Source organism: Klebsiella sp. A-Nf5, assembly GCF_002810545.1.
Taxonomy (GTDB): Bacteria; Pseudomonadota; Gammaproteobacteria; order Enterobacterales; family Enterobacteriaceae; genus Klebsiella; species Klebsiella variicola.
In genome coordinates, this window is the sequence record NZ_PIOG01000092.1 from 1 (window position 1) to 115,343 (window position 115,343).

The following is a 115,343-nucleotide window of genomic DNA, read 5'->3' on the forward strand; positions in this document are numbered from 1 at the left end:
GCAAAAAAATCGGCGCACGTTCTCAATGCCTCTGCGGAGGCATTTTTTACGCCCGTCTGGCAAAACTGACAAACAAGCTGGCAAAAGCAAACAAACGCCCCGGCGCCGCTGGCTGGTAGCTTAAGGGTGACAAAGCCGACATTCGCAGCGGCAAGAGACAACACAACAATAAGATGAGGTCATCATGGCAAACGGCTTGAAATTTTCTCCTCGTAAAACCGCGCTGGCGCTGGCCGTGGCGGTGGTTTGCGCCTGGCTATCACCGGTCTTCGCCCACGGCAGCGAAGCCCACATGGTACCGCTGGATAAAACACTGCAGGCGTTCGGCGCCGATGTGCAGTGGGATGACTACGCACAAATGTTTACCCTGATAAAAGACGGCGCTTACGTCAAAGTGAAGCCCGGCGCCAAAACGGCGATCGTCAACGGTAAAACCCTTGACCTGCAGGTGCCAGTGGTGATGAAGGAAGGAAAAGCCTGGGTCTCCGATACCTTTATCAACGATGTCTTCCAGTCCGGTCTCGATCAGACCTTCCAGGTGGAAAAGCGCCCGCACCCGTTAAACTCGCTCTCGGCGGCGGAAATCAGTGAAGCGGTGACCCTTGTTAAAGCCGCGCCGGAATTCCAGCCCAATACCCGCTTTACCGAAATTTCCCTGCACGAGCCGGATAAAGCGGCGGTGTGGGCCTTTGCTTTGCAGGGAACGCCCGTTGACGCCCCGCGCACCGCCGATGTGGTGATGCTGGATGGCAAACACGTGATTGAAGCCGTCGTCGATCTGCAAAACAAAAAAATCCTCTCCTGGACGCCAGTTAAAGGCGCCCACGGGATGGTACTGCTCGATGATTTTGTTAGCGTGCAGAACATTATCAATGCCAGCAGCGAATTCGCTGAGGTGCTGAAAAAGCACGGCATTACCGATCCTGGCAAAGTGGTCACCACCCCGCTCACCGTCGGCTATTTTGATGGCAAAGATGGCCTGCAACAGGATGCGCGTCTGTTGAAGGTAGTGAGTTATCTCGATACCGGCGACGGCAACTACTGGGCGCACCCGATTGAAAACCTGGTGGCGGTGGTCGACCTTGAAGCGAAGAAAATCATCAAAATTGAGGAAGGCCCGGTGATCCCGGTGCCGATGGAACCCCGTCCGTATGATGGCCGCGACCGCAACGCCCCGGCGGTGAAACCGCTGGATATTACGGAACCAGAGGGCAAAAACTACACCATTACCGGGGATACCATTCACTGGCAGAACTGGGATTTCCACCTGCGCCTTAACTCGCGCGTCGGGCCAATCCTCTCGACGGTGACCTACAACGATAACGGCAAAAAACGCCAGGTGATGTATGAAGGTTCCCTCGGTGGGATGATCGTTCCCTACGGCGACCCGGACGTCGGCTGGTATTTCAAAGCCTATCTGGACTCCGGCGATTACGGTATGGGCACCCTGACCTCGCCGATTGTCCGCGGCAAGGACGCACCGTCGAATGCGGTGCTGCTGGATGAAACCATCGCCGACTACACCGGCGCGCCGACCACCATCCCGCACGCTGTCGCCCTATTTGAGCGCTACGCCGGGCCGGAATATAAGCACCTGGAGATGGGCAAGCCCAACGTCAGTACCGAGCGCCGGGAGCTGGTGGTGCGCTGGATCAGTACCGTCGGCAACTACGACTATATCTTTGACTGGGTGTTCCACGACAACGGTACCATCGGTATCGACGCCGGCGCCACCGGCATTGAAGCCGTTAAAGGCGTGATGGCGAAGACCATGCATGACCCCAGCGCCAAAGAAGATACCCGCTACGGGACGCTGATCGACCATAATATTGTCGGCACCACCCACCAGCACATCTATAACTTCCGCCTCGACCTCGACGTGGACGGCGAAAACAACACCCTGGTGGCGATGGATCCTGAAGTGAAGCCCAACACCGCCGGTGGCCCGCGCACCAGTACCATGCAGGTGAATCAGTACACCATTGACAGCGAGCAGAAAGCAGCGCAGAAATTCGACCCGGGCACCATTCGCCTGCTGAGCAACACCAGCAAAGAGAACCGCATGGGCAACCCGGTCTCTTATCAGATCATCCCGTATGCCGGCGGTACGCACCCGGCGGCGACCGGCGCGAAGTTCGCCCCGGACGAGTGGATCTACCATCGCCTGAGCTTTATGGATAAACAGCTGTGGGTGACGCGTTACCACCCGACAGAGCGTTATCCGGAAGGGAAATACCCGAACCGTTCCGCCCAGGATACCGGCTTAGGGCAGTACGCAAAGGATGATGAGTCGCTGACTAACCACGACGACGTCGTGTGGATCACCACCGGCACCACTCACGTGGCGCGCGCCGAAGAGTGGCCGATCATGCCGACCGAATGGGCGCACGCCCTGCTGAAGCCGTGGAACTTCTTTGACGAAACCCCAACCCTTGGCGAGAAGAAAAAGTAATCTTAACCGGCGGTGAAATCGAGCAGGATTTTACCGCCTCTTCCCGGCTGGTCGGCGGCGGTAATTGCCTCACGCCAGTCGTTCAACGCTATGCGCTGGGCCGGCGGCTGGGTGGTCGTTGTCAAGCGCAGCCAAATCTCGTCAAACGCCGCCCGCCACGCCGCCACGCTGAGTGTCGGCAACGCCTCCCGCAGATGAAACTTGCGCACCGTCGCGCTACCGCGCGTCTGGGTCAGCGGCCGCCCGGATAACAGCCCATAGGAGATCAGGGTCGACGACGCGGGCAGCACCGACAGCAGCGTATTCGCCAGTTCGCCGCCCACCGCGTCAAACACCAGATCGCTGTGTTGGCTGACCTTCTCCATCAGCGCCCGGTCGGTATCGAGGATCGGATAGATCCCGGCCTGTTCCAGGCGCGCCCGGTGCTGCGGCGAGCGAATAATCCCGCTCACCGAGCGGGCGCCCATCGCCAGCGCCCACTGTCCCAGCATGCTGGCGCAGGAGGACGATGCCGCGGTCAGCACAAGGTGTTTTCCGGCAACCGGCCAGCGCTTGAGCATCAGCATAGCCGTCAGCGGATTGATATACCCGCGGGCGGCCAGCAGATCGTCAACCGCTGGCGGCACCGGCACCAGCCAGGTCTCATCCAGATCGATAAACCGCTGCCAGGTGCCGCCCCCGCGAAGAGGTAGCACCCGCTGTCCCGCGGACAGCCGGCTGCCGTATGGCGCGGCGACCACCTCGCCAAGGCCTTCATAGCCGGCGACGGCCGGCAGTCGGGTGCGGTGGCGATAGGCGCCGGTCACGGGGATCAGATCCGAGGGATTCACCGGGGCATAGCGCATCCTGACCCGCACCCGTCCGCCCGCCAGCGGCGCCAGCGGCAGGCGTTTCAGGGTCAGCACGGCGGCCGGCGGCCCGTAGCGATCATAAACAATGGCGTCGTTGAACATCGACAGGCTCCAGACAGCGAAAGGCGGGATCATAGCAGATCCCGCCGCCAGTGGCTCACGCCCGCGGCCAAACCTGGGGGAACAGCGGGGAATCCAGCGGGTCGCCGTCCCGCAGGGTCAGCTCGGGGAACGGTGGCGACGTCACGCCGCCGCGATCGGCAAACGCGGCGTCATCCCCCACCCAGCGGGCGGAGAAGACCCGTCGCGCCCGCGCGCCGGGGTTGCCGCGGGCGCCATGGACGGTGCGGAAATGGAAGGCCACCGCATCCCCCGGCTCCAGCGCCCAGCTGACGATATCGTATTCGTCCTCATGGGCGTCGATATCCGGCAGGGTGCTGAACCGGGTGTGCTCGTAAAGCTTAGTGCCATTGAAACGGGTAGGACTGAACTCCTCCTCCCAGCGATGCGACCCGCGAATGCAGCGCAGCGAGGTGGCCTCCGCCACCGGGTCCAGCGGGATCCAGAAGCTGACGTTCTGTCTGCCGGAGACGCAATAGTAAGGCTGGTCATGATGCCAGGGAGTCACCGTGCTGCCTCCGGCCGGTTTGACCAGCGTATGTTCATGGAAAAATTTCGCCGTTTGCGACTGCATCAGCGCCGCCGCGATCTCGGCGGCCGCTGACTGAAAGACAAATTCGCTAAACGCCGGGATCCGCGACCAGTTGCAGTAGTCCTGAAAAAAAGGCGGCGAACCATCTTTGGGGATCACCGTGCGCGCATGACCATACTCGCTGGGGCTGGCCATCAGCGCCGTGACCCCTTCGGCGAGGCGCTCGACCCAGGGGGTAAAGACGCCTTTTAATAACACCGCGCCATCCGCCTGCCAGCGGTCGATGGTCGCTTGATCGATGTGGGGAGAGTGTTGATTGTGCATCGCTTGGGTTCCTGTGTTGAGGGATCAGGTGAGCGGTTCCGCCGGTTCGGCACGCATCCACGCGCAAAGCTGTCGCAGCATCGTCATACAGCGCTCGGTCTGCGCGATGCTGATGTACTCATCGGCCTTATGGCCCTGGGCCATGCTGCCCGGTCCGCAGACCAGGGTCGCGACGCCCATCTCATCGAACAGCCCTCCTTCGGTGCCGAACGCCACGGTGGAGAAGCGATCGCTGCCGCACCACTGCGCCAGCCAGCGGGCGAAGTCGGACTGCGGATCGCTGAGCAGCGGCGGATAGTGGCTTAACAGCTGGAACTGGATGTCGCTCCCACTGGCTACCCGGCGCATCTCCGGCAGCAACTGGCGACGGGCGTAGGCCGCCAGCGCCTCGGTGACCGCTTCGGGACGCATCCCCGGCAGGTAGCGGATCTCAAAATCAAAGCGGCAGGACTGCGGAACGATGTTCAGCGCGGCCCCACCCTGAATGGTGCCCACCTGCAGCGTGCTGAAAGGCGGCGAAAAGCGGCTGTCCTGCTGCCGGGCCAGATGCACGCCCAGCCGATCCAGGTGGTTGATCAGTCTGGCCGCGTAGCGGATGGCGTTCACTCCTTGCGGGGCATAGGCCGAATGGCAGGCCTGCCCCTCGATGCAGCAGCGCATGGCCAGTTTGCCTTTATGACCGAACACCGGCTGCATCTCCGTCGGCTCGCCGATGAGGCACAGCGCCGGTTTCTCCGGCGAGGCCTGCAGAAAATCCACCAGGCTGCGCACACCGAGACAGCCGACCTCTTCGTCATAGGAGAAGGCCAGATGCAGTGGCATGCGCAGCGGCGCCGCCAGAAAGTCATCCACTGCCGCCAGCACGCAGGCGAGAAACCCCTTCATATCGGCGCTACCGCGGCCATAGTAGCGGCCATCGCGCTCGGTGAGGCTGAAAGGCGGAACGCTCCACGCCTGGCCGTCCACCGGGACCACGTCGGTATGGCCCGAGAGCATCACTCCGCCGCCGCCGGACGGCCCCAGCCGGGCGTAGAGATTGGCCTTGCCGCCCGACGGGTCATAAAAGCGGCGGGACGCCACGCCGCGGGCAGTGAGAAAATCGGCGATCCAGTCGATCATCGCCAGGTTCGAATGGCGGCTGGTGGTGTCAAAGGCCAGCAGCGCGGCCAGGATCGCCCCCGGCGTGTTATTCATCGCCGGGGACGCCATAGGCGGGCGCATCGCGCGGGTCGAGCGCCCGGGTAATGTAGGCGTCCATTTGCGGCTCCCAGGCCAGCCACAGTTGCTCAAGGGCCGCCAGCGGATCCGTCTCCGCCCAGTCAATACGCAGATCGACCACCGGCCACGGGTAATCGTCCACCACCTTCACCGCCGCCGAGTGGACCGGGCCGGCCTCGCCCCCGGCGGCAATCCCCGCGCGCAGCCCGGCCAGCAGCCGGCTGGCCAGTTCACCGCTCGCCGTCTCGAAGGCGGCCACCATCGCGGCGATCACCTCGTGACTGGCCAGCATGTTGCCCGCCGCCACGCAGTTATCTCCCGCCAGGGTGCCACCGATCCCGAGAGTATGTTCTCCGCTGAACGCCGCCACTTCACCGTTGGCATCAATCGCCGCGACCTGGCGATATTCGCGGAAGCGGTCCTCCGCCAGGGCCAGGTTCAGAGCCTGCTCAACGGAGGCCCCCGCCTCAAGCGCACCAAGAATATGCGGCCCCAGCGACGGTAAGGTTATGTTCTGACTGGCGACCGCGCCGACACCGGGCAATAGCCACGGACAGCGCGATCCCACGGCCATGCTCGACGAACTAATGGCAATGCCCAGCTGACCTGATTCCGGGCAGCGGGCGCTAATAGAGAGAGTCATTCTGCTGCCTCCCCCTGCCAGTCGTCAGGGATCACTGCCGTAACCTCAATCTCCATCAGCCACTGCGGCTGCGCGAGGGCCGACACCACCACCCCGGTGGAGATGGGAAAGACGCCTTTCAACCATTTGCCCACCTCCTGATAGACCGGCTCGCGATAGCGGGGATCGATCAGATAAGTGGTGGTCTTGACGATATGCGTGAGGTCGCTGCCGGCCTCTTTCAGCAACTGCGCGACATTCTTCATCGCCTGCTCCGCCTGCGCCCGCGGGTCGCCGAGGCCAATCAGATTGCCGGCGAAGTCGGTGCCAACCTGGCCGCGAACGTAGACGGTATTGCCGGCCCGCACCGCCTGGCACAGATCGTTGTTCAGCGCCTGGTTCGGGTAGGTCTCTTTGGTGTTAAACATGCGAATACGGGTATGAGTTGGCATCAAAGCACTCCTTAAGGAAAACGGTTAACAGGACGGCTGGTAACGCTGGTACTGGCGCTGAATGGCGATCTGGTCGGCAATATATTTGGCATCGTGCCAGACGCCCCAGATAAAGGTGGACCCGCGCCGCGAGAGCCACGGCAGGCCGAGGAAATAGACGCCCGGCTCCGTCGACACGCCGCGATGATGCTGTGGCCGCTGTGCGTCATCGAAAGCGTTGACCTTCAGCCAGCGATAGTCGGTGGTGTAGCCCGTCGCCCAGATGATGGTGCTGATCCCGGCCTCGGCCAGATTGAGACTGAGCAGCGGGTCGGTAACGCAGGCCGGATCGGGCAGAAATTCACGGGCAGAGGGCTCTTCGGGCAGGTCTATACCGTTGCGGGCCACCCACGCGTCCGCGGCGTCGAGCAGCGCAAGGTAGGAGGCATCGCCGCGGCGGATATTCTCCGCCAGGTCGTGGTGAAACAGTGCTTTGTCACCGTCAAAGCCGCGGGTCTGCCCCACTAACGTGACCCCCTGATGCGCCAGCTGGCGAAAATCGACGGTATGGCCGCCGCGCGCGCCGCTCACCGCGATAGTGACATGCTCTTTACCCGGCGCATTGGCCGCAGCATCCCACATTCCCAGCACCCCGAGCCACCAGCAAAAATCGCGCTGACGATAGCGACGCGGCGGGCGGTCGTGCGCTCCCACCGACAGCCACACCGCGCGTCCGGCCCGCTGCAGCTCATCGGCAATCTGCACGCCGGAGGAGCCTGCGCCAACCACCAGCACACCGCCTTCCGGCAACTGCTGCGGGTTAAAATAGTGGGCGGAGTGGAGCTGCTGAATAGCCTGACTCTGCGGGGCGATGGCCGGGATCACTGGCCGCTGAAACGGCCCGGTGGCCGCCACGATCCGCTGCGCTTCAATCACCCCCTGCGAGGTGTCGACACGAAAGCCCGGCCGTCCGACGAGGCGTTCGGCCCTGAAAACCTCCACCCCGGTATGGATCGGCGCATTGAAGCTGCGGGCATAGGCGGCAAAATAGTCTGCCACCTGCTCTTTGCCGACAAAGCTGTCTGCCGGGCAGTCCGGGAACACCATGCCCGGGAACCGATCGTGCCAGGCCGGGCCGTTGGCGACCAGCGAATCCCAGCGTCCGCTGCGCCAGGCCTGGGCAATACCCTGCTTTTCCAGCACCAGGTGGGGGATATCCAGCCGGGTCAGATGCTCGCTCATGGCGACGCCCGCCTGCCCCGCGCCCACCACCAGGGTATCGATCTCGGTAATCTGTTCAGTCATTTCGCTATCCTTCAAGCACAGTTGCCGACGACGTCGCCGGAATTGACGGCTTTCAGGTTATTTAACTGTGACGAATTGGTAAAATATTATAAAACGATCGACTGAATAGAATTTTACGAGGCTGAGTGACGACAAAAAATAATGCCTGCCGGATCGACAGGCGTTATTTCAGGCGTGAGTTGGGGTTAATTCGATGCTGCGACAATAATCCATAAACAGTTGCGTCGGCCGCGTGGGCTCATTATTCGCGAGATGCGCCATAATTAAGGTTGAGGCGGGCATCTCGTCGGCAATATCCCGCTGCACCACTCTTTCGCCATCGTAGGTCATATCACAGCAGGGCCGGGTGACCAGCACCGAAAAACCCAACCCCTGGCCCACCATACAGCGCACCATTTCAATGGAGGGGGAACTGTAAGCCACTTCCGGGTGATAACCCTTTTCCTTAAAGATGGAGATAAAATAATTTTTACTGGGGACCGCATCGAGGAGGATCATCGGCTCGCGGCTCAGCTCCTGCAGCGTCACCTGCGCCTTCTGCGCCAGCGGATGCGCGGCGGGCAGCAGCGCGTAGGGTTTATGCGGGGCATTGAGCCGCTCTTTATTGATCGAGTGGCCGAGCTCCAGATCGTAAACCAGCGCCAGGTCGAAGCGGCCGCGGTGCAGGCCATGCATCAGCTCATGCTGTTCGCCGTCGTACAGATGCAGGGTGATGTCCGGGTAGCATTTTTTAAACCCGGCCACCAGCTTCGGCATATACAGCGGGGCGACCGATTCAAAGCAACCGATGGAGATCATGCCAGAAACCAGCTCTTTATCCGCTCGCGAATTCTGTTCGAACTCCCAGGACAGGCGCAGCAACTCTTTCGCTTTATCGTAGATCCGCCGGCCGCTGGAGGTGAGCGAAACGCCCTGCGCATGGTGGCGAATAAACAGCTGCTGGTCAAAGGTGCTCTCCAGATTCTTGATGGCAATCGAAATCGACGGCTGCGCAATGTGCAGCTGGCGGGAGGCCTCGGCGATACTCTCCGTCTCCACCACGGTGACGAAATATTTGAGCTGCTTCAGGGTAAATCGGTTCATAGCATCACCATTGATAAAATATGGTCCGGCGCACACGGGGAATAGTTTTCCTCTAAGTCCCAAGCAATCCGCGTGCCACCCGCGGAAAAGAGCGGCGCGTTGCCCGACAAGGGGCGACAATATTTATTATTGCTCTACGCCCGCCTGGTTTATTTCCGCCGTTGCACCATCATGCGCCACGCTGCACGCCAGACAGGCAGCGTCTGCCCCAGTTTCGCGCAAAATAACCTGTCTGCGCAAAATAGCGTTATTGAATTACAGTCATTGTTTTTAAATTGTTTACGCAAAGTATCTTAACAATCACTTTAAATTCCATATCGTTAATATCGCTGTATAGTTTTTTTAAACTTAAAGGCCAAAAATTTACTAATTGCCTCTGAAAGCATCCTGCCAGCATAGTGTATTCGCACGATGAATACCGGTGGCTCCCCATTACGGCACAGCCGAGCCACTTTCATTTTTGATAATTATGACGAGTGAAATAGCCCATGACGTTTAACTGGAACTACATGTTAAGCCTGCTCAGCGATGCCGATTTTTGGTGGGCCACCTGGACCGTCATTAAATTAAGTCTGCTGACCTGGGGCTGCAGTATTGTGCTCGGATTTATTCTGGCGCTGGCCAAACAGTCGCCGCGCGGCTGGTTATCCACCCCAGCCCGGCTGTATATCTGGTTATTTCGCAGTATGCCGCTGCTGGTCCTGCTGATTTTTGTCTACAACATGCCGCAGGCGCTGCCCTCCTTCGCCCCGGTGCTGAACGATCCCTTCTGGGCCGGTCTGCTGGCGATGGTCCTCAGCGAAGCGGCTTATATCGCCGAGATCCACCGCGGCGGGTTGCTCTCCATCCCTCGCGGGCAGAGCGAAGCCGCGCGGGCCCTGGGATTGCGCTACGCCGGGATCCAGTGGCGGGTGATCATCCCCCAGGCGCTGCGCGTCGCCCTGCCGGCGCTGGCCAATGAATATATCGCCATCGTGAAGCTCAGTTCGCTGGTGTCGGTCATCTCACTGACCGAAATATTGATGGTCGGCCAGCAGCTCTACTCGCAGAACTTTCTGGTCATGGAGACCATGACGGCCGTGGCGTTTTATTACATCTTTATCGTCACGGTGTTCGATTTTCTGCTGAAACGGCTGGAGAACTACCTTGACGTGACCCAGCGCAATACCGCTCGTCCGGTAGATGCCGAGATGCAGCGGCTGGCCAGCGCCCGCCGCCCGGCGATGGCGCGCAGCGTCACCCAGAGTCATGAGCCGGCGCTGCAGGCCTCTAAGCTGCATAAGGCCTACAACAACGTCGAAGTGCTGGGGGCGGTGAGCCTGCAGATCCAGCCCGGCGAGGTGGTCTCGGTCATCGGCCCGTCAGGCTCGGGAAAAACCACCCTCATTCGTCTGCTGAACGGTCTTGAGCAGATCGATAACGGCGAAATTCAGATTAACGGTCAACCCTTTATTCACCTCGACCGTCAGGGGCAGCAGAAGCCGCGCTTTATGGAGAATGCCGAACATCGCCTGAACATCGGCATGGTGTTCCAGAGCTTTAACCTGTTCCCGCATCTGACCGTGTTCGGCAATCTGCTGCTGGCCCCGCGCTATCACCATCTGGCGACCGACGCGGAGCTGCGCCAGCACGCCTGCGAACTGCTGCACAAAGTGGGCATGCTGGAGCACGCCTGGAAGTATCCGCACCAGCTCTCCGGCGGACAGCAGCAGCGGGTAGCTATCGCCCGCGCCCTGATGATGCGTCCGCAGATCATGCTGTTCGATGAGCCCACCTCGGCGCTGGATCCGGAAAAAGTGAATGAAGTGCTGCAGGTTATCGAATCCCTGGCCCACGAAGGCATCACCATGGTCATCGTCACCCACGAGATGAACTTCGCCTTCAAAGTGTCCGACCGGATCGTGTTTATGGAGAAAGGCCGGGTGGTGTGCGATGACACGCCGCAGGCGATGCGTAGCGGGCAACACCCGCGGGTCGAGGCCTTTCTGAAAGATGTTTCTCTGGCTTAACTATCGGAACGTGAAGAGGAAAAACTATGATTGCGCAGTGGCAAATTGATCAGTTTCATCAGCAGGGTTTTCTGGTGGTCGAAGAGGTGCTTTCCAGCGCCGACATCGCCGCCCTGCAGAGCGATTTCGACGGCTGGGTCGAGGAGAGCCGCAGTCACGCGACGGTGTGGGGAGAAACCCTCGACGGGCGGCCGCGCTTCGATATCGAGCGCGATCATGCTCCTGACCATCCGTCGCTGCGCCGGGTCGCCTCCCCGACGGAGATCTCCGAGGCCTATCGCCATACTGCGCTGAACTCGCGGATGGCGACCATCGCCGCGCAGCTGATCGGCGGCAGCGGCACCCGCTTTCATCACAGCAAAATTAACTCCAAGCTGCCGCACACCGCCACCGAGGTGAAATGGCATCAGGATTTCCTCTTCACCCCACACAGTAATGACGACATCATCACCGCCCTGCTGATGGTCAGCGAAGTGACGCCAGAGAATGGCCCGCTTAACGTGGTGCCTGGCAGCCATCAGGGGCCGCTGTGGTCCCACTGGCAGGAGGGTCGCTTCACCGGGGCGGTGGATGATGAAGTAGTGGCGACGCACTGCCAGCAGCCGCAGGCCTGTTTTGGCCCGGCGGGCTCAGTCTGCTTTATGCATACCCGCCTGCTACACGCCTCCAGCCCCAACGAGACCGCCCTGCCGCGCACCCTGTTCATCAGCGTCTACGCCGCGGAGGATGCGCTACCCTACGGCGAAAACCCGCTGCCGAGCCACCATGCTGGCCAACTTGTCGCGGGAGAAGAGAGCGGTCTGGTGCGCAGCACCGATAACCAGCTTCGTCTGCCGCAGAAGCCGCGCGGCGCTTCGTTTTTTGTTCAGCAGGCCGGCGCCGATCGCGCCAGCATGTAATTTGCCCACACTCCGGAGGTTTTATGACACGCATTTACGCACCACGCCCGCTGACCCTGCTGCTCTGCGCAGCGGCTGCCCTGACATCCTTTAGCGCACTGGCCTTTCAGCAAAGCGGTAAGATCACCGCCGGTTCTGACATGACCTTTTTTCCTTACGAGTACATGGAAAACAATAAGCCAGCCGGTTTTGATATCGAGCTGCTCGATGGTCTGGCAAAGACTATGGGCCGTGAAGCAGTGAATATCGATACCCGCTTCCCCAACCTGATCCCCGGGCTGCAGGGTGGGCGCTTCGATATCACCAACTCGTCGATGTACATTACTGCCGAACGCCTGAAGGTGATCGATATGGTGCCGTACCTGAAAAGCGGGGAAGCGATCCTCGCCCGCAAAGGCGGCGACTACCAGCCTAAGACTCCGGAAGCGTTCTGCGGCCATAAAATCGGCTCGATGGGCGCCACCTCCTGGCTGGCACAGCTGCAAAAGCTCTCCACCGACTACTGCGTGAAGAAAGGGCTGAAGCCGATTGCGCTGAGCGTCTATACCACCGACCCGCAGACCACCCAGGCGCTGCTGTCGCGCGCCGTCGATGCGCAGATCACCGATGCCGCCGTGGCGCGTGGGGTGGTGGAAAAACTGGGTGACCGGGTGGTGATCTCCTCTGACACGCTGATCTATCCGGTGCTGAACGGCTTTGGCGTCAAAAAGGGCAACACTGAGGTGAAAACCGCCCTCGAAGAGGCGCTGAAAAAATACAGCGCGACGCCGGAATATGCTGCCCTGCTGAAGAAATATCACTTCCAGGCGCCGACGGCGGACGATCTGCAGACCCTGATGCCGAAAGCGGAGTAATGCCCATGCGCGATTCCGATGAAGAGCAGATCCGCATCGACCTGGCGGCCACCTTTCGCATCATTGCCCATCTCGGCATGCATGAGGCGGTGGCCAACCATTTCAGCGCCGCGCTCTCCGCCGACGGGAAAACGTTTTTACTCAACCCGAAGTGGAAACACTTTTCGCGCATCCGCGCCAGCGATCTGCTGGTGCTGAACGCCGATGATGAACGTTGCGCCGCGCGCCCTGACGTCGATGCCACCGCGTGGGCCATTCACGGGCAGATCCATCAGCGGCTCCCTGACGTAAGGGTGGTGCTGCATTTGCACCCGGTGTACACCACCAGCGTCGCCTGTCTGGCGACGCCGCAGATCCTGCCCATCGACCAGAACACGGCCCGCTATTTTAACCGGGTCGCCGTCGATACGCTGTATGGCGGGATGGCGGACACCGCGGCAGAAGGCGCCCGGCTGGCGGGCCTGCTGGCGGACAAACGCCGCCTGCTGATGGGCAATCACGGGGTGCTGGTGACCGCCCCGACCATCGGCGAAGCGTTCGATGATATCTGGACCCTGGAGCGCGCCTGTCAGATCCTGATCACCGCCTGGTCCACCGGCCAGCCGCTGAAGGTACTGTCAGACGCGGTAGCGGAAAAAACGGCCCAGGACTGGGAGAAGATCGCCGATTTCTCGCGTCAGCATTTTGCCGAAATGAAGCAGTTAATGATCGACCTCGATCCCTCCCTGGTGGACTAACCCCGCGCCTGCCCGGGTCAGCCCGGGCCGTCGCTGGCTGCCGCCAGCAGCGGCACGATGATATCGCTGAGCGGTGTCGGAATGCCGTGCTGACGCCCGCGACGCTGCACCACGCCGTTACGAATATCCCACTCCAGCGGTCGGCCATGCAGGCGATCGATCAGAATAGAGGTGCTTAAGTCGGCAGGCGCCCGGTGAAAGCCGGCGATAATCTCCTCCGGCACGCTGTCGCCCAGGGCGGCCCCTTCCGCCCGCGCCACCTGCAGACATTCGCGCAAATAAGCCAGTCCGAGGGCAGTGATGTCCTCCCGGGCAAACATCCCGGCGCGTCGTCCGGTCAGCACCATCAGTCCGGCGACGGCGTTCTGCAACAGTTTACGCCAGGCCACGGTGGTAAAATCCGCCGCCAGGTCCACCGCGCAGCGGGTCCCCGCCAGCGCCTGCTGTACCCGCTCTGCCCCCGGCAGATCCGGGAGGGTCAGGCGCGGCGTGGCGCGCAGCCAGACAGAGGCATCGGCATCGCGCTGCGCCGGAAACCAGACCACCGAGGGCAACACCGTCGCGCCGCCGGTCAGGGGGGCAAACTGCTGGCGCTGCTCAACGCCGTTTTGCAGCACGCACACCACGGTGTCCGCGGAACACAGGGCCGTCAGCCAGGGGGCGATGGCCTCCGTCTGTGTGGTTTTCACCGCGACAAACACCAGGTCGAAGGGGGCGGCTATCGCCGTTGGGTCGGTATGCACCGGGCCGGGCACCACGATCTCGCCCTCGTCAGTGCGCAGCACCAGCGCCGAATGGGCGGTACGGCCGCAGACCACCGGCGCCCTCCCCACCGCAAACAGGGCGGCGGCGATAGTCGTGCCGATGGCGCCGGGACCAATAAGTGCAACCTTAGGAAATGCTGTCATGCCGAAGACCTCCTGATGATTCACCGCCCTGGTTGGGCAAAGATTGCCCTCCACAGTAGCGAGAAAGACCGGAGGTCGGCAAGCGGGACGTCGGGAAAAGCGATGCGCCTTCCCCGACAGAGGCCTAGTAACGCACGCAGACAGATTTGGTTTCGCACCAGCCGTCGAGCCAGTCCGGGCCGAAATCGCGGCCGGTACCGGACTGCTTCATGCCGCCGAAAGGCAGGTTGGCGTCAATCAGGGTATGGCTGTTGACCCAGACCGTTCCCGCCTGCAGACGGTCGGTGTAGTTCAGGGCCTGGGTCAGATCGCGGGTCCAGACGCTGGCGGTCAGGCCAAAATCGCTGTCGTTGGCCAGGCGCAGCGCCTCCTCGCCGTCGGCCACCCGCACCAGGTTCACCACCGGGCCAAATACCTCCTCACGGGTGAGTCGCAGTCCGGCGTCGGGGTTAACCACCAGTGTCGGCGGAATATAGTACCCCCCCGCATCCGGTCCGGCGCTGCCGCTGATAAGCTCTGCCTTCTGCTGGCGAGCCTCTTCGAGGTAGGCCGCCACCTTGTCGCAGTGGGCCCGGGAAACCACCGGGTTGATCTGCGCCGTCTCCTGCATCCCCGGCCCCACCTGCAGCGATTTCACCGCCTGCTCGAAACCGCTGACCAGGGTGTCAAACAGCGGCGCTTCGATGTAGATCCGCGAGCTGGCGGCGCAGACCTGCCCCTGATTGAGGAAGCTACCGGTCATCAGCCCCTCAATAACCCACTGGGGATCGGCATCTTTGAGCACAATCGCCGGGTTCTTACCGCCCAGTTCCAGCGTCACGCGGGTCAGGCGGTCGGCGGCCACGCGGGCAATCTGTTTCCCGGTCGCCGTCGAGCCGGTAAAGCTGACCTTCGCCACCTGCGGATGGGCGGTCAGCGCCGCGCCGCAGCCGGCACCGCTGCCGGTGACCACGTTGAACACCCCGTCAGGAATGCCCGCCTGGGTCGCCAGCTCCGCCACCCGCAGCAGGGTCAGCGGGGTGGTTTCAGAGGGTTTGATGACGATCGAACAGCCCGCCGCCAGCGCCGGCATGACCTTCCACATGCCGATCATCAGCGGGAAATTCCACGGGACGATGCCCGCCACCACCCCGACCGGCTCTTTTTTGGTCCACGCCTGGTAACGCGCCCCTTGCGGGAACGGGATCGACACGTCCAGCGTCCGGCCGCTGATCTTGGTGGTCAGCCCCGCGGTGTAGCGCATCCAGTTCAGGGTGCAGCCGACCTCAAAGGCGCGAGAGATCGCAATGGATTTGCCCTGCTCGAGGGTTTCCAGTTGCGCCAGCTCTTCGCCGTGCTGCTCCACCAGATCGGCAAAACGCAGCAGGATGCGTTCACGGTCGGCCGGGGTGCGCCCGGCCCAGCGGCGATCGACAAAAGCGCGCCAGGCGGACATCACCGCCCGGTCAACATCCGCCGGGCTGGCGTCGGCGGTGGTGGCAATCGCCTGCCCGGTGGCCGGATCCCAGACGGTTAACCGGTTTTCGCTCTGCGCGGCGCAGGGGGCGCCGTCGATATACAGGCCATGCTGACGGTCTAAAAACTGCTGGACGCTGGCAAGCAGCGCTATCTGAGAGGTGGACATACCCTTTCCTTATTCTTCGCGGATAGTGCTTTCAGTCTATGTCCGGTTGGCGGCTGGCGCTTTTTTCTCTGTGACATTCGTTTGCGCCGCTGTGACAGTCGCCGCAAATCCGCGGCTTGCCCTGGCAGAAATGTGCCGCAGGTAATAGTTCTTTCATATACCCGCCATCGCGGCCTTGCCTGAGGCGGCATAAATGCAACAATGCGGAAACATTGTTATTACAGGAGAAGGGCGAATGATGACCACGGCAGAGGGGGGGCTGGCGTACCAGCGCTGGCTGGCGACGATCAATCAGGTCTGCGGCCATTTCGCCGCCCGGCCGCTGGAGGGGCGCTTCCACGGCGAGATTGACGCCCGCTACGCCGGTAACCTCAAGGTCAGCACGGTCACCGCCGCCGGCGTTAATCTCTACCGCACACACAATGAGATAAAACGCGATAACGACGCCTGGTTCTACACCGTATTTCAGCTTGCCGGCGAAGCCATCATCGAACAGGACGATCGCCAGGTGACGCTGGCGGCAGGCGATATCACGTTAATCGACGCCGCCCGCCCCTGCTCGATTGTCTGGCAGCAGACCTCGCGTCAGGCCTCCCTGCTGCTGCCGCGCCAGCGGGTGGCGCCCACAGGCGACATCGCCACCGCCTGCCGGCTGGACAAATCCCTGCCAATGGTGCAGCTCAGCCAGCGACTGTTGCTGGAAAGCATGGGCGGCACGACACTCTCCGTCAGCGAGAGTGAAGCGGCGCTGGAGGCGATCGCCTGCCTGTTACGCCCGGTGCTGCATCAGCGCGAGCCTACCCCTTCCCGGCGGGAAAAGCAGTTTCAGAAGATTATTGCGTTAATCGATGCGTCCATTCAGTCGGAGCATTTGCGCCCGGAGTGGCTGGCCAGCGAGACGGGGATGTCGGTACGCAGCCTGTACCGGCTGTTTGCCGACAAAGGGCTGGTGGTGGCGCAGTATATTAAGAACCGGCGGTTGGACCTGTGTGCCAGGGCGTTACAGAATGTCCATGACGACGAAAAGCTGGCGGGGATCGGCTACCGCTGGGGCTTTAGCGACCACAGCCATTTCTCCACCGCCTTTAAGCAGCGCTTTGGCGTCTCGCCGGGCGAATACCGCAAGCGCTGCCGCTGATCATTTACGCCGCCACTGGCCGTTCAGCCCCTGGACGTACTCCCCGGGCTGAGCGCGGGCCACCAGCTTCTGCCCGGCCATTTTCGCCACTTCATCTACCGGCAGATTGTTGTCATCCGCCAGCTGCTGATAGCTTTCGCTGCGCGCGGCATTGATCTGCTTCACCAGCGCTAAGGTCTCTTTATCCTGGCGCAGCGGCGCCAGATAGCCGTTCAGCGTTTCCCCCACCCGCCCCTGCTGCCGCGCTTCGCTCAGGGTCAACGCCAGCGCGGGCGCGCTGAGTAAGGTCAGCGCCAGCGCTGCGCTTAACAGTCGTTTTCTCATCGTCGCCTCAGAACAAATCACTGCGGGATTTCAGCAGGTTTTCCACATCCTTATCGACCTTGATGTGGATCTCATGCTCAATTTTGACATTCATATTAATAGTGATGGGCTCTTTCGAGGCCGCAATTTCGATACGCGGCGTACAGCCGGCGAGCAGCATCGGCGCCACCATGGCCAGTAGCAACTTATTCATTTAGGTTCCTTACATGTCTTACCGTCCGTACAGTGCCGCACGGGCAGCATGGCATTCTGTTCGAGCCACGCCTGTAAATTGTCGCCGAAGCGTAAACTGCGCCACAGGTCGAAAATATTCTCTTCATGAGCGTAGTTTAAATGCACGGTACTGCTTTTCCCTTCCACCCGGCTGGTGCCGTTGATGGTGGCCTTAAGCGTCAACACGCCCAGATTGTCGAGGTTAATCCGCGTCCACGAGCGGGAGATCTCCATATAGCGCAGCCAGTTAATCGCCGCCCCGGCGGAGACATTGTCCGCCACCAGCGCATCGGCAGTGTCTTTATCCAGCCGCAGGGTCATCGGCCCGTCATTGCGCAGCCAGCCGTCGTGGATGATCCATTGGTTGTTTTCCAGCCACAGCGGCAGCGCGCCGCTCACCGCGCCGGACATGGCGAACTGCTTCACCTTGACGGCGCTGGTGAGTTCGCTGCTGGAGATATGCTGCAGGCGGATCAGCGCCGGATCACGCTGCGGCATGCGCAGCTGCAGCAGCGTCAACTTACCGCCTAACAGATCGACGCTGACGTCGCTGAGCTGCAGCGGATTGGCCTCACTCCACGGCCAGGTGCCCTGCAGGTCCGCCGTCAGATTGCGCGCGGTAACCTGGTTGACGATTTCGCCAATACGCAGGGAGACCGGACGGCGGGTGCCCAGTTGCCATTGGCCATCGCTGAAACGGAATGGCAGCACGAAGTCGACGCCGTTAATCTGGTTATCCGGCATCCAGGCGCTGCCTCCCTTCAGCACGCCGTGGCCGCCCGCCTCAAATCCCTGCCCGGCTGCCGCCGAAAAGGCCACCTGCGCATAGAGACTCCCTTCCCGCAGGTTCATCTTCCAGTCCGGTGGCACCAGCGGCTGGAACACCGTCAGCGACTGTTTTGGCCACCACGCCTGGCCGCGCAGCCGTTCGCCGTCCCAACGCCCGGTCAGCCGCACCGGGCCAATGGTATCGGCGTGCAGGGAGCCGGTGAACTGGAACCACGTCGGATCCCGGCCGTCGAGGGCAAATTTCAGCGTTGACGCCGGGAGATAGCTGCCGCCGGAAAAGGTGGTTTTTGCCGCGTCCAGCGACAGCGCGCCGGTCAGCCGCGGGTGCTGGGCATCACGCAGCCAGCGGATCGGCTGCTCGAGCGTCAGACGCGGCGTACTGACCCGCATCGTGCCGTACTCGAGCTTATCGAAGCCGGTGGAGAGGCTGCTCAGGGTAATGGCATTGTCGCGCCACTCCCCGCTGCCCTTCACATCCCAACGCGCCTGCATCGGGGTGAAGTGTCCCTCACCCCAGTAGCGCCATTGCCAGCGGCCGCTGTCAGGCAGAAAATCGCTCGCCTGACCGTCCAGATGCAGCGTAAAGTCGCCCATCTGCTGCTCATGGGCGCGGAGGATCGCCTGCAGGCGGCCATCGACGCCCTGCTGGGTCACTTTCACCCCAGCCAGCGGCCAGCGAATTTCATCAATATTCAGCGCATCGATCACCCGTCCTCGCGAACGCAGCAGCGCCCCGGGATGAAACGCCAGCTGCGGGCTGACCAACGACCCGCTGAGCTGGGCCGGCAGCGCCGCGTAGAAGATCATCTCACCCAGCTTGGCCTCGCCGGTGAGCCGCAGCGGCATGTCGCTGTTATCCATGCTTAGCTTGCCCGGACCGATATTCAGCACTGCGTTGCCTTTGCCAGCATGCCCCTCGGTGAGGACATTTAAGCGACCGCTGACGGTCATCTGCTCGGTCCCCTGCTGCCAGTTGCCCACCGACAGTGCGACACGCCCGCTGAGCGGATAGTTCTGGTAGCGGGTGCGCCAGCGGCCGTCGCTGATGGTGATCCGCTCCGGAGTGATCTCCCACGGTAAGTCCAGGATCGGTTCTACCTCGCCGCGCGGCGTCACCAGCAGCTGGCCGCGATTGTGCTGCCACTCGAGCTCGGCATCGATCCATTCCGCGGTCTGTGGAAATTCAAAGGTGCCCTGCATCTGGCCGTCGACCGGCAGGCCATCCGGCACCAGCGGCAGATGGAAGGTCCCCACCAGCTTCACCGGCGGCTGATCGTCAGTCAGCCGGGCGCTGAACTGGCTGACGGTGAGGGCCTGGCCGCGCAGGCGCGCCTGCAGACTCAGTTCCTTACCGGCAAAGCCGATGTCCTGCTGCGCTGGCGTCAACGACATCACCAGCCGCCCCTGCCATTTCTCCCACGGCGACAGCCGCAGGTTATCAATCGTTAACCAGCTGTAGGGCAACATCGATTGCCATTCGGCGAGGGTGCGCGGCGATCCCGGCGTGGGCTCGCTGGCCGGCAATTTGCTCAGACAAGCGCTGTTGATGTCCAGCTGGCCAATATGCAGCCGCCAGCGGCTGGGACGCGAGAGGCGGGTATCGGTCACCCGGGCGAGTTCACAGTCACCCACCAGATAGCGCAGGTCGGGGATCAGCAGAGCGGACCGCGTCAGACGCGGGCTCTCCTGCAGCGAGATACGAGTGCCCACGGGCAGCCAAATGCCCGCCAGCGTCGGCACCCAGTGGGTCAGCGTCAACAGCAGCGTTAGCGGCAATAACACCAGCACTAACACCAGCGCGATGGCGGCTTTATATTTACCCTTCATGGGCAGTTAATATCCTGATTCAACATAAGTAAAAGCCGAATGGCGTCTATTGTGACACGTTCGACCAGTGAGTGAAAGTTTGCGGCCTGTTAAAGCATAGTTGCCAGCGGGTATCGCGGCGCGGCGATCGGCCGTCATCATTTAGCTTTTGTTTAAGCAACGCCTGCCACACTCCAGCCAGACAGAATGGCTTGCGGGAGAGACGGTGTCGTTCATTATTTCGCTCATTGAGAGCGCACAGGGCCACTATCCATGGGTGTTGCTGATTGTTTTCCTGCTCACCTTCACTAAATCCTGCGCGCTGGTGTCGCTGGCGATCCCGGGCACCTCCGGTCTGCTGCTGTTGGGGACATTCGCTTCCGCCAGCCTCGGTCATTTCCTGTTAATGTGGTCCAGCGCCAGCCTCGGCGCCATCGGCGGATTCTGGCTCTCGTGGTGGTTAGGCGTTCGCTATCGTCACCGCCTCACACAGTTACGCTGGCTGACCGCCGAGCGGCTGGCCCGCAGCCGACTCTTTTTTCAGCGCCGCGGGCTGTGGGCGGTCTTTTTCAGTCGCTTCCTCTCTCCCCTGCGCGCCACCCTGCCCCTGGTCAGCGGCGCCAGCGGCCTGCCGCTGTGGCCATTTCAGTGGGCTAACGTTACCTCTGGATTACTGTGGCCGCTCCTGCTGCTCTCCCCCGGCGCTTTTAGCCTCAGTTTGTGGTGAAAAAACTTTGTCTTTCAAAGAGATTCCGCAAATCCGCGATATGCTCTAGAATTAGCATAAGCACCTGCTATTTAAACTATTTTTTAATAATTGTACGATTATTTTAAATATGCTACCGTGACGTTATAATCACTGGAGAAAAGTCTTATGAAAATCGCGGTTTACAGTACGAAGCAGTACGATAAAAAGTACCTGCAGCACGTGAATGATACCTACGGCTTTGAACTGGAATTCTTCGACTTCCTGCTGACAGCGAAGACCGCCAAAACCGCCAACGGTTGCGAAGCGGTGTGTATCTTCGTCAATGACGATGGCAGCCGCCCGGTGCTGGAAGAGCTGAAAGCCCACGGCGTGAAGTATATCGCCCTGCGCTGCGCCGGGTTTAACAACGTCGACCTCGAGGCGGCGAAAGAGCTTGGCCTGCGCGTGGTCCGCGTCCCGGCGTACTCTCCGGAAGCCGTCGCTGAGCATGCGATCGGCATGATGATGTCGCTCAACCGCCGCATCCACCGCGCCTACCAGCGTACCCGTGATGCCAACTTCTCTCTCGAAGGCCTCACCGGTTTCACCATGTACGGCAAAACCGCCGGGGTGATCGGCACCGGCAAAATTGGCGTGGCGATGCTGCGGATCCTCAAAGGTTTCGGTATGCGTCTGCTGGCGTTCGACCCGTACCCAAGCGCCGCCGCGCTGGAGCTGGGGGTGGAATATGTCGACCTCGCCACGCTGTACAAGGAATCGGACGTGATCTCCCTGCACTGCCCGCTGACCGACGAAAACTACCACCTGCTCAATCGCGAGGCGTTTAACCAGATGAAGGACGGGGTGATGGTGATTAACACCAGCCGCGGCGCGCTGATCGACTCTCAGGCGGCCATCGACGCCCTGAAGCACCAGAAAATTGGCGCGCTGGGGCTGGACGTTTATGAGAACGAACGCGATCTGTTCTTTGAAGACAAATCCAACGACGTTATCCAGGACGACGTCTTCCGCCGCCTCTCCGCCTGCCACAACGTACTGTTCACCGGCCACCAGGCGTTCCTCACCGCTGAGGCGCTGATCAGCATTTCGGAGACCACTCTGGGCAACCTGCAGCAGGTCGCCAACGGCGAAACCTGCCCGAACGCCATCGTCTGATTCCTTTCCCTTTTGTGCTCCTCTCCCGGGGGGAGCACATTCAGATAATCCCCACAGATCCCCGCTGCGATACCGTTACACTGGCTTTATTTTATTAGTAATGTGAATGTTTCGGAGTACAAATGAACAAATTTGCAGCGCTACTGGCGGCAGGTATGCTGCTGTCCGGCTGTGTCTACAACAGTAAGGTGTCCACCGGCGCGGAACAGCTGCAACATCATCGCTTCGTGCTGACCAGCGTCAACGGCCAGGCGGTCAACGCCGGCGACCGGCCGCTGGAGCTGAGCTTCGGTGAGAAGATGGCTATTACAGGCAAGGTGTATGTAACGGGCAATATGTGCAACGGCTTTAGCGGGGAAGGTAAGGTGTCGGACGGCGCGCTGAAGGTGAAGTCGCTGGCAATGACCCGGATGCTGTGCAACGATGCCCAGCTTAATACCCTTGACGCGACGATCGGCAAGATGCTGCGCGAGGGCGCACAGGTCGATCTGACGGAAAACCAGTTGACGCTGGCGACCGCCGACCAGACGCTGGTCTATAAGCTCGCCGACCTGATGCACTAGCCGGCATTGAGGTGCCGCTGACGCTGCCCCGCGACGGGGCGCCGTTAGTAGCCGCAGCTGCCGCCTGCCAGCGCCTGCTCGCTGCAGCGTTTGCCGTTCGGCAGCGCACACATGCCAATCGCCGAACCATCGAGCTGACGAGCCACCGATAACGAGCCGCCTATCATGGCGCAGTTGGCCTGACCGGCGTCGCTCATCGCCGCCCGCATGCCTGGCGTGACGTGCGCCGCCGTGGCCTGCTGAACGGGTTCACTACTGCACGCCGACAGCAACAGCGCCGCACAACCTACTAACATCGCAGCTCGCATTCTCTCTCCCCTCGGAAACGTCTTAAAAAAGCAAACCCCAGAATAATAGGCAGCGTGGCGGGCGGCGTCGAGAGGGGAAGTACGTATTTATGCGCCTCATTAACATTTTCTAGCAAATTTTCGCCGAAAGCTTGATCTGCTCCGGCCTGGTCGCCGGGCGCGCGTGGTTCCCCCCCTCTGCAGGCAGCCATTTTCTCCGCGAACCATGCAAAATATTGATCTGGTCACGGGTGCCCGGCGCATTGAGGACACAAATGCAAAAATGGCCGCGCCAACGGTTTGCTAAACTACCCCTTATATAATTACAGGGCGCGTCGCGGTTTCACGTGTCCATTCTTTTGCGCAATGTAAGGGTGTCTTCATATGATTACGATTGATGGTAATGGCGCGGTCGCTTCCGTCGCGTTTCGCACCAGTGAAGTTATCGCCATCTACCCGATCACGCCCAGTTCAACGATGGCGGAACAGGCCGACGCCTGGGCCGGCAATGGGCTGAAAAACGTCTGGGGCGATGTACCCCGCGTGGTCGAAATGCAGTCGGAGGCAGGCGCCATTGGCGCCGTACATGGCGCGCTGCAGACCGGCGCCCTCTCCACCTCCTTTACCTCATCGCAGGGCCTGCTGCTGATGATCCCCACGCTGTACAAACTGGCCGGCCAGCTGATGCCGTTTGTGCTGCACGTCGCCGCCCGCACCGTCGCCACCCACGCGCTATCGATCTTCGGCGATCATTCCGACGTCATGGCCGTGCGGCAAACCGGTTGCGCTATGCTGTGCGCCAGCAGCGTCCAGGAGGCGCAGGATTTTGCGCTGATCTCGCATATCGCCACCCTGCAAAGCCGGGTGCCGTTTATTCATTTCTTTGATGGTTTCCGCACCTCGCACGAAATCAACAAAATCGCCCCGCTGGCGGATGACACCATTCGCGCCCTGCTACCGCAGGATAAAATCGCCGAGCATCGCCAGCGCGCGCTCAATCCGGAACACCCGGTGATCCGCGGAACCTCGGCCAACCCCGACACGTACTTCCAGTCCCGGGAGGCCACCAATCCGTGGTACGACGCGGTCTATGACCATGTTGAGACGGCGATGAACGACTTCGCCGCCGCCACCGGCCGTCAGTACAAACCGTTTGAGTTTTACGGCCACCCGCAGGCAGAGCGCGTGATCGTCATTATGGGTTCGGCTATCGGTACTTGCGAAGAGGTGGTTGATGAACTGCTGAGCCGCGGCGAGAAAGTCGGCGTGCTGAAAGTGCGCCTCTATCGCCCGTTCTCCGCCGCCCACCTGCTGGCAGCACTGCCGGAAAGCGCCCGGGCGGTAGCGGTGCTCGATCGCACCAAAGAGCCTGGCGCGCTTGCCGAGCCGCTGTATCTCGATGTGATGACCGCCCTGGCGGAAGCCTTTAACCGCGGCGAGCGCGAGACGCTGCCGCGCACCATCGGCGGCCGCTATGGCCTCTCCTCCAAGGAGTTCGGCCCGGAATGCGTGCTGGCGGTATTTAGTGAACTGCAGTCCGCTCAGCCGAAGCCACGCTTTACCGTCGGTATCTATGATGACGTGACCAATCTGTCGCTGCCGCTGGGAGAAAATACCCTGCCGGCTGAGGCCAAACTCGAGGCCCTGTTCTACGGTCTCGGCAGCGATGGCAGCGTGTCGGCCACCAAAAACAACATCAAAATCATCGGCAACTCGACCCCGTGGTTCTCGCAGGGCTATTTTGTCTATGACTCGAAGAAAGCGGGCGGCCTCACCGTCTCGCATCTGCGCGTCAGCGAAAAACCGATTCGTTCTTCGTATCTGATTTCGCAGGCTGATTTCGTCGGCTGCCACCAGCTACAGTTTATCGATAAATACCAGATGGCCGAACGGCTGAAGCCCGGCGGTATTTTCCTGCTCAACACGCCGTACAGCGCCGATGAGGTCTGGTCTCGCCTGCCGCAGGAAGTTCAGGCCACTCTGAATCAGAAAAAAGCGCGTTTTTACGTGGTCAACGCGGCGAAAATCGCCCGCGAGTGCAGCCTCGGCGCGCGCATTAATACCGTGATGCAGATGGCGTTCTTCCATCTCACCCGCATCCTGCCGGGCGACAGCGCGCTGGCGGAACTGCAGGCGGCGATCGCCAAAAGCTACAGCAGCAAAGGCCAGGAGCTGGTGGAACGCAACTGGCAGGCGCTGGCCCTGGCCCGCGAATCGCTGGCGGAAGTGCCGCTGCAGCCGGTGAACGCCAGCAGTCCGAACCGCCCGCCGGTGGTCTCCGACGCCGCACCGGATTTCGTCAAAACGGTCACCGCCGCGATGCTGGCCGGCCTCGGCGATGCGCTGCCGGTCTCCGCCCTGCCGCCGGACGGCACCTGGCCCATGGGCACCACGCGCTGGGAGAAACGCAATATCGCCGAAGAGATCCCCATCTGGAAGGAAGCGCTGTGTACCCAGTGCAACCACTGCGTCGCCGCCTGCCCGCACTCGGCGATCCGCGCCAAAGTGGTCGCGCCGGAAGAGATGGAGAACGCCCCTGCCAGTCTGCACTCGCTGGACGTCAAATCCCGCGATATGCGCGGACAAAAATACGTTCTGCAGGTCGCCCCGGAAGACTGCACTGGCTGCAACCTGTGCGTTGAAGTGTGCCCGGCGAAAGATCGCCAGAACCCGGAGATCAAGGCCATCAATATGATGTCGCGCCTGGAGCATGTGGAAGAGGAGAAGGTCAATTACGATTACTTCCTCAACTTGCCGGAAATCGACCGCACAAAACTGGAGCGGATTGATATTCGCACCTCGCAGCTGATCAGCCCGCTGTTTGAATACTCCGGCGCCTGCTCCGGCTGTGGCGAAACGCCGTATATCAAACTGCTGACCCAGCTGTATGGCGATCGGATGTTGATTGCCAATGCTACCGGCTGCTCCTCCATTTACGGCGGCAACCTGCCCTCGACGCCGTATACGACCGACGCCAACGGCCGCGGCCCGGCATGGGCCAACTCGCTGTTTGAGGATAACGCTGAATTCGGGCTCGGCTTCCGCTTAACCGTCGACAAGCACCGTCAGCGCGTGATGCGCCTGCTGAGCGAATTTGCCGACAAACTGCCGGCAGAGTTGAACGCGGCGTTACATGCCGAGGCGACGCCGGAAGTACGCCGCGAACAGGTGGCGGCCCTGCGCCAGGCGCTGGCCGGCGTGGACGGCGCTGAAGAGCTGCTGACCGATGCTGACGCGCTGGTGGAGAAATCCGTCTGGCTGATCGGTGGCGACGGCTGGGCCTACGATATTGGCTTCGGCGGTCTGGATCATGTGCTGAGCCTGACGGAAAACGTCAACATTCTGGTGCTGGATACCCAGTGTTACTCCAACACCGGCGGCCAGGCGTCAAAAGCCACCCCGCTGGGGGCAGTCACCAAGTTTGGCGAACACGGTAAACGCAAGGCGCGCAAAGATCTTGGCGTCAGCATGATGATGTACGGTCATGTGTATGTGGCGCAGATTTCGCTCGGCGCGCAGCTGAACCAGACGGTGAAAGCGATTCAGGAAGCGGAAGCCTATCCGGGACCGTCGCTGATCATTGCCTACAGTCCTTGCGAAGAGCACGGCTACGATTTGGCGCTCAGCCACGATCAGATGCGTCAGCTGACCGCCACCGGATTCTGGCCGCTCTACCGCTTCGACCCACGTCGCGCCGACGAAGGCAAGCTGCCGCTGGCGCTGGACTCTCGCCCGCCGTCCGACGCGCTGGCCGAGACGCTGCTCAACGAGCAACGCTTCCGTCGCCTGAACGCCCAGCAGCCGGAGGTGGCGGAGCAGTTGTGGAAAGACGCCGCCGCGGATCTGCAGAAACGGTATGACTTCCTCGCCCAGCTGGCCGGCAAAGCGGAGAAATCACCGAGCGAAGGCTAAGGTTATTTTCCATCCTGCAGCCATAAAAAAAGCCCGAACATGTTGTTCGGGCTTGTCGTTTTACCGATAAACAAAATCATTCCGCAGAATGAGACGGCAACAATAAATAATTGGCATGACAATAAAGGCATATAACGTGCGAATAATACGTGATTACCCTGGGCATGTATAATTTTTATTTTGTATATTATCCACGGATATATTCAGCATAATTATCACCATTTCTTTGGTATTATTTATTTTAGATTTTACTTATATCGTAACAATTGAGTCTTACCATATCTCAGACCGCTCCTTTAGCATGAGTTCACTTCCTTCCCGGAAGCTAAAACATAAAAACAGTTAAAGGAATTTCTTCATGAAAAGAAAAGTACTGGCCCTCGTTATTCCGGCTTTATTAGCCGCCGGTGCCGTCCATGCGGCGGAAATTTATAATAAAGACGGAAATAAATTAGATCTCTATGGCAAGGTAGACGGTCTGCACTATTTCTCCAGCGACTCGAAAAAAGACGGCGATCAAACTTATTTGCGTTTCGGCTTTAAAGGCGAAACCCAGATCAACGATATGCTTACCGGCTATGGTCAGTGGGAATATAACGTTCAGGCCAACAACACCGAGAGCTCCAGCGATCAGGCGTGGACCCGTCTGGCATTCGCGGGTATCAAAGTCGGCGATTACGGCTCCTTCGACTACGGTCGTAACTACGGCGTGCTGTACGACGTCGAAGGCTGGACCGATATGCTGCCGGAGTTCGGCGGCGACTCCTACACCTATGCGGATAACTTTATGGCAGGCCGCGCCAACGGCGTCGCGACCTACCGCAACAGCGATTTCTTTGGCCTGGTGGAGGGTCTGAACTTTGCCCTGCAGTATCAGGGTAAAAACGAAGGTCAGAACGCGCAGGATATCAACGTCGGCACCAATAACCGCAGCAGCGACAGCGATGTTCGCTTCGACAATGGCGATGGCTTCGGTCTCTCCACCTCTTATGACTTCGGCATGGGCATCAGCGCGGCAGCGGCCTACACCTCTTCTGACCGTACCAACGATCAGATGACCCAGACCAACGCCCGCGGCGATAAAGCCGAAGCCTGGACCGCCGGCCTGAAGTACGACGCCAACGATATCTACCTGGCGACCATGTACTCAGAAACCCGCAATATGACCCCGTACGGCAATGACGGCGTGGCCAATAAAACGCAAAACTTCGAAGTCACCGCGCAGTATCAGTTCGACTTCGGCCTGCGTCCGGCCATCTCCTACCTGCAGTCCAAAGGCAAAGATCTCTATAATAACGGCCGCTACGCCGATAAAGATCTGGTCAAATATATGGACGTTGGCGCTACCTATTACTTCAACCGTAATATGTCTACCTACGTTGATTACAAAATCAACCTGCTGGATGACAACGACAGCTTCTACAAAGACAACGGTATCTCTACCGACAACATCGTCGCCCTGGGCCTGGTTTACCAGTTCTGATGCGCCAGCCCGCCGGTTCCGGCGGGCTTCTTCCTCCCGCCGTACAGTAGATAAAACAAAACAATATATCCCGCTGGTTAAAATAGCCGTCCATTTAGTGATATAGTCGTGCTCAGTCAGTGCTTGCCCGAGGACGTCCACCATGCATCATCACCCGGTAAAATCATCCCGAATTATCTCTGTCGCCTACGATGACGCCTCCGCCACACTGGAAATCCATTTTTATCACCAGCCACCGTTGCAATATACCGGCGTGCCGCCGCGTATTTTCCGTGACTTTTTACAGGTGGTGTCAAAAGGTCGATTTTATGACGGCGTGATCAAAGGGAAATTTCCCGAACGCAAGCCACGTTAATGTCAAAGTGTGACCTCGGTCATGATACAAAACGTGCTCTAATGCCGTACAATATGAGGGGATACTTAAACAGGAGGTTTTATGAGCAGAATGATTCTTGTCCCCATCGATATCTCTGATATAGAATTTACTGAACGCATTATCAGTCACGTTGAATCGGAAGCACGGATTGACGACGCCGAGGTCCATTTCCTCTCCGTGATCCCTTCCCTGCCCTATTATGCCTCACTGGGAATGGCCTACACCGCCGAGCTGCCCGGTATGGATGAGCTGCGCGAAGGAACGGAAACGCAGCTTAAAGAGATCGCCAAACAATTTTCCATCCCGGAAGATCGGATGCATTTTCACGTCGCCGAAGGGTCGCCAAAAGATAAGATCCTCGCACTGGCCAAGTCGCTACCCGCCGACCTGGTGATCATCGCTTCGCACCGGCCAGATATCACCACCTATCTGCTGGGCTCCAACGCCGCCGCGGTGGTCCGCCACGCCGAGTGCTCCGTCCTGGTGGTTCGTTAACGCCACAGCCCGCCGCCCGGCGGGCTTTTTATTTCCGCTTACACCGCCTCCGCCTGCCTGCCCGCAGCGGAAAGTGCCGGAAAGATGCTGACATTCCGCCCCTGAATCCGTACCATACACGCCACGGTTGTCTGTCAGACCTCATTAATTGCTACGCGCCAGCGCCACGTTGTCCAGGCTGGCAGAACGCGTGCTCTTCTGATGCCACACTATGAATTGAGCCACTATTACATGCTGCAAAATCAAGAAATCAGTAAAAAAGAAAAATACAACATCGATAAGCTGCAGAAACGTCTGCGCCGCAACGTCGGTGAGGCGATTGCCGACTTCAATATGATTGAAGAGGGCGACCGCATTATGGTTTGTCTTTCTGGCGGCAAGGACAGCTATACCATGCTGGAGATCCTGCGTAATCTGCAGAAAAGCGCGCCCATCTCCTTCTCGCTGGTGGCGGTGAACCTCGATCAGAAACAGCCTGGGTTCCCGGAGCATATTCTGCCGGCGTATCTTGAGCAGCTGGGCGTGGAGTACAAGATTGTCGAAGAGAATACCTACGGCATCGTCAAAGAGAAGATCCCGGAAGGGAAAACCACCTGCTCGCTGTGCTCTCGCCTGCGTCGCGGCATCCTCTACCGTACCGCCACCGAGCTCGGGGCGACCAAGATCGCCCTCGGCCATCATCGCGACGACATCCTGCAGACGCTGTTCCTGAATATGTTCTACGGCGGCAAAATGAAAGGGATGCCACCGAAGCTGATGAGCGACGACGGAAAACACATCGTCATCCGCCCGCTGGCCTACTGCCGCGAAAAGGACATCGAGCGCTTCTCCCAGGCCAAAGGCTTCCCGATTATTCCGTGCAACCTGTGCGGTTCGCAGCCAAACCTGCAGCGTCAGGTGATCGCCGATATGCTCCGCGACTGGGATAAGCGTTATCCTGGGCGCATTGAAACCATGTTCAGCGCGATGCAGAACGTGGTGCCTTCACATCTGAGCGATGTCAATCTGTTTGATTTTAAAGGCATCACCCACGGCTCCGAGGTGGTGGACGGTGGCGATCTGGCGTTTGACCGGGAGGATATTCCCTTGCAGCCCGCCGGCTGGCAGCCGGAAGAAGAAGACGCCCGTCTCGATGAACTGCGTCTGAACGTGGTGGAAGTGAAGTAACCCTCACGCGTCTCAGGCAGCCGCCTGAGACGCACTAACCTGCCCTTACTTCAGCAGTCGAACGCGGCAGGCTTTGCCCTTAATCTTACCGTTTTGTAACTGCTTATACGCCTTCTGCGCCATATTCTGGCGGATCGCCACATAGACATGAGCCGGATGGACGGTAATTTTGCCGATATCGGCGCCATCAAAGCCCATATCCCCGGTCAGGGCTCCCAGCACATCTCCCGGGCGCATTTTCGCCTTTTTACCGCCGTCAATACACAGCGTGGCCATCTCCGCCGTCAGCGGTGCGATGGTGTTGCCCGTCGGCGCCGGCAGCCAGTTCAGGGAGAGCTGCAGCATGTCGGCCAGGATCGTGGCGCGCTGCGCCTCTTCCGGCGCACAGAAGCTGATGGCCAGCCCTTGTTCGCCGGCGCGGGCGGTACGGCCGATGCGGTGAACATGCACCTCCGGATCCCAGGCCAGCTCGAAGTTCACCACCAGCGCGAGGGATTTGATGTCGAGGCCGCGGGCGGCGACGTCGGTCGCCACCAGAACCCGGACGCTGCCGTTGGCGAAGCGCACCAGCGTCTGATCGCGGTCGCGCTGCTCGAGATCACCGTGCAGCGACAAGGCGCTCTGCCCGGCGGCGTTGAGCGCATCGCAGACCGCCTGGCAATCGCGTTTGGTGTTGCAGAACACCACACAGGATGCGGGCTGATGCTGGCTGAGCAGGCGCTGCAGCAGGGCAATCTTACCGTGGCGGGAAACTTCAAAAAACTGCTGCTCAATCGCCGGGAGCGCATCGACAGTGTCGATCTCTATCGTCTGCGGATTGCGCTGCACCCGGCCACTAATCGCCGCGATTGCCGCCGGCCAGGTGGCGGAAAACAGCAGGGTCTGCCGGTCAGCCGGCGCGAAGCGGATCACCTCGTCGATGGCGTCGCTGAAGCCCATATCGAGCATGCGGTCCGCTTCATCCATCACCAGGGTCTGCAACGCGTCAAGGGAGACCGTCCCCTTCTGCAGATGATCGAGCAGACGGCCCGGGGTGGCGACGATGATATGCGGGGCGTGCTGGAGTGAATCTCGCTGGGCGCCAAAGGGCTGCCCGCCGCAGAGCATCAGAATCTTGATGTTCGGCAGGCAGCGCGCCAGGCGACGCAGCTCGCCGGCAACCTGATCGGCCAGCTCGCGAGTCGGACACAGGACCAGCGACTGGGTTTCAAAGCGCGCCGGATCGATATGCTGCAGCAGACCCAGCCCAAATGCGGCCGTTTTTCCGCTGCCGGTTTTTGCCTGCACGCGCACATCTTTTCCCGCAAGGATCGCCGGCAGGGCGGCGGCCTGAACCGGCGTCATCGACAGATAACCCAGCTCATTAAGGTTGGCTAATTGGGCGGCAGGTAAAACAGTCAGGGTAGAAAAAGCGGTCACAATGTATTCTCGTATTAAAGGACGGACAATCTGCAGGCGCGTATCCTCGCAGATCTCCGCGCCTGATGCGACAATTTAATCGGCTCTTCGTCAGGCGGCGGATCGGGCTGCGGCTGCGGACGCGGTCGTGGGTCGGGTAAAGGAACCGGATCGTTCGGTTCGGGTGAGATGGGGATAGACTGGGCTGTCAGCCCTGAAGCGTAATGCATAGAGGCCTCCCGGAGAGTAATACGGGCGTACCCGCAGGCTTAACGGCCTGAAGACCGTCGGGTGTCTTAGTAAGCGTAGAAGCTGGTCCGGAGAGCGCAAAAAAAAAGCCGACTCAACAAAGTCGGCGTCGTACGAATCAATTGTGCTATGCAGTAATTCAAAAAAGGAAGTAAGACAATATGGAGCGCAACGCCCATCGCTTGACGTTGCATTCACCTGCGAGAGAGATATTGCCCTGAATGGGTAGGTGGTTTATTGATTTCGCTCAAACATTGCCGGGTTTTCCCGGCAATGCGGCCGCTAAAAGGCGATTCTTTACAACCATTTACTGCGATGTAACCACCACGCAACACCACCGATGACAACAACTAACATCAGGCAGAAGAGGCTAAATCCCAGATGCCAGCCGTTGCCGGGGATCCCGCCAAGGTTGACGCCGAACAGGCCGGTTAAAAAGGTGCTGGGCAGAAACACCATCGCCATCAACGACATTGTATAAGTCCGCCGCGCTAGCGACTCCTGCATAATCTGGGCGATCTCATCGCTCATGATCGCCGTCCGGGCAATACAGCTGTCGATCTCATCCAGCCCGCGTCCCAGCCGCTCAGCGATATCCTGCATTCGCCGCCGCTGATCGTCACTCATCCACGGCAGACGCTCGCTGGCCAGCCGGGCATAAACATCGCGCTGTGGCGCCATATAGCGGCGCATCACGATCAGTTGCTTACGCAGCAGCGCGAGAAAACCGCGCGGCGGCACCTGCTGGTCAAGCAGGTCATCTTCCAGGTCGATAATGCGGTCGTGCAGCTGTTCGATAAACTCGCTGGCATGATCGGTCAGCGCATCGCAGACCTCCACCAGCCAGCTGCCGCCGTCCGTCGGGCCATTGCCTTCGCGCAGGTCGCCAAGCACATCATCCAGCGCCAGCACCTTGCGCTGACGGGTGGAAACGATCAGCCGTTCGTCCATATACAGACGCATCGCCACCAGCTGGTCGGGACGCTCATCGGTACTGCCGTTAATGCAGCGCAAGGTGATCAGCGCCCCGTCGCCGATCCGCGTCACTCGCGGCCGGGTGCTCTCCCCCGCCAGGGCGTCACGCACGTTATTGGGCAGCAACGGGGTGGCCGCCAGCCAGTCAGCGCTGTCGCTATGGGTATAGTTCAGATGCAGCCAGCAGGGCTTGTCCTTGTCGATAATATCGTTATCGGTAAGCGGCTTCACGCCGCCCTGCCCGTCGAGCACCCACGCGAAGATCGCGTCCGGTATCTGCAACTCCGAGCCTTTAATCGCGTCCACTCAACCTCCGTTAATCCATACCTGTCACATTGCGCGTACTCTCTATAAGGTACGCGAAAGCGCGCTTTTTCGCTTTTTATTGCCCGGAAGACTGGCTAATGGCTTCATTGAAAAGCGCTTTTGCCCCGGGTCGCGCCGCTCTCCTCATTTAACGTTAAAGCGTAGTGAAATCAAGTTCTTCCCGTTTTGCCGATCTCACTGCGTCTTTTTGCGGTTTATTTTGCCATTCATTGCTGTATTATGCTGTTTATTGCGTTAATTTGCGGAGGCGCTTGCCATGCATAAGCTCGCCAGACAAAAACACATCCTCGACAGGCTGAGTGAAAACGGCCAGCTAAGCATCAGCGAACTGGTCGAAGGGCTACAGGTCTCGGCCGATACCATTCGCCGGGATCTGAGCGAGCTGGAAAAACAGGGCGTCCTGCAGAAAAGTCACGGCGGCGCCATCGCTCTTAACGTCCCGGCGATGACGCGCCAGGGTCGAAACGCCCTGCTCCCCCAGACCAAGCAGCGCCTGGGCCAGCGGGTCGCCGCGCGCATCCCCCTCGGCTCAACGCTGTTTCTCGACGCCGGAAGCACGGTGCTGGCGGTCGCCGCCCAGCTTAAAGGGCCGATGACCGTGATCACGCCTTCGCTGGATATCGCCCAGCTGTTTAGCGACCGTGCGGATATCCAGCTGATCCTGCTTGGCGGCCAGTGGGACAGTGAACAGCGGCTGTTCGCCGGCAGCGCCACGCTGTCGCTTGTCGCCCGCTACCGCGCCGACATCGCCATTCTCGGCGCCTGCGCGCTCCATGCCGGGCTGGGGCTGAGCGCCAGCCAGGAGGCCGATGCTGACGTGAAGCGCGCCATGCTGGCCGCCAGCGCAGAGCACTGGCTGGTGGCAGACCATACCAAAGTCAACCATTGCGAGCCGTGGCTGGTGGCCGGGCTCAGCGACATTCACCATCTTTTTCTTGATCGTCCCTGGGCTGAGCTGGGGGATGACCCCGCCCTCTCTGTACACATTGCTGACGCTTAACCGCGTGGAGAACCTGATGAGTAACAACACAATAAATATCGCCCTGATTGGCTATGGCTTCGTCGGTAAGACCTTCCACGCGCCGCTTATCCGTTCAGTGCCGGGCCTGAATCTGGCGTTCGTCGCCTCGCGAGATGAAGAGAAAGTCAAACGAGACCTGCCGGACGTCACGGTCATCGCCTCCCCGGAGGCAGCGGTCCAGCATCCGGATGTCGATCTGGTGGTCATCGCCTCCCCCAACGCCACCCACGCGCCGCTGGCCCGTCTGGCGCTCAACGCCGGCAAGCATGTGGTGGTGGATAAACCCTTTACCCTCGATATGCAGGAGGCCCGGGAGCTGATCGCCCTGGCTGAGGAGAAGCAGCGCCTGCTCTCCGTCTTCCATAACCGCCGCTGGGACAGCGATTACCTCGGGATCCGTCAGGTCATTGAGCAGGGCGCCATCGGCACCGTGAAACACTTCGAGTCGCATTTTGACCGCTTCCGTCCTGAAGTTCGCGTCCGCTGGCGTGAGCAGAACGTCCCGGGCAGTGGTTTATGGTTCGATCTGGGGCCGCACCTGATCGATCAGGCGCTGCAGCTGTTTGGTTTGCCGCAGTCGGTACAAGGCAATATCGCCACCCTCCGCGACGGCGCGGAGATCAACGACTGGGCGCATGTGGTCTTAAACTACCCGGCGCATAAAGCGATCCTGCACTGCAGCATGCTGGTCGCGGGCGGCTCGTCGCGCTTCATCGTGCACGGCGATAAAGGCAGCGTCATCAAAGCGCGGGCCGACCAGCAGGAGAGTCAGTTGCTGGCGGGCGTGGAGCCCGGAAGCGCCGGCTGGGGTCAGGATGATGACAAGCTGGTGATCTATGACGCCTCGCTGCAGACCCAAACCCAGACCACCCCGCAGGGCGATCAGCGCCAGTACTATATGCAGATCCGCGATGCCCTGAAAGGTCAGATCGCCAATCCGGTGCCGCCGGTTGAAGCGCTGGCGGTAATGGCCGTTCTGGAAGCGGCGGTGCGCGCTGCAGAAAGTGGCATGGTGCAGACCCTGGACCTGACCGACGACGAGCGCAACGCGCTGCGCTAATCCTGCCTGTTCTCCGGTTATCTGCGCACCCCGCAGGTAACCGGATCTCCCGCCCAACGTCAGAAAAAATCACTACCCATACGAAATTTAACCTTTCTTTATCCTGCTTTATAGCGCAAAGCACCGCTGGAAATTTCAGCCAATTGGGAGGAGGATAGAGAGCAGATCGATCGTGATGAGAAAAAGGTTGCTGACGCTGTGGACGTGGCGACCGCATTAATGGACAGGAGAAGCTCATGTATTACACGTTAGGAGATACCACTCTCCATTTTTATCGCTATCAGTGCAAATTTTACGTGGCCCACTGGGACGGGGGTAACGTGATGGACGACAAATTTAAACCCTTTATTGAACAGATCACTGAGAAGACCGGGCTGGATGCGAAACGCGTCGAGACCGCCGCGCGCGATTATTTTACCAACGTGGATTAACATGCAACCTGGCGCTGTAGGGCGTGGGTGCAGGCTGGCGCGATGACCGTGCATGCGAACCCACGCTTTCGCCGCCGGGTGTTTCTCTCCTGGCGGCATCCCTTCCCCCGTCTGCGTTAAACCGTGGACAATTTGGCCAGAATGGCGGCGAAGGCGTCATTGACGTCATCGCCGGCGAGCAGTTTTTTACGCAACGTGAAGCTTCTGCCGCTGGAACGGATCAGTAGTCGAACTTTCGCATCATTATTCCCGCGCTCAGCCAGTACAACGTCACGCAAGGGAATAACGTAAGTATCGGCATAGAGTCCCGGCGTAAATATCATCGACTCGCCGCTCACGCCAATCACCACCCGATTCTGCAGACGATAGCCATTGCACAGCGCCAGAATACCGGCGGCAATAAACACGCCACCAATCCCCATGCCAATCATTAAGATAATAATGCCGGCAATGAGCGCCAGTCCTCCCTGAGGATAAAAACCGGACGCATTAAAGGCTAATAGCCGGTGATTATCGTCGCTGCCCATCGCCCCGGTTGTTGACCGCCACGGGGTAAAACCGGCGTTAATCCGCGTTTGAAAGCTGAACATACAGCCAACCAGAAAGATCATGCTGGCAGGTACCATGACGATACCGCCAATAAACGCCAGCACGATGGCCAGATAAGGATAGCGGCCTGACAGTATAATACTGACAGCCTGAACCACCACGGCGATAAACAGGGCTAGCACCAGCCAGGACCACATGCTGTCCGCCCGACGATGAAAGTTCAGCTGTCCTTCATCGAGTAATAAATTTCGCGCGACAAAACAGATAATAATATTGACGAACAGGCCTATCCAGACCAGCTTATGAACATGCTTCATTCCATACTCCATTATGTATTTTGCTATTCCATTCGGTGGCATTATAAAATAAACCTGAATGCCGCCTGGATATTACCAAAGCGCCACGCAAGATCAATAAAAAGCATGTCCACTTACTCTATTCCCAGATTAACATGTCCTGTTATCATTTATCGGAATTATATAATCAACTATAAGTATTGACGTTATTTTTCACGATGAGAATATCACCCTGCCGCCCGGCAGGGTGTTGGCGATTAACCCTCTTTCATCGCCACCAGCGCCGGGGCGCTTTTCTTCCGCAACAGATAACCGGCGGCGAGGATCAGCAGCCATACCGGGATCAGGCAGACGGAGATGCGGATGTCGGGGGTGAGATACATCACCACGAGGATCCCGGCGAGAAACAGCAGGCACAGCCAGTTAGTCAGGGGATAACCGAGGCTTTGGAAGGCCGTTACCTTTCCGGCCCGCTGCATAGCGCGGCGGAACTTAAGATGGGTGATGCAGATCATCGCCCAGTTAATCACCAGGGCCGCCACCACCAGCGCCATCAGCAGGCCAAACGCCTTACCTGGCATCACATAGTTAATCACCACGCAAAGCGCCGTAGCGAAGGCAGATACCGCCAGCGCGGTCAACGGGATCCCCCGGCGGTTAACCCGCAGCAGCGCCCGCGGAGCATTGCCCTGCTGAGCCAGGCCGAACAGCATCCGGCTGTTGCAGTAAACGCAGCTGTTGTAGACCGACAGCGCGGCGGTGAGCACCACCAGATTGAGAGCGTTGGCCACAATATTGCTGTCAATGGCATGAAAGATCAGGACAAAGGGACTGCCTCCTTCCACGACGTTACGCCACGGGTAGAGTGACAGCAGGACCGCCAACGATCCCACATAAAACAGCAGAATGCGATAGATCACCTGGTTAGTGGCTTTGGGAATGGTTTTATGCGGTTCGTCGGCTTCCGCCGCGGTGATCCCCACCAGCTCAAGCCCGCCGAAGGAGAACATGATTACCGCCATCGCCATCACTAAGCCAGTGATGCCGTTAGGGAAAAATCCCCCATCCTGCCACAGGTTGGCGACCGTCGCCGCCGGACCGCCGTGGCCGCTAAATAACAGATAGCTGCCAAAGGCGATCATGCTGATGATGGCGGCCACTTTGACAATCGAGAACCAAAACTCCAGCTCGCCATACACTTTGACATTCGTCAGGTTGATGGCGTTGATCGCCACGAAGAAGATCGCCGCCGACAGCCAGGCGGGTACTTCCGGCCACCAGTACTGAATATAGATCCCCACCGCCGTCAGCTCCGCCATGCTCACCAGCACGTACAACACCCAGTAATTCCAGCCGGACATAAACCCGGCGAAGGGTCCCCAGTAGCGGTTGGCAAAATGGCTGAATGACCCGGCCACCGGCTCTTCCACTACCATTTCGCCAAGCTGACGCATGATGAAGAAGGCGATCGCTCCGGCGATGGCGTAGCCCAGCAGGACCGAGGGGCCTGCCATGCGGATCGTCTGCGCGATACCTAAAAACAATCCGGTGCCGACTGCGCCCCCGAGGGCGATCAACTGGATATGGCGGTTTTTTAACCCACGTTTTAATTGATGCTCTTGCTGCGTTGTCATCTCTGACCTGCCCCTGTCTGTAAAAAGTCACCTTCGGCGATAGCAACTTTCAGGCCAGGGCGCAGCAACCCGGCGTAAGAGCAAGAGCAATATATTGAATTTCATTAAAATATTATTTATCCGTCTGCTCCGGGGCATGAGTCATGCGCTGTCAGGTCATACATAACGCGCGAAAAATCGCCTTAAATCGCACAGTTCATGAGAAAATCAGCCTTTTTATGCATGAATCTGACCCGTTTTGGTGCGCCTCGTCCTCCGGCTAGCCTGGCGGGCTTCACGCAGGGAAAAAAGCTGTTAGGCTGTTAGCCACTCTTACGCTCCGCTAGTGGCCACCATGTACAACATCGACGACTATGATCTGAAAATACTCACCCTGCTGCAGGCCAATGGCCGTTTGACCAATCAGGAACTGAGCGATCTCATCGGCCTGTCAGCCTCCCAATGCTCACGGCGCCGCATCGCCCTTGAACAGGCACAGCTTATTCTCGGCTACCATGCGCGGCTGGCGCCGGATGCTGCCGGGAAGGAGATGCTGGGTCTGATAGAAGTGCGCTTGCTGAATCACACCCCGCAATGCGTGGAGAGCTTTCACCAGATGCTCAGTGAAGTGGACGCCATTCTGGACGCCTGGAAAACCACCGGCGACGCCGACTATCTGCTGCGGGTGACGGTTCCGGATCTGCCCGGCCTGAGCCATTTGATCAGCCATATTCTGTCGCAAAACAAAGGGGTCGCCCATTTGAAAACGGCGGTAATACTCAACCGCCTCAAAGAGAATGGTCAGCTGATGCCGGGGACGGATCCGCTGCGCTGAACCGGGGCACTGTGCCCTGCGGTGGTGCAAACGCAGGGTTACTCAATGCATCATGGCATAACAATTTACACAGATCGCGCAATACATTGCAGAAAATCGCATGACTTGTGCAATTTTCTCTTTTCGGCATAACAATACGTTAGGCTGAATGGCGCCTGTTTTTTCCGCAAACGATCGCCAGGCCCCCTCCTCTGGTGCGATTTTTGCAAATAGGGACTTATCCTTGTTAACGAAAAGATAGTGCTTATTTATGGATAATATCCTGTCCCCTGAAAAACTGACCCACACCTGGCTGGAGGATACCCTGGCGCTGCTGTTCGGCACGCTGATGATCTCCTTTGGCATTATTTTATTTCGCCAGGCGGGTGCCCTGACCGGCGGGACGGCGGGTATGGCCTTTCTGATCCACTATGCCACCCACCTGCCGTTTGGCGTGGTCTTCTTCGTCATTAACCTGCCTTTCTACTGGCTCTCCGTCCGGCGGATGGGGGCTGCCTTCACGCTGAAAACCTTCTGCGCGGTCGGACTGGTGTCCCTGTTCTCTGACCTGCACGGCTACTTTATTCATGTCGATCGCCTGAACCCCTATTACGCCACCCTCTTCGGCAACATCATGGTCGGCATTGGCTTTGTGGTGCTGTTTCGCCATAAAGCGAGCCTCGGCGGCGTTAATATTCTGGCCCTCTATCTGCAGGACAAAAGCGGCATCCGCGCCGGTAAATTCCAGATGGTGGTTGACGCCTGCATCGTCACCGCCTCGCTGTGGGTAGTGAGCTTGCCGATGCTGCTGGTCTCTATCCTCGGCGCCGTCGTTTTGAATTCGATTATTGCCATGAACCACCGTCCCGGACGCTACGCAGTGTAATGGTTTCACTTTTGGTCGGCGGCCTGGCAGTGATCTGTGACACTGCTTTTGCCCCGGTCTCCACGCGCTAAGCCGCTGTCCCGCCAACCGCGGTTACCCCGGGGCGGGACGACGGTTATTCGCGACGCAGTCGGCGAGCCAGGCGGGTGCCCAGCGTCTGAATGAGCTGGACAATCACAATCAGCACCAGGGCGGTGGTGAGGGTGGCAAAGGCGTCGAAGCGCTGATAGCCATAGGTGATCGCCAGGTCGCCAATTCCGCCGCCGCCCACCGTTCCCGCCATGGCGGTCGCGCCAAGCAGGCCGATGGTCGCCGTGGTGAGGGCCAGAATCAGCGACGCTGCCGCCTCCGGCAGCATAAAGTGCCAGACCGTCTGCAGGGGGGTCGCGCCCATAGCATCCGCGGCTTCGAGGATCCCCTCATCCACCTCCAGCAGTGAGCTCTCCACCAGCCGGGCAATGTAGGGGGCGACAAAAACGATCAGCGGCACGATGGCCCCCGCGGTGCCGATAGTGGTGCCCACCAGCAGTCGGGTAAAGGGCAGGATCACAATCAGCAAAATGATAAACGGCAGCGAACGCAGCACGTTAATCAGCGGATTCAGCGCCTGATGCACCACCGGGTTGGCCACGATGCCGCCGGGACGGCAAACCACCAGCACAATCCCTAACGGTACGCCGATCAGCGCGCCAAAGCCCAGCGAGACGGCGACCATAATCAGCGTGTCATGCAGCGCCAGCAGAAACTGATCGCCGGTAATGGCGGTATCAATAAGATCAAACATGGGTGATTTTCACTCCTGCATCGGCCAGATGGGTGATGGCGCGTTCGGTTTCGTCAGGCTCGCCGAGGAGTTGCACAATCATAAATCCCAGAATCCGGCCCTGAACTTCAGACATGCTGGCAAACAGGATATTCACCTCGACAGCATACTCGCGGATCAGGTGGTTAATGATCGGTTGCTGCGCAGTCGCGCCGATAAATTCGAGACGTAAAGCCCGGGCGCCGTTATCGCGCTGCAGGAGCGACGCCACCCGCTGCGGCAGACGATCGTGCACCACCGACTGCACGAAACTGGCCGTTACCGGATGCTGCGGCTGGGCAAAGAGGTCGAAAACCGTCCCCTGCTCAACGATACGGCCCGCCTGCATCACCGCCACTTTGTGACAGATTTTCTGGATCACCGACATTTCATGGGTGATCAGTACGATAGTGATACCATAGCGGCGATTAATCTCCTGCAAGAGCAGTAAGATCTGCACCGTGGTGTGAGGATCGAGCGCCGAGGTGGCTTCATCGCACAACAGCACCGACGGGTTGGTGGCCAGCGCCCGGGCAATACCGACCCGCTGCTTTTGTCCGCCCGACAGCTCATTAGGGTAGCTGTGGATTTTGTCGCTCAGATCGACGAACGCCAGCAGTTCCGCCACCCGCGCCTGGATAAAGGCCTTGTCGCGGCCTTGTAAAATCAGCGGGATGGCGATGTTATGGAAAACGGTTTTTGAATTCAGCAGATTAAAATTCTGAAAGATCATGCCGATATCTTTTTTGATGGCCTGCAGGCGCTGGCCGCTGCAGGCCTGTAGCGGCTCGCCGTTTAACAGCACCTCGCCCTCGCCGGGCGTTTCCAGACGATTAATCAGCCGTAATAAGGTGCTTTTTCCTGCTCCGCTGTAGCCAATAATGCCGAAAATATCGCCTCGTTCAATGCTGAGATTAATATCCTGCAGGGCCAGAACCGGATGTCCTTTCCTGGAAAAGCTTTTACTGACGTGGCGAAACTCTATCATCGCGTTATTCATTTTAAATAATCAGGAAGCAGGTAACCATCATACTGCGGATGGCTGAGAATATATTTTTTGAAATCGGCAGAGTGGTAGCCATCGATAATATCTTTGGCAAACTGCGCCTTCTGATTTTTACCGGCGACGGTCACAACATTAATAAAATGGCTGGTGGCTGCCTCCAGCTTTAATGCCGAGGTCAGGGACATACCGCTGGAGACGGCGAAATTGCCCTGAATCAGGCCATAGTCGACATCCGGCAGAGCGCGAACCTGCTGGGCATTATCCATCTCTTTGAGGACAATTTTGTAGGGATTATCAATGATATTGCGCTGCGAAAAGGTGGCGGGGTCGCTGTCCGGTTTGACCTTCACCCAGCCCAGGCTCTGCAGCACCAGCACCGCGCGATATTCGTTTGACGGCTGGTTCGGTACCGACACGACGGTCCCTGCCGCCGGCGTCCCCAGGGTGGTCAGTTTACCGCCGTACAGCCCCATCGGCGGCGTGGGGACCTGCACAATGCCCACGTTATCGATCCCCAGCCGCTCATTAATTGCTTTCAGATATACCGGATGTTGCATAATATTCGCTTCGATATCGCCGCGGGCTACCGCGTCATTCACCTGAATACCGTCGCTGAAATCCTTATATTCGATTTTATACCCTTTACTCAATAAATAGGGCGCAACGCCTTTCTCAAATTGCTCTTTATACGGCCCGGGGTTAAAGCCGACGCGGATAAGGTGGTCTTCGGCGGCGGCATAAAAAGAGGTGGCCGACAACAGGGCGAGGGTCATCCCGAGCGCAACTGACTTGTTCATAAGGTATTTTCCTGGAAGGTTGACGATATTGAGCGATTAAATCACAGCCGACTGAGGGTTGTAAGCCAGAACGCCGGATTTCCTTTTGCTAATTCCTCATTAACTTTTGCTATATCGACATATCCTAAAAACAAGAATCCTTTGTGTATTTTGTTATTTAGCCAGGCGTAATAAATCCCTTAAAGATGGCTAATTATTCGTGACTTAAACTGGGAATGTTATGCCTGATTTTACTGCTTCACCGCTGGTGGACGCGCTGGAAGAGAATCTGTTCAGCCTGCTGGAAAAACTGGCCGCGGAGGTCAACACCGAAGCGCTGCCGCTGATCGATCTTTCCAGCGGCAGTCCGGATCAACCCACTCCGCCGGAAGTGATTGACTCGCTGCAGAGCGCCATTCATCGTCGTGAAAACCATGGCTACCCATCGTTCTGGGGCAAACCACAGGTCCGCGAGGCGATCGCCCAGTTCTATCGCCGGCAGTATGATGTGGAACTCGATCCGCACAGCGAAGTCGCCGTGTTTCAGGGTTCGCATATCGGCATTGGCGGCATCCCGCGGGCACTGCTCAGCCCCGGGCAATATCTGATCTCCACCGATCCCTGCTATCCGATTTACCGCTCGGCGGCGCTGCAGTCCCAGGCCGCGTTTTATGGCCTGCCGCTCAGGGCGGAGAACCATTTCCTGCCGGATTTTAACGACCTCCCCCGGGAGGTGGCTGACAAGGCCGGGCTGGTGGTGCTGAACTACCCGCATAATCCAACCGGCGCCCTCGCCACGCCGGCGCTGTTCGCCAGCGCTCTGCAATTTGCTCGTCGTCACCAGGTGCCGATCCTCCATGATTTTGCCTATGCGGCCATCGGCAGCGCGGCCAGCGATGCGCCGCTGAGCCTCTTCTCCCAGCCCGACGCGAAAGCGTGGGGAGTGGAAACCTATACCTTTTCTAAGACCTTTAATATGGCCGGCTGGCGCTTCGGCTTCGCGGTCGGCAACGCCTCGATTATCCGGGCGTTTAAAAAGCTGCACACCCATAGCTACAGCACGGTGTTTGGCGCGATTCAGGATGCGGCGATCGCTGCGCTCAACCTGCCGGCTGAGCGGATTGCGCAGCTGACGGCGGTCTATCATCAACGTCGGGAGTGGGTTCTGCGTCGACTGGCCGCGCTGCGCTGGCCGGCGCGTGCCGCACAAGGCACTTTCTTCCTCTGGCTCGGCGTGCCGCCCGGCTACCGTTCGCAGGAGTTTGCCCGCCTGCTGCTGCAGGAAGCGCATATTCTGGTGGCGCCGGGCACTGGTTTTGGCGAAGGGGGTGAAGGGTTTATTCGCATCAGCCTCACGGCAGGCGACGACGCGCTGAGCAATGCGCTGGACCGTCTCGCCCGGCTGGCGCTGTTTTAGTCCGCCGCCGGGAGAAGTGAAAACACGTAACTCTCGCCGCCGGGGTTACTCCGCTGACGAGTCCATCACCGACAGCACAATTTTACCCTGCAGACGACCTTGCACCGCTCGCTCATGCGCCATCTGCGCCTGCGCAAGGGGGAAAACGCTGTCAATCGCCACCCGGATGACTCCGGCGTCCAGCAGGTCGGCAAGCCGGGCGAGCTGCGCGCCGCTGGAGCGCACCTGGGTGGTCGAGACCGTCACTCCGCGCTGTCGTGCCTCTTCCGCCCCGGCAAAGCCGAGCGGAAAGACCGGGTACAGCGCGCCGCCGGGCCGCAGGGTACGCAGAAAACGGCCGCTGGCCGGCCCGCCCGGCGCATCGATGACCAGATCCAGGTCACGCACCGCCTCCTCAACGGCAGTGGTCGTATAGTCGATAAAAGCATCGGCGCCGAGCTGACGCAAAAAAGCTTCATGGCGGCCCGCGGCGACGGCAATCACTTGGGCGCCCTGCCACTTCGCCAGCTGTACGGCGAAATGACCAACGCCGCCCGCCGCGCCGTTGACCAGGACGCGTTTACCTGCCAGCGGCACCGGCCGATGCGGCCCCGGCTGCAGCGGATTCGCCACCTCATGCCCGGGCTCGATCATGAACTGCCAGGCGGTGAGGAGTGACATCGGCACCGCGGCGGCCTGCTGATGGCTCAGGGTTAGGGGTTTGCGGGCCAGGTCGCTGACCGGCACGCTAACGTACTCGGCGTAAGCGCGGCTGCCCCCTGCTGCCCCTTCGGGAAAACGCGCCATGGCGTACACTTCGTCGCCAACCGCCACCTCCCGGACGTCATCCGCCCGCGCCACCACCACCCCGGAGAGATCGGTCCCGAGGATCAAGGGAAAGCGGACCTCGGGCCGCCACTCCGGGGGCAGCTGTTGATAGCCATCGCGCAGATAGCTGTCCGGTGGGTTTACGCCCACCGCGTGCACCTGCACCAGCACCTCGCCGGCCTGCAGCACCGGCAGTGGCGCATCCTCATAGTTCAGGACTTCCGGCCCGCCAAAGGCGTGCTGTTGAACGGCCTTCATCATCTGCGTCGACATCGCTTTCTCCTCATATGGAAATGCGTTATATTTAACGGAGCACCGTTCCGAATATATGGAGCGGTGCTCCGCTTGTCAAGGAACGCCAATGAGAGCTGATGCCAGAAAAAACTATGATCTGTTAATCGACGTGGCCCGGGACGTCTTTGTGGAGCAAGGCGCCGAGGCCTCGCTGCGCGATATCGCCCGCCGGGCGGGCGTCGGAATGGGAACCCTTTACCGCCACTTTCCCAACCGCGACAGCCTGCTGGAAGCCCTGCTTCGCAGCCGCTTTGCGGCGCTAACCGCCCGGGCTGAGTCGCTTCTGCTCGCCGCCGATCCTGCCGCGGCGCTGCTGGAGTGGCTGGCCGAGAGCGTGGCGTTTACCCATCAGCATCGCGGGATCATCGCTCCGCTGATGAGCGCCATCGACGATCCTGAGTCCGCCCTGCACAGCGCCTGCGTTGCCCTGCGCGCCGCCGGTACGTCGCTGCTGACCCGCGCGCAGCAGGCCGGCCAGGCACGGCCAGATCTCAGCGGAGACGAACTGTTCGATCTGATTGCCGCGCTTGCCTGGCTGCGGGAGCAGCCCTCCCATGCCCCACGCGCAGAGCGGATTTTAGCGGTGCTGGCCGACGCGATCCTGACTGCCGGCTAGCGGCGGCCAGCCACCGGCGAGACAGCACACGCCTGGAGAGTGACCGGTACGCCTGCCTTTAACGATTAAACGCCCAGTTGGCCCCGCTGGTCAGTGCCTGCTCGAAAGCGGGACGGCCGGGGCCGGACAGCCAGCCGGCGAAGGTGTGCAGCTGCGGGTGCAGCTGGCGCATGGCGTCGAGGTCGGCGTGCCCGGCCAGCCGCCCGTCGTCCACCAGCCCGGTCAGCTTGTGCAGAAAAGGGCTGGCGGCCAGCACCTCATCGGAAAATCGCGAATAGGGGATCGGCCGTCCCGCCGCCGCGGAGAATAACCCCTCCAGCTGACGGCCGGTCACGCTGTCGCTGGCGATCTCAAACGTCTTGCCGGCAAACCGCGCTGGCGCGGCAAAAACCGCCGCGACAAGATGGCCAATATCCTCCACCGCCAGCACCTGCATCCTCCCCTCCGGCAGCATAAAAAAGTGAAAATGACCTTCATCAAGGCCAAAACCGGGCATCACCAGCAGCTCCATAAAGGTGGCGGGCCGCACGATGGTCGCCACCAGCGGCAGGCGGCGGATATGCCGTTCAATTTCCGCTTTGGTGTCATAATGCGCTACGCCGGTGGGCGTCTCCCCTGCCGCGCTGCCGGAGCTGTACACCAGATGCTTCACCCCGCACTCGACGGCGAGATCGGCGATGGTTATCCCGTAGCGTACCTCCTGCTCATCGGTCACCGTCCCTCCCGGCGAACTGGGCTGGACGCTGAAGACGCCGTCGACCCCGGCCATTGCCGATCGCATTGCCGCCCGGTCTTCAAAGGTACCCACCACCAGCTCGGCTCCCCGTGCCGCCAGCGCGACGGCCCCGGCGGAGAAAGGATCCCTGACCAGCGCCCGAACCCGCCAGCCGCGGTGCAGCAGCGCCCGCGCAACCGAGCCGCCCTGCTGACCGGTGGCGCCAAAAACCAACACGCTTTGCGCATTATTCATCACTGTTTCCCCTTATCTGCAGCTTGTTGCCCGGCCTCTCGCCAGCGATAGTCACCTTGCTTAACCTCCTCCAGCCAGCCGCAGGAAGGCCCGGCAAAATGCCCGGTGAACCATTGAGCATGATGGCTGGCTCCCCACGCCATCATCTCCCGTCGGGAGGCTTCCGCCTGCCGGGGATCGCCGCAGAACGCTGAGTTCCACTGCGGATGGGCAAACTGGAGCGGAGAATGAAGGAGATCGCCGGAGAAACAGGCGTAATCATCTCCGGCGGCGAGGATCAACGCGGCATGGTCCGGACTGTGGCCGGGGGTGGGCACAAAGGCGATCCGCCCGCCGACTCGCGGCCGGGCCGCCACATCGACGGTTTCCAGCTGGCCGGCCTCGATCACCGGCAGCAGGCTGTCGAGCCACAGCGCCCGGTAGCGTTCGCTGTTTTTCACCCGCGTCAGCTCTTTTGCCGAGCACAGGTAGCGGGCGTTGGGAAACAGCGGCACCCAGCGATCATCCTGCCAGACGGTATTCCATCCGACATGGTCGGTATGCAGGTGGGTCAGTAGCACCAGGGTCACGTCCTCCGGGTTCACTCCCGCGGCGCGGAGATTCTCCAGATACGGCGTGTTAAGTTGATGATAGAGCGGATTGCCGCCGCGCTCCCGACCGTTGCCAGTGGCGGTATCGATAACAATCAGATCGTGGGGGGTCTGCACCACCCAGCTGTGGATCGACAGCGCAATCGACTGAATAACGTTGTCCGCCTCCGCTACCGGGAACGCCTGTGGATAGAGCGCCGCTGGCTGCAGGGTCATCTCACGCTCCGGCACTTTGAAAATCAGGCTATCGCCTGTCTGGTAAGTTTGCATCACACCCTCCGCGCGCATTGCGCTGGTTGATTTATCGGGGTGAGATTCACTATGCTGCCGGGATAACCCACATTCAAATTGATTATCATAATGAAGAAAATCATTGAAAATGATTTTAGTCGTATCGATCTGAATCTGTTGACGGTCTTGATGGTGCTGTACCGCGAAGGGAGCGTCACCCGCACCGCAGAGGTGCTGCATCTTGGCCAGCCGGCTATCAGCGGGGCGCTGAAACGCCTGCGCGAGATGTTTGACGATCCGCTGTTCGTGCGCAGCGCCAGAGGCATGCTGCCAACGCCGCGGGCGCAAGCGCTGATGACCGACCTGCAGCCGCTGATGGAAAACCTGCATTCGGCGATGTTTGGCGCCGGGGAGTTCGTCCCGGCGCGCGCGCAGCAGCTTTTTCGCATCGGCCTCAGCGACTGGAGCGAACACTGGCTGATGCCCCCGCTGTTACCCGGGATGATGCAGGAAGCGCCCGGGGTCTCACTGCAGTCGATAGCCGCCGACCCCTTCCAGGTTCGCCAGCTGCTGGAGGAGGAGCGCATTGATGTCGCGGTGTCCCTCAACAAACAGAGCCGCGGGGAGGTGGTCAGCGAGCCGGTGATGACCATGGGAGTCACCACCCTGTGGTCGCCGCAGCAGATCCCCTGTCGCGGGCCGCTGTCGGTGAGCGACTTTGTCGCCTGGGAACACGTGATGGTGGCCTATCGTGAAACCGGCCACGGGGAAATAGACCGCCAGCTCGCCAGCCAGGGGCTCGCGCGGCGCGTGCGCTTTGCCACGCAGAATTTCTCCACCTTTCCCCTGCTGCTGACCACCCTGCCGCTGTTCGCCACCGTCCCGCAGGGGCTGGCGCAGCGCTGGCAGGCGCAGTACGCGTTGCGTGCAGACGCCCCGCCGGTAGCCTACCCGGAATTTACGCTGTGCATTTTGCGGCACAAACGCCGGGCGCAGGATCCGGCGCTGAACTGGCTGGTGACGAAGTTAAAACAGGCCATGCGCGGCCAATAACCGGGCCGATGCCCGGCATCAGGCCTCGCTGAGCGGGGGTTGCAGAACGCGCCTGCTCCAGTCATAAAACGCGCGCACCGCCGGCGGCAGATAGCGGTTTTGCGGATAGACCAGCGACAAGGGAAGATCAGAAGCGGCCTGCTCAATACAGGCGACCAGCGCGCCGCTCTGCAGATAAGGTTGCGCCAGATAGCTGGCGACGCGGATCAGGCCCAGCCCCTGAACGCCGGCCTGGATATAGGCATCGGTATCGTCGACCACCAGCGTCTCCTGCATACGGATCGCGCAGTCGCCGTCATCGAGGGAGAAAAGCCAGTCGATGGTCCGCCCGGTACGGTGGTTCAGGTAGCCCACTGCCCGGTGGTGGTGCAGATCGTCGATGCCCTGCGGCCGGCCGTGGGCCGCGAGCCAGGCTGGCGCGGCGAGGACCATCCAGCGGTAGCGGGCCAGAGGACGCGCCACCAGGGTGGTGGAATCTTCGATCCGCCCGGTACGGATCACGCAGTCATACCCCTCCTGGATAATATCTTCCACGTTGTCGCTTGAGCAGAGGATCAGCTCCAGGTCGGGATACTGCTGCAAAAACTCGCCGATCCTTGGCAGAATGCAGTGGCGGGCAAGGGATTGCGGCATCCCCACCTTGAACCGCCCGGCGGGCTGAGCCGAGCGCCCGGGAAAGGAGGCTTCCATCGCCGCCATCTCGGCCAGTAGCCTTTTACACTCCTCGTAGTACCGGCGCCCCTCCGCCGTCACGCTGAGCTTGCGGGTGGTGCGCTGAAGAAGCTGCGCCCCAAGCCAGGCTTCCAGCTCCTTCACTACCCGCGACACCGTGGAGCGCGGCTGCCCGAGCACCTCCGCCGCACGGGCAAAGCTGTGGGCATCCACAACAGCAACATACAACTGCATGGCATCCAGTCTGTCCATTTCGTTCTCCCCCGGCAATTATTATCCCATTATCACGAACAGTCTAACCCGAAATCCTGTTCTTATCGAATGATGCCCGCCCCCCTACACTGAGCCTGTATCCAGTCAATACAAGGCTTAACTGAGCAAGGAGTCAAAATGAAAACTGATAATCTTAATCATGAGGAAAAGGTATTGGTGCTGGGAGCGGGACAACTGGGCACCGCCGTTCTCGATGCGCTGGTGCCTGCGGTGATCCAGCGCCAGGGCACGGTATCGGTTATCGTCTCGCCGGCGGCCTGGGATGAAACCGGCCAGCTGCGATCGGCAAGCCATCAGGCGCTGGCCGACGCCGGGGCCACTTTTCTCGCCGTCGACATCGCCGGTAGCGCTATGGAGACACTGGCCGGTCAGTTTCGCGGATTCACCACCGTGATTAACTGCATGGGGTTTGTCGCCGGTCCGGGGACACAGCTGAAAATTACCCGCGCGGTGCTGGCGGCCGGGGTACCCCGCTATTTTCCCTGGCAGTTTGGCGTCAATTACGATGTGGTCGGCAAAGGCAGCGGCCAGCCGGTCTGGGACGAGCAGTACGATGTCCGGACCCTGCTGCGCGCGCAGCAGGCCACGGAATGGGTCATTGTCTCCACCGGGATGTTTACCAGCTTTCTCTTCGAGCCAGACTTCGATGTGGTGAATTTATCCAACCGAACCCTTCACGCTCTTGGCAGCTGGGATACCCAGGTGACCGTCACTTCGCCGGCGGATATTGGCCGCCTGACCACGGCGATTTATCTGCATCAGCCGCGGATTGCCAACGAAGTGGTGTTTGTTGCCGGCGAGACGATCTCTTACCGCCAGCTGGCAGACACCGTAGAGCGCGTGACGCAGCAAACGTTCAGCAAAGCTGTCCATACCCTGCCCGCCCTGCTGGAGCAACTGCGGGCGGACCCGGAGAACACCATGCTGCGCTATCGCGCCGCCTTCGCCCGGGGCGACGGCATGTGGTGGCCGATGGAGGATACCTGGAATGCCCGGCATCATCTGCCGACCCAGAACGTTGCCGGCTGGCTGCAGGCCGCGCGCTGATTTTCTCCCACAGGACAGAATGAAGATGAAAAAGTTGATTCCACTGATCGTATTGAGTTGTCTGCTGCCGCTGGCGGCAAATGCCAGGACCATCACCGCCACCGGCGATACCCTGGACCATGCGGAGAGCAAAATCCGCCAGCAGGCCGCCCGCGAGGGTGCGACCGCCTATCGCATTACTGAAGCGCGAATGGGCAACAAAGTGCATATCACGGCGAAAATCACGGACTAAACCACCGGCGCCAGGCTCAGGGACGAGCTACCGCTGTCGCTTGCCCGCGCACCAGGTCAGGCGCTCATTTTTTCCCGCCGACGATCGCGGCCTGGCGGCGCGCCGTACAGGCGAGCGTATTCCCGGGTAAACTGCGACACGCTGATATAGCCCACCTCCCCGGCAGCCTGCGCAATGCTCATCCCTTCCGCCAGCATCAGGCGGCGGGCGTGGATCAGGCGCAACTGCTTCTGAAACTGCAGCGGCGACAGCGTGGTCATGGCGCGGAAATGACGGTGAAATACAGAGACGCTCATCCCGGCGGCATCGGCCAGCGCGTCGACGCTGACGGGCTGCATAAAATCCCGGCGCAGCATCGCCACCGCCCGGCGGATCCGCGCCGAATGGCTGTCTACGGCGCCCAGCGCCCGAATGGCCGGTCCATGGACACTCTGCAACAGCCAGTAATGCAGCTCCCGCCGCAGACCTTCCCCCAGCACCGCCAGCGCCCCCGGTTGATCAAACAGCCTTGCCAGCCGGTAAGCGGCGTCTGTCACATCGGCATTCATCGGTTCGATACCGACACGGGGCGCCTCATCCGGCCCTGACGGCCCGGCCTCCTGCAGCTCGCGCAGGATAGCCAGGTCCAGCTCCAGCACCAGCGCGTAATAGGGAAAACGCTGACTGGCCTCGGTGATCTGGCTGGTGGTGGGGACATCCGCGGCAATCACCATCGCCTCGCCCGGGCCATAGTCAAAGCTCGCCAGACCGGTGGTCACGCTCTTACGCCCCTGGAGCAGCATGGCCACCAGCGGCCTGGCGATAGCCGCCTGTAAATCGCCAGGATGGAGGGCCCGCACCAAGGTGATGCCGGGAACCGGGGTAACCGCCACCCCGCTGCTATCGACATGAGCATCGGCAAACCGGCGGCAGAGATCAAACAGGGCGTCGCGCATAAGATCCTTTCAGGCAAGTTTTAAAGCCTGAGTATGCGCTATTTCCCGGGGAAAGGGAGTGAATGGAGAGAAATGGGCAAAAAATAACAAGGATTGGGCAACCCGACCTGACGCGCGGCCCCTATTGTAGAGCCTCAACATACCAGAGAGGACCGAACATGACTAAGATTGCACTTATTACCGGCGCCAACCGCGGCCTTGGCCGTCAGACCGCACTGGATATCGCCCGCCAGGGTGGGGATATCATCGTCACCTGCCGTGGCAATCTCGAACAGGCGGAAGGGGTGGTCGCGGACATCCGCGCCCTGGGTCGCAAGGCCATCGCCCTGCCGCTGGATATGGCGCAAACCGCCAGCTTCCCGGCCTTCGCCGACAGCCTGAGCGCTGCGCTGGCCAGCGTCTGGGGGCGGGTCACCTTCGACCATCTGATCAATAACGCCGGACACGGCGAATTTGCCTCGCTGGCCGAAACGCGCGAAGCGCAGTTCGACGGGCTGTTTAACGTCCACGTTAAGGGGGTATTTTTCCTCGTACAAACCCTGCTGCCGCTGCTGGCGGACGGCGGACGGATCGTTAACTTTTCTTCCGGGCTGACCCGCGTCTCCTATCCTGGCTTCTCCGCCTACGCCGCGGCCAAAGCGGCTGTGGAGATGCTGAGCGTGTATATGGCCCGCGAGCTGGGCGGGCGCGGCATCACCGTCAATACCATCGCCCCCGGCGCTATCGCCACCGATTTTGGCGGTGGGCTGGTGCGGGACGACGCAGGGGTTAACGCGCAGTTTGCCGCCATGACGGCGCTGGGACGGGTGGGCGTTCCTGAGGATATTGGGCCGATGATCGCCAGCCTGCTGCGCGACGATAACCGCTGGGTGACCGCCCAGCGGATCGAGGTGTCGGGCGGACAAACCATCTGACGACTCAGGCTGGCAGGATGCGCTCCAGCGCCAGGCCTGCCAGCCGCACGGTCTCCAGAAGACGCGGCAGGCTATCCCCTTCCCGCGCTTTCGCCGACAGGCCAAGCATCAGTGTATCCATATAGTCAGTCACCCGCAGCGCGTCCTGCGGGTGATGGCGGGCGATATACTGCTGGATTTTGGCTCTTGCCGCAGCATGCCATTCGCCTGCCGCCACCCGGGCGTCGGCATCCTGACAATGCCCCCCCTCCAGCACCAGACAGCCGGCGGCGGCCGGATCGGCCACATAGCGGCGAGCCGCCTCCTGCAGCACGGCGATGAGCGACGCCGCCACCGGCTGGTCGTCTCGCAGCAGGGCGTCGATGGGAATGGCCCCGGTCTGGCTGTAGCGCTGCAGGACGCGGGTATACAGCCCGAGCTTGCTGCCGAAAGCGGCATAAAAACTCGGGGGATTGATACCGAAAGCCTGGGTCAGATCGGCCACGCTCACCGCGTCGTAGCCTCGCGCGTGAAAGAGGCGTTGCGCCGTTTCAATGGCCTGTTCCGCATCAAACTGGCGAGGACGTCCCGGAGTACGCCCTTGTTTTGTAGTGGTCACTATATTAATCCTTGACAGCCTGTTTTGCCGCAGCATATTGTAATCATCACTACAATATCATGAGGTACGGGATATGACAGCATTTCACAACAAATCAGTGCTGGTTTTAGGCGGGAGTCGGGGAATTGGCGCGGCGATCGTCAGGCGTTTTGTCGCCGATGGCGCATCGGTGGTGTTTAGCTATTCCGGTTCGCCGGAAGCGGCCGAGCGGCTGGCGGCGGAGACCGGCAGCACGGCGGTGCAAGCGGACAGCGCCGATCGCGATGCGGTGATAAGCCTGGTCCGCGACAGCGGCCCGCTGGACGTGTTAGTGGTCAATGCCGGGATCGCGATTTTCGGTGACGCTCTCGAGCAGGACAGCGATGCCATCGATCGCCTGTTCCGCATCAATATTCATGCCCCCTACCATGCCTCCGTGGAAGCGGCGCGCCGGATGCCGGAAGGCGGACGCATTATTGTCATCGGTTCAGTCAATGGCGATCGCATGCCGGTGCCTGGGATGGCGGCCTATGCGGTCAGTAAATCGGCCCTGCAGGGGCTGGCGCGCGGCCTGGCGCGGGATTTTGGCCCGCGCGGCATCACGGTCAACGTCGTCCAGCCCGGCCCTGTTGATACCGACGCCAACCCGGAGAACGGCCCGATGAAGGAGCTGATGCACAGCTTTATGGCCATTAAGCGTCATGGCCGCCCGGAAGAGGTGGCGGGAATGGTGGCGTGGCTGGCCGGTCCGGAGGCGTCGTTTGTCACTGGCGCCATGCACACCATCGACGGCGCGTTTGGCGCCTGATACTCCAGGGCGGCGGCGCGCGCTTTGCACCGCCGCCGCGGTGATGTCATGGCCTGTCAGGGATCATCAGGCCAGACTGTCGACCGCCATAAAAAAGCGATCTTCGGTAAGCATCAGCCGCACTTCCGGGGACTGGTGCGCCTTGCGGATCATCCAGCCATCCTCCGGGGCCAGGCTCAGATAAAACATCTCCCGGGATCCCGCGCCGCCGGGTGTCTCGAGACTCAGCGTCACGATCCCCTTTTCCACGCCATCCAACAGCTGCTGTGGCACGATATTGACGCTACGTTCGCCGTTTTGCAGGCGGATGGTCGGGATATCGTAGCGGCAGATGCCGCTGTTGAGGCTGTAGCCAAGAGTGCTCAGGTCGTGGAGATGGCGGGTCGACATCACCACCTCGATACCGGTTCCATCAAACCACTGACTTATCTGCTGAGCCAGCGCCGCCATTTGCTGGCGAAACCTGGCGATATCCGCGGCGGCCGACCCGTCGAGGGCCGCTGTCCGCTGCGGATTTTGCTGTTGCTGCAGTTTCTTAAAAAAACGTTCCCTCGCTGTCACGTTATCTCCCTGTGCTGTGGTGAAGATGGTTATCGCCCGTTCGCTGGTTACGAAGATTGAGGGCGAACTGGCGCGATGGCCCCGCCACAAATGTTTGTTTTCGACGTTACTTCGCCGCTTCAGGCCTGAGCCGTAGCTGGTTGTGTTCGGCGGTCAAAATGCGCGGCTTGTCCGGATCCAATTCCTCACGCGCCAGCACCTGCTTCCAGGTATTCCTGTCTGTGTCCGGATGGCGGAACAGGCCGACAACCGCCACGAACGTCGCCTCCGCTTCCAGCGGCATATTCAGACTGGCACCCCCTCCGGGACTGATCACCACATCGCGACTGGCGAGGAGATCGGCGGCGAGCAGAATATCCCCCTCCTCCAGCAGCTGCTGATAAACCAGCCGGTCAAAGGTCTGGCGATCTTTAAGCTGATAGATGCGCACCACCACCGGTTCAGAGAGCGAGTGATTCTCTCTGGCATCGGTGTTGAGCGCTTCACGCGCGGTAAAGTCCAGATGCAGCGTATTAATTTGCTTATAAAAAACGGCGTTGAAGGCAGTTTTGGTCCCCTCCGAGACGCGCTGAGTGAGCCCGCACCCGCTCAGACAAAGTGCAAGCAAGGGCAGCAGGCAGGCTGTTTTAGTCAAACTTGTACGTAACACGTCGGTTTCCTTGTAGAAAGGTGGCAGGCTGCAGGCCCGTATAGGTACCCAGCTCGGTGGTAAAGGTCTGAGGAATATCGTCCTGACTCTCGCCCTCCCCCACACCCAGCACGCCGTTCATACCGAGCCAGAACGGCTCGTCCCCCAGCGGTGGGACAGCCAGCAGTCGGGTCGGCGCGGTCAGGGTGATGTTGGCCCGGAATCGCCAGCCGAGGTATACCCGCAGCAGGATGAGAAAGTCCCGAAACAGCGGGCCGTCAGGCTTCCAGCCCTGCGCCTCCGCGGGATTGTCGGTGGTAAGGGCGACGAGGAGCTGGCTGCTGGCGTCCGTCGCTTCGTCACCCAGCGGCGTATTGCCGTCCAGTAAGAAGTCATCATCGCCGTAAAACCCCAGCGGCTGGCTGATCGCCACCGGACGCAGGCTATACGGGCTCACCCTGACGGTGGTCTCCGGGGCCAGCAGGGTGACCAGCGCCTGGATCCCCTGCTGGGTTTTGCCAGGCTGACGCAGCACGCCAGTTAGCGCCAGAAAGCGCGACGCCGGCGAGGCGATATGTTGCGTCGTGCCGGGGATGCCCAACCCCGCCAGGCCCAGCAGCGACTGCGAGAGACGATCGGTGCCGCCAGGCTCAAAGGTGGCGGCCCAGGAGTATTTCCGCCAGATGCGGTAAAACTGCGTCATGATCCGGTGGCTGAAGATATCCAGTAAGCCCTGCAGCGCTTCATGCCCTTCCCTGCGCTGGGCGATATCATCGAGATATGCCGTCGGGAGCGGCGAATCGACACCGTACAACCCCATAAAGGTGGTGCGAATGACCGGCGGCCCGCAGTCATCGGCCTCATCGTATTCCACGGCTCTGAGTTCGCTGGCCGGGAATCCCATCCCCGGATGCGGGTAAAAACGCACCGGATCGTCAGCCGGATGGCTGGTCGCCCCCATCAGCTGTTGGCCGGGACGCCGTTTTTCCAGAAGCTGGCAGAATCGGTAAAAATTGATCCGCGGCAGATCGGCCTCCAGCCGCGGGGTCAGCCGGGAATGCGTCGGCTGTGCTTCTCTTCCCATTCCAGTCGTTCTCCGGTTGGTTGCAGAATGATAATCAGGCGGTTGAACAAGTAGATGTCGGTGTAGAGCGCAAAGAAGCGGCTAAGCATCTCGCCAAACAGGCATATGTCGCCTCGTCCGGCAAAGCCGTGACTGTCGAGGGTGACTTCGATCTGCACGCCGCGCACCAGATGGCCCCGCGCAAAGCGCTCTGTTGCGCGGTGCTTCACGTCGAGGATGGCTTCCAGACGCCGACGATTCATCTCGCTGTCGGTCCATTCATACAGCGCCAGGGTGCCGCGCAGGACTTCAGCGTTGTCCATCAGGGAAAGAAAACTGCTGCCCAGATGGCTCAGCACCCGCCAGTGAAAACGATCCTGGGCGGGGGGATAGCACGGCAGCGTTGGTGCGCAGAGGTTACGCACCGCGACGCTGGCCGAAGTGGTTTTCATCACCGTATCAAGCACGGTGCTCTGCAGCGCGCGACGCGGCAGCTGGCCGTTAGTTCCGGTGAGGGTCAGCGACAGGCTTTCATCTTCCGGTACGGTATGATTATCAAAGGCTTCTCCGCCGACGATAAGCCAGGTGTTGTACAGCCCGGAGGGGCCACGGCGCACCCGGGTATGATAGTAATATTCCGCCGCGTCATGACGCATCATGCCGCCTTTGTGGCGAAAACTTGAGAACGGCGTGTAAACCTGCTGGTGCGAGGAGATCACGGAATCGACGGTGTAAATTTCGGTGTGGCCGTCCTGCACGCGCATCGGGCGCAGCGGGTATTCGGTCTGCAGGGAGTTGATGGTCAGCGGATCGGACTCCAGCGGAAAGAGGTTGATCACTGGCACGCAGTGCAGGCGCAGCTGCTTTTCGCTGAAGCGGAAGTCATGTTCCCAGCGTTCCGCCAGCACGACGTCGATTTCAAACCACGCCAGTCCGGCCGGTAAATCCACTGTCTCCAGTCCGCGCAGGTCGATGAACATGAACTTTTCGCGGAAGGTAAAATACTCCAGCAGCAGCTGATAACCGCGAAAACTGCGGCCATCTTCAGGCCAGAGGCCGTCATCCTCGCCAAATCCCAGCGCGCTGAAATACCCGTCCAGCGGCCTTCTGTCCACCTCATCGGGCATGCGCAGCCACATCCGGGCCACATTGAGGGTAAAGGCCTCGTGCATGGCGCAGGCCAGCGGCGCATCGGCGTTGCAGTAGAGCGGGATATGGCTGAGATCGACCCGGCTCCAGTCCGTCAGCTGGCTGCAGTTAAAGCGCAGCGTGATCACCGACCGGCCATCCGTATCAGTGGCCAGCTGGACACGCTCAAGGGATAACGGCTGCAGAGCGATCGCTTTGGTGATGGTGTACCGGCAGCGCGTGCCCTTTTCACCGATCGGCCGGGAAAGCACTTCAAAGCCTTTAGCCATCGTCATCGGCTCTTTCATTTCCGGCCAGTCGGGGGTGAATTCCACGACCGACATCGAGGGAATGGTACGTAAATAATGTGGCCACAGCAGACTGACCACGCCTTCGGTCAGCTCAGGCAGATCGTCATCGAGTTTCTCGCGCATGCGGCCCATCAGGAAGGCAAAACCTTCAAACAGGCGCTCGACAAAGGGGTCGCGGGCGCCCGCTTTGTCGAGATTGAGCATTGCCGCCTGCTCAGGATGAGCGCGGGCAAACTCTTCACCCGCTTCCAGCAGGTAGCGCATTTCAGCGTCGTAATAACGCAGGGTTAAATCGTCCATAAATTAATATTGATTTCCTTTCAATCATCAGATTTTGAAACAGGCATCTAAAAAATAACCTTTATAACACCTGAATTAATACTTATAATTAAATGCCTTTATTTTTTTAAAACACTTATTGCTTGAACCATTTTTAATCGTACCCTTAAAAAAATCATCTTTTATATAAATCGATGCGTAGCACACGCCCTCTTTTGAAGAAAGAATAAAATTTTGACCACCGCTACCTGCAGCGTTATATTCGTATTGACCACCAACCCTCCAACCAATGTCAAGCGCTGCATCTTTCCTAATCAGAGATGTAAACGAAGCTTTAATCTTAACTCTTTTTCCAGGTGCTATAATTTCAGGCTTTGATCGTACTATGCGCGCGACTTCGTCAGGCTCAGGTTCGACATTATATACACTCTCACCTGCATACACGAATATAGTTTCATTAGTGTTATTTATAATAACAACAACTGGCCTTATCGGAATAAAATGAGCGACAAGGACTAACACCACCATAAATAATGCAATACCCGTTAACGTTTTTATTTTTTTCAAAATGATGAGTCACTTTTTTCTGGATTATCTGTATTCCAGCACCAATGATTTTCTCTTGAGTGAGGAAGGTGCGCGCCAGGTGTTGTTTCTAAAACGCAAAGAATATTATCTGCCGTCAACGTCTCAGCAAATTTCCCATGTTCATAAAATAGATTAAACCCTATTTTCATGCTAGTAATGTCATCCATGGTATCATCCCCCATTGCACCTGGCTTCATGTTTTGTTCCCAAGTGGACCCTTTCAAGAGAATTGCTTCAGAAAAACCGACACTACGTCCAACATAACCATAATGTATGTTTGACCAAACATCATAAAAATAATCATGCTGTTTGAATTTATGATAATAAGACTTTGATGATTTTCCTTTCCTGGGAAGTGGTCGTGCTACTGCAACGGATGAAAACAGATCGCGGATCTTCGGTTTATGATCCCAGATTGAACCTGTTTTCACGGTCTGATACCAAATAGCCATTGCAGCAAGTAAATCTGCTTTAGGGGGCGGACCCAGCTTTGCATAAAAGGGAAGTTTATTCCATTCAGTAAGTCTTTTTATTAAAAAATCTTCGTCAATTAAATATCGTATTGTTTCTGCCGTATCGCTTCTGACATTCGCCTTTATTTCACTTAGTATATATTCTGCAACTTTAATCGCCCCATCTGTGTGAGTACACTGTCGTTCAGTCTTATTTTCTGGATGAAGATTCTTGTAGGGTTCCTGTAAAGATGCCATAAGCCCATCGAGTGAAAATAAAGTAGTTATGCACTCACCTCCTTTCTCATAAGTATCATTCATCATTGATGGAATAAACTTCGCCTTACAGGGGCAAGTACTACAGCTGTCGAGGGTTCCGGCCATTCGCCGGCCGTGAATGGTATCGTTGTCGATGCCACCGGCAATCTTGTATAGCCCCGCGTGCTTTCCGCAAGTGACGCTGTCCTGCTCCCGGACAACAGGTTTATCAAACAGAGTGTGATCTTCTGCGCCTGTAGTGATTCTTCCGCCGCAGGTCGTTCTGTCTCCCTGTACCAGATAAAAACCTTTTGCTGCCATACGTTCTCCTTAGTGTCAGTGTCAGTTTCCGTTCTGTTAGCCGCAAAGCACCGCGCTACTGGCTGGATCGAGCGCAATCAGACCTGCCAGCAATTGATCCATCTCCGGTTGCAACCGTAATTTTTCACTCTCGCTGCGCGTAGCTTTCATGCGCAGTAGCCTGAGCCGTCGCGATTTAATCTCGAACAACAGAGCTGGGATCCACTGCGTGAGGGTGATTGATCCCGCCGTATCGTCGAGTTCTCGCAGCAGATAGAGCGCGAGGTCATTCTTCCCCTTTTGTTCGGCCACGCGGGCCATCAGCAGGCGCAACAGCCATTTTTCTTTAGTGGATTCCGTGCCCGGGCGCGTCTGAATCCAGTGGAGTGCAGCATCGAGACCGTCAGTGTCAGCTTTCTCAAGCGCTTCAGGTTCAAGTGCCAGAATGTCGTTATCAGCGCCGCTGGCAGCCGATACTGGCTCATCCTGCCAGACGGACATATCGTCAAGTACACTCTGATTTATCCAGTTCAGCGTGACCTCATCGGCAAAGGGTGTGCCGTCGTTAAAAGCTAATGTTTCAAGCCCGGTGAGACGGCGCAGCAATCCTTTCAGATCGGCAATGATAATATCGGCCAGTACATCCTGACCCGACCTCGCCAGCGCCTGATGGATATACCATTGCAGGTCAAGCCAGAGGTGGTTAGCGCCACGTGAGAAGGTACTGTCCGCCTGTTCCAGTATCTCCGACCAGCTCTGTTGCAGGTACAGCCGCTTGAGCATGGCCCGCTGATCTGCTCTGGGAGGCTCGATACGTGTTTTTCCTTCAGCATCAGGCGCAGGGATGATTGTCAGGGTGTCATGACGAAGGCTTTTCATTAGCCGATGTGCGGCAAGCCAGCCATCGGGTTGAACGCGCAGGTATGCTGTCAGGGTTCGCGCCTGGGCCAGCAGATCCTGACCGGAGGTGATGTTACTGAGAACCGGCGCTTCGTATTCAGCCGTGCGGGAAGCAGTTTGAGCCAGCCCCCGGTTTCCGACGTTCTGCGGCACCACTGCATCGACTCCCCCGCCCTTTATCAAACGAGACTCCAGTGCGCCCCAGAGTGCTTGCAGATCTGGCCGTGATGTTTCTGGTTCTGTCGTCAGACAATCATCAATGAGAAGCAGCGCGCCGACGGTACGCCTTGCGTCCTCCCGCACAACTTCTGGAAAAAGTGAAAGACTGTCTAAGATACGAGTACCCGCCAGCCACTCGAGGGCTGCTTTGCGGCTACGGTCGCGCTGCGGATAAAGCTGCATACTATATCGTTGCAGCAAGCCTGCCAGCAGCTCCAGCCCATCGGCCAAGCCAGCTTCCCCGTCCTGGTGCAAACGGGCCCAGCAGTAATAGGTAACAATCCGGATATCTTTTGTTGTTGCCAGTAACTGTCCAGCCAACTGGCAAATCAGTTCGGTATCGACACCGGAGATCTTATTGACCTCCTCGCGGATACGCTGAAAATCATCGTCATAGCTCGGATCGTCCCCGGTTGGCTGGGTGTCACTGATTGGCGCAAGCCAGGACTGCCACTGCGCCTGGCGTGACCGGGCCTGCTGGCGCAGTACGCTTTCATCCAACTGACTGGCGGCAACCAGATTTTGTAAAATGCTCATAATTCCATCTCATCCATGTCACTATTCCCTCCCCCCGTCGTCAGGGCCTGTGCGCTCTCAGCCGCATCGACACTAAAAATCTGATCCGGCAGGGTCAATCCGCGCAGCGCCAGAAGCACCAGCGGGCCGCTCCCAAGCTGGGAGCGCAATACCCACTGCAGGGTGCGGCCATCCGGAGCGGTGAAGCTCATCATCCACTGGCTGCGTTCGAGCTGCTGGCGCTTACCCTGCTCCAGCCAGCGAATAAAGCCCCAGGTACCGCTGTAGTCACCAAACAGGCGCGTGCCCGCATTGACGGTGGTCCAGGTCAGCAGAGTGCCGGGTTTATACGTCTCCCCCGGCCAGCGGAAAGTCTGCCAGTCGGCCATCTGATTGAAATAGCGCAATTTTTGGCCGTCTATCGTCAGCTGTGTCTCCACAACCTCCGGGGCAGGCCTGGCCTGTAACTCAAAGCTGATCCCCTGGCTGCCGTCGGTAAAAAGAATATCGGACAGCTGGCTTAGCTGGTTGATGGTGCGCAGGAAGGCAGGATTAAAGACCAGACCGTGACTGTTGACCTTATCCGGCACCCACTGACTGCCTTCTTTATGCAGGACACCGTTCAGCTCCGTCGTGAGAAAACGTTCGATCCGCCCGCTGTCCTTGCGCACAAACTCAGCCAGCATCGGCAGCGAGGCGTCACTTTTGCTGGCGGCAAACGGAAAGCGTCCGTCAAAGGCGGTGTGCCAGTTGGCGACCACCGAGCGGCGCCATTTATCATTCAGACTGGCCGCCGACGGCAGAAGCACGGTTTCCCATGCCTGGGTCAGCGGTTGCACAAACAGAGTGTTGCCGAAGCCACTCCACTCTTCGCCAAGGCTTGCCGAAATCAGGCTACCGTACTGTTGCGTGTCGGTCAGGTCGACGCTTTTCCCCTGGAAGACGGTCTGCGCCAGGGTCTGCATCATCTCCTGCGGATCGGAGGCATTCGCAACCTGCTGCAGGCGCAGGCGCACGCGGGTGATACGGGTCAGATAGGTTTGCAGGCTCAGGGTGCTATCGGCCGACATGACGTTGCTGCCCGTGTTTTTCCCCATCAGCTGGAGCAGTGGGCCGAACGTGTCATCCAGAGGCCCCTGCGGGCCGGCGGCCGACTGGTCGATGACCGGCTTGTCTTTCCCGCCCACCAGGTCTTTGGCCGATTTAATAAGGCTGTCCGACAGCCCCTCCCTCTGTTGTCCAGCCTGTCCCTGCCAGGCAAGAGTATTCATCAGGGCAATCAGCGGCGACTGACGGACATCGCTTATCAGCGTGAGCTGGTCGGTAACATCGGCGATATTGGTCGCCGGATTAAGTCGCAGACTGTTGAGAAAATTCAGCCAGCTGCCGGCGAAATCGGTGAAGTAGCGTCGGGTCAGACGCGCTTTCAGCGCCTCCGGCGACAGGTCTGTCGACACCGTTTTGCGCGAATCGCTCAGCACCCAGTCGATTTCTTCCCGGCGCGAGCTGGCTGCCTTATCAATGGCCTGCTGAATGCCGCCTTCCCATGCCTGGCGGGTAAACATCCCCGGGACCACTTCATCGGTGGTAAACAGGCGGCGCGCATCGGTGCCACTGGTCATGTCTTCCAGCGACACATCGGCAAAATTACGACGCACGGATTTGAGCATGTTCTCATATAAGGTGCTTTCGGCATTGCGGCGACCTATCTGCTGTAAAAGAACCTGGCGGCTCTGACTGACCCGTTGCGCATCCGGAGTTATCTTCCATTCAGGCCGTTCGGCCAGCAAGGAGAGATAAAAGGCCCACAAATCCGGCGCCAGACTTTGCCACAGACCGGTCGAGATCCCCATTCGCGTCGGCTGGACCGTTTTCATGGTCTGCGCGAAAAATGCGCCATCGGCTTTATCCGGACGAGCCATCATCAGCCAGGCTTTCAGCTGGTCATAGCCCGGTTTCGCCAGCTGGGCTCGTTGGTCGCTGTTGGGGGCGGAGTTGACCAGCGCGCTGAGCGCCTGCTGCAACGCGGCATTGGCCGGGTCACGTATCAGGCGATGATTCGCCACACCGTACCAGGGCAGGACGGCGTCTAATAGTTGCTGATGATGATCCAGGCCAAAACGCCGATACCAGGGAGCCCCCTTCTGTCCATCGTGCACGAGACGGCCGGCCTCATTGCGCAGGGCATGGAGGGCCGTCAGTTGATAGTCAGAAACGGAGGGGTGGGCCACCAGGTCGCGGGCTTTTCCCGCGACTGTAGCAATCTGGTTGTAATTGAGGGTAAAGGAGAGCAGCAGTCCCGCCGCCCACAGGCCGAGGGTGGCCAGCAGTGTCCAGGCCAGCGTCTGTTCCCACGCCATACCGACACGGTGGCCACGTACACGGGTGCAGTCATCCACAATGCCCTGCCAGGTGGCGGGCAGCGTCAGGAGATGAGGCTGGCCCGCAGGCAGGGCATCAGCTTCCTGATACGGATCCACGGCGCGAGGTTCTGGCAGGCTAAACATCAGGCCACGCAGCGCAAGCCGCTGCCGCGAGGCGGTCAGCCACGGCGCCAGCTGCCAGCGCCATTGCGCGATCCCCCCGTCGATAAGCCGATGCCCCAGACGCAGCAGGAAGTCGTGGCGGGTCTCCTCCGCGATCTGGCGCATCCCCTGCTCCCGCAGCGTGGGCAGCATCTGCGCAAGCTGACGGGCGACATCGTCCTCGGTAGCGCGTAACGGGAAGCTAACCCCTACCGCCTGCACCACGCGGTCAGCCTGCGACCACTCACTGTCGCACAGTTTCCACAGCCAGACCGGGGCGGCATAGCGCAGCAGTTCGCTGATTTTTTCCAGCCCACGCAGGTCGCTCTCACTTATCTGCGGCGTCAGGGTGAGAGACGACGGCATCACCCGCACAATTCCGTCCAGAGGACGACCGCGGCGCAGCTTGCGCAGCGCGGCGTATTGTTGGCGATCGGGTTCGGAGAGCAAGCTGCCGCCGTAAATCAGAACGGTACGCTGGCCCTCCAGCCAGCGCTGCTGACGCAGACCCGGTGCCAGTTGTTCGATTGCCGCCTCGTCGCCGGTGACTAAAAGCAGGCGGACTTTGCGTCGCCAGTGAATTCCAATTCGGGTTCGCAGATGGTCACGAATCCTGGCACACATCACCACTGCTGGAGAAACAGAGATGTTTTCACTCTCATCTTTTCTCTTATTGTCATCACCACGAGTGACATCCAGGAGAGCCTCAAACTCCTTTTTACCGGCACTGCGAGCTGTCCACAGGAGCATAACTAACATGATAAAGATACATCCGGTAATGCAGCACCCACCAATAAGCCAGTAATTCTGCTGCTGACTATCGCCCTCAAGTCCGGCCATGTCAGGATGTTTCCAGACGATAAATGTCATTGCAGCCAAGAGTAAAAAGAGAATGAATACGACTGAAAGATAGCGACCTTCCGCAGTTTTCGGTGCTAAAAGTAACTTCACAGATCCATCTCCTGTCTTGAAGCTATCGGGGTAATAAGCGTGCTCCATAGCACTTTCTGAGTGGTATCCCCGCAGATAATCATCTGCGGGGATTGTGTTTGTCGGGCGATTTCAGTGGCGGCAGCAATAGCCAGCCAGGGTGCAGCGGCTCCAGCATTCCCCATGGATATATCGAGTGAAATGACAGCCTCATCTTTTACGCACTGCGCAGGATGTGCATTCTGACATCCAATCGCTTCTGCACGTTGCTCACCTGTCATTCCAGCGAGCCATAAATTTTCCACCATATTTTCTTTTAGCGGGACGTTCCAGGCGGCCATCCTCATCCCCTCGCTCAGTTCACCTGATGGAGCAGCATCTGGCCGGTGTAGTAATGCGAGGGGGTCAAGCGCCTCTTGCGTTAGGCGGTTGCCAAGAAGTAGAGCAACAGCTGCTTCAGCAGTATTGTTTGTAACAATCGGATCAATCTGGAGGCCAACAATCAATAGCATTGCTTTATCTTTAATACGTTCATTTAACCAACGGTCAATTACACTAAGACCACTCCCTTCACCGTGTTCAACAGGAAAAGTGATATTGTTCTTTTGCCATGCCTCATCCCAGTAATGGCGAATGTTCTCCAAAGGCAGCGATGTTGTTACATCAAAAACTACTACTAATGGGCATTTATCAGGGATTTGTGTAAAAGGAATGTCTGCAATCATCTGCGAAAAAATATTTATTATCACGAATTCCATAGAATCCTGCGGGCTGGAAGAAATTTGGCTCATTCTGGCGCTTTCATTACCATCCCGGCCGACCTGTGAAACAATAATGCTGTCGTTATTTTGCATAGCAATAGCGGTATCTTTCTGAGCAACTGATGAGTGGCCGGTAATAAATGTTGCACTCAGCACTTGTAATGCACGCCGTGCCTTACGGGTTTCTCGAAGAATCCACTGTTCTCGCTGTTTGTCAAAAGCGTTTGCTTTGCTATCCTGTAAAGACCAAACAAGCAGACGAGAAGAAAGCAAGACACTCCATAAAGCAACAGGAAAACCTACAGCTAATCTCCAGAAGTACAGATTTTCAACATAACGCCCAAATATACGCATTATGATAATACTGACCGAAAGCATGACAACCAGAGCAACAAGCCAACGAGAGAATTTCAGAGGCTTAGGTCTGGGGTAGCGTTCTGGCAAATGTTTAAGTGTAAATGGCATTAATTTCCTCATGTTACAGGATGGCTAAATTAGCTTGATATGCAGACGAAACAAAATTTACCACATTATATTTCTCTCATTAGCAAACTCACACTTAAACATACGACCATCCTTTTTGGTAACAAAACATAAATCAACGTGCTAGTTTACTTTTGTCGTTGAAACGGCCTTCCATTTTTTTCAGCATGTAATTTAACAGAGACTTGTCTTTTTTAATTATAATCTGGAATCGGAGGGTTTTCTCCACCACACCTACCATTTTCAACTATGATATTCTCTTCCCCTCGTAGTGCATATTTCAATCCATTTTATACGCGAAATACTTGACAGTAACTGGGTCTATCCCATCAATACATCCAATTTATAAGCAAATAAAACAGTGCCTTCGTCATTAGTAAAGCTACTGTTTATTTCAATTGATTCTTTTACCCCATTCACATTAATATCCATTTCATAGTCAATAATATAATCATTTGAAATGCAATCATCCTTACCCTTTGTCACCTGTTTTACAGATAAATGCTCTGCAGTATTATTCTGGTTGATTTCCTTTTTCATCACCAGTAAATGCTTACCAGAATTACCTTCCCACTTTGTAGAAAAGATTAGATTTTTAGTAAAAGTAGAATTTATTGGCTACAAAATAATATGCAACACAACCTAAAAAGCAGCAAGAACGCCGAATAATGATTCATCAACAACACCCTTAATTTATAGCGAGATGCTTACTTCAATACTCACAAGCTATTTTTGCAGCATAAATTTATTGGCAGCTTTGCAAGCTAAAGTTCCGTCGGGAAGAGAATCAAACAAAGAGGTAAAGTTATATAGGACTGTTTTCCCATTAACTTTCTTAAATTCAATAAAATACCCATAAGCACCATCATCATCACATTTTTTTCTAATAGACTCTGGTAGTGCAAAAGATACATTCCATACACACACTTTTTCATTTGGGAAAACTGCCGATGTGTTAACAGGATACTTTGATTTTTTGTCCACTCCCCAGCCATAGTAAACCTCAGATACATTGACAAGTGTACTGTATTTATTTTTGATAAGTAAATCACTTTCAACATAATGCCTCACTTCTTTTGAAGACATTTCAATCAACAACTTCTTATTGTTTTTTTTAAAAACCTCTCTTAGAGAATCTATATTTGAGTTATCCATACACTCTTCTGCCAGTACACAGGAGCTGTAACCAAGTAACAATGCTAAAACATAATAATACTTCACATCACCTCCAGTATTAAATTTTTATTTATCACCTTGTTCTTCCATCCTCGTTCGAGAGTAGATTGGCTCCAAGGCTTTCACGCAACTCTGCAATATTAGAAATCGCTGCTTCTCTCGAGCCAGAATTTATTATTTTTTGTGCATAAGAATAATATGAATCAGGTACATAGAACCCTATCAACTCATAATGTAACCGTCCATTGATATAAACTTGATATAATGGGTTTATTGTTACACTATCTCCCTGATTTCCGCCAAGTACACCTATTTCTCCATCCTCAAAAAGACAGTATATAAAAGCAACGTGCCCTTTCCAAGATGCTTTTTTCCGTAAAACGACTATTGCACCGTATATAGGTTGAGACACTTTTATAAAACTTTTATTTTTCGAGAAAGATTGAGAACTGGCGCTACCAGATGTTGAATATCCAGATTCTTTAAGGCAATAATTTACAAAAGAAGCACACCACGGATTAGAGTCACCAACCATGGATGACATATTAATGCCTGTCTTCTTATGGTAGTTTATTCCGCCATCGCCTTCCTTTACACGCCCCCATTTCCATCGAGTCTCTCCCTCCTCGAATGCAACCGCCATCCACGGAGCCTCTCGCTGATCATGAGGAAGTAACGCAATCGGATTACCGGAATTTTTTCCTCCGACTGATTCCAGCGTTTTTTTATTGGAATTTACTTCTTTGTTTTGTAGTTGTTTTTTACTCACTGTTTTTGAGGTTGGAGGATTAACTGCTGAGTTATCGGACTCGACCGCAGTATTGCTACCATTTTTTCTTATAGAAATTGATTGCCCCGGATATATTTTATTAGGGTCTGATATATTATTCTGACGCGCAATATCGTCAACATTCGCACCATTTTTTTCTGCGATCTTCGCCAGCGTGTCACCAGGTACAACGATATAGATTAAGGGGCTATTAGTTTTGGCACCATAAATCATCAAGTGTTGACCAGGGAAGATCTTACTCACATCTTTTATATTATTGTTTTTGGCAATTTCATCAGCACTTGTCTTATAACGTTTGGCAATTTTTGATAGAGAATCTCCTGGCATGACTATATACTCTATCGGTTTCAGAGCGCTCTTCTCACGTGGCACTTTGGGAGTCTCGGCAAGTGTTTTTGCAGAGAATTGAGAAAAATTTCGCGTGAGCAGTATATTCTTCGTTTCATCCCCAGCAACTGCTGAATAAACAACATCCTCTTTTCCAGCAGAATTAGTATATTTGACGACAATAACCATTCCTTGTTTCGTATGAATAATTGTCTTGAGCTTGCCGTAAGCGTCTGTTTTCCACTCGTAGCTAGTACTTTCTAGTGTTACCTTAAATGGCACATTAGCAACTGGGCGAGAGCCGTCTGAAACCGTCAAGTTTGTCACATACACCCATTTTTCAGTACCAGCCTTCAGGCCCCCTTCTTTTTTACTGATCGCATCCACAACTTTGCCGAATTCTTTATCATCCAAGTCAGATATTTTTTTATCTTTTGCAACGCCACTCTCTGAACTTATAAAGTTAGCATAAGCAACGGGATCATTGCCTGCGGTTTCAGGAGCATACTGCGACATCATCTCAGATATGGTGTCATTTTGATATTTTCGCCTCAATAATGCACATTTTTCACGCTCCCCAGCTTCAATGCTGGAAAAAATCGCAAATGTATTTTCTTTCGGATTATATACAGTACCGACACCTATTCGCCCTTTTTGCTTACTTGCATCAGGCAATGCCATAATATTTCCGGGGTTGTTAAATCTCCAGTTTAATGTCCCTGCAGTTTTTAGCAAACGAGTCCCATCACCAGCTTCGTACTCAACCGTCTTGGTTTCAAGATGGTATGTCGCTTTTATAAATCTCATACATCATCCTTTTTATTTTATTCTGTTGGCTGAAAGCTGGTGTCGTTTAATAAGACGGAAGTCATATGATAGCCTGTGACAGCAAGCATAACTTTTCCATCTACAATGACATGGTGATTAAGTAGATTGCGTTTAGTTTTATAATCGTCACCACTAACAATGAGCTGAATATTGCTATCCCAACCTTTTTGCTCAGTATTAGCATCAACCACGCACTTTAGCGGACTATTTATATGCAGGATCCAGTAGAGTAATTTTTCGTCATGCGCCCTATCTTCCCCCCAATTTGGGGGGCCGTAAAATATTTCTTCTTTCATTATTCCTGTGAGTACAATCTTATCCCCCTCTTTCAGGCATGCAGCATATACACCGAAGTTATAAAATAAGATAGCCAGACTCAACGTAAGTTTCATAAGCATACTTAACACTATCAACTATCCTTTGTTAAACTTAATAAAGTTGAAATCATTGATTCAGTCAATGCTGATGTTCTATCATCTTCAAAACCCACTTCACTTAAATAAAGATCGGCATCAGGTGCTTCATCCTCAAAATCCTCCATACTGTCGTCTTCAGTTGATGAGACAGAATGATCCTCTTTACTCCAAGTTTCTCGGCCAATGATTAAATTTAATGTATCGCTTTCAGGAAGTACTATTTTGGGGAAACGACCTGAACTGTCTACTGTTCCGGTAGACAGAATTTTTCCAGCGCTATCAGTAATACTGTACGGCTGATTTATCAGCCAGTTCATACTTTGGCTGACACTATCCGCACCTGGAAAAGCAAAACGTAAACTGTGCTCTCCAGGCTCCATTACAGGAAATACAGGCATTTTGACTTTTTCAGAAGCGCTTTCCTGACGCCCGTAATATCCTGCTTTCGTGCGATATTCGCCTGCAGTAGCAGATTCAATCGCATTTGCATCAAGTCTGATATAGCTCCCTCCACCATTCAAGGTCAGCTTCTTCTTCGCGATGATTTTGATTTCATCCTCCGTGCTGACAATGCTGATTTCCTTCCGGGCAAGCAGCGCCATCAGGTCATTCTGCGCCTGCATCTGTACCGGTCCCTGGTTCGCTATCAGCCTGATCCCAAGCTTTCGCACAAACACGCTCAGCGCACTGCCCACCCCGATGAACAGATTTTTCACCACGCTGACATCCGCATTCTTTCCGGCCGTGGCAATCAGGTTATGTCCGGCTGAGACCTGCAGGTGCTCCCCGCTGGTCAGCGCTATCCCCTCCGGCGCGCTGAGCAGCAGTACTGATTTTTTGAGGTCTGTCAGCTGCTGCTCCAGCAGGGTAATTTGCGCCTGGAGATCGGCCGGGTTCGCGGTCGCCTTCTGCGCGTCACCGGAGATGGACATCATCTGCTCCCGGGCTTCAGCCAGATTGCTGACCGCCGGCTCCATATTCAGCACCTGCCCCTGAGCCTGCGCCTGCCCGTCCGCGCTGATAAAAATACCCTTCTGTGCCCGGATGGCGCCCCGGCTGTCGGTTCTCAGCTCAAAGCCTTCGCCGCGCTGCCGCTTCTCAGCATCCACGAGATGGCCGAGGTTCAGCTGGCTCTTGCCGCCATACTCCGTCGACACCTTGATATGCTCTTTCCCGCGCTCATCGTCGAGGCGGATTTTGTTGTTGGCCGGGGTGCGCAGGACGTTACGTTTGTCATTGCGGATGGTGACGTGGTCGCCGTGTGCCGAGTCGTGCAGCACCCCCGCGATATACGGCCGGTCGGGGTTACCGTCCTCAAAGCCAATCGCCACCTCCGTCCCCGCCAGCAGCGGCAGGTGCAGGCCGTAAGTGTCTCCGGCATACGGCCGCGACTGGCGGACCCACAGGCTCTCGAACCCGGTTTCCCAGCGCGCCCGGTCAAACAGCATATTCACCCGGTAGCGCCCGTGTTTGTCGATATGCCCGTAGGTGTCGTTTTCCCGGGTGCTGGTCACGCGGGCCGGCAGCGTCCCGGCCATCACCGGACGCGCACCGGGCTCAGGCCGGTAACCGACGTCCGGGCTGTCCGGTATGCCGGCAAACTCCACTGCAAAGTCGGCATCGCGCCGGGCGTGGCTGTGCATCGCCGTGACGAGCACGCCATCAGCAAACTCCCCGGCCACCTCCTCTCCGCCGGTGACCTTCAGCACCTGTCCCGGGCAGAGTGTCGGGCAGCTGGTGGTGGCCTGCGTCCGGGTCTGGCCGTTCAGATAACGCTCATGACGAAGCCGGGCGTAAAACGCCCCGGACTCCGGCGCCGGATGGCGGTCATGGACATTCCCGGCGGTCAGGTAGTTATCTCCCCAGTGGTAAGCCTCACCAAAGGTGGTGGTCTCCCCGCGGGTGACATCCACCTGCGCGTTCATGTCCGCCGTCGCCTCGCGGTAGTTGTAGTCGCGGGTACTGACCTGCTGCTCCACGACGCGGTGGCGGCATGCCATCTCCCACACCGCGTCCACCCCGGCCGACTGCTGCCCGGACGGCGGGACCGAAGGCAGCTTCAGTCCCTTCTCATAGCCCTGCTGACTGTCGCAGAACTCAGCGACGTCGATGTGCAGCCGCGTGTCGGTGGTAAAGCGAAACCAGATCCCCACCTCACCCAGCAGCCGGGTGATAAAGCGCAGGTCATCCTCGCCGTACTGCATCACCTGCTCGCGTCGCGGATACGTTTTTGTCAGTGAGAACAGAAAATCCTGACCGCGCAGGCCGTGGCGCTCGCGGAGGATTTTTTCCACAATCTGCGGAACGGACTGGTCCTGGTAAATGCCGTTCTGGTGCGAGCGGTTAAGCAGCGCCAGGCGCGGCTGGAGCGTCAGCGCGTAGTGCGTTTCATCCCTGGAGGTACTGAGCCGTTCAAACCCCGTCACCACGCCCTGGATCACCCGCACGGGTTGCTGAACATTGATGCCGAAGCCCTGAGCCACCGGCGCCTGCAGCGTCAGGGAGGCTGCCTTCATCAGCATCATCTCTTTGCTGATGGCATGGTCTGCGCTGGTGAATTCGATACGGTAGCGGAACGGCTGGCTCAGGGCTTCATCGCCCTCAAACGCCAGCACATCAAGCCCGGCTTCACATCCTTTCACCGAAAGCAGGTGGTGGTTGTGGCTGAACAACAACGTAGCAGGGTTTGTAGTCATTAGAATCCTTTCAAGTGATAAAACTAAGCTAATGTATTTTAAAATCAACTACGACATAAATTAATAGTTATCTATTTAATATAAATAGAATCTAAGCTCTTGATGATTTAATGACTATTGTACTTTACTGCTGATATTCCCTACTGTGTAGTAAATATCATTACCTTTCATATCATATACAAACGCATTTCTTATATCCTGATGTTTTCCACTTTCCCCAACACCAGAGAACGGCACATTAACGCAAATAAAACTCTTGTTATTTAATCTAATGTACCCCCATTCTGAAAAAGAATAATCTATCTCCTTCGGAATTGATTTGATTAACAGTCCAAAATCAATAACCTTTAATTTCGATAAAGGATATGATTTACTCCCCTTATAAAAGGCCATTCCTGACCGAGAATTCCCATATCCAACAATAGTTCCTTTATAATCAACATAGCGCACTTCGCCTGCTGCAGAATAGTTGCTATCTGTTATCACTGCACTAGTATCTATTGATGAATAATCAACCCCATCAATTAATGAGTGCTGAAACAGACATGTTTTAAGTGCATTCGAGGGTATACTGTCGTTAGCAACAACAGCTATTGAATAAAACAGAAAAAAGTTTAACAGCAGTTTTTTTATCACTTGTATAACTTCCCTTTTGATAAGGTTATATAATCATCATTGTTTTTCCAAAAGATCGTCCCACCATAAGCCGCAGTCGAATCATAAATATGATCATACCGTCCTACTTCAACTTTTTCTTTTGTGACTTTAACTTTTCCCTTCACTGTTTTCTTGACCTTAACAATTTTATAGAGGATAACAATTTTTGTTGAATCCTTAATATCATATATATTATGCGAAGGATCTGTGAATTTTATCCCATGCCTTACTTTAAAATGTTTATTATAATTCGATTTTATATCTGCCCCATCCCAAAAATATGCACCATTCGAAAGATCGGGTCCATCTGACAATGCATTCTTTGCTGCTGTCAAGGCATTAGACATACCGGTATCGTTAGATATATCCTCATCTTTAGCCTTATTGAATTTTTTATATTTTGCATTCCCATCACCAACAACATAAGAATAAGAGGGCTCTCCATCAATAAACTCCTTCATTGTAGTATATCCTCTCGCGTCTCTCTGACGGACCAATACACTAGCTAACGCTTTTAATTCATTAGCATCATTGCTTGCTGATGCTTCCCCATATGCCATAGCGGCCAACAATCGCTCTTCATCTGAAATTTTATCAACTTTAGTATCAGTCATGATCTTTCCGCCCTATCAACATCCAGCCAAAAAATTATATTTTTATCATCACCAAGAGTAAATTCCAGAGTCCCGTCATGATTAAACAATTCAGACTTAGAATCAGCTAACCGATAGCGATAGTTATTAATAGGATTATCATCCACATCTAAAAGAATAAAACTTTCAGTAATCTCTTCATCATTGGGATCCTTAGACATTTCAGATAAAACAGGCATTTCAGGTTTGTTTTGAGCCCTCGTCTGCCTGCTGTAATGACCGGCCCTTGTTCTGTACTCACCTGCCGTCGCTGATTCAATGCCACTGGCATTGAGCGTGATATAGCTTCCCCCGCCGTTTATCGTGACCCTTTTTTTCGCAATAATTTCGATACTGTCTTCCGTGCTGACAATGCTGATTTCCTTCCGGGCAAGCAGCGCCATCAGGTCATTCTGCGCCTGCATCTGCACCGGTCCCTGGTTCGCTATCAGCCTGATCCCAAGCTTTCGCACAAACACGCTCAGCGCACTGCCCACCCCGATGAACAGATTTTTCACCACGCTGACATCCGCATTCTTTCCGGCCGTGGCAATCAGGTTATGCCCGGCTGAGACCTGCAGATGCTCCCCGCTGGTCAGCGCTATCCCCTCCGGCGCGCTGAGCAGCAGTACTGATTTTTTAAGGTCCGTCAGCTGCTGTTCCAGCAGGGTAATTTGCGCCTGGAGATCGGCCGGGTTCGCGGTCGCCTTCTGCGCGTCACCGGAGATGGACATCATCTGCTCCCGGGCTTCAGCCAGATTGCTGACCGCCGGCTCCATCGCCAGCACTTGCCCCCGGGCCTGAGCCTGTCCGTCCGCGCTGATAAATATCCCTTTCTGTGCCCGGATGGCGCCCCGGCTGTCGGTTCTCAGCTCAAAGCCTTCGCCGCGCTGCCGCTTCTCAGCATCCACGAGATGGCCGAGATTGAGCTGGCTCTTGCCGCCGTACTCCGTCGACACCTTGATATGCTCTTTCCCGCGCTCGTCGTCGAGGCGGATTTTGTTGTTGGCCGGGGTGCGCAGGACGTTACGTTTGTCATTGCGGATGGTGACGTGGTCGCCGTGTGCCGAGTCGTGCAGCACCCCCGCGATATACGGCCGGTCGGGGTTACCGTCCTCAAAGCCAATCGCCACCTCCGTCCCCGCCAGCAGCGGCAGGTGCAGGCCGTAAGTGTCTCCGGCATACGGCCGCGACTGGCGGACCCACAGGCTCTCGAACCCGGTTTCCCAGCGCGCCCGGTCAAACAGCATATTCACCCGGTAGCGCCCGTGTTTGTCGATATGCCCGTAGGTGTCGTTTTCCCGGGTGCTGGTCACGCGGGCCGGCAGCGTCCCGGCCATCACCGGACGCGCACCGGGCTCAGGCCGGTAACCGACGTCCGGGCTGTCCGGTATGCCGGCAAACTCCACTGCAAAGTCGGCATCGCGCCGGGCGTGGCTGTGCATCGCCGTGACGAGCACGCCATCAGCAAACTCCCCGGCCACCTCCTCTCCGCCGGTGACCTTCAGCACCTGTCCCGGGCAGAGTGTCGGGCAGCTGGTGGTGGCCTGCGTCCGGGTCTGGCCGTTCAGATAACGCTCATGACGAAGCCGGGCGTAAAACGCCCCGGACTCCGGCGCCGGATGGCGGTCATGGACATTCCCGGCGGTCAGGTAGTTATCTCCCCAGTGGTAAGCCTCACCAAAGGTGGTGGTCTCCCCGCGGGTGACATCCACCTGCGCGTTCATGTCCGCCGTCGCCTCGCGGTAGTTGTAGTCGCGGGTACTGACCTGCTGCTCCACGACGCGGTGGCGGCATGCCATCTCCCACACCGCGTCCACCCCGGCCGACTGCTGCCCGGACGGCGGGACCGAAGGCAGCTTCAGTCCCTTCTCATAGCCCTGCTGACTGTCGCAGAACTCAGCGACGTCGATGTGCAGCCGCGTGTCGGTGGTAAAGCGAAACCAGATCCCCACCTCACCCAGCAGCCGGGTGATAAAGCGCAGGTCATCCTCGCCGTACTGCATCACCTGCTCGCGTCGCGGATACGTTTTTGTCAGTGAGAACAGAAAATCCTGACCGCGCAGGCCGTGGCGCTCGCGGAGGATTTTTTCCACAATCTGCGGAACGGACTGGTCCTGGTAAATGGCGTTCTGGTGCGAGCGGTTAAGCAGCGCCAGGCGCGGCTGAAGCGTCAGCGCGTAGTGCGTTTCATCCCTGGAGGTACTGAGCCGTTCAAACCCCGTCACCACGCCCTGGATCACCCGCACGGGTTGCTGAACATTGATGCCGAAGCCCTGAGCCACCGGCGCCTGCAGCGTCAGGGAGGCTGCCTTCATCAGCATCATCTCTTTGCTGATGGCATGGTCTGCGCTGGTGAATTCGATACGGTAGCGGAACGGCTGGCTCAGGGCTTCATCGCCCTCAAACGCCAGCACATCAAGCCCGGCTTCACATCCTTTCACCGAAAGCAGGTGGTGGTTGTGGTTGAACAACAACGATTTCACGCTACTCATCGGCGATTGCCCCCTCGTCAAACGCCATCACGACGCCTTCCTCTTCGTGATACCCCAGCGTCACCTGGCGCGGTTTCTGCCCCGCCGCCATATGGCTCAATAGCTGCTGACTCAGCGCCGGCAGGATCTGCTGATTCAGCAGGCTGTCGACGTTGCGGGCGCCGGTGTCCGGCAGCAGGCAGGCCTCGGTCAGCGCGTCGAACAGGCTCTCGCTGAGGGTGGTGGTGATTCCGTAATGGCAAGCCAGACGCTGGCTCACCTGCCCGAGCTTCATCCCGACAATGGCGCGCAGCGCTGCCGCCGGCAGCGGACGGTAAATCACCGTCTGGAAGCGGGCCAGCAGCGCCGGCTGGAAGTGGCCGCGCAGCACCGGGCGCAGCAGCTCGTGCAGGTCTGATTCGCTGGCCTCCGGCTGTTCATCCAGCAACTGCATCAGGAGGTCGCTACCGAGGTTGGCGGTCATCAGGATCACGGTGTTGCGAAAGTCAATTTCACGCCCCTCGCCGTCGCGCATCACCCCCCGGTCGAAGACCTGATAGAACAGGTTCATCACATCGCGATGGGCCTTCTCCACCTCATCGAGCAGCACCACGCTGTAGGGGCGTTTGCGCACCGCCTCGGTCAGGATCCCGCCCTGGCCGTAGCCGACGTAGCCCGGCGGAGAACCCTTCAGCTGGCTGACGGTGTGCGGCTCCTGGTACTCGGAGAGATTGATGGTGATCAGCGCTTTCTCGCCGCCGAACAGCGCATCGGCCAGGGCGAGCGCCGTTTCCGTTTTGCCGGTGCCGCTCGGCCCGACCAGCAGGAACACCCCCTGCGGACCGTTCTCCGGCGTCAGGCCGGTTTTCGCGGCGCGCAGGCGCCGGGCAATAGCGCTCAGGGCCGCCTCCTGGCCAACCACCCGTTTGCCGAGACTCTCTTCCAGACTCAGCAGCTCCGTCTGCTCATCTTTCATTAGCGAGGAAAGCGGCACGCCGGTCCAGTCGGCAATCACCGTCGCCACGGTGCGGACGTCGACGTCCAGCCCGAGCAGCGGATTGCCCTGCTGGACAGCAATAAGCGCGGTTTGTAGATCGCTGATTTCCGCCTGGCGGGAGATATCGCGACGACAGGCCCGCAGCGCCTCCGTCAGCTGCAGCTCCTGACCATACTGAGTTTCGAGGGTATCCAGCGCCAGAATAAGGCGGATCTCCTCCTGCTCAATGGCCGCCAGCCGTTCGCCGTGGGCGCTGTTGCCCAGCGCAATATCTTCCAGCAGCGCCTGCTTCTCCATCGCCAGCGCGGTGAGCTGCGCCTTCATGCGAGTCAGCGGCTCAGGCACGGTATCAAGACTCATGCGCAGGCGGGCGGAAGCGGTGTCGAGTAAATCCACCGCTTTGTCCGGCAGCTGGCGGCCGGTGAGGTAGCGTCGTGACAGCGTCACGGCGGCGCGCACCGCATCATCCGTGATATGCACCCCGTGGTGGTGGGCATAGCGGGGCTTCAGGCCGCGCAGCATCAGGCAGGCGGTGTCGTCGTCCGGCTCATCCACCTTGACCATCTGAAAGCGGCGCTCCAGCGCGGCGTCGCGCTCGAAGTACTGCTTGTATTCACTCCAGGTGGTGGCGGCGATGGTCCGCAGCTCGCCCCGGGCCAGCGCCGGCTTCAGCAGGTTGGCGGCATCCGCGCCGCCCGCCTGATTACCCGCGCCGATGATCGTGTGCGCCTCGTCGATAAACAGCAGCACTGGCGAAGGCGACTGCTGCACCGCCTCAATGATATTTTTCAGCCGCTGCTCAAACTCGCCTTTGACCCCGGCGCCGGCCTGCAGCAGACCGAGGTCGAGGGTGCGCACCGACACTGGCTTCAGCGCGTCGGGGACGTTGCCTTCGGCAATGCGCAGCGCCAGGCCTTCCACCAGCGCGGTCTTGCCCACACCCGGCTCGCCGACGAGGATCGGGTTGTTTTTACGCCGACGGGAGAGAATGTCCACCATCTGGCGGATTTCCGTGTCACGTCCGAACACCGGGTCAATCTGGCCGTCTCTGGCTTTGGCGGTGACGTCGAGCGTGAATTTGTCCAGCGCATTCTGCAGCGCCGGGTTGAGCCCATCAGCATTCAGTTCGCTGCCCGCAGGACGCCCCACAAATTCCACATCCCCGCCATGGCGCTGCGCCAGCGCCGCTTCCTGCAGCGCTGGCGGACGTTCGTCGGACTGGGCATCCAGTAAGGGGCGCAGGCGATCCAGCTGGCTCTGGCCCAGCGTTAACAGCGGCCACAGCCCATCGCACTGGATCAGATTCTGTTTTTCAACCAGCGCCATCAGCAGGTGAACACTGCGGATCTGCGCTTCGCCGCTGAGCGAGGCAATCAGCCAGGCCTCCTGCATCAGCCTCAGGATAGGATCAGAGAGCTGGGGACGATGACGTACCGAGCGCGGCTGTTTATCCAGCCAGCTCAGCAGATCCTGCCACAGCGCATCCATATCCCATTCATAGCGCCGCGCCAGCACCGTCAGATCGCCTTCCCCCTGTTCCAGCAGCTTGAGCAGCCAGTGCTCGGGCAGGATCTCGGCATGCGCCCGGGTCTGGCACAGGGAGGCCGCCCCCTCCATTGCGCGGGCACAGCAGGGATTAAGACGGCGTAACAGGCTGGCTGGATTTTCCATGAGATCCTCTCTTATTGGTTCCGAACACGCTACCGCCCGTCGCTGTTCCCGAACAGGAACCCCAAGCGCACAAGGTCAGGCAGACAGATTGTGTTTTTCTTTGCTGAGAACCCGCATCTCAGGCACTCAGCAAAAAACGGCGGGCAGAGAAACGCTGCCCGCATCAGGCGATAGTCCGCAATAAACCCCGGTCGCAGAGATAACAATGCGGCCGGGGTGAGCGAACGTCGCCTGCGCGCCAGCGGCGCGAAATATGACGGGCAATTACGCGGTGGCGCGTTCGTTCCAGCTATCGGAGTGAATGATGTTGCCGTCTTTATAGGTCCAGGTGATCTTCTCGTAGCGCAGCTCAATCTGTTCCAGATGGTTGTGCTTCTCGTAGGCGGGGTCTTTGATGTCGTGCATCAGGGGATTCACTTTCACCACCTTGACGTTCTCAAGTTTGGTATTGAAATACTCCACTTCCTGGCCGGCATCGTTGATTCTGTACCACTTAAACTCGGCGGACTTCAGGGTCTGACCGGTGGTCACCGCCTTGTACAGGTAGGGGCTGGAGGAGTCGATCTCCTTGGTGAACAGGAACGGCGTATGAATACGCGTGCCGGTCAGTTTGCCGGTGTTGTTATCGGTCGGGATGTACAGGTTATGCTCCTGGGCCACCACTTCGATACTGCCTTCACGATCCTGAACGTCGACAGACCCTTTAATGTCCGCGCCGCCATCGTCTTTCAGCCAAAGATAAACAGGAATTGCCATGGAATTACTCTCCATTGTGTAGTGAAGCGCCATCATCCTGGGATGACGCAGAGGGTTGGTCCGGTAACCGGCAGGCGTCTACCTGCGGCACCAGACTGATTTCGACACGGCGGTTCAGCGCACGGCCTTCCGGCGTATCGTTTGTTGCAATTGGTCGGCTTTCGCCATAGCCCTGAACGGCAAAGCAGCTGTTCGGCACGTCGCCGGTATCGCGCATCCAGTCGCGGACCGATTCCGCGCGTTTCAGCGACAACAGCTGGTTGGCTTTTTCCTCACCCACGCTGTCGGTGTGGCCCGCCACCACGATCAGCCACCCGGGCCTGGCCTTAATGTCCACCAGCGAGTTGACCAGCCGCTTTGTCGAACCGGGCTTCAGTACCCATTTCCCGGTATCGAACAGCGACATGCTGTCAAGGCGGATGACGTTCGGCGCGACGCGCTGCACCGGCCTGGGCGGCGGTGGAGGCGGCACGTAACCGCGAATAGCCTCCAGCAACGGCAGGCGAATCTGCTCCCCGCGATACAAGCCCAGACTCAGGCGCAGCGGGACGCCGTTACGCGCCCAGCTATCCAGCAGCGCGGCATCTTCACGCAGCACCCTGACAGCGCTGGCTTTTGGCCGATAATCATCCATCGCAATCCGCTCATAACGGGCAATATCGACGCCCACGCGCTGCAGCAGCAGTCGATTGTTCCAGCCACTGCTGAGCAGCGCGGCGACAGCCGCAAGGGTGAAAATCGCGAGCGCCGCGCGCCAGGCCCTGCCTCGTGGCGTGAGTCCCCGTCCCGCCGGTAACTGCGGCAGGATGAATTCCGGCAATGCTGAAGCGTCTTCGGTGTCACTCTCGCCAGGCTGCCAGCCAGCTACCCGCGACAGGCCGCTATGTCGGGATAACCACGTCGTCCAGGCCGACGACGCCAGACTGCCAGGCAGCGAGGGCCCGAGGCCCCACAGCACGGCCGCTGGGGTCAGAGGTGGCAGGTCGGTATTCTCTTCCGTCAACACGGCATGGACGTGCTGTTCAAACCAGCCCATCAGGCTGTTCATCAGCACCTGCTGCTCCAGCGCGGCCGCCCCGCCGGCGCTTACCCAGGCCGGTACGGAACAGGGGGCGCAGGAGGGCTGCCAGACTTTCACCGCCTCACCCGGCATCGCCGCCTGCCAGAGCAGGTCGCGACTCATCGTGCTGCCCACCTGCCCCTGCAGCGCCAGCGGTACAGCATACCCCGTCTGCTGGCGCAGCTGGCTGAGTTGCCAGCGCAGGGCCAGCAGAGCGCTGGTCAGCGCATCGCTTTGTGCGTGCCGCTGCGGGCAGACGCAGAGCAGCACCGACAGCTGAGGCCCCCATTCCGGCCGCTGGCTCAATATCTGACGCGCGACCTGCTGCAGCTCCTCCGTCTTTTCCACGCGGATCCAGCAGCCCTGTTTGACGACCCGCACCGGAGACTTTTGCGACCAGACACACGGCAGATCGCCGCAAACGAGGACCACCGGCTGGCGATAAGCGGCCGCCGGGAGATCGTCCAGGCTTGACGTAACGTTACGCCCGGAACGACGACTGGCGATGCGCCAGATCCCGATGATCAGGGCCAGCGTGACCAGCAGAATGAGCCACGCCCCCCAGCGGGGAACCGGCAAAAATAGCAGGCACACCAGCGCACTCAGCAGACTGGCCCACAGCGCCAGCCCACGCTGCTGCGCGGGGCTCATTTCACCTCCCCCGGTAACAGCGTCAGCAGCAGGTGATCGAGCCAGTGGTTCAGCCCCCACCACAGGACGAGTACCACCATCACGCTCAGGCCAATACGTACCGGCCAGGAGGCCAGCCAGCCGCTTATCCCCAGTCCGGCCCGACTCTCTACCAGTACGGGAGCGGCTGACGGGCACTGAAAAGGTGGGACATGCTCACTGAGCGCGTTGATCAGCTTCAGGCGCTCGGGATCGTTGAGGGAGCGAAAGCTGCCAACAAAACCTAGCAGCATCACCCGCTGAAAACAGGTGACCACGGCCAGGTCGGGCGCCGGTTCACGCAGCACATCACGCATCCGATCGCACAGCGTATCACCGGCATCCATGGTGCCGAGGAAGTGCCCCTGCAGCGGAATGTCATACCACTGCAGGCAGGCCTCATCCTCCACGCCGCGCCCTTTCACGGCTTCATCGAGCAGCGCGCACTGGGCGGTGAGAATATGCTGACAGCTGACGTCATCAAGCCCGCTCGCCTTCAGCTCATGTTGCACGCGCTCGACATCAGCAATACAGCGCTGCCATAGCGTGTACCCTTCCTCATCGCGGAACTGCGGGCCGTGGCGCAGGCTGATAACCTGCAGCCAGGTGTTTTGCAGCAGCGCATCTATATCAATGGACGCGGCGTTGCCGCGTTTAGGCTCATTCACGTTCGTAGTACCGCAAAAAGTTCAAGTTCAGGCTCACCGAGCATCCCCGGGACGTAGAACATACAGGTGCCGCTCTGCAGCATTTCCGTCGCCAGAGGGTGGGACACATCGAGGCTGAAATACTGATTTTCCAGACGCAGCGGGATCGCCGCCGGCACATGACGCAATGGCGTCAGGGGCACCCCTGTCCGCGAGGAGTTGACGATGGCTTTGACATGATCCGGACTGCCCACTTTGCACTGTCGCGGAAACTGCTCCTGCAGCCGGGCGACCGGTACCGACGAACGAACCGACAGGTAGTAATCAGCCCCTTCCCGCAGCCGGGCATCGTGCAGACGCGCCTGCCAGAAGTGCAGCCGGGCATCATGCTCCAGCGCAATCGCCACCACCCGCGACGGCAGGCTCGCCTCCAGCAGATCGCTCAGTAAATCAAACAGCGGCGGAAAAACCGTGTTCAGCTGGTCATGTTGATAGATCGGGACGGCATTCGCCTGATGGGTGAGCGAAAAGGTCAGCAGGCTGCCAGCCAGGCGCGCCAGCTCCGGATAGAGGCGTTCCGGCGGGCTCTGTTGGTCACGCAGAAAGTACCCCAGCACCGGCTCGGCGCTGTTCAGCGCATTCAGCAACCAGAACAGAGAGACATCGGCCACGGCAAAATCAGCCATCCGTTCATTGCTCTCGCGACGCATGGCCATCAGGCGCGTCAGACGAGCCCGAAGCTGAGTAAGCAGCTGTTCAAGCTGCGCCGCCAGCCAGCGGCTGCCCTGGATCTGCAGCAGCGGCGGGAGAAAGGTCTCGTCGATAAGCCAGGCCCCCTGCGAGTCCCGCTGCAGGCGAACAAGCGGGCAGGTCAGGTAATCGCTGTTGTCCTGATGGGCGAAGCGGAGGGTCAGCTCCGGCTGCATGACGGCAATCTGCCGGGTATCATCCCCGAACTGGTTGCGGACATCGCGCCAGCGCTGCCGGAAACGCACCGGCCTTTCGGCCACCTCCTCCGGCTTCAGACAGTTGCCGCCATTCGCCTGCATCAGGGGCAGCGCCAGCACGATCACCGCCTCGCCGTCCACCCTGTCCAGTGACAGCGCGGACGGCAGCGCATCGGCATTGTCCGTATCAATCATCGTGCCATCCTGGAACCGGACCTGCAGCCTGTGAACCTGCAGGCGGCCCAGTTTGAGCATCTCTGGTTCGAAGGTAACCTGAACCACTCCCCAGGGGTGGTTAAGCCCCATCCGGGCAATCATTTCCGCAGTCCAGGCTGCATACGCAGCCTGCTGTTGAAAATGCTGGGGCGACACCATAATGCCCCGACCCCACAACGGACGTTCCGTTTTCATCATCGTCCGGACCTACGCCTTCGCCTTCGGCATCTGGCTGACCAGCGACAGATTGACGTCCATCCCCTCGACCTGGAAATGCGGCACCGCGTACAGCTTCACGCGGAAGAAGCCCGGGTTATCCTCAATATCTTCCACCACCACGCTGGCATCGCGCAGCGGATGGGAGGCCTGCAGCTCGTCGCCAGGGTCGGTCATTTCAGTCACCAGGCTACGCACCCAGGTGTTCAGCTCCAGCTCCAGCAGCCGTCGGTCCTTGGTGGTGCCGATATTCTCGCGCTGGATCATCTTCAGGTAGTGCGCGATGCGCGAGAGCAGGAAGATGTAAGGCAGACGCGCGTTGATGCGGCTGTTGGCGGTGGCGTCGGCAGTGTCATACAGCGCCGGTTTCTGCGCGGAGTTGGCCGAGAAGAAGCAGGCATAATCGCGATTTTTGTAGTACGACAGCGGAATAAAGCCCAGGCTGGCGAACTCAAACTCCCGCGTTTCCGGGATCATCACCTCGGAAGGGATCTTCACCTGGTTGCCGGTGCCCAGATCGTACAGGTGGATGGGCAGATCTTTCACCGCACCACCGGCCTGCGGACCGCGGATCTGCACGCACCAGCCGTTATTGACAAAGCTCTTCACCATATTGGAAGCGAAGGAAAACGCCGCGCTGGTCCACAGATACTTTTCGTGGTCCGGGCCCTTCACCTGCTCGACATAGTTGAAGCTGCGCACCGGCACGGTATCCGGACCGTACGGCAGACGGCCCAGCACGCGCGGCATCACCAGGCCGATATAGCGGGCATCGTCGGTTTCACGAAATGATTTCCAGCGAATATATTCCGCGCGATCAAAGTAGTTGCCGATATCCTTAATAGCAGCCACCTCTTCCATGGTCTCTTTCAGGAAAAAGGCCGGACCGACGGCGCCGATAAACGGCATATGGGCGGCAGCAGAGACGCGGGAGATATTGCGCAGCAGCGCCACATCCTGCGGGCTGGCATCGAACTCATAAGCCGAGATCACCGAGCCGATCGGCTCGCCGCCGGGAGTGTCATACTCCGCGGTATAGGTGTGCCAGTAGAGTCCGCTCTGGATAAGCTCCGGCGCGTCCTCAAAGTCCTGGCGCAGATCATCTTTGGCGACGTCCAGGATCTCCGTTTTGACGTTCTGGCGATAGTCGGTGTTGTCCACCAGCTGTTTGAGGCCGCGCCACAGGGATTCGACCTGCTGAAACTCCTGGTGGTGCATCACCGCGTCCAGCTGGCGGCTTATCTGGAAATCCAGTTCGGCGATATGGTGATCAATCAGCGTTTTGTCGAGCTTTTCCACCCGCTGGCCGGACTGTCGGATGCGCTCCATAAACACCTGCATCGCCGCGGTGAGACGTTCTGCCGCCGGCGCCTCGGAGAGCGCGGCATCGTCCAGAAAGTCGTTGATATCCCCGAGGCGAGACGCCGGGGCGAGATTAATTTTCTCAAACAGCGAGGCGTAAACGCCCTCGCCCGCCCTATTTTCCTGCAGCGTGGTTTGCCCCTGAACAGGAGCATTTTCTGTGGTAACAGACATTAGCATTTTCCCGGTTAATCCATTAACAGACTTGCCTCGAAATTATTTCGGGGCAAGTGCACTCATTTCGTCACGTAATTCCTGGGACAGCGCCGGATCTTTCAGGATTGCCTCAAGCTCTTTTCTGAAAGTGGCGTTATCAAGCAGATTGGATTTGAGATCGCGTAATAAATTACGCATCGCCAGCATGGCGCGGAGTTGCGGAATTTGCCGGGCAACCTGCTCCGGTTCAAAATCTTTGATGTCGGTAAAACGCAGTCTGACATTCTCCTCTTCGCCGTTGCCGGCCAACGTATTTGGCACCGAGAGATTCACCTCCGGGCTAAATTCCGAAAGTACACTGTTAAAGTTATTTTTATTGACGTTGATTTTTTCTCTTTCTGATAAAGGCCGGCTTTCCTTACCATGACTAAAATCGCCAATGGTAAGCAGCTTCAGCGGCAGTTCGACCTTCTTTTGCGCGCCGCCGGTATGAAGAGATAATTTGAGATTAATGCGCGCCCTGGGGACTTCATTCTGGAACGTATCAGCCATAGTAGTTCCTTTCCTTGAGGAATAATTGTTGAAGAATTGACGGTAAAAAACCTGAGGATGATAAAGCAAAAATAGATTATCGATCAACTTAACAAGAAGATTGATTGAATATACTCACAAGGTGAATGAATTTATTTCCCTCGGCACTCAACGTGAATATTTAATAAGTCAATGCAAAACCCGCAAACAATAATCACAATAAATTCCGCGCAAAATTAAAATAAAATAATAAACATAGCGAAAGCATCACCTGGGATAAAATCATCCAGATATCAACGCAATTAACCCCTGCTGGCGGGTAAAAATTATGACTTACCGATCTGCATGCACCAGACGTGACGAGGAATGGTTTGCGGAACCCGCGATATTTTCCACCGCAGACAGCCGTCTGTAGCTGAAAAGGATATTTTTCCGGGTGACTGGCCGCAGGGCGGCGATGCCGGAAAAAGTTGTCATTGCCAGAAAAACATGACCCCGATAACAAGATACGCACGCCACCGTCTTCGGCATCCTGAGGGGGTCGCATTCTGCGGATCGCCAGGCTATATCTAAGACACCTTTCTCCCACAACGAGTAAAAATGATGAGCAAGAAGATCCTGATGCTGGTCGGCGATTATGCCGAAGATTACGAAACGATGGTCCCTTTCCAGGCACTGCAGATGATTGGCCACCAGGTCGATGCCGTCTGCCCGGATAAAGCCGCTGGCGACTATGTCATGACCGCAATCCATGACTTTGACGGCGCCCAGACCTATAGCGAAAAACCGGGGCACCGCTTCACCCTGAACGCCGACTTTGCCGCAGTGAAGGCCGAGGACTACGACGCGCTCGTGATCCCCGGCGGCCGGGCGCCAGAGTATCTGCGCCTGAACGAGGAGGTTATTAAACTGGTACAGGCATTCGACGCCGCGCGTAAACCTATCGCCGCCGTCTGCCACGGCCCGCAGCTGCTGGCCGCCGCCGGTATTCTGCAGGGTCGCACCTGCAGCGCCTATCCCGCCTGCGCTCCGGAAGTGCGCCTGAGCGGTGGGCACTATGCGGATATTGGTATCGACCAGGCGCATGTGGACGGCAATCTTGTTACCGCCCCCGCGTGGCCGGCCCACCCGCAGTGGCTGGCGAAATTCGCCGCTCTGCTGGCGGAATAACGGCCTGTAGAGAAAGCGTGTTCTGACGAAGGGAATTGTCCATCGCCGCGCTGGTGCTCTCCTGCCCACCGGCACGGCGGTGTTTGATCAGCCGTTCCCGCAGCAGCTTAACCTGACTCAACTCCGCATGACATTGACCGGGCAATATCCCGCGATTTAGATCCGCATTCCCCCGGAAACTTCAATTCGCTGGGCATTAACCCAGCGATGATCGTCAGATAGCAGCGAGGCGATCATCGGCCCGATATCCTCTGGCAGACCAGGCCGCCCCAGCGCCGTCATCCCGGCGACAGCCTGGGCGACCTGCGGGTTATCCCGCACCGCCCCGCCGCTGAAATCGGTGGCGATGGCGCCGGGCGCCACGCAGTTCACCGTAATTCCGCGACTGCCCAGCTCAAACGCCATATAGCGGGTCAGGGTTTCCACCGCGGACTTCATGATCGCATAGGGCGCCCGGTTCGCCATCACGATACGGGTTAGCCCGGACGAGACATTCACTATCCGTCCGCCATCTGCCATCAGCGGCAATAGTTTTTGGCTGAGGAAAAAAACGCCCTTCACGTGGATACGATACAGCGCATCGAATTCCGCTTCCGTGGCGTTAAGAAAACCCATACCGCTGGCGTTGCCAGCGTTATTGACCAGATAATCAAATTTATCGGCACCCAGCTCCGCCAGCGCGCCCTGAAAGGCGCTAACAAACGCGTCAAAGGTGTCGATGTCGCCGGCGCTGAAGGGCAGCGCGATCGCCCGCGCGCCCAAGTCTGTAACCCGCGCGACCACCTCGTTCGCCTCGGCAAGACGCGTTTTGTAGGTCAATACCACGTTCACGCCGCGCTGAGCCAGCGCTTCAACGGTCGCGCGCCCCAGGCCGCGACTGCCGCCTGTCACCAGGGCAATTTTTGCGCTATTGTTCATGTTTCCCCCTTTTATCTCTGCTGAAAACATGAGCGATTATAGGCTTCTGCATGCCGACGATAAGACCGCGTTGCGCGACAGGATTGTTTTGCCAGCTGGAACAATGTCATGGATAAACTGGATACCCTGACCCTGTTCGTGCGCATCGTCGAACGCGGCTCATTCAGCGCCGCCGCCGCGGACCTCGGTCTTTCCCGGCCGGTGGCGACCGCGGCGATTCAGGCGCTGGAGGCCAGCCTCGGGGCGCGACTGCTGCAGCGCACCACCCGGCACGTGCAGCCCACGGCAGAGGGCACGCTGTATTATCAGCGCTGCGTGTCCATTCTGGCGGCCCTTGAGGAGGCTAACCGCAGCGCCGGGGGGAGCATTGCCGGTATGATCCGCGTGGACGTGGCGGGCAATCTGGCGCGAACCCTGCTGTTGCCCGCGCTGCCGCAGTTTCTCGCCCGCTATCCCGCCATTACGCTGCAGATCGGCGAAAGCGAACGCGACGTCGATCTGGTTCGCGAAGGGGTCGACTGCGTTATTCGCGGCGGCCATCTCCCCGACAGCGAGATGATTTGCCGGCCGCTCGCCAGGCTGCAGGAGATCACCTGCGCCAGCCCGGCCTACCTTGCCCGGTATGGTACCCCGGAAACCATCGACGGACTGACAGGCCACGTGATGATCGGGTTTGTTTCAACGCGTACCCACCGGACCCTGCCGCTGAGCTTTACCCTGGATGGCAGGCAGACGGAGGTCAGTTTGCCCTGTCGGCTGCTGACCTCCGATGCTGACGTCGGCGCCGAAGCGGCAAGGCTTGGCTTTGGCCTGTATCAGGCCCCCTCTTCCCGCGTTCAGGTCGATCTGGCGTCAGGCGCGTTAACTGAGGTGCTGGCCGATTTTCGCCCTGCGCCGCTGCCGCTCTCCCTGCTCTATCCCAGTAATCGGCAGCTCTCTGCCCGGGTTCAGGTGTTTATCGACTGGGTTACCGCGCTGATGAAGGCACCCCTGACACAGCAGGCATCCGGAAGGCTAAAATAATATTTGCTATTATTCGCGGCACGTGCGTTAATCGTTGTGTCGATTTACCAGACGAAAAGTTATTATCTGAGTACGAGTTCTCATCTCCAGGCGTTATCCCTGATACCACCTTCCTTTGAGCAGTCCCGTTAGTATTTTGCTTTTTCTGTAAACAGGCTCTGTCAGACCCCTGCTGGCTCGTTAATAAAGCCCTCCGTCTGACCCAATACCCGGCTTACCACTAACTAAAATCAGCCGCGTTAATTTCCCTGAAAACGACCATTGTCTTTTCAACAGAACATTACCCATACAAGGTTTACATTATGATCGAACATATCCATTTTAGATGCCCATGCTGCCATGGCTCCCAGTACAGAACGTCCCAGTTTGACGTGACTGAAAAAAATCCCTTTGGTGCGAAATGCATTTTCTGCAAATCGGCAATGATGACATTTGATGCTATCCGCCCTCATCATCTGGGTGCGTTGTCCACCGCGCACGCGCAACAATAAGAATGCGCAGGAAAAGAGTGCCCGTTATCCGCCTGGGGATAACGTCTTTTTTTCAATCGCGGTTTTTGTCGGTTGAATAATTAACGCCGGGATCAGGCAACGCTTTTATCAGGGTGGTGATATTCTTCCCTGCATTCATTTCAACGTTAAAATAGTCCACCGCGCGCAAAATAAGTCGCAAGCCTCTACCACTTTCCGCTAACGGATCGACATCGAAGCGCTCATCGCTACGCGCCAGCGCCAGGCGCTCGGCGGGAAAGGTTTCCCCCGCGTCGGTAAAGCGCAGCGTCACCCGTCGGTCCGCGACCCTAAATTCCACACCAAAACGACTTTCCCGATCCTCATGCAGCGCATAGCGAATAATATTCGTTGCCGTTTCACAGGCAGCGAGATCGAGCGCGAAGCGCCACTCGTCCACAACAGGCAGCGGCGCCATTCGCTGGGCAAGCCACTCCGCCAGCGGTGAAAGCGAGGTGAGTTCGGCAGGAAACATCATGATGTTATTCACGGGCACGTCACTCATTTAACTGCGCAAGTGCCGAGGTGCGATCCTCGCAAATGCGGAAAATACGATCCATACGGGTCAGCGTGAACATATTGTGGATGCCAGGATTCAGCGCGCACAGCGTCATCTCACCCTTGCCGTTCATCATCTTCATCAGAGAAACCAGGGTTCCCAGACCGCTACTGTCGATAAAATCGATTTTGCTGAAATCAACAATCAGATCGGTGCGAGATTCGCCTATCTCCTGGGCGACTGCCGCTTTAAAGGCCACCGCGACGGAAGCATCCAGCCGACGCACGGCCGGCGTCAGGATCGTGACCGTGGCCTGCCGTTCGGTATCAATTTTCATCACTGTCCCCTGTACGTTCAATAATCAAGAGTGAAACATCATCAGCCATTGCCTGCGGCTCCCGGTCATCACCATTGCGCCAGCAAGTAAGATGCTCGGCAAACTGCGCCAGCAGCGTGGGTAGCAAAAGCGTTACGCCATCCTGCAGACGGCGCTGCAGGCGCGCTTCGCCAAACTGTTCACCGTTACGGTTTTCACATTCGGTGATACCGTCGCTGAACAAGCACAGCCGCTCACCCGCCGCCAGCGAGAAGCTAACATCTGACCACGTGAGATTGGACATCAACCCCACCGGCGCCCCACCGCTGCCGACCGTGCGCACATCTCCGTCCACGGTGACGATAAACGGTGTGGGATGCCCGGCCTGACACAGTTTCCCCTCGCCGGTTGCCAGGTCGATGACGCCATAGATCAGGGTGAAATAGCTGACGATCTCTGCCTCGTCGCTACAAAAACGACCATTCAGGATCTGCACCACCTCGGCTGGTGACGCCGGCTGGTTGTCTGCAGTAAAAAGAAAACGCTCAACCGCTCTGCCATGCAGAAACTGACGGGCGACGGCGAGCGACATCATCGCCGCCCCCACACCGTGGCCGGAGACATCCACACAGTAAAATCCGAGATGATCCCCCAGCGTGAAAACATTAAAAATATCCCCCGACACCCAGGCCGACGGCAGGAATATCCAGTCGGAGAAGAAGCCCTGATGGCGCAGCTGATGGGCCGGGAGAACCGACTGCTGGATGCGGGCCGCCAGCTCCAGATCTTGTTCAATCTGATGCAGTGCTTCGCTTAGCCGCGTATTGCGCGCGGCGAGATCGGCTTCAAGGGAGAGGATCCGCGCCCCGGCGTGCAGTCGCGCCCGCAGTTCACTCTGCTCCACCGGCTTACTGAGAAAATCATCGGCACCGGCCTCAAACCCCAGCGTCAGATCGCCTGGATTTTCGCGGGCAGTGAGCAATATCAGATAAACATAGTGACCAAAGTGGCGGCGGCGCACTTCCCGGCACAGCGTCAGGCCATTCATCTCCGGCATTTCCCAGTCGCTAATCACCAGGCTGACGGGCTGGTTCTCCAGGATCGTCAGCGCAGCGACGCCGTTTTCCGCCTCGCTGACGATATAACCCCACTGCGTCAACATTCGACTCAACAGCCGACGATAAACCAGTGAATCTTCAACAATCAGGACGTGCTGCACCGACATCGCGCCTCCTAAATCGGCAGGAACCAGATAAGGCTGACCGTGCCTTCACGAAACTTGCCGCTGCCACTGTCATGGCCCGGATAGCGGGTGCCGGCATAGTTGGCGTACTGCACTGAAAATGACCCTGGCGTATAGCCCGCATAGCCGAAGCTGTAGCTGTAGTCACCGTTCCACGGCTGCTGTTGGCTGCTGTCGGGGTACCAGAACGCCGTCGCACGAATAAAGAAATGTTGCTTAAAGGTATATCCGCATCCCCCGAGCAGCACGTTTTTGTTTTTGCGGATATCGTCGCTCTCCAGATCGTAATAACGCGGGACCCAGCTGTAGCCCACCTGGCACATGATGGCATCGCCTTTATTGATCAGCAGCGCATTCTCCATTTTCTTCGGCAGGGAAAATTTATATGCCAAAGTGATGGCTCCCTGTTCAAAATAGGTATGACGCGTGCTGCCTGAGGTCCAGAAATGGTTATCACCATAGTTACTGTAAACCAGGCTGACGGTGTTGGCATGCCAGTCGTCATAGCCAAAACTATAGCGAAAATCGGCGGTATAGCGGCTGGTGTCAGTTACCGGTAGACGCGATGTCACGTTGGCGAACCAGAAGCTGTAAGGCGAATATTGCAGGCTAAGATTTAATGTCTGGTTATATTTTTTCTTCTTTTCCGCGCTGTCGGAGCTGTTGGGAATCGTCATCCACTGCTCTTTCAGGCCCGAACTGAAGCTCAGCGCGCCAGAGAAAACCTTATCATTACCGGAAAAAAGTCGTCCCCAGCGGCTGGTAAACACACCGGCCTGCACCGGTTCACCATTTTTGTCGCGCAGTGGTTCAGTCTCGTTTTTGTCTGCGCCTTCCGCACCCGAGACTGCGCACCATAGCGCACAGGCCAGCATATATTTCTCCCGCATTTGCCCTTCCTTAGTTAGGTATCCAGCGTGCGGCGACATGATATTTCGCCATCAGCCACAGCACGCCCAGCGCGGCCGCGTGGATCAGGGTGTTCACTACCCAGTCCTGGCGCCACAGATCGAAGGTGACCACCTGGCTTACGGCGAGCACGACGTAAACATGCAAAATAAAGGTGTAGAGCGAACGCTGACCGAGCGGGATCAGGAACCAGCCTGCCAGCCAGTTAAGGGGCCGCCAGCACCAGCTCAATAGCAGATAAATGGTTACCATCAGACTGATATCATTCAGGATCCGCACCGGACCCAGGCCGTTTTTCGCCGCCCAGGTATGGTAAAAAGCGTTAAACTCCGCCGGTGGGATCACGTGCATCAGCAGCGCGGGCGGCATAAAAGGATTGGTATGGTTCTGGGCGACAAACGCAAGGATAAGCGCGATGAACACCAGCGCCGCGACGGCGACTTTGCCGGGCGGCGTGCGGGCGAAAGAGAGCAACTCCGCTTTGTACCAGCCGCAGCACATCCCCAGCACAAAGATAAATTGCCAGGCCAGCAGGGGAAAGGCGAATTCAAATTCGCAGGGCGTCACCCGTATCGGCCAACGTTGCCAGCAGCCGTAGATGAGCAGCGAGACGCCCAGTAATGGATAGACGTGACCCTTTTGCAGCATTCCCAGAAACAGCGGGCTGAGCAATAACAGAAAAATATAGAGACCGAGGATCTGCGTCTGATGCGGGCCAATCTGCAGATAGAGGATAATGTTAAACCACGTTTCTTTTATTTGCGGGGTGAGCGGGTAGAGCGACCAGCTGGTACCGGAAAAGCGGTCGGTAAAATGAGTCACTTCAAAGACATTAATATACGGAAAATATCCCAGCAACAGAAAAGAGACAATGATAATAATATTAACCCAGTATATTTTCCATGCGCGCAGATAAAGTCCCCAGCCCACCGTCAGTAATACTGCTTTTTGTAATCTGACACGATTTAGCATCCCTAACATAAAACCTGACAGGATCACAAAGCCCTCGGCGCCGGTGGTCAAACCAAAACGTTCCCAGCTGAAAATATTAAATATCGACATCACTTCCGTATGCGCCACCACCATCATAACGAGGGCAATGCCACGCATAAAGTCGATACGCAGGTCACGATCACCGGCCAGGGAATAACGCCAGGATATTGATTTATCAGTTTCTTTTTGCAAAATCGCTGAAGCAGCCTGGCTCATGGGGGATCCTGTCGTCTACCCTGCAACACTTATTACAAATTATTTAGATAGTGTAGAATGTGCTATCTTGCAATGCCCCTTTTATAAATTCCGCCTGCAGACATCACACTATGTTAAGTCATCCAGGCGCCAGTCAATTCACGCTGTGGAAATTTTTACGCCACCATCTACACTCAATTTACTGTTATTTACCTGCCCTTATGCGTCCTGCAGAATGCACCCAGTCGATAACAGGTCTGTCACTCAAACTCAGCGCGGAATCAGGATATCCTTGCTATGGATTTTTATTTTTCCCGTTTTGAACATCGCCGACCGCCTGAGCCGCTCAGCACCCCGAACTGGGTGAGAATGATCTGGCAGGTATTCGCTGTGGCCGCCCTGGTTCTTGGCGTCAATTATATTTACTGGCGCTGGACCGCGTCCTTAAACACTGACGCCCTGTGGTATGCGATCCCTCTGGTGCTGGCGGAAACCCTGGCGTGGATTGGCACCGTCCTGTTCACCATTAATTTATGGCAGGAAAAAGATCCTCCGCAAAGCGCGCCGCCGACGGAGATCAACGACTGTTTGCGCGCGGATGAAGCAGTGGAGTCGAGGCCGATTAAAGTCGATCTGTTTATCGCCACGTATTCAGAAGATGTGGAGCTGGTCAGGCTGTCGATTCGTGACGCTATGCAGATGACCTATCCCGGTCCGCTCGACTATAAGGTGCATGTCCTTGACGACGGGCGTCGTCCGGAAATGAAGGCGGTCTGCGAGCAGGAGGGGGCGAACTACATCACCCGTCAGAGCAATATCGGCTATAAAGCCGGTAACCTGCGCAACGGGCTGGAACACACCGACGGCGACTTTCTGATCATCTGTGACGCCGATACCCGCGTTTTCCCGACTCTGCTCAGTCACACGCTCGGCTATTTTCGTGATCCGGACGTCGCCTGGGTGCAAACCCCGCAGTGGTTTTTCGATTTACCAGAAGGCGAAAACCTGGCGCGCTGGCTGCGGCGTAAGGCAGGCAGCGCAGGCTACGGGGTGGGCTGGCTGGCGCAGAAAATCGTCGGTCCGGTGACCATCGGCCGCGACCCCTTTTTCAACGATCCGCGCATGTTCTACGACGTGATTTTACGCCGCCGCAACTGGGCTAACGCCGCGTTCTGCTGCGGCGCTGCCTCCGTTCACCGGCGCGAAGCAGTAATGCAGGCGGCGCTGCGCAGCTACGTCTGGAGCGTTGAGGCAGAGATCGCGCGTCATACGCGGGACATTCGCGATCCCGCAACGCGGGAAGCGCTACAGGATGCCATGCGACCCCACGTGGCCTTCGATACCGAACTCACCCCCTACAAGTTTCACGTCTCGGAAGATATTTATACCTCCATCCTGCTGCACGGCGACGCCGCGCGTCGCTGGCGCTCGGTAATGCACCCGCGGATCGAATCAAAAATGCTCTCTCCACAGGATATGCTGACGTGGATGATCCAGCGCTTTAAGTACGCCGCGGGATCGCTGGATATCCTGTTCCATGACAACATCTTCAGCCGACGCCGCTTTAAACTCTCGCTGCCGCAAACGCTGATGTACGCCACCACCTTCTGGTCCTATCTGGCCTGCGTGTGGAATACCGTATTCCTGATTTCACCCATTATCTATCTCTTCACCGGCATTCCCCCGGTGTCGGCGTGGTCTACCCCTTTCTATCTGCACTTTTTACCCTTTTTTATTGTCTCCGAACTGGCCTTTATGTTCGGTACCTGGGGCATTTCGGCCTGGGACGGCCGGGCCTCTTACCTCTCCTTTTTCTCGATGAACCTGCGGGCGCTGAACACCGTTTTGCGCGGCGAGCAGATCAAATTTCACGTCACGCCGAAAGAGCGACAGACGGGCCGCTTTCTCTATCTCGTCAAGCCGCAAATTGCCATCGTTTTGCTTACCCTGGCGGGGCTGATATGGGGCGGTATTCAGGTGGCGCGCGGACAGGTTGACGACCCCTCAGGGTATGTCATCAACATCTTCTGGGGCGCGGTGAATATTGCCGCCATGCTGCCGCTGATCTTCGCCGCCATGTGGACGCCCCCCGAAGAGCAGGAGGCAAGCCAATGAGAATACGCGACGCCCTGCTTTCCGCCCGCAGCTATCTCACCATCCTCATTGGCTTCCTGCTGGGCTTTGCGATTGTCGTGTGGGTGGAAAAGCAAATGCCTGCGCGCGTCGAGAGCAGCGGCGGGTTGATATTGAGTCAGGATTTCCCGCCGCTGCCCGCCCCGCGCGCGCTGACCTTTGACGAGGCCATCTGGGCGCGGGTGGCCTGGCAGTATTATGTCAACAATACCCAGCCAAACGGTCTGGCCAACGCGCACGATGGCGAACCCTGGCTCAGCCTGTGGAGCGTCGGGAGCTATCTTTTCGCGGTGGTCGCCGCACAGCAGCTGCATATTGTGACCGTCGCCGAAGGTGATGAGCGCATTGCCGCCGCCCTGTTTACACTCGGTCAACTGCCGCTCAACGACCAGGGATTGCCCGCTGCCCAGTACCATGCCGACACGCTGCAGATCCTCGGCAACCCGGACGCCTCCGCCATCGGTATGGGACGCCTGCTCACCGCCCTGCAAACGCTGCTCTGGCGCTATCCTCAGCATGCGGATGCGGTGCGAGATCTGTTTAATCAGTGGCAGGTCGGCGCGCTCATCAGCAACAGCCCCGCCAGCCAGGCCGCGGCGCCGCTGCACCACTGGTCACTGGCGGCGGATGAACCGCGGGACAGCTTTGGCTACCGACTCTATGCCAGCCATACGTTACGGCTGATCGACAGCACGGCGGGGCTGGCGGTGACCAATCCGCCCCAGGGGCAGCAGATGGTCGATATCGACGGCATCATGGTGCCTGACGAGGGGCTGCGCACGCCCTGGGGGAGACAGCCTTCGCTGATCAGCCTACCGTACTTGTTAACCGGGCTTGAGCTGGGTTTCGACGCGCAAAGCGCTGAGATCGCCTGGCGTATTATGCAAATTCAACAACGGCGGCATAGCCTGAAGGTCAGCAAGCCGCCGATCAGCACCGACTACGCCGAGCCTGCCCCGGATTATGCCAGCGCGCTGGCCGACCGGCAGCCGCCGAGCGCCTTCGCCCCACGCAGCGCCGCCCCGGAGCAAACGGCGATCACCTCCACCCGCACCGCCTTTGCCTGGTACGCCCTGTTCCGTAATAGCTGGAGCGAGGCGCTGCGCCAGCAGGTTCAGACGCTGCAGGTCCCGGGCAAGGGCTGGCAGCGTGGGTTAAATCTCAACCGCAGCGTCAACGACGTTATTGACGGCGATACTAACGCGATCGTGCTCGAAAGCCTGGCCTACATTTCCCGGGGGCAGATGCTGTGTCTGGCCTGCCTGAGCCCTGCCCCCCCACTCACGTCCTCAGCAGGAGCAACGCCATGAAGCTGACACTGTTATCCCGTTTCCCCCTGCTGGCCGGACTCATGGCGCTGTGGCTCTCACTTTCTGCCGTACAGGCTGAAACCGGGCTGCCGGCAGCGGAATACGCCCCGCGCAGCGGGGAGCTCACGCCAAGGGAGATGACTATTGCCAAAAATGCCTGGCAATATTTCGTCACCAACTTTCAACCCACGACCGGACTGGTTAATGCGGTTAATAAATACCCCTCCACCACCATGTGGGACAGTGCCTCCTATCTGGCCGCAATGACCGCGGCCCGTGAGCTGGGAATTATTGACAAAGCGGAATTCGACCGTCGGATGCTGAAGTTTCTCGCCACGCTGAATAAGCTCGTTTTATTCCGTAATGAGCTGCCCAACAAAGCCTATAACACCATTAGCGGACAAAAGGTGAACTACCAGAACCAACCGGGTGAAATCGGCTATTCGGCGCTGGATATCGGCAGAATGTTGATCTGGCTGAAGGTGATCAAGGAGCGCTATCCGGAATACAGCAACAGCATCGATAACGTAGTATTGGGGTGGGATTTTAGCCACGTGGTCGATCCCTGCGGCACGCTGTACGGGGCGTATCTGGAAAACGGCCAGCCCAAATACGTTCAGGAAGGGCGCCTCGGCTACGAGGAGTACGGCGCGGCGGGCTTTCAGCTATGGGGATTTAACACCTGTCAGGCCAGCCGGCCTCAACCGTATGAGCTGGCGGAGATTTACTGCGTGATGGTCCCTTATGATTCTCGCGACCCGCGGCAAACCAGCCAGCATAACTATGTGGTCAGTGAATCCTATGTGCTGTATGGCATGGAGTTTGGCTTTGATAATCCTGCTGACCGGAACAACAGCCCGCGCGAGTACTCCCATCCGTGGATGAAAAACTTCGCCGACCGGGTTTATCAGGCTCAGGAGAATCGCTACGCCATCACCGGGATCCTCACCGCCCGCTCCGAGCATCAGCTCGATAAATCCCCGTACTTTGTCTATGACACCGTGTTCAGCGACGGTTTTAACTGGAACACGATAACCGACAAAGGTCAGTTCGTACCGAACAGCGCCGCGATGTCGCTCAAAGCGGCGATGGGGATGTGGGTGCTGTGGAACTCGCCCTATACCGATCGTCTGCTGGATGCCATTGAAAATGCGAACGAAGCGGGAAAAGGCTATTACGAGGGACTGTATGAAAACGGCGACGGCCCAATCAATGAATTCACCGCCAATAATAACGGCATCATGCTGGAAGCGCTGCTGTTTAAAAAAGAGGGCAAACTGCTGCAGTTTTCCAGCGACAATCCGAAAAACCGCGATTTCGCCCCATCGCTGTGGGACAAAAAGCTGGTGGATCTCTTTGAGCCAAATAACAGCCCGCGCAATCGTCCGTTCCTGAGCAACACCCCTGCCGTCAAAACATGGTGCGAACAGACCGGGACCACGCAGCGCACCAAACCCGTCTGCCAGGCCTGTCAGTGCGCCGCCTGCCAGGCTGACGAGCCCGTTAAACTTCCGCCGGTGACCGCGCAATGCTTAAAACCCTAGCTCGCTGGCTGGCTGTCGCCGTCGTCCTGCTGCTTATCGCGCTGGCGCTGTTCAGTCGCGAAGGCGCGGGGTGGCGCTGGCTGACCAAAGGCGGCTGGCACACCACCGCCCGTATCAGCAGCCTGACGCCGCAGGAGCGGACGTGGGCGCAGATCGCCTGGCAGTATGTCAAGAACAATACCCAGCCGCAAACCGGCCTGGTCAACGGCAGCGACAAACAGCCGCGGGCGACGCTGTGGCAGATGGGCGACACCCTTATCGCCCTCCTCGCCGCCAGAGAGCTGGGGCTGGTAAAGGAAGCCGAATTCGACGCCCGCCTGACGCCCCTGCTTGGCACCCTCAATCGCCTGACGCTGACCGACGGCGGTTCGCCGGGCAGGCTATACTCCACTCAGACGGCGACCCCTGTCGACTTCAGCGGCAAACCGGCGGCCAGCGGCTGGTCAGCAAAAGATATGGCCCGACTGATGCTCGCCCTGCGGCTCACCGCCGAACGTGCGCCGCAGTACGGCGAGTACATTGATAAAATTATCCTGCGCTGGAACTTCTGCCCGGTGATCGATAAAGACGGAGAGCTGTGGTCCGCCTCACTGCAGAACGGTCAGCAGACGATCCGCGAGGAGCTTCGGCTGGGAGACAGTGAATACGCCGCCAGCGCGTTTCGCCTGTGGGGATTCCCGGTCGGCAAGGCCTTCTCTCCCCCGGCGCGCAATGTGATTATGTATCAGCGCCGCCTCGCCGTTGACGACCGCGACCCGCGCACCACATGGCAACCCGTGGTGCTCTCCACTCTGCCCGCCATGCTACCGGGACTGGAGTTCGGCTGGCAGCCGCCCGGCGTGCCGGAAGAGGTACAAAAAGCCATGCGCGAACGGGCGGAAGGGATATGGCTCAGCCAGAAAACGCGCTGGACACAGGATAAAGTGCTAACCGCCCGGGCCGATTTTTCGCTTAGCCAGGCGCCCTGGCACGTGGAAGACACCGTGTGGGGGAATGGCTACGCCTGGAATACGCTCGGGGACGACGGGAAATACTATCCCCGACTGGCGCAGGTGACCACCAAAGCGGTCTTTGTCCTGTGGACGCTATGGAAGGCCGAGTATACCGATGCGCTAATGGCGGTCACTGCCCATCTTAACGACCCACAGCGCGGCTGGTTTGAAGGGCGGGTCGAGGCCACCGGCGACGTCAACGCCACCCTCACCCTCTCCACCAACGCCATGGTGCTGGAGGCGCTGCTTTACAAACATAACGCCGGACCGTTGTTCAAAAACGGCCTCGCGAATGACAACAGCTATTTTGCCCACCGCACGACGGACGAATTTAACCCACCCGGCCGTTGCCTGCCGGGCGAACGGGTCATGAGGAACGCACCATGAAGTTTTATCGCGATCTTTTTGAAGCCAGCCTGAATCGCGTCGTACCGGAGCACGATAAAAAGCGCTTTTTTCAGGCCTTCTACAGCACCTTTATCCATATGTCTCCCGAGACGGAGCAGCACTTTTCACGACGCCCGGGCGAGGAAGGCCAGCAGATGATCTTTAAAAGCTTTTTCGCCATGCTGGCGGTCAACGGTGATCTCTTCGTACCCGATTTTCTGGAACGGCTGGCGCGCGAGCAGAGCGAGGAAGGCCTGCGCCTGCCGCCGCGTTTTTTTGCACTGTGGCGGGAAGCCATGCTCAAAACCGTCCGCGCCAGCGATCCGCTGTGCGATGAAGAGATCCTCACTGCATGGGCGATGGCGATCGCCCCTGGCCTTGAGTATCTACGCCGCCAGGCGGAGCTCCACTATCAGACAGCAGGTCAGTAATCATGTGCGCCGCTAACCGTGTCGACCTCAACGTCCTGCCCTCGGCGGTGATGATCTACGATGAGCGCGAACGACTGCAGGCCTGGAATGATAAGGTGGCGCTGTTTTATCCCGCGATCGCGCCCTGGCTGGCCGTCGGCGCTCCCCTTGAGAGCCTGGCGGAGAAGTTCATCGATGCCGGGTATAACATCGACCCTGGCCGGCAACAGACGCTACGCGAGATGATTATCCGCAACTGCCGCCAGACGAACCACTGCGAGGTCCGCCAGTCGGGCAACCGCCGGATTTACGTTCAGCATCAGCGGCTGGCGGATGGTGGAATTGTCAGTCTGCATACCGACATCACCGAGCTTGACGAGGCCCGACGCGCACGTCACCAGCTTCACGACGATTTTTTATTCACCGCGGAGTCGATCCAGATCGGTATCTGGGACTGGCAGGTCTCCCACGACAACCTGCAGGTGAATGACACCCTGCTGGCGATGGTCGGCCAGTCGCGCGCACAGTGGCGTTATCCGCTGCGTTTTATGCTCAATCTGGTTCACGAGGACGATCGCACTACCCTGCAGCAGGCGATGATCGCCTCGCAAAACGAACATATGCCGGTTTTTGAATGCGAACTTCGCGTCCAGCACCCGACGCAGGGCTGGCGCTGGATGCTGCTCTCCGGGCAGATCGTCACTCTCAATATGCAGCAGCAGGCAGAGCGGGTGATCGGGACGTTGCAGGATATTACCCGGCGCAAAGCTGCAGAGCTGCTGGCCATTGAGGCGGCGAAGGAGGCTCGCGAGGCGAACGAAGCGAAAAGCGCCTTCCTCGCCAATATGAGCCACGAAATCCGCACCCCGATGAACGGCATTCTCGGCATGACGCAACTGTGCCTCGATACGCCGCTGACCGCGGAGCAGCGGGAGTACCTTTCGCTGGTGATGAGCTCAGCCCAGTCGCTGCTGCACATTATTAACGACATTCTTGATTTCTCACGCATTGAGTCGGGCAAGATGCAGGTGGACGAAGAGCCGCTGGAGATCCGCCCCTTTATCCAGTCGCTGATCCGCCCGCATATGCCTGCCGCCAGCGAAAAGGGCATTGAGCTGCTGGTGGATATCTCCCCTGCGGTACCGGAGGTGCTGATCGTCGATGGCCCCCGGCTGCGGCAAATTCTGACAAACCTGTTGGGTAATGCGCTGAAGTTCACTCATCAGGGGGAGGTCCTGCTGGCGATAGCGCCGGCCGGCGACGAAAACCGCTGGCGCTTTCGCATTCGCGATACCGGGATCGGCATCGCCCTAGAGAAGCAAAAGGCGATCTTCGAGGCCTTCAGCCAGGCCGATAGCTCCACCACCCGCCGCTACGGCGGCACCGGGCTGGGGTTAACCATTTCGGCCCGCCTGGTCAGCCTGATGGGCGGCGAGCTGACGGTGGAGAGCCAGCCCGGGGCGGGCAGCGAATTTGCCTTCACCCTGCCGCTGGAAGGCCTGAACGCCGCGGCCTCCGGTAGCGCTCCGCTGAGCCGCTTCAACAACCAGCGGGTGCTGGTGGTTGACGACAACAGCACCAACCTGCGCCTGCTCGACACCATGCTTCGCCAGATGGGGCTGATGCCAAGCTGCGTGGACAACGCCGGCGAGGCGCTACGCCGGGCCGCCGAAGGGCCGCCCTGGCCACTGATCCTGCTGGATGCGCAGATGCCGGATATGGACGGTGTGTCGCTGGCGCTGGAGCTCTCCGCCCTGCCCGAGGCCAGACAAAGCCAAATCATTATGCTCAGCTCCATGAGCCGCCATTTTGACGCCAATATGCTTAAGCGCATCGGTATCGCCCACTATCTGCATAAACCGGTGGCGCAGCGCGAACTGCATCAGGTTATCGCCGGGATTCTGGTTCCCGCACCGGTGGCGGCGTCAACGCCAGCCCCCGTTGCGGTGCCGATCAAGGCCCAGGCCGGGCTGCATATCCTGCTGGCCGAAGATAACCTGGTGAATCAAAAGGTCGCCAGACGACTGCTGGAACAGCTTGGCCACCGCTGCGAAGTGGTGAATAACGGCCGGGAGGCGCTGGAGCGCTGGCGCGCCGCCTGCTGGGATCTCCTGCTGATCGATCTGCAAATGCCGGAGATGGACGGTGAAACCGCCATCCGCCTGCTGCGCGAAGAGACGCTGGCGCGGGGCCGGGAGCACCAGCCCGCGATTGCCATGACCGCCCACGCCATGCAGGGCGATAGAGATCGCTGTCTGGCGATGGGCTTCGACGACTATATCGCCAAACCGGTGAGCCAGGAGGCGCTGAAGGAAGCCATCGCCCGCGTCGGCGCAGCGGAAGATAGCGGTCCGGACGAAGAGGCAGGCCTGCCGGACGAGGCCCACCTGCTAAAACAGTGCGCCGACGATCCTGAGCTGGTCGAGGAGCTGCTGGGACTCTTCGCTGAAGGGCTTGACGCCGCAATCATCGCCCTCACCCACGCCATTGACGCCAATGACCGGGAGACGTGGCGCCGTACCGCCCACAAGCTGCGCGGCGAGGCGGTTACCCTCGGCTTTCAACGCCTTGCCGGGGTGCTCCAGCAGCTGGAGAGCCAGGCGACGTCGCCCGACCAGACCGTGCCAGATGACCTGCGAGACGCGCTGGCCGAGGCGACCACAGGCTGCCACCGGTGGCTACATCGCAGATCGCAGGAGGTCCTCCGTGATCCATAGACGCCTTCTGCTGCTGGTCGTTTGCCTGCCGCTGGCGCATGCCGGTTCTAAGCCGGTGACCTGGTCACTGGCCGGACAATGGCGGGTGCATGACGCCAACGACAGCGCCTTCAACGGCGCGCAGGCTTCCGACGGCGACTGGCGCACGCTGCGGGTACCGGCAAACTGGTACAGCGCCGGATACGATCATCAGGGCGCCCTGTGGTATCGCCATCAGTTTACCCTGCATGGCCTGTCGCCGGATGCCATGGCGACGCTGGTGTTTGACGGCGTCGATTACTTTGCCGAGGTGGCGCTCAACGGCAAGACGCTGGCCCGACACGAGGGCTATTTTCAGCGCTTCCCGGTGGACATCAGCGGGGCCGTACGCCGCCATAATCAGCTCGCCGTGCGGGTCGACAGCCCCTATGAAGACCCGCAAAAGATCTGGCCGCTACACAAAACGCTGATGAAAGGGATCCTGAATCAGCACGACACCCGCCCGGGCGGCGCCTGGTCGGTTCAGGGGCAAGATGCCAACTCCGGGGGGATCTGGGCGCCGGTGAAGCTCCATCTGAGCCGCGGCGTCACCATCGACGAGGTGATCCTGCGCCCGGACTGGCAACAGGGGCTGGAGCAGCCCATGCTGCGTGCCGAAATACGCTATCGCGCCGTGACGCCCGGCCCCGTCACGCTACGCCTGACGGCTACCCCGGACAATTTTTCCGGCCCGCGTTTTCAACAGGCCTTCGCGGTCACCCTGGAGAAAACCGCGGGTGTCCTGCACGTCTCGCTGCCCATGCCGTCCGCAAAGCTCTGGTGGCCCGTGGGCGCGGGCAAACCCAACCTGTACCGGGTGCGCGCCACCCTTGCGGATAACCGGGGGATGATGGATACCGCCGTCACCCGCACCGGATTACGTAAAGTGGAAGCGCTGGCGGATAATCAGGGCTGGCGCATCAACGACAGACGGCTGTTCATTAAGGGCAGCAACTATATTGGCTCCCCATGGCTAAGCACCATGACGCGGAAAAAGTATCGTCGGGATTTCAGGCTTGTCACGGCGATGAACGCCAATGCCATCCGCGTTCACGGCCACGTGGCGGGCCGCGCGCTGTATGAGGTGGCCGATGAGATGGGGCTGATGATCTGGCAGGATGTCCCCCTGCAGTGGGGTTACGATGACAGCGTCGCCTTCGCCGATAACGCCGTGCGCCAGACCCGGGCGATGATGGCGCAGTTCGGCAATTCGCCGGCGATTATTGTCTGGGGCGGTCACAACGAACCACCGTGGAACTCGCCGTGGATGGAAAAACGCTTCCCCGACTGGCATAAAACCTTAAACCAGACCTTGACGCAGCGGGTGGGCGAGGCGCTGGCGGAAGACACCTCCCGCATCGTGCACCGGTTTTCCTCCGTCGAAGAACACTACTGGGCCGGCTGGTATTTCGGTACCCTACGCGACCTGCTCGCCCCGGCGAAGACCGGGATTATTACCGAGTTTGGCGCCCAGGCGCTGCCCCGGCTCGCCACCCTGAAGACCATTATCCCGGCTCATCTGCTGTGGCCGAAAACGACCGCCGCTGACGACCCCGGCTGGGTGCGATGGAAGTACCATAATTTTCAGCCTTTCCAGACCTTTAAATTCGCTGGCGTTCCGCGGGGAAATAATATTCAGGAAATGATCGCCAATACCCAGGCGTATCAGGCCCAGCTGGTGGCTCTGGCGGCGGAGAGCTATCGCCGCCAGCGTTATCAGCCGGTGACCGCCCTGTTCCACTTTATGTTTGTCGAGACATGGCCCTCCATCAACTGGGGGGTGGTGGATTATCTGCGCCAGCCGAAGGCGGGTTACTATGCCCTGCAGCGCGCCTATCAGCCGATCCTGCCGTCGATCGAGCCGGTGACCGCCAGCTGGCGTCAGGGAAGCCCGGCGACGGTGCGCCTGTGGGCGATTAACGATACCTGGGCAGCCTGTGAGGATTGTCGCCTGAGCTGGCAGGTCAGGCAAAATGGCCAGATGCTCGCTCAGGGAGAAACCACGCTGACCCTGCCGCCCGACGCCGGCCAGAAGATCAGAGAGCTGACCGTCACCCCCACCAGCCAGCAGCCCGTGACGATCGTCTACCGCATTGACAACCGTCGCGGCAAACGCGTGGGTGCTAACCAGCATACCGAGCCCGTCGCCGCAGCTCAGGCGGCTAAATGAAGGCGGCTTCACGCTTAGCCGCGATCAGTCATGGATTTTCACCCCCAGACAGCCGCGAACAAATTCAGGGTTAAAGTGTTTCACCGCTTCGCCGACATAACCTAAATCCAGGGCGCCGATCTGCGCCATTTCGCTCGCGGTGAGCGAGAAATCCCAGATGGCAAAGTTCTCTTCAATACGCTCCTGGCGGGTGGATTTCGGGATCACCGTGACGCCACGCTGCACGTTCCAGCGCAGGATAACCTGCGCAATGGTTTTTTGATGGGCATCGGCAATCCCCTGCAGCATTGCCTCTTCATACGGGTGATGTCTCCCGCCGCCTAACGGCGCCCAGGCTTCAGGCTGAACGTGATAATGCTTCATGGTTTCCAGCGCCGCGGGCTGCGCGAAATAGGGATGCAGTTCAACCTGGTTCACCATCGGCCTGATTCTGACGGTTTCGCAGAAGTTAGCTAACACATGGGGATAGAAATTGGAGACGCCAATCGCTTTCAGCTTCCCGGCTTCATACGCGTCTTCCAGCGCGCGCCAGGCGCTGAAATAATCGCCCATCGCCTGATGCAACAGATAAAGATCGAAGTATTCCAGCCCGGATTTTTTTAAGGATGCGGCAATCCCGGCTTTCGCCATCCCGGTGTTGGCCATGTCCTGGACCCACAGTTTGGAGGTAATAAATAGCGCCTCTCGGGTACACAGACCTTCGGCGATGGCTTCGCGAACGGCATCACCCACCGCATCTTCATTATCGTAGACGGCAGCGGTATCGATGAGGCGGTAGCCAGTACGAATGGCGTTCAGCACCGACTGCTTACACTCTGCTTTATCGGTCACCTTGAACACCCCAAAACCCAGCATCGGCATTTTACGGTTGTTACTTAATACGGAATATTCCACGGTGAAGCTCCCCTCTTGTTAAAACACCATGGTAAGACAGGAACGCGGTCACGATTAGCCTGTCATTCCTGATTTGACTTATGCATTCAATTCATTAATTGCAGTGCGCTGAGATGCCCCACTCAGGTCAAAAGTGCTGCGCCATCGCAGACGGTCATACGCCACACCTTCCGCCACGGCCCCCTCGGGCAGCGTTCACGTCAGCCATGTCCGCGAGGACAGACTGAATTATCTGCTCGGTCTTCCACCGCAAGATGACAGGATTGTCATCTGGTTAACGCCTTTCTGTCGGGTTCCCACGAGTAGACTGCCTCTATTTCTTCCAGACAGCGAATGATCATGACACTACTTCGCACAAGACCCCTGCTTATCATTGGTCTGATGTTAGGCGCTGGCCTTTTTTCGTATGGTATCCTCCACCAGACCAGCGATGCGGCGCCAGCACACAACGTCGCCGAACCGCTTGTCAGCCTCAGTCAGGCACAGGTGAAACTCGTCCCGCTGCGGCTCTCTACTCAGGGACATGTGGTCTCCCTCAATCAGGTCGATATCCAGTCTCAGGTGACCGGCACGGTAAAATCGGTGGCCTTCAAGGAGGGGGATTTCGTTCAGCAGGGACAACTGCTGTTTACCCTCGACGATAGCACGCAACAAGCCACGCTACGCCATGCGGTGGCGACGCTGGCTGAATCCCACTCTGAGCTGACAAAAGCGCAGAACGATCTCGCCCGCGGCCGCAGCTTAAAGGCGAAGAATTATATTTCGGCGTCAGACTGGGACACGTTAAAAAGTACTCAGCAGCAGTACGCTGCACAAAGCAGCGCCGCGCAGCAGGATATCGAGACGGCTCAGGCGCAACTGGGCTACACGAAAATTTATGCCCCCGTCAGTGGTAAAACCGGGGTGTTGAACGTCCACATCGGTAGTCTGGTACAGCCCGGGAGTACCTCGCCGATGGTAAGCATTAACCAGTTCGATCCTGTCGGCGTTTCGTTCACCTTACCTGAAGCCAGCCTCAATGCGGTACTGGCCGCGCAAAGCCAGGGACCGGTAAAAGTATGGGTGAAAAATGCCAGAGGCGAAGACGTCGCGGGACAACTGGATTTCATCAATAACACCGTGAGTACGGATAGCGGCACTGTCGTCTTTAAAGCCCGTTTTTCGAATGCCGACCATCTGCTGTGGCCGGGGGCATTTGAGGATGTCAGCGTCGATGCCGGCTCGCAACATGTCGTGGTACTGCCACCTCAGGCTGTACAGAACGGTCCGGAAGGTCACTTCGTCTTTCTCGTCGATAGCAGCAGACGCGTGTCCACGCAGGCCATCACGCTGTTGCGCATGCAGCAGGGAATGGCGATCGTCAATGGCGTGGCGCAGGGAACCCGGGTGGTCGTGGAAGGCGCTAACGCGTTGCGCCCGGACATGACCGTCAGGCTGGCAAGCCATGCGGCAACCCAGGAGCCCAGGTCATGAAGTTTGCTGAATTGTGTCTGTCACGGCCCATTGCCGTGATGCTGCTGTGGCTGGCGGTGATGGTGACCGGGATCATTTGCTGGACGAAGCTGCCTGTTGCCGCGCTGCCTGAGTTTGATACCCCGACGATTAAAGTTAACGCATCGCTTTCCGGTGCCAGCCCGGAGACCATGGCCTCATCGGTGGCGACACCGCTGGAAAAAAACCTCTCCACTATCGCCGGAATATCAACGCTGACCTCAACCAGTCTGCAGGGGGCCACCACCATTGTGATGGAGTTCGCCCCATCGGTGAATATTGATTCAGCCGCGGTGGATGTACAGGCCGCCCTGTATCAGACGATGAAAAATCTGCCGTCAGAAATGACCACCCCACCCTCGTTTCGCAAGGTCAACCCGGCTGATGCCCCCATTGCCATTATTGCCATCGACTCGCCCTCAATGACGCTGTCGGATCTTAACCGTTTCAGCGACAACCTGATTTCTCCGGCACTTTCCACGATTAAAGGTGTGGCTGAAGTTACCGTGAGCGGCCAGAAAAAGTATGCCGTACGGGTTGAAATCGATCCTGACAAGCTCGCGGCGATGGACCTGACGCTCACTGACGTGCAGTCGGCGCTGAAATCGGCAAATTCGAATGCGCCTATTGGAGAACTGGACGGTAAGCGACAAATGATGATGCTGCAAACCCGTGGCGACCTGCGTAATGCCGCCGACTTTGCCCAGGTCATTATTGCGACCCGCAACGGCCAGCCGGTACGCCTGTCCGATATCGCCAGCGTGCAGGATAGTATTGAGAACACCCTGAGCTACAGCTCGGTAAACGGCCACACGGCAATTGTACTGAACATCAGCCGCCAGCCGGGCGCGAACATCGTCTCAACTATCGACGCCATCAAAGCACTGCTGCCACGGCTGCAGTCACAAATGCCGCCGTCGGTACACCTGCAACTGCTCAACGACCGTTCTTTATCTATCCGTCAGGCGATCCATGACGTCAACATCACGCTGCTGGTGACTATCGCGCTGGTGATTCTGGTGATCCTGCTGTTCCTTCGTCAGCTGCGCGCGACCCTGATCCCGGCGCTCAGCGTGCCGGTGTCGCTGCTTGGGGCATTTGCCCTGATGTACGTGATGGGCATGAGCCTGAACAGTATCTCCCTGATGGGACTGACGATCGCCGTCGGGCTGGTGGTCGATGATGCGATCGTGGTGCTGGAGAACATCATGCGCTATCGCGAGCAGGGAGAAACAATATGGCGGGCGGCGCTGCTGGGTGTGCGCGAAGTGGCGTTTACCGTCATTTCCATATCGCTGTCGCTGGTTGCCGTTTTCCTGCCCATTTTCCTGATGCCAGGCACGCTGGGGCTGCTGTTCCATGAGTTCGCGTGGGTGGTTTCCCTGGCGATCCTGGTCTCGGCGGCGGCGTCATTAACGCTGGTGCCGCTGCTGGTATCGCTGCTGATTAAAGACCATGAGATTGAGCAAGCGCAGCCTGCGTGGAGCCGTTATTTCGAACGCGGATTTGATGCCCTGCTCAAAGGTTACGCACGTGCCCTGGAGATGGCGATCGCCCATAAAATGTGGATGGTGCTCACGGCACTTGCCACAGTACTGCTGACGGTCTTCCTTTACTGGAGCGCGCCGAAAAGTTTCTTTCCGCAGGAAGATATCGGTCAGATCACAGCGAATATTGATACGCCACAGGACATGTCCTATGACGGTCGCCTCGCCGTGGCGCAGCAGATCGGCAAAACGTTGCTCGCCGATCCTGTCGTGGCTGACATGGTCACCAAGGTCGATCATGACACCACGCAGGTGGTACTGACGCTGACAGATCGTTCGCAGCGTCCGGCCATGGCGCAGGTGGTGCAGCAAATGCGAGCAGAAACCAGCTATATGCCGGGGATCACCGTGTTCTTCAGCCCGGTACAAAATCTGAAAATCGGCGGCCGCTCGTCGAAAAGTAGCTATCAATACACGCTGCAATCCGTCAACAGCAGCGATGGGTTAGCGCTGAATAACTGGGCGAACAAGCTGATGGAGGGGATGAAAAAAACCGGCGTATTTGTGGGCGTCAACAGCGACTCGCAGCTCAACGGCCTGGAGGCTGATCTGCAGATAGACCGTAATAAAGCCTCACTGCTCGGTGTCGATACCAGCCAGATCCGCAGCAATTTGTATGCCGCCTTTGGCACTCAGCAGGTCTCGACCATCTACGCCCCGGAAGACAGCTATGAAGTGATTATGGAAGTGAAGCAGCCGTTTCGTCAGAACGAAAGCGATCTGGCGAAGATCTATGTGCGCTCATCTTCCAACACACTGCTACCGGTAACCACCTTCACCCACATTTCGCGTGCGCAAGGAATTACCGCGGTTAACCACCAAGGGCAGTTGCCGGCGATAACCGTCTCATTCGACCTGGCGCCCGGTAAGTCACTGTCGGATGCCACCGCCGCGATAGCTCAGGTCGAGAACGACATGCAGATGCCCGCCTCGGTCTTTGGGAGCTACGCCGGGCAGGCGGCGCTGTACCAGCAGTCGCAGAGTAGCCAGATTTGGCTGATTGTGATGGCGCTGGCGGTGATCTACGTGATCCTTGGCGTGCTGTATGAAAGCTGGATCCACCCATTGACCATTTTACTCGGCCTGCCTTCGGCGGCAGTCGGCGCGCTGCTGGCGTTAAGGCTATGCAATCTGGATCTCACCTTTATCGCCATGATTGGCATTCTGCTGCTGATCGGGATCGTAAAAAAGAATGCCATCATGATGATAGATTTTGCGCTGGCGGCGCAGCGCCAGCATAATTTATCTGCCCATCAAGCAATCACTCAGGCCTGTCTGCAGCGCTTCAGACCCATCATGATGACGACCTTTTGCGCCATGATGGGAGCCCTGCCTATCGCGTTTGGCTGGGGCGCGGGCGCCGAGCTTCGTCAGCCGATGGGCGTGGCGATTGTCGGCGGCCTGCTTTTTTCTCAACTGATCACGCTGTTTATTACGCCCGTTTTATACCTGCTGTTTGAGCGGAAAGCCCGTCCACAGGAGAATGCAGCACAATTGCTGGAGGAACAATGAGACTACTGTTGGTAGAAGACCAGTCAATGGCCGCGGACTACATCGCAAAAGGGCTCAGAGAGAATGATTTCGTCGTGGACGTGGCCAATAACGGTGTCGACGGACTGCACTACCTGTTGACCAACGACTACGATCTGGCCGTCCTCGACGTGATGTTGCCGGGAATGAACGGCTGGAAAATCCTTGAGTTAGCGCGCCAGGCTGGGAAAGCCACGCCGGTGATGTTTCTGACCGCGCGGGATGACGTAGAGGATCGGGTCAGAGGGCTTGAGCTGGGTGCGGAAGATTATCTGGTTAAGCCATTTTCATTTAGCGAATTGCTGGCGAGAGTACGCGTCATCATGCGTCGTCAAAACGTCCATAGCACACCGCTGGAAGACGCCGTATTACAAATCAGCAATCTGCAGCTCGACTTCCATAAACATCGCGTTATTCGTGATGGAAAACGCATCGAGTTGACGCAGAAAGAGTTTTTACTGCTTAACCTGTTGATGCGTCGCAGCGGCGAAGTATTATCGCGTACCGTGCTGGCGGAACAGGTCTGGGATATGAACTTTGACCCGGAAACCAATGTTATTGACGTCGCTATCCGCCGTCTGCGCAGCAAAATTGATGATGGTTTCGATGTGAAACTGCTTCACACCATTCGCGGCGCAGGCTACGTGCTGGAAGAGAGACAAGATGCAGATCCCGCGTAATATGTCGATAACCCTCCGGCTGACGCTCTACTTTACCCTCGCGATGTCGCTGGTGCTGTACAGCGTCTCCGGACTATTGTACTCCACTATGCGCAATCAGCTCAGCCAGAAGGATGAGAACGAACTGCGCAGCACCCTGCAGTACCAGCAGGAGATTGCCACCACCATCAGCGAACGTCAGGGGCCAACCGACCTCTGGCAACAGGAACTGTTCGAATTTATCGCCCGCCAGGACCGGCTTTCGCTGCGCATTATCAGCCCTGATGGGAAAGTCTGGGCGCAGTCGAAGACTATGCGGGCGCCAGAAGCAGTTTTCCCCCCGCCATCCCGTGACTTTACGTACCGTTCATGGCGTTATCACGAAGGAGAGATAAAGGAAAAGTACCTGATCGCGTCAACCAATTTTATCCTGAAAGGCAATCAACCGTGGCTGGTTCAGGCTGCGCTGAATGTCTCGCGAAACAATGAAATCATTGAAGATTACTGGCAGCGGATGCAGATTGCTGTAGCGCTGGCCATTGTGGTTTTTTCGGCCATTGGCTACTGGCTCGCACGGCGTGGCCTGCTGCCTTTGCGCAAAATCAGTCGCGAAATTGCGTATATTCATGCCGAAGACCTGGATACCCGCCTGGCAACTCAACACTGGCCATCAGAATTGAACGCGCTGGCGGCCTCCTTTGACGGGATGATGACCCGGCTTGAAGCCTCCTTTAAACAGCTAAGCCGCTTCTCCTCCGACATCGCTCATGAGCTTCGCGGCCCGATTAACAACCTGATCTCGGCCGCCAGCGTGACGCAAAGTAAAGACCGCAGCCCGCAAGAGTACCAGGAGACCCTGGCCGCCATCGTCGAAGAAGGCGAACGACTGTCGCGCATGATTTCCTCTATGCTGTTCCTGGCCCGAGCCGATAACAGCCGCGAAACGCTGCACCGGGAGTTACTCAATAGCGTCACGGAATTTGAACGTCTCATCGGTTACTACGACATTCTGGCGGAAGATAAAAACATCCGTTTAACCCATGAGGGGGATGTCTCTTTCCCTGCCGATGCTCTGCATTTGCAGCGGGCGCTCTCTAACCTGCTGTCTAATGCTATTCGCCATACCCGCTCGGGCGGTACGGTACATCTCAAAGCATCTCAGGCGAACAGCTCAGTCTTACTGGCGGTGCAGGATAATGGCGAGGGCATCAGTCCGGAGCATTTGCCGCATATTTTTGACCGCTTTTATCGCGTGGATGCGGCACGCAGCAGCGCGGATAACACCGGGCTGGGCCTGGCCCTGGTAAAAACCATTGCCGAATTACACGGAGGAAGCGTTCAGGTGGAAAGTATTCCGGGCCAGGGAAGCTGCTTTACGCTGGTACTTCCCCTGTAATGAGGTTGCCAGCCAACCTGACAAAATTGTCATCCGGGCGTTGAGTTTTGGTCATGGTCAGAAGCGAATAATTGCAGAACATTTATTCCGGAAATTCACTTTTCCCTGACATGAGAAGACCCCTATGACTATTCCGCAAAGTCATTCAGTGTGGCTCAATAAAGTACCTGAGATTACGCTTGTATTCTGGTTAATCAAAATGATGTCGACCACCGTTGGCGAAACGGCGGCAGATTTCCTTAATATGGATTTGCAGTTTGGTTTAACCAATACTTCAATAGTGACTGGCGCGCTGCTCGCATTGTCGATCTTTTTCCAGATGCGGGCCACACGCTATCAGCCGGTGTTGTATTGGGTCACGGTCGTGTTTATTAGCGTATTCGGCACCTTGATCACAGATAACTTAACCGATGCCTGGCATGTACCGCTGGCGCTCTCTTCGCTGGTGTTCAGCGTCCTCTTATTGGTCATCTTTGTCACGTGGTACCGGCGGGAAGGTACGCTGTCGATTCATCACATCGATAGCCGGAGCCGTGAATCATTTTACTGGCTGGCGATTCTGGCCACATTTGCCCTCGGTACAGCGGTAGGTGACTGGCTGGCGGAAGGCGTGAGTCTGGGTTATTACGGTGCGGCAATGTTCTTCGGGACGTGGATCCTGATTATCACCGGCGCCTGTTTTATCTTTAAAGCAAACCGCGTATTTTGCTTCTGGGCGGCGTATATTCTGACCCGCCCATTCGGCGCAGCCTGCGGAGATTTACTTTCACAACCGGTTGATAACGGTGGTATCGGCTTAGGGGCAAACCTCACCAGCCTGATTTTCGGGCTCGCGATTATGTTCATGATTGCCTGGCTGATGGTGCACGACTGGCGTAAGCGTTCTGCTGAAAGATAATGGCAGAATGGTAGAACAAGCGTCACTATGATGACGGTGGGTTCCCCCACCGTCTCGTTATTACTTTTTCACTGCATTTTTGGCGTTATTTTTTGCATTATTGCAGGCGGTCTCATTTTTAGCGCAGGCTGCTTTAGCCGCTTTCGCTTCTTTTTGCGCATCCGCTTTTGCCGTGGACTTGGCCTGGGAACACTGCGTCGGGTTATTCTGGCAGGCTGATTTAGCTTTTGAAATCATCTGACCATTTGCTGCATTGGCGGCGCCGCAAACCATAAGCGCGCAGATACCCAGCGCCATTGCGAATTGTTTCATCATAGTTATCCGTATTATTAAATTTAAGTGAGTCACATCCGGGATAATTCCCGTCCGTTAAGAGCAGGAATAAGCTTATGCCGCAGGTGCTGGCGAGCTTACCGCCGTTGGCGTACCCTGCTTCATCTGCAGGCGGTGCTGCAATTCAGTTTTGCAATCAGCATTCCCTTTCCATGCGCACCGCGCCAGTTCACGACCGTTCATCTGTTGCGGGGATTTGCTGGCACAACCTGCCAGTAGCAGAAGCGCGAGGGGGAATAATATTTTCTTCATCGCCAGATTACTCGTTAGTTAAAAACCACATGAATTATCAGGATGAAATATTAAGACTTAATTAAGTGAAACGAGAGATAGCATGGATAGCTAATAGTACAAGGTCGCGGCACGTCGCGACCTTGTAAGGTTTAACCATGGTTTTCTGACATCATCAGGCAACCACTGCTCATCACTGGCTGGTTAAGCGCTGCGCCAGACTCAGCCGCAGCGCCACAGTTATCCTCTCAACCGGATAGCATCACAGGCTGACACTGTTCAACCAGTTGAGCAGACTTTCCACTGAGTATTGCGTCGGTGCGCGCGATATCGGTTGGCCCGATGTTATCAGCAGTAGCGTCGGCAGGCCGCGTACGCCGAGGTCGCTGGCCAGTTCCTGATGCAAATCGGCATCCAGATAGCGCGTTTCAAACTGAGCAATCCGCTGGCTGAGTTTTTCATGGGCCAGCAGCTGCCAGAGTTTACGGCAATGCACACAGCGCTCCGCGCCAACGAACAGCAGCACGGGTCGTTCACCCTGCAGTTCACTCGCCGCGCTTATCGGCCGGAATGCGCTTTCCGCAACGCGGAACAGCTTCGGACTGCGGCGCAGCGTATCGTTATCGGTAGCTACGCATAGCGCATCGGCGCTTTTACTGTACGGCTGTACGCCCGCCACGCGCACCACGCTCTGCGCCGGGCCCGCCGCCGCCGCGCCCGGCTGACGCAGAGTGCGGACATCGACTGCCGCAATCGGCGTCTCCGGCGGTTGCGCAAGCTGCGGGATCCACGCGTAAGGAATGCGGTAGGCGCGGTAAACCATATTATTATTCAGCGTCTTGCCCCAGAACGGCGAAATATATTCCCAGACAATGTCGTGATCGCGGGTCACTTCAAAAATGCGGCCGTTCGATCCTTCGTTAATCAGCGTATTGCCATTTTCCAGGCGCTGCATATTACTGATATACGGGCTGTAGAAGCGATAGGAGTCGGTCGGTTGCGGCAGATCCGCTTCATAAGGCGAGTAGCGCCACTCAATATCGAGGGTCAGCGGGTTGATCTCAAGGATCCGTGAATAATCGCGCCAGGCGTTTTTCACCCCATCCGCCGACGCCGGGTTCGGCGCACCGTATCCGGCCCAACCGCCGTTGTCGAAAATCAGGATATTGCCCGCGCCCGGCAGCCCCTGCGGGATCATATGCGCATGATGCTGGCCGATGATCCAGCCGATGTGCTTCAGCTCCGGTTTGCTGTAGTCCGGGCCGAGCTGCCAGACAATTTTGCCGCTCTGCTTATCGATAATGGCGATAATGTTGGATTCGCGGGCGTCCCAGATAATGTTATCGGGATGAAAGCGCGCATCGCCGGCGTCATACCATTTATTCGGTCCCAGCGCCGACATCGAGTTGATATGCATCCAGTCGCCCATTCCGCCGCCGCTGGCGCGCATATTCGGGTTATTGTACAGCGCGGTGCGTGCCGCATCGTCGAAGCCCAGCTCATGAAAATGGTCGCTGCAGCGCCACTCCCAGACCACATTGCCCTGCCAGTCGACTTCAATAATGGTGTCGTCCAGCAGCAGCTTGTCGGAGATCGCTTCATTAACCAGATTGGTGTGGGCGAGGATCAGGGTATTGCCGCCATCCACCTGCGGCTCCAGCCCCGGTGCGTAGTAGCCGACCGGGTTACCCGCTCGCTGATAGTCGTGATGAGCGCGCGCCATCCAGCGCGTTTCGTTGCCGGGATCGCTGACCTGT

General features: G+C 58.0%; 101 protein-coding genes and 2 pseudogenes (1 of these 103 running past the window's edge). 42 read left to right on the forward strand and 61 right to left on the reverse strand.

Annotation, left to right across the window (positions count from 1 at the left end; genetic code table 11):
• Positions 1-184: 184 nt before the first annotated feature.
• The gene (gene tynA, locus CWM53_RS09575) at positions 185-2,452 is read left to right on the forward strand and encodes a primary-amine oxidase (protein ID WP_100729843.1); all 2,268 of its coding nucleotides are present in this window, start codon (positions 185-187) and stop codon (positions 2,450-2,452) included.
• Between the two features lie 2 nt (positions 2,453-2,454).
• Here the strand turns inward: tynA and CWM53_RS09580 are convergent, their stop codons facing one another.
• From CWM53_RS09580 to CWM53_RS09610, 7 genes are all read right to left on the reverse strand, one after another.
• Positions 2,455-3,438, reverse strand: a complete 984-nt coding sequence (locus CWM53_RS09580) for a zinc-dependent alcohol dehydrogenase family protein (protein WP_165785061.1) — start codon at positions 3,436-3,438, stop codon at positions 2,455-2,457.
• A gap of 22 nt (positions 3,439-3,460) precedes the next feature.
• Positions 3,461-4,279: a phytanoyl-CoA dioxygenase family protein gene (locus CWM53_RS09585; RefSeq protein ID WP_064142375.1), complete on the reverse strand. Its 819-nt coding sequence runs from the start codon at positions 4,277-4,279 to the stop codon at positions 3,461-3,463.
• 24 nt (positions 4,280-4,303) lie between these two features.
• Entirely contained in the window at positions 4,304-5,473 is a 1,170-nt protein-coding gene (gene argE, locus CWM53_RS09590) for an acetylornithine deacetylase (RefSeq protein WP_100729841.1), read from the reverse strand.
• Positions 5,466-6,140, reverse strand: a complete 675-nt coding sequence (locus CWM53_RS09595) for a DUF1028 domain-containing protein (RefSeq protein WP_008805132.1) — start codon at positions 6,138-6,140, stop codon at positions 5,466-5,468. Before CWM53_RS09595 ends, argE begins: the two co-directional genes overlap by 8 nt.
• Positions 6,137-6,571, reverse strand: a complete 435-nt coding sequence (locus tag CWM53_RS09600; protein WP_100729840.1) for a RidA family protein — start codon at positions 6,569-6,571, stop codon at positions 6,137-6,139. The genes CWM53_RS09595 and CWM53_RS09600 overlap by 4 nt, the downstream gene beginning before the upstream one ends.
• A gap of 24 nt (positions 6,572-6,595) precedes the next feature.
• Entirely contained in the window at positions 6,596-7,855 is a 1,260-nt protein-coding gene (locus CWM53_RS09605) for a flavin-containing monooxygenase (protein ID WP_100729839.1), read from the reverse strand.
• 168 nt (positions 7,856-8,023) lie between these two features.
• Positions 8,024-8,938 (reverse strand): LysR substrate-binding domain-containing protein, encoded by a 915-nt coding sequence (locus tag CWM53_RS09610; protein ID WP_061154793.1) that lies wholly within the window; start codon positions 8,936-8,938, stop codon positions 8,024-8,026.
• A 488-nt stretch (positions 8,939-9,426) separates the two neighbouring features.
• Here CWM53_RS09610 and CWM53_RS09615 point away from each other — a divergent pair, with 488 nt between their 5' ends.
• The 4 genes from CWM53_RS09615 to CWM53_RS09630 are packed head-to-tail and all read left to right on the forward strand — an operon-like array spanning position 9,427 to position 13,437.
• Positions 9,427-10,947 (forward strand): amino acid ABC transporter permease/ATP-binding protein, encoded by a 1,521-nt coding sequence (locus CWM53_RS09615; RefSeq protein ID WP_074386024.1) that lies wholly within the window; start codon positions 9,427-9,429, stop codon positions 10,945-10,947.
• A gap of 26 nt (positions 10,948-10,973) precedes the next feature.
• A complete protein-coding gene (locus tag CWM53_RS09620) occupies positions 10,974-11,846 on the forward strand; it encodes a phytanoyl-CoA dioxygenase family protein (protein ID WP_100729838.1) in 873 nt (290 codons plus the stop codon).
• A 23-nt stretch (positions 11,847-11,869) separates the two neighbouring features.
• A complete protein-coding gene (locus tag CWM53_RS09625) occupies positions 11,870-12,700 on the forward strand; it encodes an ABC transporter substrate-binding protein (RefSeq protein WP_100729837.1) in 831 nt (276 codons plus the stop codon).
• A gap of 5 nt (positions 12,701-12,705) precedes the next feature.
• Positions 12,706-13,437 (forward strand): class II aldolase and adducin N-terminal domain-containing protein, encoded by a 732-nt coding sequence (locus CWM53_RS09630; protein WP_100675678.1) that lies wholly within the window; start codon positions 12,706-12,708, stop codon positions 13,435-13,437.
• A gap of 17 nt (positions 13,438-13,454) precedes the next feature.
• On the opposite strand, the gene CWM53_RS09635 is transcribed toward CWM53_RS09630, so the two are convergent.
• A complete protein-coding gene (locus tag CWM53_RS09635; protein WP_074386026.1) occupies positions 13,455-14,345 on the reverse strand; it encodes an oxidoreductase in 891 nt (296 codons plus the stop codon).
• A 124-nt stretch (positions 14,346-14,469) separates the two neighbouring features.
• The gene (locus CWM53_RS09640; protein ID WP_061154799.1) at positions 14,470-15,969 is read right to left on the reverse strand and encodes an aldehyde dehydrogenase family protein; all 1,500 of its coding nucleotides are present in this window, start codon (positions 15,967-15,969) and stop codon (positions 14,470-14,472) included.
• A gap of 235 nt (positions 15,970-16,204) precedes the next feature.
• Between CWM53_RS09640 and feaR the strand changes: the two genes are divergently transcribed.
• Positions 16,205-17,107: a transcriptional regulator FeaR gene (gene feaR, locus CWM53_RS09645; protein ID WP_100729836.1), complete on the forward strand. Its 903-nt coding sequence runs from the start codon at positions 16,205-16,207 to the stop codon at positions 17,105-17,107.
• Here the strand turns inward: feaR and CWM53_RS09650 are convergent, their stop codons facing one another.
• From CWM53_RS09650 to CWM53_RS09660, 3 genes are read right to left on the reverse strand one after another with little or no spacing between them, the layout of a single operon-like run.
• Positions 17,108-17,431 carry a YdbL family protein gene (locus CWM53_RS09650; RefSeq protein ID WP_012541948.1) on the reverse strand — a complete coding sequence of 108 codons (324 nt, stop codon included), beginning with the start codon at positions 17,429-17,431 and terminating at the stop codon, positions 17,108-17,110.
• A gap of 7 nt (positions 17,432-17,438) precedes the next feature.
• Positions 17,439-17,624 carry a YnbE family lipoprotein gene (locus CWM53_RS09655; protein ID WP_012968375.1) on the reverse strand — a complete coding sequence of 62 codons (186 nt, stop codon included), beginning with the start codon at positions 17,622-17,624 and terminating at the stop codon, positions 17,439-17,441.
• Positions 17,621-20,260 carry a YdbH family protein gene (locus tag CWM53_RS09660; protein ID WP_074386028.1) on the reverse strand — a complete coding sequence of 880 codons (2,640 nt, stop codon included), beginning with the start codon at positions 20,258-20,260 and terminating at the stop codon, positions 17,621-17,623. Before CWM53_RS09660 ends, CWM53_RS09655 begins: the two co-directional genes overlap by 4 nt.
• 205 nt (positions 20,261-20,465) lie before the next feature.
• Between CWM53_RS09660 and CWM53_RS09670 the strand changes: the two genes are divergently transcribed.
• The 3 genes from CWM53_RS09670 (at position 20,466) to hslJ (ending at position 22,666) form a co-directional block, all read left to right on the forward strand.
• Positions 20,466-20,966, forward strand: a complete 501-nt coding sequence (locus CWM53_RS09670; protein WP_074386029.1) for a DedA family protein — start codon at positions 20,466-20,468, stop codon at positions 20,964-20,966.
• A gap of 147 nt (positions 20,967-21,113) precedes the next feature.
• Positions 21,114-22,103 carry a 2-hydroxyacid dehydrogenase gene (locus CWM53_RS09675; RefSeq protein ID WP_074386030.1) on the forward strand — a complete coding sequence of 330 codons (990 nt, stop codon included), beginning with the start codon at positions 21,114-21,116 and terminating at the stop codon, positions 22,101-22,103.
• A 122-nt stretch (positions 22,104-22,225) separates the two neighbouring features.
• Complete coding sequence (gene hslJ, locus CWM53_RS09680) at positions 22,226-22,666, forward strand: heat shock protein HslJ (protein WP_074386031.1); 441 nt, start codon at positions 22,226-22,228, stop codon at positions 22,664-22,666.
• Positions 22,667-22,710: 44 nt separating this feature from the next.
• On the opposite strand, the gene CWM53_RS09685 is transcribed toward hslJ, so the two are convergent.
• Entirely contained in the window at positions 22,711-22,974 is a 264-nt protein-coding gene (locus CWM53_RS09685; protein WP_004140155.1) for a DUF333 domain-containing protein, read from the reverse strand.
• A 363-nt stretch (positions 22,975-23,337) separates the two neighbouring features.
• Here CWM53_RS09685 and nifJ point away from each other — a divergent pair, with 363 nt between their 5' ends.
• From nifJ to ttcA, 5 genes are all read left to right on the forward strand, one after another.
• Complete coding sequence (gene nifJ, locus CWM53_RS09695) at positions 23,338-26,865, forward strand: pyruvate:ferredoxin (flavodoxin) oxidoreductase (protein WP_100729835.1); 3,528 nt, start codon at positions 23,338-23,340, stop codon at positions 26,863-26,865.
• Positions 26,866-27,223: 358 nt separating this feature from the next.
• Positions 27,224-28,348, forward strand: a complete 1,125-nt coding sequence (ompK37, locus tag CWM53_RS09700; protein WP_022066059.1) for a porin OmpK37 — start codon at positions 27,224-27,226, stop codon at positions 28,346-28,348.
• Between the two features lie 142 nt (positions 28,349-28,490).
• On the forward strand, positions 28,491-28,703 hold the full coding sequence (locus CWM53_RS09705; protein ID WP_074386033.1) for a KTSC domain-containing protein: 213 nt from the start codon (positions 28,491-28,493) through the stop codon (positions 28,701-28,703).
• Positions 28,704-28,784: 81 nt separating this feature from the next.
• Entirely contained in the window at positions 28,785-29,219 is a 435-nt protein-coding gene (uspF, locus tag CWM53_RS09710; RefSeq protein ID WP_100729834.1) for a universal stress protein UspF, read from the forward strand.
• Between the two features lie 231 nt (positions 29,220-29,450).
• On the forward strand, positions 29,451-30,386 hold the full coding sequence (gene ttcA / locus CWM53_RS09715) for a tRNA 2-thiocytidine(32) synthetase TtcA (protein ID WP_002902422.1): 936 nt from the start codon (positions 29,451-29,453) through the stop codon (positions 30,384-30,386).
• A 45-nt stretch (positions 30,387-30,431) separates the two neighbouring features.
• Here ttcA and dbpA read toward each other — a convergent pair whose 3' ends face one another.
• The 3 genes from dbpA to zntB all read right to left on the reverse strand — a co-directional run bounded on the left by dbpA (position 30,432) and on the right by zntB (position 33,314).
• A complete protein-coding gene (gene dbpA / locus CWM53_RS09720; protein ID WP_008805151.1) occupies positions 30,432-31,805 on the reverse strand; it encodes an ATP-dependent RNA helicase DbpA in 1,374 nt (457 codons plus the stop codon).
• A 14-nt stretch (positions 31,806-31,819) separates the two neighbouring features.
• The gene (locus CWM53_RS32210; protein ID WP_373996481.1) at positions 31,820-31,996 is read right to left on the reverse strand and encodes a hypothetical protein; all 177 of its coding nucleotides are present in this window, start codon (positions 31,994-31,996) and stop codon (positions 31,820-31,822) included.
• A 334-nt stretch (positions 31,997-32,330) separates the two neighbouring features.
• The gene (zntB, locus tag CWM53_RS09730) at positions 32,331-33,314 is read right to left on the reverse strand and encodes a zinc transporter ZntB (RefSeq protein ID WP_061154809.1); all 984 of its coding nucleotides are present in this window, start codon (positions 33,312-33,314) and stop codon (positions 32,331-32,333) included.
• A 277-nt stretch (positions 33,315-33,591) separates the two neighbouring features.
• Here zntB and CWM53_RS09740 point away from each other — a divergent pair, with 277 nt between their 5' ends.
• The 3 genes from CWM53_RS09740 (at position 33,592) to CWM53_RS09750 (ending at position 35,847) form a co-directional block, all read left to right on the forward strand.
• Positions 33,592-34,335: a DeoR/GlpR family DNA-binding transcription regulator gene (locus CWM53_RS09740; protein ID WP_074386035.1), complete on the forward strand. Its 744-nt coding sequence runs from the start codon at positions 33,592-33,594 to the stop codon at positions 34,333-34,335.
• Positions 34,298-35,416, forward strand: a complete 1,119-nt coding sequence (locus CWM53_RS09745; protein WP_074386036.1) for an oxidoreductase — start codon at positions 34,298-34,300, stop codon at positions 35,414-35,416. The genes CWM53_RS09740 and CWM53_RS09745 overlap by 38 nt, the downstream gene beginning before the upstream one ends.
• A 236-nt stretch (positions 35,417-35,652) precedes the next feature.
• Positions 35,653-35,847, forward strand: coding sequence for a hypothetical protein (locus tag CWM53_RS09750; protein ID WP_061154812.1), 195 nt, complete (start codon positions 35,653-35,655; stop codon positions 35,845-35,847).
• A gap of 116 nt (positions 35,848-35,963) precedes the next feature.
• Here CWM53_RS09750 and CWM53_RS09755 read toward each other — a convergent pair whose 3' ends face one another.
• Together CWM53_RS09755 and CWM53_RS09760 are read right to left on the reverse strand one after the other, a co-directional pair.
• Positions 35,964-36,713, reverse strand: a complete 750-nt coding sequence (locus tag CWM53_RS09755) for a hypothetical protein (RefSeq protein WP_074386037.1) — start codon at positions 36,711-36,713, stop codon at positions 35,964-35,966.
• 236 nt (positions 36,714-36,949) lie between these two features.
• Positions 36,950-38,326, reverse strand: coding sequence for an amino acid permease (locus tag CWM53_RS09760; RefSeq protein WP_100630876.1), 1,377 nt, complete (start codon positions 38,324-38,326; stop codon positions 36,950-36,952).
• Positions 38,327-38,660: 334 nt separating this feature from the next.
• Here CWM53_RS09760 and CWM53_RS09765 point away from each other — a divergent pair, with 334 nt between their 5' ends.
• Together CWM53_RS09765 and CWM53_RS09770 are read left to right on the forward strand one after the other, a co-directional pair.
• The gene (locus tag CWM53_RS09765; RefSeq protein WP_061154814.1) at positions 38,661-39,140 is read left to right on the forward strand and encodes an Lrp/AsnC family transcriptional regulator; all 480 of its coding nucleotides are present in this window, start codon (positions 38,661-38,663) and stop codon (positions 39,138-39,140) included.
• Between the two features lie 250 nt (positions 39,141-39,390).
• Positions 39,391-40,005 carry a YitT family protein gene (locus CWM53_RS09770; RefSeq protein WP_023322497.1) on the forward strand — a complete coding sequence of 205 codons (615 nt, stop codon included), beginning with the start codon at positions 39,391-39,393 and terminating at the stop codon, positions 40,003-40,005.
• Positions 40,006-40,120: 115 nt separating this feature from the next.
• Here CWM53_RS09770 and CWM53_RS09775 read toward each other — a convergent pair whose 3' ends face one another.
• Genes CWM53_RS09775 through CWM53_RS09785 form a run of 3 tightly spaced genes read right to left on the reverse strand, consistent with a single transcriptional unit; the run spans position 40,121 to position 42,610 of the window.
• Entirely contained in the window at positions 40,121-40,789 is a 669-nt protein-coding gene (locus CWM53_RS09775; RefSeq protein WP_004892563.1) for a methionine ABC transporter permease, read from the reverse strand.
• On the reverse strand, positions 40,782-41,795 hold the full coding sequence (locus CWM53_RS09780; protein ID WP_100675780.1) for a methionine ABC transporter ATP-binding protein: 1,014 nt from the start codon (positions 41,793-41,795) through the stop codon (positions 40,782-40,784). Before CWM53_RS09780 ends, CWM53_RS09775 begins: the two co-directional genes overlap by 8 nt.
• Before the next feature lie 8 nt (positions 41,796-41,803).
• Entirely contained in the window at positions 41,804-42,610 is an 807-nt protein-coding gene (locus CWM53_RS09785; protein WP_100729833.1) for a MetQ/NlpA family ABC transporter substrate-binding protein, read from the reverse strand.
• Positions 42,611-42,830: 220 nt separating this feature from the next.
• On the opposite strand from CWM53_RS09785, the gene CWM53_RS09790 reads away from it, so the two are divergent.
• A complete protein-coding gene (locus CWM53_RS09790) occupies positions 42,831-44,006 on the forward strand; it encodes an aminotransferase class I/II-fold pyridoxal phosphate-dependent enzyme (protein ID WP_040968439.1) in 1,176 nt (391 codons plus the stop codon).
• 45 nt (positions 44,007-44,051) lie between these two features.
• Here the strand turns inward: CWM53_RS09790 and CWM53_RS09795 are convergent, their stop codons facing one another.
• Positions 44,052-45,086 carry an NADP-dependent oxidoreductase gene (locus CWM53_RS09795; RefSeq protein WP_100729832.1) on the reverse strand — a complete coding sequence of 345 codons (1,035 nt, stop codon included), beginning with the start codon at positions 45,084-45,086 and terminating at the stop codon, positions 44,052-44,054.
• Between the two features lie 88 nt (positions 45,087-45,174).
• On the opposite strand from CWM53_RS09795, the gene CWM53_RS09800 reads away from it, so the two are divergent.
• A complete protein-coding gene (locus CWM53_RS09800) occupies positions 45,175-45,723 on the forward strand; it encodes a TetR/AcrR family transcriptional regulator (RefSeq protein ID WP_049155418.1) in 549 nt (182 codons plus the stop codon).
• A 58-nt stretch (positions 45,724-45,781) separates the two neighbouring features.
• On the opposite strand, the gene CWM53_RS09805 is transcribed toward CWM53_RS09800, so the two are convergent.
• Together CWM53_RS09805 and CWM53_RS09810 are read right to left on the reverse strand one after the other, a co-directional pair.
• Positions 45,782-46,693 carry an NmrA/HSCARG family protein gene (locus CWM53_RS09805; RefSeq protein WP_100630880.1) on the reverse strand — a complete coding sequence of 304 codons (912 nt, stop codon included), beginning with the start codon at positions 46,691-46,693 and terminating at the stop codon, positions 45,782-45,784.
• A pseudogene (locus tag CWM53_RS09810) lies at positions 46,686-47,556 on the reverse strand (MBL fold metallo-hydrolase). Before CWM53_RS09810 ends, CWM53_RS09805 begins: the two are co-directional and overlap by 8 nt.
• Positions 47,557-47,643: 87 nt before the next feature.
• On the opposite strand from CWM53_RS09810, the gene CWM53_RS09815 reads away from it, so the two are divergent.
• Positions 47,644-48,567 carry a LysR family transcriptional regulator gene (locus CWM53_RS09815; RefSeq protein WP_100630882.1) on the forward strand — a complete coding sequence of 308 codons (924 nt, stop codon included), beginning with the start codon at positions 47,644-47,646 and terminating at the stop codon, positions 48,565-48,567.
• 18 nt (positions 48,568-48,585) lie between these two features.
• Here CWM53_RS09815 and CWM53_RS09820 read toward each other — a convergent pair whose 3' ends face one another.
• Positions 48,586-49,491: a LysR family transcriptional regulator gene (locus tag CWM53_RS09820; protein ID WP_100729830.1), complete on the reverse strand. Its 906-nt coding sequence runs from the start codon at positions 49,489-49,491 to the stop codon at positions 48,586-48,588.
• Between the two features lie 138 nt (positions 49,492-49,629).
• Between CWM53_RS09820 and CWM53_RS09825 the strand changes: the two genes are divergently transcribed.
• A complete protein-coding gene (locus CWM53_RS09825; protein ID WP_100729829.1) occupies positions 49,630-50,559 on the forward strand; it encodes an aromatic alcohol reductase in 930 nt (309 codons plus the stop codon).
• Positions 50,560-50,584: 25 nt separating this feature from the next.
• Positions 50,585-50,791, forward strand: a complete 207-nt coding sequence (locus CWM53_RS09830) for a DUF1471 domain-containing protein (protein WP_077268394.1) — start codon at positions 50,585-50,587, stop codon at positions 50,789-50,791.
• 56 nt (positions 50,792-50,847) lie between these two features.
• Here the strand turns inward: CWM53_RS09830 and CWM53_RS09835 are convergent, their stop codons facing one another.
• Positions 50,848-51,726, reverse strand: a complete 879-nt coding sequence (locus CWM53_RS09835; RefSeq protein ID WP_004151595.1) for an AraC family transcriptional regulator — start codon at positions 51,724-51,726, stop codon at positions 50,848-50,850.
• Between the two features lie 158 nt (positions 51,727-51,884).
• Between CWM53_RS09835 and CWM53_RS09840 the strand changes: the two genes are divergently transcribed.
• Entirely contained in the window at positions 51,885-52,640 is a 756-nt protein-coding gene (locus tag CWM53_RS09840) for an SDR family NAD(P)-dependent oxidoreductase (protein ID WP_100630886.1), read from the forward strand.
• Positions 52,641-52,644: 4 nt separating this feature from the next.
• On the opposite strand, the gene CWM53_RS09845 is transcribed toward CWM53_RS09840, so the two are convergent.
• Complete coding sequence (locus tag CWM53_RS09845) at positions 52,645-53,238, reverse strand: TetR/AcrR family transcriptional regulator (RefSeq protein WP_074386048.1); 594 nt, start codon at positions 53,236-53,238, stop codon at positions 52,645-52,647.
• A 73-nt stretch (positions 53,239-53,311) separates the two neighbouring features.
• On the opposite strand from CWM53_RS09845, the gene bdcA reads away from it, so the two are divergent.
• Positions 53,312-54,025 carry an SDR family oxidoreductase gene (bdcA, locus tag CWM53_RS09850; protein ID WP_008805173.1) on the forward strand — a complete coding sequence of 238 codons (714 nt, stop codon included), beginning with the start codon at positions 53,312-53,314 and terminating at the stop codon, positions 54,023-54,025.
• Between the two features lie 66 nt (positions 54,026-54,091).
• On the opposite strand, the gene CWM53_RS09855 is transcribed toward bdcA, so the two are convergent.
• From CWM53_RS09855 to tssB, 24 genes are all read right to left on the reverse strand, one after another.
• On the reverse strand, positions 54,092-54,586 hold the full coding sequence (locus CWM53_RS09855; protein WP_100675687.1) for a hypothetical protein: 495 nt from the start codon (positions 54,584-54,586) through the stop codon (positions 54,092-54,094).
• Between the two features lie 106 nt (positions 54,587-54,692).
• Positions 54,693-55,235 carry a type VI secretion system lipoprotein TssJ gene (gene tssJ / locus CWM53_RS09860; RefSeq protein ID WP_100630888.1) on the reverse strand — a complete coding sequence of 181 codons (543 nt, stop codon included), beginning with the start codon at positions 55,233-55,235 and terminating at the stop codon, positions 54,693-54,695.
• The gene (gene tssG, locus CWM53_RS09865) at positions 55,213-56,298 is read right to left on the reverse strand and encodes a type VI secretion system baseplate subunit TssG (RefSeq protein WP_100729828.1); all 1,086 of its coding nucleotides are present in this window, start codon (positions 56,296-56,298) and stop codon (positions 55,213-55,215) included. Before tssG ends, tssJ begins: the two co-directional genes overlap by 23 nt.
• On the reverse strand, positions 56,262-58,016 hold the full coding sequence (gene tssF / locus CWM53_RS09870; protein ID WP_074386052.1) for a type VI secretion system baseplate subunit TssF: 1,755 nt from the start codon (positions 58,014-58,016) through the stop codon (positions 56,262-56,264). Before tssF ends, tssG begins: the two co-directional genes overlap by 37 nt.
• A 75-nt stretch (positions 58,017-58,091) precedes the next feature.
• A complete protein-coding gene (locus CWM53_RS09875) occupies positions 58,092-58,562 on the reverse strand; it encodes a hypothetical protein (RefSeq protein WP_074386053.1) in 471 nt (156 codons plus the stop codon).
• The gene (locus tag CWM53_RS09880) at positions 58,559-59,614 is read right to left on the reverse strand and encodes a polymorphic toxin type 44 domain-containing protein (RefSeq protein ID WP_100729827.1); all 1,056 of its coding nucleotides are present in this window, start codon (positions 59,612-59,614) and stop codon (positions 58,559-58,561) included. Before CWM53_RS09880 ends, CWM53_RS09875 begins: the two co-directional genes overlap by 4 nt.
• A 36-nt stretch (positions 59,615-59,650) precedes the next feature.
• A complete protein-coding gene (gene tssA / locus CWM53_RS09885) occupies positions 59,651-61,249 on the reverse strand; it encodes a type VI secretion system protein TssA (RefSeq protein WP_100630891.1) in 1,599 nt (532 codons plus the stop codon).
• Entirely contained in the window at positions 61,246-64,704 is a 3,459-nt protein-coding gene (locus CWM53_RS09890) for an ImcF-related family protein (protein WP_100729826.1), read from the reverse strand. The genes tssA and CWM53_RS09890 overlap by 4 nt, the downstream gene beginning before the upstream one ends.
• Positions 64,701-65,909 (reverse strand): hypothetical protein, encoded by a 1,209-nt coding sequence (locus tag CWM53_RS09895; protein ID WP_074386057.1) that lies wholly within the window; start codon positions 65,907-65,909, stop codon positions 64,701-64,703. The genes CWM53_RS09890 and CWM53_RS09895 overlap by 4 nt, the downstream gene beginning before the upstream one ends.
• 339 nt (positions 65,910-66,248) lie before the next feature.
• Positions 66,249-66,470 (reverse strand): hypothetical protein, encoded by a 222-nt coding sequence (locus CWM53_RS09900; protein ID WP_074386058.1) that lies wholly within the window; start codon positions 66,468-66,470, stop codon positions 66,249-66,251.
• A gap of 183 nt (positions 66,471-66,653) precedes the next feature.
• The gene (locus tag CWM53_RS09905; RefSeq protein WP_226682262.1) at positions 66,654-67,148 is read right to left on the reverse strand and encodes a sugar ABC transporter permease; all 495 of its coding nucleotides are present in this window, start codon (positions 67,146-67,148) and stop codon (positions 66,654-66,656) included.
• Positions 67,149-67,176: 28 nt separating this feature from the next.
• Positions 67,177-69,027, reverse strand: coding sequence for a TIGR02594 family protein (locus CWM53_RS09910; RefSeq protein WP_100729824.1), 1,851 nt, complete (start codon positions 69,025-69,027; stop codon positions 67,177-67,179).
• A 17-nt stretch (positions 69,028-69,044) separates the two neighbouring features.
• Positions 69,045-69,446 carry a DUF4431 domain-containing protein gene (locus CWM53_RS09915; RefSeq protein ID WP_226682273.1) on the reverse strand — a complete coding sequence of 134 codons (402 nt, stop codon included), beginning with the start codon at positions 69,444-69,446 and terminating at the stop codon, positions 69,045-69,047.
• 11 nt (positions 69,447-69,457) lie between these two features.
• The gene (locus CWM53_RS09920; protein WP_100750781.1) at positions 69,458-72,160 is read right to left on the reverse strand and encodes a type VI secretion system Vgr family protein; all 2,703 of its coding nucleotides are present in this window, start codon (positions 72,158-72,160) and stop codon (positions 69,458-69,460) included.
• A gap of 114 nt (positions 72,161-72,274) precedes the next feature.
• Positions 72,275-72,796, reverse strand: a complete 522-nt coding sequence (locus CWM53_RS30465) for a hypothetical protein (RefSeq protein WP_133123810.1) — start codon at positions 72,794-72,796, stop codon at positions 72,275-72,277.
• Positions 72,793-73,431 (reverse strand): hypothetical protein, encoded by a 639-nt coding sequence (locus CWM53_RS09930; RefSeq protein WP_100730554.1) that lies wholly within the window; start codon positions 73,429-73,431, stop codon positions 72,793-72,795. The genes CWM53_RS30465 and CWM53_RS09930 overlap by 4 nt, the downstream gene beginning before the upstream one ends.
• Positions 73,428-75,935, reverse strand: coding sequence for a type VI secretion system Vgr family protein (locus tag CWM53_RS09935; protein WP_227521701.1), 2,508 nt, complete (start codon positions 75,933-75,935; stop codon positions 73,428-73,430). Before CWM53_RS09935 ends, CWM53_RS09930 begins: the two co-directional genes overlap by 4 nt.
• Before the next feature lies 1 nt (position 75,936).
• A complete protein-coding gene (gene tssH, locus CWM53_RS09940) occupies positions 75,937-78,591 on the reverse strand; it encodes a type VI secretion system ATPase TssH (RefSeq protein ID WP_100630897.1) in 2,655 nt (884 codons plus the stop codon).
• A gap of 264 nt (positions 78,592-78,855) precedes the next feature.
• Entirely contained in the window at positions 78,856-79,347 is a 492-nt protein-coding gene (gene hcp, locus CWM53_RS09945) for a type VI secretion system effector Hcp (RefSeq protein WP_023340018.1), read from the reverse strand.
• A gap of 4 nt (positions 79,348-79,351) precedes the next feature.
• Entirely contained in the window at positions 79,352-81,058 is a 1,707-nt protein-coding gene (locus CWM53_RS09950; RefSeq protein WP_100750782.1) for an OmpA family protein, read from the reverse strand.
• On the reverse strand, positions 81,055-81,744 hold the full coding sequence (tssL, locus tag CWM53_RS09955) for a type VI secretion system protein TssL, short form (protein ID WP_100729896.1): 690 nt from the start codon (positions 81,742-81,744) through the stop codon (positions 81,055-81,057). The genes CWM53_RS09950 and tssL overlap by 4 nt, the downstream gene beginning before the upstream one ends.
• Entirely contained in the window at positions 81,741-83,084 is a 1,344-nt protein-coding gene (gene tssK / locus CWM53_RS09960; RefSeq protein ID WP_165784135.1) for a type VI secretion system baseplate subunit TssK, read from the reverse strand. Before tssK ends, tssL begins: the two co-directional genes overlap by 4 nt.
• A 9-nt stretch (positions 83,085-83,093) precedes the next feature.
• Complete coding sequence (tssC, locus tag CWM53_RS09965; protein ID WP_064159186.1) at positions 83,094-84,638, reverse strand: type VI secretion system contractile sheath large subunit; 1,545 nt, start codon at positions 84,636-84,638, stop codon at positions 83,094-83,096.
• Between the two features lie 42 nt (positions 84,639-84,680).
• Positions 84,681-85,172, reverse strand: coding sequence for a type VI secretion system contractile sheath small subunit (gene tssB, locus CWM53_RS09970; RefSeq protein WP_074386065.1), 492 nt, complete (start codon positions 85,170-85,172; stop codon positions 84,681-84,683).
• Positions 85,173-85,754: 582 nt separating this feature from the next.
• Between tssB and CWM53_RS09975 the strand changes: the two genes are divergently transcribed.
• Positions 85,755-86,321: a DJ-1/PfpI family protein gene (locus tag CWM53_RS09975; protein WP_074386212.1), complete on the forward strand. Its 567-nt coding sequence runs from the start codon at positions 85,755-85,757 to the stop codon at positions 86,319-86,321.
• A gap of 156 nt (positions 86,322-86,477) precedes the next feature.
• Here the strand turns inward: CWM53_RS09975 and CWM53_RS09980 are convergent, their stop codons facing one another.
• Positions 86,478-87,239, reverse strand: coding sequence for an SDR family NAD(P)-dependent oxidoreductase (locus CWM53_RS09980; RefSeq protein WP_074386066.1), 762 nt, complete (start codon positions 87,237-87,239; stop codon positions 86,478-86,480).
• A 108-nt stretch (positions 87,240-87,347) separates the two neighbouring features.
• On the opposite strand from CWM53_RS09980, the gene CWM53_RS09985 reads away from it, so the two are divergent.
• Both CWM53_RS09985 and CWM53_RS09990 read left to right on the forward strand, forming a co-directional pair.
• Positions 87,348-88,262 carry a LysR family transcriptional regulator gene (locus tag CWM53_RS09985; RefSeq protein WP_074386067.1) on the forward strand — a complete coding sequence of 305 codons (915 nt, stop codon included), beginning with the start codon at positions 87,348-87,350 and terminating at the stop codon, positions 88,260-88,262.
• Between the two features lie 302 nt (positions 88,263-88,564).
• Complete coding sequence (locus CWM53_RS09990) at positions 88,565-88,753, forward strand: cold-shock protein (RefSeq protein ID WP_071839087.1); 189 nt, start codon at positions 88,565-88,567, stop codon at positions 88,751-88,753.
• A 52-nt stretch (positions 88,754-88,805) separates the two neighbouring features.
• Here CWM53_RS09990 and CWM53_RS09995 read toward each other — a convergent pair whose 3' ends face one another.
• The 5 genes from CWM53_RS09995 to opgC are packed head-to-tail and all read right to left on the reverse strand — an operon-like array spanning position 88,806 to position 92,947.
• A complete protein-coding gene (locus tag CWM53_RS09995; RefSeq protein WP_100729897.1) occupies positions 88,806-89,276 on the reverse strand; it encodes an ATP-binding protein in 471 nt (156 codons plus the stop codon).
• Positions 89,269-89,607, reverse strand: coding sequence for an STAS domain-containing protein (locus tag CWM53_RS10000; RefSeq protein ID WP_100729898.1), 339 nt, complete (start codon positions 89,605-89,607; stop codon positions 89,269-89,271). The genes CWM53_RS09995 and CWM53_RS10000 overlap by 8 nt, the downstream gene beginning before the upstream one ends.
• A complete protein-coding gene (locus tag CWM53_RS10005; protein ID WP_100729899.1) occupies positions 89,597-90,811 on the reverse strand; it encodes a PP2C family protein-serine/threonine phosphatase in 1,215 nt (404 codons plus the stop codon). The genes CWM53_RS10000 and CWM53_RS10005 overlap by 11 nt, the downstream gene beginning before the upstream one ends.
• 8 nt (positions 90,812-90,819) lie before the next feature.
• Complete coding sequence (locus CWM53_RS10010; RefSeq protein ID WP_061154854.1) at positions 90,820-91,719, reverse strand: hypothetical protein; 900 nt, start codon at positions 91,717-91,719, stop codon at positions 90,820-90,822.
• 10 nt (positions 91,720-91,729) lie between these two features.
• A complete protein-coding gene (gene opgC / locus CWM53_RS10015) occupies positions 91,730-92,947 on the reverse strand; it encodes an OpgC domain-containing protein (RefSeq protein ID WP_100729900.1) in 1,218 nt (405 codons plus the stop codon).
• A 276-nt stretch (positions 92,948-93,223) separates the two neighbouring features.
• Between opgC and CWM53_RS10020 the strand changes: the two genes are divergently transcribed.
• The 7 genes from CWM53_RS10020 to CWM53_RS10050 are packed head-to-tail and all read left to right on the forward strand — an operon-like array spanning position 93,224 to position 104,607.
• Positions 93,224-95,041: a glycosyltransferase gene (locus CWM53_RS10020; RefSeq protein ID WP_100729901.1), complete on the forward strand. Its 1,818-nt coding sequence runs from the start codon at positions 93,224-93,226 to the stop codon at positions 95,039-95,041.
• Positions 95,038-96,369: a DUF3131 domain-containing protein gene (locus CWM53_RS10025; protein ID WP_100729902.1), complete on the forward strand. Its 1,332-nt coding sequence runs from the start codon at positions 95,038-95,040 to the stop codon at positions 96,367-96,369. Before CWM53_RS10020 ends, CWM53_RS10025 begins: the two co-directional genes overlap by 4 nt.
• Positions 96,366-97,913 (forward strand): DUF3131 domain-containing protein, encoded by a 1,548-nt coding sequence (locus CWM53_RS10030; protein WP_100729903.1) that lies wholly within the window; start codon positions 96,366-96,368, stop codon positions 97,911-97,913. Before CWM53_RS10025 ends, CWM53_RS10030 begins: the two co-directional genes overlap by 4 nt.
• Complete coding sequence (locus tag CWM53_RS10035; protein ID WP_074386074.1) at positions 97,898-99,292, forward strand: DUF3131 domain-containing protein; 1,395 nt, start codon at positions 97,898-97,900, stop codon at positions 99,290-99,292. Before CWM53_RS10030 ends, CWM53_RS10035 begins: the two co-directional genes overlap by 16 nt.
• Positions 99,289-99,723 (forward strand): globin, encoded by a 435-nt coding sequence (locus CWM53_RS10040; protein WP_025714185.1) that lies wholly within the window; start codon positions 99,289-99,291, stop codon positions 99,721-99,723. The genes CWM53_RS10035 and CWM53_RS10040 overlap by 4 nt, the downstream gene beginning before the upstream one ends.
• Before the next feature lie 2 nt (positions 99,724-99,725).
• Positions 99,726-102,419, forward strand: a complete 2,694-nt coding sequence (locus CWM53_RS10045) for a response regulator (protein ID WP_100729904.1) — start codon at positions 99,726-99,728, stop codon at positions 102,417-102,419.
• Positions 102,409-104,607, forward strand: coding sequence for a glycoside hydrolase family 2 protein (locus CWM53_RS10050; RefSeq protein ID WP_100729905.1), 2,199 nt, complete (start codon positions 102,409-102,411; stop codon positions 104,605-104,607). The genes CWM53_RS10045 and CWM53_RS10050 overlap by 11 nt, the downstream gene beginning before the upstream one ends.
• Positions 104,608-104,631: 24 nt before the next feature.
• On the opposite strand, the gene CWM53_RS10055 is transcribed toward CWM53_RS10050, so the two are convergent.
• Both CWM53_RS10055 and CWM53_RS32345 read right to left on the reverse strand, forming a co-directional pair.
• A complete protein-coding gene (locus CWM53_RS10055) occupies positions 104,632-105,501 on the reverse strand; it encodes an aldo/keto reductase (protein ID WP_100630906.1) in 870 nt (289 codons plus the stop codon).
• Positions 105,502-105,579: 78 nt separating this feature from the next.
• Positions 105,580-105,684: pseudogene (locus tag CWM53_RS32345) on the reverse strand (hypothetical protein); the annotation flags it as partial.
• A 156-nt stretch (positions 105,685-105,840) separates the two neighbouring features.
• Here CWM53_RS32345 and CWM53_RS10060 point away from each other — a divergent pair.
• From CWM53_RS10060 to CWM53_RS10080, 5 genes are all read left to right on the forward strand, one after another.
• On the forward strand, positions 105,841-106,974 hold the full coding sequence (locus tag CWM53_RS10060; protein ID WP_074386214.1) for an efflux RND transporter periplasmic adaptor subunit: 1,134 nt from the start codon (positions 105,841-105,843) through the stop codon (positions 106,972-106,974).
• Entirely contained in the window at positions 106,971-110,051 is a 3,081-nt protein-coding gene (locus CWM53_RS10065) for an efflux RND transporter permease subunit (RefSeq protein ID WP_100729906.1), read from the forward strand. Before CWM53_RS10060 ends, CWM53_RS10065 begins: the two co-directional genes overlap by 4 nt.
• Positions 110,048-110,749, forward strand: coding sequence for a heavy metal response regulator transcription factor (locus CWM53_RS10070; protein ID WP_100729907.1), 702 nt, complete (start codon positions 110,048-110,050; stop codon positions 110,747-110,749). Before CWM53_RS10065 ends, CWM53_RS10070 begins: the two co-directional genes overlap by 4 nt.
• Entirely contained in the window at positions 110,733-112,124 is a 1,392-nt protein-coding gene (locus CWM53_RS10075; protein WP_074386079.1) for a heavy metal sensor histidine kinase, read from the forward strand. The genes CWM53_RS10070 and CWM53_RS10075 overlap by 17 nt, the downstream gene beginning before the upstream one ends.
• A gap of 124 nt (positions 112,125-112,248) precedes the next feature.
• Positions 112,249-113,022 carry a hypothetical protein gene (locus CWM53_RS10080; protein WP_061154866.1) on the forward strand — a complete coding sequence of 258 codons (774 nt, stop codon included), beginning with the start codon at positions 112,249-112,251 and terminating at the stop codon, positions 113,020-113,022.
• Between the two features lie 60 nt (positions 113,023-113,082).
• Here CWM53_RS10080 and CWM53_RS10085 read toward each other — a convergent pair whose 3' ends face one another.
• Positions 113,083-113,337 (reverse strand): hypothetical protein, encoded by a 255-nt coding sequence (locus tag CWM53_RS10085; protein ID WP_061154867.1) that lies wholly within the window; start codon positions 113,335-113,337, stop codon positions 113,083-113,085.
• Positions 113,338-113,411: 74 nt separating this feature from the next.
• Between CWM53_RS10085 and CWM53_RS30470 the strand changes: the two genes are divergently transcribed.
• Entirely contained in the window at positions 113,412-113,672 is a 261-nt protein-coding gene (locus CWM53_RS30470; protein ID WP_133123795.1) for a hypothetical protein, read from the forward strand.
• A gap of 176 nt (positions 113,673-113,848) precedes the next feature.
• Here the strand turns inward: CWM53_RS30470 and CWM53_RS10090 are convergent, their stop codons facing one another.
• Positions 113,849-115,343 carry the 3' portion of an aryl-sulfate sulfotransferase gene (locus CWM53_RS10090; RefSeq protein WP_100729908.1) on the reverse strand. Its footprint extends 293 nt past the window's final position, so 1,495 of the gene's 1,788 nt are visible here — the last part of the coding sequence; the start codon falls outside the window, past its right edge; it ends in the stop codon at positions 113,849-113,851.

What these genes read in the sequence shown, in the direction of transcription:
- tynA (WP_100729843.1), top strand. Translation starts at nt 185, where the DNA reads ATGGCAAACGGCTTGAAATTTTCTCCTCGTAAAACCGCGCTGGCGCTG.
- CWM53_RS09580 (WP_165785061.1), bottom strand. Translation starts at nt 3,438, where the DNA reads ATGATCCCGCCTTTCGCTGTCTGGAGCCTGTCGATGTTCAACGACGCC.
- CWM53_RS09585 (WP_064142375.1), bottom strand. Translation starts at nt 4,279, where the DNA reads ATGCACAATCAACACTCTCCCCACATCGATCAAGCGACCATCGACCGC.
- argE (WP_100729841.1), bottom strand. Translation starts at nt 5,473, where the DNA reads ATGAATAACACGCCGGGGGCGATCCTGGCCGCGCTGCTGGCCTTTGAC.
- CWM53_RS09595 (WP_008805132.1), bottom strand. Translation starts at nt 6,140, where the DNA reads ATGACTCTCTCTATTAGCGCCCGCTGCCCGGAATCAGGTCAGCTGGGC.
- CWM53_RS09600 (WP_100729840.1), bottom strand. Translation starts at nt 6,571, where the DNA reads ATGCCAACTCATACCCGTATTCGCATGTTTAACACCAAAGAGACCTAC.
- CWM53_RS09605 (WP_100729839.1), bottom strand. Translation starts at nt 7,855, where the DNA reads ATGACTGAACAGATTACCGAGATCGATACCCTGGTGGTGGGCGCGGGG.
- CWM53_RS09610 (WP_061154793.1), bottom strand. Translation starts at nt 8,938, where the DNA reads ATGAACCGATTTACCCTGAAGCAGCTCAAATATTTCGTCACCGTGGTG.
- CWM53_RS09615 (WP_074386024.1), top strand. Translation starts at nt 9,427, where the DNA reads ATGACGTTTAACTGGAACTACATGTTAAGCCTGCTCAGCGATGCCGAT.
- CWM53_RS09620 (WP_100729838.1), top strand. Translation starts at nt 10,974, where the DNA reads ATGATTGCGCAGTGGCAAATTGATCAGTTTCATCAGCAGGGTTTTCTG.
- CWM53_RS09625 (WP_100729837.1), top strand. Translation starts at nt 11,870, where the DNA reads ATGACACGCATTTACGCACCACGCCCGCTGACCCTGCTGCTCTGCGCA.
- CWM53_RS09630 (WP_100675678.1), top strand. Translation starts at nt 12,706, where the DNA reads ATGCGCGATTCCGATGAAGAGCAGATCCGCATCGACCTGGCGGCCACC.
- CWM53_RS09635 (WP_074386026.1), bottom strand. Translation starts at nt 14,345, where the DNA reads ATGACAGCATTTCCTAAGGTTGCACTTATTGGTCCCGGCGCCATCGGC.
- CWM53_RS09640 (WP_061154799.1), bottom strand. Translation starts at nt 15,969, where the DNA reads ATGTCCACCTCTCAGATAGCGCTGCTTGCCAGCGTCCAGCAGTTTTTA.
- feaR (WP_100729836.1), top strand. Translation starts at nt 16,205, where the DNA reads ATGATGACCACGGCAGAGGGGGGGCTGGCGTACCAGCGCTGGCTGGCG.
- CWM53_RS09650 (WP_012541948.1), bottom strand. Translation starts at nt 17,431, where the DNA reads ATGAGAAAACGACTGTTAAGCGCAGCGCTGGCGCTGACCTTACTCAGC.
- CWM53_RS09655 (WP_012968375.1), bottom strand. Translation starts at nt 17,624, where the DNA reads ATGAATAAGTTGCTACTGGCCATGGTGGCGCCGATGCTGCTCGCCGGC.
- CWM53_RS09660 (WP_074386028.1), bottom strand. Translation starts at nt 20,260, where the DNA reads ATGAAGGGTAAATATAAAGCCGCCATCGCGCTGGTGTTAGTGCTGGTG.
- CWM53_RS09675 (WP_074386030.1), top strand. Translation starts at nt 21,114, where the DNA reads ATGAAAATCGCGGTTTACAGTACGAAGCAGTACGATAAAAAGTACCTG.
- hslJ (WP_074386031.1), top strand. Translation starts at nt 22,226, where the DNA reads ATGAACAAATTTGCAGCGCTACTGGCGGCAGGTATGCTGCTGTCCGGC.
- CWM53_RS09685 (WP_004140155.1), bottom strand. Translation starts at nt 22,974, where the DNA reads ATGCGAGCTGCGATGTTAGTAGGTTGTGCGGCGCTGTTGCTGTCGGCG.
- nifJ (WP_100729835.1), top strand. Translation starts at nt 23,338, where the DNA reads ATGATTACGATTGATGGTAATGGCGCGGTCGCTTCCGTCGCGTTTCGC.
- ompK37 (WP_022066059.1), top strand. Translation starts at nt 27,224, where the DNA reads ATGAAAAGAAAAGTACTGGCCCTCGTTATTCCGGCTTTATTAGCCGCC.
- CWM53_RS09705 (WP_074386033.1), top strand. Translation starts at nt 28,491, where the DNA reads ATGCATCATCACCCGGTAAAATCATCCCGAATTATCTCTGTCGCCTAC.
- uspF (WP_100729834.1), top strand. Translation starts at nt 28,785, where the DNA reads ATGAGCAGAATGATTCTTGTCCCCATCGATATCTCTGATATAGAATTT.
- ttcA (WP_002902422.1), top strand. Translation starts at nt 29,451, where the DNA reads ATGCTGCAAAATCAAGAAATCAGTAAAAAAGAAAAATACAACATCGAT.
- CWM53_RS09740 (WP_074386035.1), top strand. Translation starts at nt 33,592, where the DNA reads ATGCATAAGCTCGCCAGACAAAAACACATCCTCGACAGGCTGAGTGAA.
- CWM53_RS09745 (WP_074386036.1), top strand. Translation starts at nt 34,298, where the DNA reads ATGACCCCGCCCTCTCTGTACACATTGCTGACGCTTAACCGCGTGGAG.
- CWM53_RS09750 (WP_061154812.1), top strand. Translation starts at nt 35,653, where the DNA reads ATGTATTACACGTTAGGAGATACCACTCTCCATTTTTATCGCTATCAG.
- CWM53_RS09755 (WP_074386037.1), bottom strand. Translation starts at nt 36,713, where the DNA reads ATGAAGCATGTTCATAAGCTGGTCTGGATAGGCCTGTTCGTCAATATT.
- CWM53_RS09760 (WP_100630876.1), bottom strand. Translation starts at nt 38,326, where the DNA reads ATGACAACGCAGCAAGAGCATCAATTAAAACGTGGGTTAAAAAACCGC.
- CWM53_RS09765 (WP_061154814.1), top strand. Translation starts at nt 38,661, where the DNA reads ATGTACAACATCGACGACTATGATCTGAAAATACTCACCCTGCTGCAG.
- CWM53_RS09770 (WP_023322497.1), top strand. Translation starts at nt 39,391, where the DNA reads ATGGATAATATCCTGTCCCCTGAAAAACTGACCCACACCTGGCTGGAG.
- CWM53_RS09775 (WP_004892563.1), bottom strand. Translation starts at nt 40,789, where the DNA reads ATGTTTGATCTTATTGATACCGCCATTACCGGCGATCAGTTTCTGCTG.
- CWM53_RS09780 (WP_100675780.1), bottom strand. Translation starts at nt 41,795, where the DNA reads ATGATAGAGTTTCGCCACGTCAGTAAAAGCTTTTCCAGGAAAGGACAT.
- CWM53_RS09785 (WP_100729833.1), bottom strand. Translation starts at nt 42,610, where the DNA reads ATGAACAAGTCAGTTGCGCTCGGGATGACCCTCGCCCTGTTGTCGGCC.
- CWM53_RS09790 (WP_040968439.1), top strand. Translation starts at nt 42,831, where the DNA reads ATGCCTGATTTTACTGCTTCACCGCTGGTGGACGCGCTGGAAGAGAAT.
- CWM53_RS09795 (WP_100729832.1), bottom strand. Translation starts at nt 45,086, where the DNA reads ATGTCGACGCAGATGATGAAGGCCGTTCAACAGCACGCCTTTGGCGGG.
- CWM53_RS09800 (WP_049155418.1), top strand. Translation starts at nt 45,175, where the DNA reads ATGAGAGCTGATGCCAGAAAAAACTATGATCTGTTAATCGACGTGGCC.
- CWM53_RS09805 (WP_100630880.1), bottom strand. Translation starts at nt 46,693, where the DNA reads ATGAATAATGCGCAAAGCGTGTTGGTTTTTGGCGCCACCGGTCAGCAG.
- CWM53_RS09815 (WP_100630882.1), top strand. Translation starts at nt 47,644, where the DNA reads ATGAAGAAAATCATTGAAAATGATTTTAGTCGTATCGATCTGAATCTG.
- CWM53_RS09820 (WP_100729830.1), bottom strand. Translation starts at nt 49,491, where the DNA reads ATGGACAGACTGGATGCCATGCAGTTGTATGTTGCTGTTGTGGATGCC.
- CWM53_RS09825 (WP_100729829.1), top strand. Translation starts at nt 49,630, where the DNA reads ATGAAAACTGATAATCTTAATCATGAGGAAAAGGTATTGGTGCTGGGA.
- CWM53_RS09830 (WP_077268394.1), top strand. Translation starts at nt 50,585, where the DNA reads ATGAAAAAGTTGATTCCACTGATCGTATTGAGTTGTCTGCTGCCGCTG.
- CWM53_RS09835 (WP_004151595.1), bottom strand. Translation starts at nt 51,726, where the DNA reads ATGCGCGACGCCCTGTTTGATCTCTGCCGCCGGTTTGCCGATGCTCAT.
- CWM53_RS09840 (WP_100630886.1), top strand. Translation starts at nt 51,885, where the DNA reads ATGACTAAGATTGCACTTATTACCGGCGCCAACCGCGGCCTTGGCCGT.
- bdcA (WP_008805173.1), top strand. Translation starts at nt 53,312, where the DNA reads ATGACAGCATTTCACAACAAATCAGTGCTGGTTTTAGGCGGGAGTCGG.
- tssG (WP_100729828.1), bottom strand. Translation starts at nt 56,298, where the DNA reads ATGGGAAGAGAAGCACAGCCGACGCATTCCCGGCTGACCCCGCGGCTG.
- tssF (WP_074386052.1), bottom strand. Translation starts at nt 58,016, where the DNA reads ATGGACGATTTAACCCTGCGTTATTACGACGCTGAAATGCGCTACCTG.
- CWM53_RS09880 (WP_100729827.1), bottom strand. Translation starts at nt 59,614, where the DNA reads ATGGCAGCAAAAGGTTTTTATCTGGTACAGGGAGACAGAACGACCTGC.
- tssA (WP_100630891.1), bottom strand. Translation starts at nt 61,249, where the DNA reads ATGAGCATTTTACAAAATCTGGTTGCCGCCAGTCAGTTGGATGAAAGC.
- CWM53_RS09895 (WP_074386057.1), bottom strand. Translation starts at nt 65,909, where the DNA reads ATGCCATTTACACTTAAACATTTGCCAGAACGCTACCCCAGACCTAAG.
- CWM53_RS09910 (WP_100729824.1), bottom strand. Translation starts at nt 69,027, where the DNA reads ATGAGATTTATAAAAGCGACATACCATCTTGAAACCAAGACGGTTGAG.
- CWM53_RS09915 (WP_226682273.1), bottom strand. Translation starts at nt 69,446, where the DNA reads ATGCTTATGAAACTTACGTTGAGTCTGGCTATCTTATTTTATAACTTC.
- CWM53_RS09920 (WP_100750781.1), bottom strand. Translation starts at nt 72,160, where the DNA reads ATGACTACAAACCCTGCTACGTTGTTGTTCAGCCACAACCACCACCTG.
- CWM53_RS09930 (WP_100730554.1), bottom strand. Translation starts at nt 73,431, where the DNA reads ATGACTGATACTAAAGTTGATAAAATTTCAGATGAAGAGCGATTGTTG.
- tssH (WP_100630897.1), bottom strand. Translation starts at nt 78,591, where the DNA reads ATGGAAAATCCAGCCAGCCTGTTACGCCGTCTTAATCCCTGCTGTGCC.
- hcp (WP_023340018.1), bottom strand. Translation starts at nt 79,347, where the DNA reads ATGGCAATTCCTGTTTATCTTTGGCTGAAAGACGATGGCGGCGCGGAC.
- CWM53_RS09950 (WP_100750782.1), bottom strand. Translation starts at nt 81,058, where the DNA reads ATGAGCCCCGCGCAGCAGCGTGGGCTGGCGCTGTGGGCCAGTCTGCTG.
- tssK (WP_165784135.1), bottom strand. Translation starts at nt 83,084, where the DNA reads ATGATGAAAACGGAACGTCCGTTGTGGGGTCGGGGCATTATGGTGTCG.
- tssC (WP_064159186.1), bottom strand. Translation starts at nt 84,638, where the DNA reads ATGTCTGTTACCACAGAAAATGCTCCTGTTCAGGGGCAAACCACGCTG.
- tssB (WP_074386065.1), bottom strand. Translation starts at nt 85,172, where the DNA reads ATGGCTGATACGTTCCAGAATGAAGTCCCCAGGGCGCGCATTAATCTC.
- CWM53_RS09975 (WP_074386212.1), top strand. Translation starts at nt 85,755, where the DNA reads ATGAGCAAGAAGATCCTGATGCTGGTCGGCGATTATGCCGAAGATTAC.
- CWM53_RS09980 (WP_074386066.1), bottom strand. Translation starts at nt 87,239, where the DNA reads ATGAACAATAGCGCAAAAATTGCCCTGGTGACAGGCGGCAGTCGCGGC.
- CWM53_RS09985 (WP_074386067.1), top strand. Translation starts at nt 87,348, where the DNA reads ATGGATAAACTGGATACCCTGACCCTGTTCGTGCGCATCGTCGAACGC.
- CWM53_RS09990 (WP_071839087.1), top strand. Translation starts at nt 88,565, where the DNA reads ATGATCGAACATATCCATTTTAGATGCCCATGCTGCCATGGCTCCCAG.
- CWM53_RS09995 (WP_100729897.1), bottom strand. Translation starts at nt 89,276, where the DNA reads ATGAGTGACGTGCCCGTGAATAACATCATGATGTTTCCTGCCGAACTC.
- CWM53_RS10000 (WP_100729898.1), bottom strand. Translation starts at nt 89,607, where the DNA reads ATGAAAATTGATACCGAACGGCAGGCCACGGTCACGATCCTGACGCCG.
- CWM53_RS10005 (WP_100729899.1), bottom strand. Translation starts at nt 90,811, where the DNA reads ATGTCGGTGCAGCACGTCCTGATTGTTGAAGATTCACTGGTTTATCGT.
- CWM53_RS10010 (WP_061154854.1), bottom strand. Translation starts at nt 91,719, where the DNA reads ATGCGGGAGAAATATATGCTGGCCTGTGCGCTATGGTGCGCAGTCTCG.
- opgC (WP_100729900.1), bottom strand. Translation starts at nt 92,947, where the DNA reads ATGAGCCAGGCTGCTTCAGCGATTTTGCAAAAAGAAACTGATAAATCA.
- CWM53_RS10020 (WP_100729901.1), top strand. Translation starts at nt 93,224, where the DNA reads ATGGATTTTTATTTTTCCCGTTTTGAACATCGCCGACCGCCTGAGCCG.
- CWM53_RS10025 (WP_100729902.1), top strand. Translation starts at nt 95,038, where the DNA reads ATGAGAATACGCGACGCCCTGCTTTCCGCCCGCAGCTATCTCACCATC.
- CWM53_RS10030 (WP_100729903.1), top strand. Translation starts at nt 96,366, where the DNA reads ATGAAGCTGACACTGTTATCCCGTTTCCCCCTGCTGGCCGGACTCATG.
- CWM53_RS10035 (WP_074386074.1), top strand. Translation starts at nt 97,898, where the DNA reads ATGCTTAAAACCCTAGCTCGCTGGCTGGCTGTCGCCGTCGTCCTGCTG.
- CWM53_RS10040 (WP_025714185.1), top strand. Translation starts at nt 99,289, where the DNA reads ATGAAGTTTTATCGCGATCTTTTTGAAGCCAGCCTGAATCGCGTCGTA.
- CWM53_RS10045 (WP_100729904.1), top strand. Translation starts at nt 99,726, where the DNA reads ATGTGCGCCGCTAACCGTGTCGACCTCAACGTCCTGCCCTCGGCGGTG.
- CWM53_RS10060 (WP_074386214.1), top strand. Translation starts at nt 105,841, where the DNA reads ATGACACTACTTCGCACAAGACCCCTGCTTATCATTGGTCTGATGTTA.
- CWM53_RS10065 (WP_100729906.1), top strand. Translation starts at nt 106,971, where the DNA reads ATGAAGTTTGCTGAATTGTGTCTGTCACGGCCCATTGCCGTGATGCTG.
- CWM53_RS10070 (WP_100729907.1), top strand. Translation starts at nt 110,048, where the DNA reads ATGAGACTACTGTTGGTAGAAGACCAGTCAATGGCCGCGGACTACATC.
- CWM53_RS10075 (WP_074386079.1), top strand. Translation starts at nt 110,733, where the DNA reads ATGCAGATCCCGCGTAATATGTCGATAACCCTCCGGCTGACGCTCTAC.
- CWM53_RS10080 (WP_061154866.1), top strand. Translation starts at nt 112,249, where the DNA reads ATGACTATTCCGCAAAGTCATTCAGTGTGGCTCAATAAAGTACCTGAG.
- CWM53_RS10085 (WP_061154867.1), bottom strand. Translation starts at nt 113,337, where the DNA reads ATGATGAAACAATTCGCAATGGCGCTGGGTATCTGCGCGCTTATGGTT.
- CWM53_RS30470 (WP_133123795.1), top strand. Translation starts at nt 113,412, where the DNA reads ATGCCGCAGGTGCTGGCGAGCTTACCGCCGTTGGCGTACCCTGCTTCA.